The sequence below is a fragment of the Streptomyces fragilis genome (assembly GCF_003112515.1).
GTDB lineage: Bacteria > Actinomycetota > Actinomycetes > Streptomycetales > Streptomycetaceae > Streptomyces > Streptomyces fragilis.
On record NZ_BEVZ01000003.1, the window covers coordinates 396,773 to 511,380 of the forward strand.

Below are 114,608 nucleotides of genomic sequence, written 5' to 3' on the forward strand. Positions count from 1 at the left end.
GACCCGCCGCATGGGCAAGACCCGGGTCATCGCCGAGACCGGGGCCGGCCAGCACGGCGTCGCCACCGCGACCGCCTGCGCCCTGTTCGGCCTCGCCTGCACCATCTACATGGGCGAGGTCGACACGCAGCGCCAGGCGCTCAACGTCGCGCGCATGCGGATGCTCGGCGCCGAGGTGGTCGCCGTGAAGTCCGGCAGCCGCACCCTCAAGGACGCCATCAACGAGGCGTTCCGCGACTGGGTCGCCAACGTCGACCACACGCACTACCTCTTCGGCACGGTCGCCGGACCCCACCCCTTCCCGGCGATGGTCCGCGACTTCCACCGCGTCATCGGCGTCGAGGCCAGGCGCCAGCTGCTGGAGACCGCCGGGCGCCTGCCCGACGCCGCCGTCGCCTGCGTGGGCGGCGGGTCCAACGCCATCGGCCTCTTCCACGCGTTCATCCCCGACGAGGGCGTCCGCCTGGTCGGCTGCGAGCCGGCCGGCCACGGGCTGGAGACCGGCGAGCACGCCGCCACCCTCACCGCCGGCGAGCCCGGCGTGCTGCACGGCTCCCGCTCCTACGTCCTGCAGGACGAGGAGGGGCAGATCACCGAGCCGTACTCCATCTCCGCCGGCCTGGACTACCCGGGCATCGGCCCCGAGCACGCCTACCTCAAGGACAGCGGCCGCGGCGAGTACCGGGCGGTCACCGACGACGCCGCCATGCAGGCGCTGCGCCTGCTGTCGCGCACCGAGGGCATCATCCCGGCGATCGAGTCGGCGCACGCCCTGGCCGGCGCGCTCGAGGTCGGCCGCGAGCTCGGCCCCGACGGCCTGATCGTGGTCAACCTGTCCGGCCGCGGCGACAAGGACATGGACACCGCCGCCCGCTACTTCGGGCTGTACGACACCGACGCGGCGGTCGCCGCGGACGAGGCCGGCGACGGCGCGGAGATCGAGGGGGACGCGAAGTGACCGGCAACCGACAGCTGCTGAGCGACACCCTCGCCGCCGCGAAGGCCGAGGGCCGCTCCGCGCTCATCGCCTACCTCCCGGCCGGCTTCCCGACCGTGGACGGCGGCATCGACGCGATCAAGGCCGTCTTCGAGGGCGGCGCCGACGTCGTCGAGGTGGGCCTGCCGCACAGCGACCCCGTCCTGGACGGCCCGGTCATCCAGACCGCCGACGACATCGCGCTGCGCGGCGGCGTGAAGATCGCCGACGTGATGCGCACCGTCCGCGAGGCGCACGAGGCGACCGGGAAGCCGGTGCTGGTGATGACCTACTGGAACCCGATCGACCGCTACGGCGTCGAGCGGTTCACCGCCGAGCTCGCCGAGGCCGGCGGCGCCGGCTGCATCCTGCCCGACCTGCCGGTGCAGGAGTCCGCGCTGTGGCGCGAGCACGCGGAGAAGCACGACCTGGCCACCGTCTTCGTCGTCGCGCCCTCCAGCAAGGACGCGCGGCTCGCGGAGATCACCGCGGCCGGCAGCGGCTTCGTCTACGCGGCCTCGCTGATGGGCGTCACCGGCACCCGTGCGTCCGTCGGCGCACAGGCCCAGGACCTGGTGCGGCGCACCCGCGCCACCAGGGCCGACCTGCCGGTCTGTGTGGGCCTCGGCGTCTCCGACCGGGCCCAGGCCGCCGAGGTCGCGGGCTTCGCCGACGGCGTGATCGTCGGCTCGGCGTTCGTGCAGCGGATGCTCGACACCGCCGACGACGCCCAGGCCCGTCTGGAGGCCGTGCGGGACCTCGCCGCCGACCTGGCGGAAGGCGTGCGCGGGAGGGCGTAGCCCCCGCTGTCAGCGGCGACGACGCCGCTCACTCGAACGGGTGGACATGGGACCGGGGAGGCGCGCAGCGCCTCCCCGGTTCGTTCTGCCCCATGTGAGTGAGAAGAACCGAGACGGAAAGCGCAATGCGCGCCAGCGCCTGGCGATGGAGCGCGAGAAGCAGAAGGCCGCGGACAAGCGCCGCCGCGCCATGATCGTCGGTGCGGCCGTGGTCTGCGTCCTCGGTCTCGCGGCGGTCGTCGGCGTGGTCGCCGCCAACTCCGGGGGCGACACCAGCGACGCCGAGGGCCCCGCGGTCGCGCCCTCCGGGGCGGGTGGCAAGGAGAAGCTGGCCATCCCGGTCGGCCGCCCCGGCGCGCCGTCGACGATGGTCGTGTACGAGGACTTCCGCTGCCCGGCCTGCAAGGCCTTCGAGACGGCCTACCGGTCCACGGTGCACGAGCTGACCGAGGCGGGCTCCCTGAAGGCCGAGTACCACCTGGTCACCCTGATCGACGGCAACCTCGGCGGCGGCGGCTCGCTGCGCGCCGCCAACGCGGCCGCCTGCTCGCAGGACGCCGGCAAGTTCCCCGAGTACCACGACGTCCTCTTCGACGCCCAGCCCGAGGAGACGGACGACGCGCTGGCCGACAACAAGAAGCTGATCGAGCTGGCCGACAAGGTCCCGGACCTCGACACGGCCGCCTTCCGCGCCTGCGTGAACGAGGGCACCCACGACAGCTGGGTCCGCGAGTCGGACAAGGCCTTCCGCGCGGGCGGCTTCAGCGGCACGCCGACGGTCCTGCTCAACGGCAAGAACATCTACGAGGACCGCTCGATGACGCCGGCCAAGTTCAAGCAGCTGGTGGAGGCGAAGGCCGCGCAGTGACCCCTCCCGGGGCCCGGCCCGTTATGGAGCCGTAGCCGGGCCGCCCGCCCTCCGGGGGGCCCGGCACGGTAGCGTCGTCCCTGCCATGGAACTTGCCTACATTCCCAGCCCGTCGCGCGGGGTGCTGTACCTCGGTCCCGTCCCGCTGCGCGGCTACGCGTTCTGCATCATCATCGGCGTCTTCGTCGCCATCTGGCTCGGCAACCGGCGCTGGGTCGCCCGTGGCGGACGGCCGGGCACGGTCGCCGACGTCGCGGTGTGGGCCGTGCCGTTCGGCCTGGTCGGCGGCCGCCTCTACCACGTGATCACGGACTACCAGCTGTACTTCGGCGAGGGCCGTGACTGGGTGGACGCCTTCAAGGTGTGGGAGGGCGGCCTCGGCATCTGGGGCGCGATCGCGTTCGGCGCGGTCGGCGCCTGGATCGGCGCGCGGCGGCGCGGCATCCCGCTGCCGGCGTACGCCGACGCGGTGGCCCCGGGCATCGCCCTCGCCCAGGCGATCGGCCGCTGGGGCAACTGGTTCAACCAGGAGCTGTACGGGCGTGAGACGGACCTCCCCTGGGCGGTCCACATCACCTCCTCGCTCGACGGCCGGGTTCCGGGCTACTACCACCCGACCTTCCTGTACGAGTCGCTGTGGTGCATCGGCGTCGCCCTGCTGGTCATCTGGGCGGACCGCCGCTTCACGCTCGGCCACGGGCGGGCGTTCGCGCTGTACGTCGCCGCGTACTGCGCGGGCCGGTTCTGGATCGAGTACATGCGGGTCGACGAGGCGCACCACGTCCTCGGCCTGCGCCTGAACAACTGGACCGCGCTGGTGGTCTTCCTGCTGGCGGTCCTCTACCTGGTCCTCTCCGCGCGGAAGCGGCCGGGCCGGGAGGCGGTCGTCGAGCCGGGGGCGAAGGACGGTTCCGGTGCGGAGGGGAAGGACGGGGCCGACTCCGACGCCGCTTCCCCGGCCGGTTCCGACGAGGCCGACGGCGGCAGCCCGGCCGGGACCGGGAAGGCGGACGCCGACGGTGCCACCGAGGCGTCCAAGGCCGCCGCGGACCCCACCGAGGCCAAGGGCAAGTAACCACCCCCCCGCACGCTTCCGACGCCGCGCCCCCGATCACCGGGGGCGCGGCGTCGTCGTGTCCGGCCCTCTCGGCCCGGTCCCGCCCGCGCCCGCCTGCGAAACGGATGACTCATCCGATTGTGTGCTAGCCTCCATTGAGGCGGATGGGTTATCCGTTTTTCTCGGGTGGAGGGGGAACGCATGTCGAGGACAGCAGTGATCACGGCCGGCACGGGAGGCATCGGTCTGGAGACCGCGCTGGGGCTGGCCCAGGCGGGATACGTGGTCACCGTGGTCGGGCGGGACGCCGGCCGAGGGGCCAGGGCGGTCGAGCGGATCACCGCGGCGCACCCGGCGCGTCCCGCCCGGTTCCTGACCGCCGACCTCGCCTCGCTCGACCAGGTCCGGGAGCTGGCCGAGACCATCGCGGCCGGTCACGCGACGTCGGGAGAACCGCTGACGGTGCTGGTCAACAACGTCGGCGCGATGTTCGCCGAACGACAGCAGGTGGACGGCGTCGAGGCCTCGTTCGTCGTCAACCACCTCTCGCCGTACCTGCTCACCGAGTTGCTGCTGCCCACCCTCACCGCCGGGGCGCCGAGCCGGATCGTGAACGTGACCTCCGGCGCGGTCGGGGTCGCCAAGCGTGTGTTCGACGCCGTCGAGCCGCCGGGCGGTTACTACGGCTTCCACCGCTACGGGCGCGCCAAGCTCGCCAACCTCGCCTACACGCTCGACCTGGCGAAGCGGCTGGACGGCACGGGCGTCTCGGTCTTCGCCGCCGACCCCGGAGGCGCGGCGACCCGCATGACCGACGGCACCCTGGTCCCGAGGACCGTCTCCCCGGCGCTGCGGCTGCTGTGGCCGTTGGTGCGCCGCCGGTTCGAGCGCTCCACCGCCGGCACGGCGTCCGCGGCGGCCAGATCCTCGGTCACCGCCGCCACCGACCCCGCGCTGTCCGGCCGGACCGGTCTCGTCATCGGCCCCCGGGCACACCCCGTCGCGCCGCCGCGTGCGGCGACCGACCCCCGCATCGCCGCCGCCGTGCGCCGGCTCAGCGAGATCCACGCGCCCACCGCGGTGGGAGGCCCGCACGACGCCGCATAGCATGGGGCCCACGAGCCCGTGCACCCCTGACGAGCAACCTGGACGCTCCTTCCTCATGACGACCCCGACCCCACAGCTGCGCAAGGACGCTGCCCGCAACCGGGAGCGGATCGTCGCGGTCGCCCGCGATCTGGTCGACCAGGGCACCGCACTGCAGCTCAACGACGTCGCCCGCCGGGCCGGCGTCGGGGTCGCCACGGTCTACCGGCACTTCGCCACCCCCGAGGCCTTGCTGGAGGCCGTCGCCACCCCCTGCCTGGAGGGCCTCGTGGCACACGGCGAGCAGGCGCTGACGGACACCGACCCCTGGCGGGCGCTGGCCGCCTTCCTGTCCCGCGTCGTCGAGGCCCAGCTCACCGACGCGGCCCTGCCCCCGGTCGCCGCCGCGGCCGAGGACGCCCTGCCGCGCACGACGCAGCTCAAGACGTCACTCGAGCGCGTCGGCACCGCGCTCCTGGAGCGGGCCCGGGACGCCGGAGCCGTCCGCCCCGACCTGGCCGCCGCCGACCTGGTGCCGCTCATGTGCGGCATCGCCCACGCCGTGACCGTCCGCGGCGGCACGAGCGGCGACCGGACGGACACGGCCCGCCGCTACCTCGCGACCCTCCTCGAGGGCATGCGCCCCGCACCGCCACGCACCTGAGCTCGTCCGCCCCGCCGGCCCCGCACCTGAGTTCGTCCGCCCCGGCCACCACATCGCGCGGGGCCCGGTGGCCGCACGTCCGCGAGGGGGCAGGCGGGGTTCGGGTCAGTCGCGGCGCGCGGCCAGGGCGAGGGTGCGGTGGGCGGTGGCCAGGACGGCGGCGTCGACGAACCGGCCGTCGGGGAGCGCCTGCGCCCCGGGCCCGGCGTGACGGGCCGCCTCGACGATCTCCTCCGCCTCCTCGACCTCGCGGGAGGTCGGAAGGTACGCCCGCGCGATCACCGGCAGCTGCCGCGGATGGATCGCCGCCCGCCCCAGGAACCCCAGCGCCCGCCCCCGCGCACACCCCGCCCGCAGCCCCTCCAGGTCCCGGACGTCCGGGTGGACGGACTGTGCCGGAGGGTGCAGCCCCGCCGCCCGGGCGGCCACCACCACCCGCGAGCGGCACCAGTCGAGCCCCGCGTCCTCCCGCACCCCGAGGTCCGCGCGCAGGTCGGCCTCGCCGAGGGAGACGCCGCCCACCGACGGATCGGCGCCGGCGATGCGGAACGCCTCCTCGACGGCCAGCGCGCTCTCCAGCAGCGGGAACAGCGGCAGCCCCGCCCGGCCCAGCGCGCTCGCCCGCCCCGCCACCCGCGCCACCGTGTCCGCCGAGGTCACCTTCGGCAGCCGCACCCCGCCGAGCCCGGGGCACGGCAGCAGAGTCTTCAGGTCGGCGCGCCCCTCCGGCGAGGACGGGCAGTTCACCCGGACGTGCACCGGAACCGGCGGCTGCCCGGCCAGCAGCTCCGCCGTCGCGTCGCGGGCGTACTCCTTGCGGGCGGGCGCGACCGCGTCCTCCAGGTCGACGAGCACCACGTCCGCCCCCGCCCGCAGCGCCTTGGCGACCACCTCGGGCCGGTCGCCGGGCACGTACAGCCAGGTCAGCGGCGGTGCCAGGACACCCCCGCTCACACGATCCCCTCCCGCCGCAGCACCGCGATCTCCTCCGCGGTGAGCCCCGCCTCCGTGAGCACCGCCTCGGTGTCCGCGCCGTGCGGCCGCCCGGCCCAGCGGATCGCGCCGGGGGTCGCGGAGAGCCGGAACAGCACGTTCTGCATCCGCAGCGGCCCGAGCTCGGGGTCGTCCACGGTGGTGATGGTCCCCAGCGCCCGGTACTGCGGGTCCTCCATCACGTCCCGCACGTCCTGGACGGGGGCCACCGCGGCCTCCGCCTTCTCGAAGGCGTCCAGCACCTCCGACCGTCCGCGCCGGGCGATCCACGCGCCGACCGCCTCGTCCAGCACGTCGGAGTGGGCGGCCCGCCCGGAGCCCGTGGCGAACCACGGCTCGTCGACCAGCTCCGGCCGCCCCACCAGCCGCATCACCCGTTCGGCGACCGACTGGGCCGAGGTGGAGACGGCCACCCAGGTGCCGTCGGCGGTCCGGTAGGTGTTGCGCGGCGCGTTGTTCTGGGACCGGTTGCCGGTGCGCGGCTGGACGTGGCCCAGCTGGTCGAACCAGAGCGGCTGCGGCCCCAGCACCGTCAGGATGGGCTCGATGATCGCCATGTCGACGACCTGCCCGCGGCCGGTGCGGTCCCGGGCGGCCAGTGCGGTCGTCACGGCGAAGGCGGTGGCCAGCGCGGCGATCGAGTCGGCCAGACCGAACGGGGGCAGGGTGGGCGGCGCGTCCGGCTCGCCGGTGACGGCGGCGAAACCGCTCATCGCCTCGGCCAGGGTCCCGAAACCGGGGCGGCGGGCGTAGGGGCCGATCTGGCCGAAGCCGGTGACCCGGGCCAGCACCAGACGCGGGTTGACCGCGGACAGCTCCTCCCAGCCCAGGCCCCACCGCTCCAGGGTGCCGGGGCGGAAGTTCTCCACCACGACGTCGGCCTCCCGGACCAGCCGCAGCAGGGTGTCGCGGCCGAGCGGCGCGGACAGGTCCAGGGTGATGTTCCGCTTGTTGCGGCCCAGCAGCTTCCACCACAGCCCGACGCCGTCCTTGGCGGGCCCGTGACCGCGCGAGGGGTCGGGCTTCGCCGGGTGCTCCACCTTGACCACGTCGGCGCCGAAGTCGCCCAGCATGGTGGCCGCGAGCGGCCCGGCGAACAGGGTGGCCAGGTCCAGGACCCGCAGCCCGGACAGCGGCGCGGGCCCGGCGGCGGGAGCGGGGGCGACGTCGGACAGGGGCTGGTTCATGACGTGTACCGTGCCTCGATCTCGGAGCGGTAGGGCATCGACGCCGACGCCCCCGGCCGCTGCACCGACAGGGAGGCCGCGGCGGCCGCCCAGCGCAGGGCCTCGGGCATCGGGCGCTTCTCGGTGAGGGCGACGGCCAGCGCGCCGGCGAAGGTGTCGCCCGCCCCGGTGGTGTCCACCGCCCGCACCCGGGGCGAGGGGACCGTCACCGGCTCCGCGCCGCGCGCCGCCCAGAGGCTGCCGGCCTCCCCGAGGGTGACCACCACCTCCGGTACCCGCTCCAGCAGTGCGAGCGCCGCCTCCCTCGGGTCGGCCACCCCGGCCAGGGCGGCGGCCTCGTGCTCGTTGGGCAGCAACAGGTCCACGCAGTCGAGGAGTTCGGCGGGCAGGGGGCGGACCGGAGCGGGCGTCAGGACGGTCCGCACGCCGTGCGCGCGGGCCAGCCGGGCCCCGGCGGCGACGGCCTTCAGCGGGATCTCCAGCTGCAGCAGCAGCAGACCGGCGCCGCGGACCGCCTCCTCGTCGCGGGCGGTCAGCGAGGTCACGCCCGCGTTGGCGCCCGGGACGACCACGATGGCGTTGCCCCCTTGGTCGTCCACCACGATGTGGGCGGTGCCGGACGGGCCCTCGGCGGTGCGCAGACGGTCGGTGACCACCCCGGAGGCCTCCAGGGCGGAGCGCAGCCGCAGACCGAACGTGTCGTTGCCGACCGCTCCGATCATCGCGACGCGGGCCCCCGCACGGGCCGCCGCCACCGCCTGGTTGGCGCCCTTGCCGCCGGGCGCGGTGCGGAACTCGCGGCCGGTGACGGTCTCCCCGCGCTGCGGGGCCTTCGCCACGTAGGCGACGAGGTCCATGTTGGCGCTGCCGAGGACGACGATGTCGCTGACGGTGCTCATGAGGTGGCGGCCTCCAGGACGGGCCGGGCGGGCAGGGCCCGCTCCGGTCGCGGGTCCGGCGCGCACAGGTGGGCCGTGGTGCGGCCGAGGGTGTCGAAGCCGACGCCGTCGAACCCGGCCACGGAGGTGGCGAGCCGGTTCTTCAGCGGTGCCGTCCACCGCTTCGGCAGCGCGGCGGGGGAGCCGGCGAGCAGCGCCGCCACGGAACCCGCGGTGGCGCCGTTGGAGTCGGTGTCCCAGCCGCCGGACACCGCCCGGCAGACCGAGCCGGTGAAGTCCCCGTCCGCGTGGGTGAGGGCGGCGGCGATCAGGGCGGTGTTGGGCACCGCGTGCACCCAGTGGTAGCGCGCGTGCTCGGTGTGCAGCGCGTCCACCACCGGCTCGAACTCGGCCGCACCGCCCGCGTGTTCGCGGGCCAGCCGGACGGCGTGCCGGACCGCCCGGGCGAGCCGGGAGCCGGGCGGGACGACGGCCAGCCCGGCCCGCAGACAGCCGTGCACGTCCACCCCGCCGCCCGCCGCGGCCGCGATCACGGCGGCGGCGAACATGGCGGCGTGCACACCGCCCCCGGTGTGGCTGAGGACGGCGTCGCGGTGCGCCTGCTCGGCGGCGGCGCCCGGGTCGCCGGGGTTGGTCCAGCCGTGCACGTCGGCCCGGATCAGCGCGCCGATCCACTCCCGGAACGGGTTGCGGTGGCGCGCGGTGTGCGGCGGCTCCACCCCGGACAGCAGGTTGCGGCAGGCGACGCGCTCCGCGGTGAACAGCCGGCCGGCGGGCAGCTCGTCCAGCCACAGACGGGCCACGTCCTCGGTGGTGAAGGAGCGGCGGTGACGGCGCAGCAGGAGCAGGCCGAGCAGCGGGAAGTTCAGGTCGTCGTCCTCCGGCATGCCGTCGATGTTCTCGGCCAGCGAGGTGGCGGCCGAACGGCGGTTCCAGGGGTGCGCGGCCGCCAGCTCGGCGGGCAGGCCGCGGGCGGTGAAGAAGGTGGTGAGCGGCCAGTCGCCGGTGGCCCGGGCCAGCGCCCGGATGCCCTCCAGCGGCAGCTTCTCCACCGGCTTGCCCAGCAGGCAGCCGGCCGCGCGCCCCAGCCAGGCGGCCTCCAGGCGCGCCGCCGAGGGCTGCGGGCCGGCGGCCGGGGCGGCCGGCCAGTCGGGGCAGAGCCCCTTGATCCGCCCCAGGTCGGTGGGCTCCGCCTCGGCCATGGGGGAGGGCAGCTCGGCCAGTTCGTCGAGCAGGTCCTCGGCGAGGGTGCGCAGGTAGCGGGAGACCGGCGTGGCGGAGGCGCCGGCGCGGTCCGGGGCCTCGGGGCCGCCGGCCGCGCGCCAGCGGGCGGCGACCGCGGCGACGGTCGCCGGGCAGCGGCCGTCCTGCGCGGCCTGCCGCAGTTCGTGGCCGAGCAGGTCCTCGGGCTGCACCCAGGTCAACCGGAGCACGCGGCGCCCCCGATCGCGGTGAACGCGGCCTCGTGGGCGCGGCGGCGGGCGAGGTCCCGGGCGAAGACCTCCCGGGCCACGGCGGCCAGGGAGCGGGCGGGGGCCTCCAGGTCGAGGCGGCTCGCCTCGGCGACCCGGGCGGCCCAGGCGGCCGGCGCGGGCGAGCCGAGCGCGCCGGCCAGGGCGCCCGCCATGGTGGCGATCGAGTCGCAGTCCCGGCCGTAGTTGACCGCGCCGAGCACCGCCTGCTCGTAGTCGCCGCCGGCCACCAGCAGCATGCCGAGCGCCACCGGCAGCTCCTCGATCGCGTGCAGCCGGGACGGGCGGCGGGCTCCCAGGGAGGGCGCGCGGTAGTCGGGGCCGACGGTGTCGAAGGGGGCGACCGCCTCGCGCAGCGGGCCGAGCGCGGCCTCGAACTCGTCGTACCGGGCGGCCGCCGCGCAGACCGCCTCGATCGCGGCGCGGGTGCCGTCCTTGGCCAGCGACAGGCAGGCGGCGACCACCGACTCCGGCGTCGCGCCCGGCACGCAGGCCGCGGCCACGGCTGCCGCGAAGACGCCCGCCGCCTCCCGCCCGTAGGAGGACTGGTGGGCGCCCGCCACGTCCAGCGCCTCGGCGTAGGCCGCCGCCGGATGGGCCGCGTTCACCAGGCCGACCGGCGCCATGTACATCGCGGCGCCGCAGTTGACGATGTTCCCGCAGCCGGCCTCGCGCGGGTCGACGTGCCCGTAGTGGATCCGCGCCACCAGCCACTTCTCGGCGAGGAAGATCCGCTGCAGCGGCAGTGCCTCGGCCTCCAGTTCGGGGATCCAGCGCAGGTCGCCCATCAGGTCGGGGACCAGGTGCTCGGCGACCGCGTAGGCGTCGAGGTGGTCGCGGACCCGCTCGTAGACGCGGATCAGCGCGTGGGTCATCAAGGTGTCGTCGGTGACGTGCCCGTCGCCCTTGTGGTACGGCGCGACGGGGCGCGCGGTGCGCCACGCGTCGCCGTTCCACGGCCCCACCACGCCCCGCACACGGCCGCCGTGGCGTTCCAGGATCTGCTCGGGGGAGTAGCCCTCGACCGGTCCGCCGAGCGCGTCGCCGACGGCCGCGCCGGTCAGGGCGTCGGAGATCCGCTCGTCCAGGGTCCGGGCGGGGGTCCGGGCCCCGGGAGCGGGCGTGGCGGCGGGTGAGTCCGCCGTCGCGGCGGTGGCCGTCGCGGTGGTGACGGCCGAGTCGTCGAGCGATCCGTGGAGGGGCCTTTCGGGCGTGATGCGCGTCATGCCGGAATCATCCTCCGCCGGTGGCCGGCCGCCCCGCTTCCAGGCGTTCGGCGAGTTCCAGCAGATCGGTCCCGGCGAGGCGCGGCAGGACGCAGCCGGACAGGGAGCGGCAGGCCTGGCGCCAGGGGTCCGGCACCGCCCCGAGGCCGCCGAGGGCGCCGGTGAGCGCACCCGTGAGGGCGGGCGTGGAGTCGGCCACCCGGGACAGGCAGGCCGCCGCCGGCACCGCCTCGCGGAAGCGGCCGCCGGACGCCAGCGCCAGGGCGAGCGCCACCGGCACGGTCTCCGCGGCGGCGATCCCGTAGCTGTACACGTGGTCCACGATCTGGTGCTCCAGCAGCGGCACCAGCGCGAACGCGCCCTCCGGGGCGCTCTCGCGGGCCAGGTGCAGGGCGTGCCGGGCGTTGCGTCCGGCCTCCGACGCGGCGGGCAGCTCGGCCAGCGCGGCGCTCACGCAGGCGTCCACGCCGGCGCCCGCCAGGGCGAGCGAGACGGCGGCGGCCATCGCTCGGGCGCCGTGCACGCCGTCGCCGTCCTGGGAGTAGCGGGCGTCGAACTCGGCGAGCTCCGCGGCACGGTGCGGATCACCCGGATGAGCGACAGCCAGGACGCACGCGCGTACACAGGCCGCGTCGTCGAAGTAGTGCGGGTTGTCGTGGCCGGTGGCCGGCGGGCGCAGGCCGGTGGCCAGGTTGCCGAGCCCGGCGCGCACCGAGATCCGGGCGCGCAGCGGGATCGCGGCGGACTCCGCCTCGGGCGCCGCGCGTTCGGCCTCGGCGACCTCGTCGGCGACCGCGCTCCACGCCAGGTCGACGGCGGCCCGGATCCGGCGGTCGCGCTCCAGGTCGGCGAGGAGGGCGTCGTCGCCCGCGCGCAGCAGCGCCTGCGCGGTCCACGCGGCCCACTCGGCGTCGTCGGAGGGGCCCAGCCGCAGCGGGTCGGGCGGCTGGTTGAGGGCGATCGGCACGGGGAGGGTGGTGGTGGCGTTCTGCTCGGCGAACGTGTCCAGCTCCCGGGTGAGCCGCCGGGTCCACTCCGGCATCCGCGCCGCCCGGTGCCGGGCGGCGGGCCACCCGGCGGCGTCCCCGGCCGCGAGCCCCAGCAGCATCCCGGCCACCCGCCGCTCGCCGGACCTTCCGGACCCCACGCGCGTGCGCCCGTCGGGCCGCCGGACGACGCCCGGGGCGTCCGCCGGCGTGAGGTGACGGCGTGCGGGGGCTGCGCTGGTGTCCGCGCTGCCGGTGTGCGCGCTGCCGGTGTGCGTGCCGCCGGTGTGCGTGCCGCCGGGGTGGGGACCTTCCGCGGGGCGGGCCACCGTCCTGGCGGGTGTGGTGTCCCCGGTGCCGGGCCGGGGCTCGGCCGCGGCAGTGCCGGCGAGACCGCCGGTGCCGCCGGTGTCGCCGGTGTCGGCCGGAGCGTGGGTCGCGGGTCCGGACGCGCCGGCGGGAGCGGGCGCGGTGTCCGGCGGTGCGGTGAGGAGGGCCGCCGCGTCGGTGCCCGCCGCGGTGCCGGGCCCGGTGTACGGGCCCGGGGCGGGAGGGGTGTCGCCGTACGGGGGAGTGACAGCGCGCGGCGCTCCGTCCGCGACCGTGGCGCCGGGTGGTGCGATGCCGGTGGCCGAGGGGGCGGAGGAGGGAGCGCGGGTTGGACCCGAACCCGTACCCGTACCCGGACCCGGATCCGGTGGGCCGGTGGCGAGGACGGGCGCCGGGCCGGTGACGGCGGGTGTGGACACCGGGCTCGCGGGCGTCGGGGCGTCGGGTGCGGTGCCTGCGGCCGGCGTCATGACGCTGCCGTCCGGTGACACGACGGGGTCGGCGGGCGTGAGGTCGCCCGCGAAGGCGCCCGGGGCGACGCCCGCGAGGGCGGCCGGGGCGGCGGGGGGCGTCGTGAGGTCCGGGCCGGGGGCGGGGCCGGCGGGGTCGGGCGGGGGAGTCATGCGTGCTCCCTGGCGGAGGTGAGGAGGTCGGCGATGTCGAGGACGTGCCGGCCCGCCATGGCCGGCAGACAGCTCCCGCGGACCGGCCCGATGGGGGCCGCCCACTCCTCGGGGATGGCGGCCACCCCGGAGGTCGCGCCGGCCAGCGCCCCGGCGACGGCGGCCGTGGTGTCGGCGTCGCGGCCCATGTTCACGGCGGTCAGCACCGCCTCGCGGAAGTCGCCCTCGGCGGCCGCGTACGCACCGAAGGCGAGGGCCACCGCCTCCGGGGCCAGGTCCGTCCACGGGTAGCCCGCCACCACCACCGCGGACCGCACCGCCCGCTCCCCGCGGTGGGCGACCGCCACCGCGCGGCGCAGCGAGCGGGCCGTCCACGAGTCGTCGGGGATCACCGCGAGCGCCGAGGCCACCACCGCCACCGCGGGCGCCCCGGTCATCGCGGCGGCGACCCCGGCCGCCACCGCCTGCCCGCCGTAGATGCCCTCGCCGTCGTGACTGACCGAGCCGTCCACCGCGACCAGCCGCGCCGCCTCCGCGGGGCGGCCCGCCGCGAACACGCCGAACGGGGCGGCCCGCATGGCCAGCCCGTCGCTCCAGGCGTGCCGGTGCTGGGCGGAGACCGGCGCGGCCAGGCCCCGGCGCAGGTTCTCCAGCGTCCCGCGTTCGCTGAACCCGGCGCCCCTGAACGGCCCCTCGTCGCGGTCCGCGATCCACTCGTGCCAGGCCGCCTCCACGTCCGGCGCGGTCAGCGCGAAGCCGTGCCGGGCCAGCAGCAGCCCGCAGAAGATGGCGTACTCGGTGTCGTCGGTGCCCGCCGGGTCCTCCTGGACGTACCCCGTGATGCGGCCCCAGCGGGCGCGGATCTCCGAAGGGCGCAGGTTCTCCGCCGGGGCGCCGAGCGCGTCCCCCACGGCCAGGCCCAGCAGCGCTCCGCGCGCCCGCTCCCGCAGGTCCGGTGTGACGACGGCCGCCATGCGCGCCTCCTAGCGGGGAGGGGGGATATCCCTTGTGCCCTTGTGCCCCTGCGCCCTTGTGTGGATCTGTGCCACGCCACCGCCCCGGCCGACCCTCGGACACGCCGACGTCACCCGGACGACATCTGTGCGGGCCTCGCTTCGAATGAGCGCGATGGCCAAAAGCGCAGGTGAGGGCAGCCTTCCCTTGCTGGCGGGCCATGACTGAAGCGCGTAGCTTGGGGAACATCGAAAAGTAGACCCAGTCCAAACTGGCCGCGTGGCACGACGTCGTCCGCGCACCCGGCACGACCTTGAGCGGGAGACATGGCTGTTCTCGAGATGCGGGCGCCCCTGCATGAGGCACACCGCGACAACCACACCCACCGTGACGTCAACGGCGGCTGGCTGCGCCCGGCCGTGTTCGGCGCCATGGACGGCCTGGTGTCCAACCTGGCCCTGATGACCGGTGTCGCGGGCGCCGCCTCCAGTGGGACGGTGGTGCTCGCCGGGCTCGCGGGTCTGGCCGCCGGAGCGTTCTCCATGGCGGCCGGCGAGTACACCTCGGTCGCCTCCCAGCGGGAGCTGGTCGAGGCCGAACTCGACGTCGAGCGACGGCAGCTGGCCCGCCACCCGCAGGCCGAGGAGGCGGAGCTCGCCGCCCTGTACGAGGCGCGCGGCGTGGACGCCGGCACCGCCCGCGAGGTCGCCCGCCAGCTCTCGCGCGACCCGGAGCAGGCGCTGGAGATACACGTCCGCGAGGAGCTGGGCGTCGACCCCGGCGACCTGCCCTCCCCGACGGTCGCCGCGGTCTCCTCGTTCGGCTCCTTCGCGCTGGGCGCGCTGCTGCCGGTGCTGCCGTACCTGCTCGGCGCCACCGCGCTGTGGCCCGCCGTGGTCCTCGCGCTGGTCGGGCTCTTCCTGTGCGGCGCCGTGGTCGCCAAGGTGACCGCCCGCACCTGGTGGTTCAGCGGCCTGCGGCAGCTGGTGCTCGGCGGCGCGGCCGCGGGCCTCACCTACCTGCTGGGCACCCTCATCGGCACCGCCGTCGGCTGACCCGCCGGCCGCGACGGGTCTTCGCGCCCCACCCGCCCCGCCCGCCCCTCGTAACCCACCCGTAACGGCCCGTCCGGCGCCTGCCCCCCGCCCGGACGGGCCTTCGCGCGCACCGCACGCCCGCCCCGTGAACGCCCCACGCCGCCCCCGCGACCGCCACCGCCCCGCCGCTCGACGTCACCCCTGGGTGGCCGGGCGGCCCCACGCCCGCACGGAGCGGCGGTCAAGGGGGCGGGACCGTTGCACCCCGCGGCCCGCCGCGCAAGGGTCCGCCGCAGGTCAACCCGGTTTCGGCGGTGTGACATTCGTCCCCACGACGTGGCTGGACAGCGGTCGTATCATGAAGTCCGCTCACCTGTGTGAGGGGCTGCACGCAAGCGGCCGCCCGTGGTTTCGCATACGAAGCCACCGGGCATGAGCCGGAACGCGCCGGGCAAGGACGCCAGCGGCGCGCCTCTCCGAAGACGGGCGACGAAGCCTGTACCCAGGAAACGTCAGGACATCCTCCCCTGGCACGTCTCCCCGCGCGCCCGCCGCCACCCGGCGGACCAGCGGCCAAGGCTCCCGCGTGCGTCCGCATGGTGGAACGGAGTATCCAACTTCCGGGATTCCGTTTCACTATGTAACGCGCAGAAGAATCTTTGCCATACAGCAGAGGGCCAACGTCGTCCCTCGGCATCAGTGCCCCCAGAGCCGCAGAGCCTGGGAGGACCTTTTCAGCCACATGACGACGACGGGAGAGCCGATGCGTACGCCGCGCCAGCCGTCCCAGCACTCCACGAGCGACCGCAACTGGTCGTACATGGATGCTCGCCCTGCTGCCCAGGGCCTTTACGACCCGCGCGACGAGCACGACGCCTGCGGCGTCGGTTTCGTGGCCAACCTGACCGGCGAGGCGAGCCACACGCTGGTCGACCAGGCACTCACCGTGCTCCGCAACCTCGAGCACCGCGGCGCCACCGGCTCCGAGCCCGACTCCGGCGACGGCGCCGGCATCCTCTCCCAGGTCCCCGACGCCTTCCTCCGCGAGGTCGCCGGGTTCGAGCTCCCCGACGCCGGCCGCTACGCCGTCGGCATCGCCTTCCTCCCGCAGGACGGCGCCGACGAGGCGGCCGCCCGCATCGACGCCATCGCCGCCGAGGAGAACCTCACCGTCCTCGGCTGGCGCGAGGTCCCCGTCGCCCCCGACCTGCTCGGCGCGACCGCCCGCTCCACCATGCCGGCGTTCCGCCAGGTCTTCGTCACCGACGGAGCCGCCGAGGGCATCGCTCTCGACCGCAAGGCGTTCCTGCTGCGCAAGCGCGCCGAGCGCGAACTGGGCGTCTACTTCCCCTCGCTGTCCGCGCGCACCATCGTCTACAAGGGCATGCTGACCACCGGTCAGCTCGAGCCTTTCTTCCCGGACCTCTCCGACCGCCGCTTCGCCTCGGCGATCGCCCTGGTCCACTCCCGGTTCTCGACCAACACCTTCCCGAGCTGGCCGCTCGCACACCCCTACCGGTTCATCGCCCACAACGGCGAGATCAACACCGTCAAGGGCAACCGGAACTGGATGAAGGCCCGCGAGTCGCAGCTGGTCAGCGAGCTGTTCGGGGAGGAGAAGCTGGAGCGGGTCTTCCCGGTCTGCACCCCGGACGCCTCCGACTCGGCCTCCTTCGACGAGGTCCTGGAACTCCTGCACCTCGGCGGCCGCTCGCTGCCGCACAGCGTGCTGATGATGATCCCGGAGGCGTGGGAGAACCACCCCACCATGGACCCGGCCCGCCGCGCGTTCTACCAGTACCACGCGGCCATGATGGAGCCCTGGGACGGCCCCGCCTGCGTCACCTTCACCGACGGCACCCAGGTCGGCGCGGTCCTCGACCGCAACGGCCTGCGCCCCGGCCGCTACTGGATCACCGACGACGGCCTGGTCGTCCTCGGCTCCGAGGTCGGCGTCCTCGACATCGCCCCCGAGAAGGTCGTCCGCAAGGGCCGCCTGCAGCCCGGCCGGATGTTCCTGGTCGACACGGCCGTGGGCCGCGTCATCGAGGACGACGAGATCAAGCACGCCCTCGCCACCGAGCACCCGTACCAGCAGTGGCTGGAAGCCGCCGAGATCGAGCTCGAGGACCTCCCCGAGCGCGAGCACATCGTGCACACCCACGCCTCGGTCACCCGCCGCCAGCAGACCTTCGGCTACACCGAGGAAGAGCTGCGCGTCATCATCGCCCCGATGGCGAAGGCCGGCGCCGAGCCCATCGGCTCCATGGGCACCGACACCCCCATCGCCGCCCTCTCGCAGCGCCCGCGCCTGCTCTTCGACTACTTCACGCAGCTGTTCGCGCAGGTCACCAACCCGCCGCTGGACGCCATCCGCGAGGAGCTCGTCACCTCGCTGCGCTCCCCGCTCGGCCCGCAGGGCAACCTGCTGGAGCCCACCGCGGAGTCCTGTCGCAGCGTCGTCCTGCCCTTCCCGGTCATCGACAACGACGAGCTGGCCAAGCTCATCCACATCAACGCCGACGGCGACATGCCCGGCATGAAGGCGGCCACCCTCTCCGGCCTCTACCGGGTCTCCGGCGGCGGCGCCGCCCTCGCCGCCCGCCTCGACGAGATCTGCGCCGAGGCCGACGCCGCCATCGCCGGCGGCGCCCGCCTCATCGTGCTCTCCGACCGGCACTCCGACGCCGAACAGGCGCCGATCCCCTCGCTGCTGCTCACCGCGGCCGTCCACCACCACCTCATCCGCACCAAGCAGCGCACCCAGGTGGGCCTGCTGGTCGAGGCCGGCGACGTCCGCGAGGTCCACCACGTCGCCCTGCTCATCGGCTACGGCGCCGCCGCGGTCAACCCGTACCTGGCCATGGAGTCCGTCGAGGACCTGGTCCGAGCCGGAACGTTCCTCCCCGGCATCGAGGCCGAGCAGGCCATCCGCAACCTGATCTACGCCCTCGGCAAGGGCGTCCTGAAGGTCATGTCCAAGATGGGCATCTCCACCGTCGCCTCCTACCGCGGCGCGCAGGTCTTCGAAGCGGTCGGCCTCGACGAGGAGTTCGTCCACCGCTACTTCGACGGCACCGCCACCAAGATCGGCGGCGTCGGCATCGACGTCGTCGCCCAGGAGGTCGCCGCCCGCCACGCCAAGGCCTACCCGGTCACCGGCATCGCGCCCGCCCACCGCACGCTCGAGATCGGCGGCGAGTACCAGTGGCGCCGTGAGGGCGAGCCCCACCTGTTCGACCCGGAGACCGTCTTCCGTCTCCAGCACTCCACGAAGACCGGTCGCTACGACGTCTTCAAGAAGTACACCGACCGGGTGAACGAGCAGTCCGAGCGCCTGATGACGCTGCGCGGCCTGTTCGGCTTCGAGAGCGACCGCGCCTCCATCCCGGTGGAGGAGGTCGAGCCGGTCTCCGAGATCGTCAAGCGGTTCTCCACCGGCGCCATGTCGTACGGCTCCATCTCCAAGGAGGCGCACGAGACCCTCGCCATCGCCATGAACCAGCTGGGCGCCAAGTCCAACACCGGTGAGGGCGGCGAGGACCCGGAGCGCCTGTACGACCCGGCGCGCCGCTCCGCGATCAAGCAGGTCGCCTCCGGCCGCTTCGGCGTCACCAGCGAATACCTGGTCAACGCCGACGACATCCAGATCAAGATGGCCCAGGGCGCCAAGCCCGGCGAGGGCGGCCAGCTGCCCGGCCACAAGGTCTACCCGTGGGTCGCGAAGACCCGGCACTCGACGCCGGGCGTGGGGCTCATCTCCCCGCCGCCGCACCACGACATCTACTCCATCGAGGACCTCGCCCAGCTCATCCACGACCTGAAGAACGCCAACCCGAAGGCCCGCATCCACGTGAAGCTGGTCTCCGAGGTCGGCGTCGGCACGGTCGCGGCGGGCGTCTCCAAGGCCCACGCCGACGTCGTGCTGATCTCCGGCCACGACGGCGGCACCGGCGCCTCCCCGCTCACCTCGCTGAAGCACGCGGGCGGCCCCTGGGAGCTCGGCCTCGCCGAGACCCAGCAGACCCTGCTGCTCAACGGCCTGCGCGACCGCATCGTCGTGCAGACCGACGGCCAGCTGAAGACCGGCCGCGACGTGATCATCGCCGCGCTGCTCGGCGCCGAGGAGTTCGGCTTCGCCACCGCGCCGCTGGTCGTCTCCGGCTGCGTCATGATGCGCGTCTGCCACCTCGACACCTGCCCGGTCGGCATCGCCACCCAGAACCCCGTCCTGCGCGAGCGGTTCACCGGCAAGGCCGAGCACATCGTCAACTTCTTCACCTTCATCGCCGAAGAGGTCCGCGAACTCCTCGCCGAGCTCGGCTTCCGCTCCATCGACGAGGCCGTCGGCCACGCCGAGGTCCTCGACGTCACCCGCGCCGTCGACCACTGGAAGGCCCAGGGCCTGGACCTCGCGCCCCTCTTCCACGTGCCCGCGCTGCCCGAGGGCGCCGCCCGCCACCAGGTGATCGCCCAGGACCACGGCCTGGAGAAGGCACTCGACAACGAGCTCATCAAGCTCGCCGCCGACGCCCTCGCCGTCAACGACGCCGGCGACGTCCGGCCGGTGCGCGCCCAGGTCCCGGTCCGCAACATCAACCGGACCGTCGGCACCATGCTCGGCCACGAGGTGACCAAGAAGTTCGGCGGCGCCGGACTGCCCGACGACACCATCGACGTCACCTTCACCGGTTCCGCCGGCCAGTCCTTCGGCGCCTTCGTCCCCCGCGGCATCACGCTGCGCCTGGAGGGCGACGCCAACGACTACGTCGGCAAGGGCCTCTCCGGCGGCCGGATCGTCGTCCGCCCGGACCGCGCGGCCAACCACCTCGCCGAGGGCTCGGTCATCGCCGGCAACACGGTCGCCTACGGCGCCACCGGCGGCGAGCTGTTCCTGAGGGGCGCCACCGGCGAGCGGTTCTGCGTCCGCAACTCCGGCGCCCTGGTCGTCTCCGAGGGCGTGGGTGACCACGGCTGCGAATACATGACCGGCGGCCGGGCCGTCGTCCTCGGCCCCACCGGACGCAACTTCGCGGCCGGCATGTCCGGCGGCACCGCCTACGTCCTCGACCTGAACCTCGGGTACGTCAACGCCGGCAACCACGGAGCCGTCGAGGCCCTCGACGACACCGACCTCGCCTGGCTGCACGACGTCGTGCGCCGCCACCAGGAGGAGACCGGCTCCACCGTCGCCGAGAAGCTCCTGGCCGACTGGGACACCGCGGGCCGGCGATTCAGCAAGATCATCCCCAGTGCCTACAAGGCAGTGCTCGCCGCCAAGGACGCCGCCGAGCGAGCCGGACTCGACGAGTCCGCGATCACCGAGAAGATGATGGAGGCGGCGACCAATGGCTGATCCCAAGGGCTTTCTCAACCACGGCCGTGAGGTCGCCCGGACCCGACCGGTCGACGAGCGGCTGAAGGACTGGAACGAGGTCTACGTCCCCGGCTCCCTGCTGCCGATCGTCAGCAAGCAGGCCAGCCGCTGCATGGACTGCGGCATCCCGTTCTGCCACAACGGCTGTCCGCTCGGAAACCTGATCCCCGAGTGGAACGACTACGCCTACCGCGAGGACTGGCAGAACGCCTCCGAGCGGCTGCACGCCACCAACAACTTCCCGGAGTTCACCGGGCGGCTGTGCCCGGCGCCCTGCGAGTCGGCGTGCGTGCTCGGCATCAGCCAGCCGCCGGTGACCATCAAGAACGTCGAGGTCTCGATCATCGACCAGGCGTGGGACAACGGGGACGTCGTCCCGCAGATCCCCGAGCGCCTGTCCGGCAAGACCGTCGCCGTCATCGGCTCCGGCCCGGCCGGCCTCGCCGCCGCCCAGCAGCTCACCCGCGCCGGCCACACCGTCGCCGTCTACGAGCGCGCGGACCGCATCGGAGGCCTCCTCCGCTACGGCATCCCCGAGTTCAAGATGGAGAAGCGGCACATCAACCGCCGCATCGAGCAGATGCGCGCGGAGGGCACCAAGTTCCGCACCGGTGTGGAGATCGGCCGCGACGTGGAGGCCGAGTCGCTGCGCAAGCGGTACGACGCCGTCGTGCTCGCCGTCGGCGCCACCACCGCGCGCGACCTGCCGGTCCCCGGCCGCGAGCTCAAGGGCATCCACCAGGCGATGGAGTACCTGCCGCTCGCCAACAAGGTGCAGGAGGGCGATTACGTCGCCCCGCCGATCACCGCCGCGGGCAAGCACGTCGTCGTCATCGGCGGCGGCGACACCGGCGCGGACTGCGTCGGCACCGCCCACCGGCAGGGCGCGGCTTCCGTCACCCAGCTGGAGATCATGCCCCGCCCCAACGACGACCGGGACCCGGTCGGCCAGCCCTGGCCGACCTTCCCGATGCTCTACAAGGTGACCTCCGCGCACGAGGAGGGCGGCGAGCGGGTCTACTCCGTCTCCACCACCCACTTCGAGGGCGACGAGGACGGCAATGTCCAGTGGCTGCACCTCACCGAGGTCTCCTTCGTCGACGGCAAGCTCACCCCGAAGCCCGGCACCGAGCGGAAGATCCCCGCCCAGCTGGTCACCCTCGCCATGGGCTTCACCGGCACCGACCGCGAGAACGGCCTGGTCGACCAGCTCGGCCTGGAGCTCGACGCGCGCGGCAACATCGCCCGCGACAAGAACTTCCAGACCAACGTCCCCGGCGTGTTCGTCGCCGGCGACGCGGGCCGGGGCCAGTCGCTCATCGTGTGGGCCATCGCCGAGGGCCGCAGCGCGGCGCGCGGCGTCGACCGTCACCTCACCGGCACCAGCACCCTGCCGGCGCCGATCCTCCCCGACGACCGCGCCCTGGTCGCCTGACCCGGACCGGGCCGACCCGACCCGCCCCGCACGGGCCGGGGTCCCAGCGACCCCGGCCCCGTCGCTCCGGGTCCCGCCGACCCCGGACACCGTCACCCCGGGTCCCGCCGACCCGGACACCGCCGGCCCGGTACGCCGACCCGGGCCGTCGGTTCCGGTGATTCCGCCCCGCTCCCCGTACCCCGGGGGCGGGGCGGAGCCGTTCACGCGGGTGGGGGCGAACCCCGGTGAGGGCGGCGGACGCCGTCCCGTACCCTTCCCGGCAAGGAGCGGACCGGCCGTACGGGACGCCGGGGGAGGGGAGCAGCGGCATGCCCGCCATCAGCCTGACCAAGGTCGAACGGACCGCGCCCGCGCTGGTCGACCTGTACAAGACCGCGGGGCGCACCGTCGCCCGCCACGGGCTGGAGGACGAACGCGCCGCCGTGTACCTCGTCGTGGACCACAGCGGCTCCATGAAGCCGTACTACAAGGACGGCAGCGTCCAGGCCCTCGCCGACCGGGTGCTCTCCCTCGCCGCACACTTCGACGACGACGGCATCGTCCCCACCGTCTTCTTCTCCACCGAGGTCGACGCCGTCACCGAGATCGACCTCGCCCGCCACCGGGGCGCGATCGACCGCATCCTCGCCGGGCTCGGCCACATGGGGAAGACCAGCTACCACGCCGCCATGGACGCCGTCATCGACCACCACCTCGACAGCGGCGCCACCGCCCCCGCCCTGGTGATCTTCCAGACCGACGGCGGCCCCACCAGCCGCCCCGCCGCCGAACGCTACGTCTGCAAGGCGGCCAAGCTCCCGCTCTTCTGGCAGTTCGTGGGCTTCGGCGACCCGCACAGCAAGCAGTTCGACTTCCTGCGCAAGCTCGACGAACTCGACGTCCCCGGCAGGCGCGTCGTCGACAACGCCGGCTTCTTCCACGCCGGCCAGGACCCGCTCGCCCTGTCCGACGACGACCTCTACGAGCACCTCCTCGGCGAGTTCCCCGCCTGGCTCCGCGCCGCCCGCGCCCAGGGCATCGTGCGCTGACCGGACCTCGGCGGCGACCCCAACGGCCCTTTGTAGGCGCGGAGTTCACCGCCGGGAGATGTCGGCGCCCCGCAGTAGTGTTCGGGCCGTCGCATCTACTGTGAGGACCGAACGACATTGACCGAGCTGTCTCCCTTCCCCCTGCCCTTCTCCGCCCATCACCACTACGGGACACCCCGCACCCTGCGCGAGCTGCAGATGATGCGGTGCAGCGCCCACATACGGTCGAAGCCCCAGTGGTTCGTCAAGCGGAACGACGCGGACGTCGTCGCCCGCTGGACCCGTGAGGCGGTCGAACAGGGTCTGACCGAGGCGCAGACACGCTACGTGCTCGCCGAGCTCGCCCGGTACGCCGAGCTGCGGGACGAGCGGACCGGCATCGAGGTGTCCGCCGTGGACGGGGTCTGGCACTCGGACACCCTCGTCGAGGACGAGCTGAGGTCCAGGCTCCGTGAGGCCGTGCGGGTCCTGGAGGAGGTGCCCGAGGAGGAGAAGGACTGGCACCCGGGCTCCGACGGCCAGGTGCTGGACCTGGTGCACCCCTCGCTGTTCTGCCTCGTGCGCGACGTCAGCGGCGCACCCGAGCGGGCGTGGCAGCGGCCGGACACCGTCTGGGGCCAGAAGTACGAGTTCTCCGAGCGCTTCCAGTGGCTTCCCACGGACGTCGAGGTCGGCGACGAGGGGGAGGTCACGTTCCGCTCGTACGTCAACAACGTGCACCCGGTCGAGCACCGCGAGCTCGCCTCCGTGCTGCCCGAACTGTTCGCGCGGGTGCGCCCGCTGTTCGAGAAGGTCCTCACCGACCTGCGGGGCCCGGAGATCCTGCGGATCGAGGCCGATCCCTACACCTGGTACGACGCGTCGGAGCCGGCCCGGCCCGAGAGCGACGACCCGCAGGCCTTCGCCGCGTGGCGGGAGGCGATGGACGCCTGGTACGACAACCGCCGTCCGGACGTCCCGGACGCGCCGGAGTACGTCCCGCCGGCCGCACCCGACGAGACCGAACGGGTCGACCTGCGCGGCCGCGACCTCCAGGTCATCGTCAAGCTCGCCACCATCCACCTCACCCCCGAGAAGCCCGAGTACGCGGGAGGCTCCTGGCACGTCGAGGGGATGGAGAACGAGCGCATCGTCTCCACCTGCCTGTACTACTGGGACAGCGAGAACATCACCGAGAGCCGGCTGAGCTTCCGGACGGCGCTCGATGAGCCGGAGGACTACCAGCAGAGCGACGACGACGGCATGAACGAGGTCTACGGCCTGGAGAACCAGAGCCCGCTGAACCAGGTGCTCGGCGCCGCCCCCACCCCGGCCGGCCGCTGCCTGGCGTTCCCGAACGTCCTCCAGCACCGCGTGGCCCCGTTCGCCCTCGAGGACCCCACCCGGCCAGGGCACCGCAAGATCCTCGCGTTCTTCCTCGTCGACCCGTCGCGGCGCATCGTCTCGACGTCCGACGTGCCGCCGCAGCAGCCGTGGGCCGACACGTCCACCATGACGCTGGAGCAGGCGAAGCAGTACCGCGAGGAGCTGATGAAGGAGCGGAAGTTCTTCGTCGACGAGCACAACCAGCAGATCTACGAGCGGGAGTTCTCCCTCTGCGAGCACTGACCGGCACCGGCACCGGCACCCGGGCGGCGTGAGGAGGCCCGCGGCGGAGGGCCCCGGGGTTGCCCGGAGCCGTGCGCCTGCCCCCACACTGGTCCCATGACCCATCAGCAGGAAGCACTCACCGCCCCGCCGCCGGGCCTCCCGCGGCGGGTGTGGTGCCGCCTGTGCGGATCCGAGCTCCGGGACACGGAGTCGCGCCGCAGAGGCTTCGGACCGGAGTGCGACCCGGACCGGAGGTTCGAGCACCGCTCCCACGACGTCGACCAGGAACCCCTGCCGGGCCTGTGACCGGCCGTGCGGGACCCCCCCGCCGGACCGCCCCTGTCCACGATCCGCGGCCCGGTCGCATCGGCCGGGACGCCGGCCCGCGCAGGTTTCCGTAATCGCCCGTTCCGCGCAGGCGGCGATCGCGGCGGTCGCCGTGGCCGACCTGTTCCGCGCGACGGCCCTGCGGGAGAGCCACCTGGACCCCACTCGCGCGAACGACGTCGCGACGGCCAAGGCGTCCATGGTCATGGCCAACCTGATGCTCCTCGCGGCGGTCCTGTTCCTCACGTGGCCGGGCCGCGCGGGCGGGACGAACGGCACGGCCGGAACCCGGACGGGGACCGGGCGGCGCCGCACGAACCACCGCGGCCGGACCACACTGTGGGACCCGCCGCCCCGCGCTCGCCCCGGACGAACCCCGCCGCCTACAGTGATCGACCATGACGACCAGCAACAACGCCCCCGTCGATCCCGCCGTCCGCGAGGAGCTCGGCCGCCTGCGCGACAGCATCGACAACATCGACGCCGCCGTCGTCCACATGCTCGCCGAACGCTTCAAGTGCACCCAGCAGGTCGGCTTCCTCAAGGCCAGGCACCAGCTGCCGCCCGCCGACCCGAACCGCGAGTCCGAGCAGATCGCCCGGCTCCGGCGGCTCGCCGAGAGCGCCAAGCTCGACCCCGCCTTCGCCGAGAAGCTGCTCAACTTCATCATCGCGGAGGTCATCCGCCACCACGAGCGCATCGCCGAGCAGACGGACGACACCGGCGACGGCGACCCCGCCTGACGCCCCTCCCGCCCCCGTGCGCCCCGCCACGCCCCGCCCGCCCGGGGCAACGAGCGCATAACCCCCCTGCGCACGGAGCCCCACATCAGGCAGCATGTGCGCATGTCCGTACTGACGCGCGACGAAGCGCAGACCCGAGCAGACCTCCTCACGGTCCAGCACTACACCGTGGATCTCGACCTCACCACCGGCGAGGACACCTTCGACTCCCGGACCACCGTCCGGTTCACCGCCCGCGCCGACGCGGACACCTTCGTCGAACTCAAGCCCGCCGAACTGCGCACCGCCACGCTCGACGGACACCCGCTCGACCCGGCCGCCCTCGAGGACAACCGGCTCCCGCTCACCCTCACCGCCGGCGAGCACGAACTCGTCGTCGACGCCGCCATGCGCTACTCCCGCACCGGCGAAGGCATGCACCGCTTCACCGACCCCACCGACGGCGAGACCTACGTCTACACGCAGCTCTTCCTCGACGACGTCCAGCGCGTCTACGCCGCCTTCGACCAGCCCGACCTCAAGGCCACCTTCGACGTCACCGTCAAGGCCCCCGAAGGCTGGACCGTCCTCGCCAACAGCCGCACCACCCACGACGGCGACGGCACCTGGACCGCGGCCACCACCCCCGCCATCTCCACCTACCTGCTGGCCGTCGCCGCGGGCCCCTGGCACTCCATCCGCACCCAGCACCGCGGACTGCCCTTCGGCATCCACTGCCGCGCCAGCCTCGCCCCCCACCTCGAGACCGACGCCGACGAGATCCTCGAGGTCACCACCCGCTGCTTCGACCGCTACCACGCCAAGTTCGACGAGCCCTACCCCTTCGACTCCTACGACCAGGCGTTCGTCCCCGAGTTCAACGCCGGCGCCATGGAGAACCCCGGCCTCGTCACCTTCCGCGACGAGTTCGTCTACCGCTCCGCCGTCACCGACACCGAACGCCAGACCCGCGCCATGGTCATCGCCCACGAGATGGCCCACATGTGGTTCGGCGACCTCGTCACCCTGCGCTGGTGGGACGACATCTGGCTCAACGAGTCCTTCGCCGAGTACATGGGCTACCAGACCCTCGTCGAGGCCACCCGCTTCACCGACACCTGGACCGAGTTCGCCGTCACCCGCAAGAGCTGGGGATACGACGCCGACCAGCGGCCCTCCACCCACCCCGTCGCCCCCGAGCACGTCCCCGACACCGCCGCCGCACTCCTCAACTTCGACGGCATCTCCTACGCCAAGGGCGCCAGCGCCCTGCGCCAGCTCGTCACCTGGCTCGGCGAGAAGGACTTCCTGGCCGGCATCAACACCCACTTCGCCCGCCACAAGTTCTCCAACGCCACCCTCGCCGACTTCCTCGACTCCCTCGCCGCCCACACCGACCGCGACGTCCACGCCTGGGCCGACGCCTGGCTGCGCAGCAGCGGCGTCGACACCCTCACCGCGACCGTCGACACCGAACCCGGCCGCTGGACCCTCGCCCTCGGCCACCACGGCAGCCGCCCCCACCGCATCACCGTCGGCGTCTACGACCGCGTCCTGGGCGCCGACCGCACCCTGGTCCTGCGCGAACGCCACGAGACCGACGTCCCCGGCGAGCCCGCCCCCCACACCGGCCTGCGCCCCGCCCTCGTCGTCCCCAACGACCACGACCAGACCTACGCCAAGATCCGCCTCGACGCCGACTCCCTGGAGACCGCCCTGCGCGGCCTCTCCCAGGTCCCCGACGGCCTCACCCGCGCCGTCCTGTGGAACACCCTGCGCGACATGGTCCGCGACGGCGAACTCGACCCCTTCGACTACCTGAACACCGCGAACGCCCACCTCCCCGAGGAGACCGACCTCGCCATCGTGCAGGGCGTCCTCACCTTCGCCCGCGGCCAGATCACCGACCGCTACCTCGACCCCGCCCGCCGCGCCGAAGCCCTCGCCCTCATCGGCGAACTCTGCCGCGACCTCCTGCGCCGCACCGAGGACGGCTCCCAGCCCGGCCTGCGCCTCACCGCCGTCCGCCACCGCATCGACAGCGCCCTGCGCACCGACACCCTCAGCGCCTGGCTCGCCGACGACACCGTCCCCGGCGGCCCCGAACTCGACCCCGAACTGCGCTGGCGCATCCTCGCCCGCCTCGCCGTCCTCGGCGCCGCCGACGAGGACGCCATCACCGCCGAACTCGAACGCGACCCCAGCGCCACCGGCCAGGAAGGCGCCGCCCGCTGCCGCGCCGCGCTGCCCGACACCGAGGCCAAGAAGCGCGCCTGGGACGCCATGTTCCGCGACGACGACCTCTCCAACTACCTGTTCACCGCCACCGCCAAGGGCTTCTGGCAGCCCGAACAGGCAGACCTCACCACCGAGTACGTCACCCGCTTCTTCACCGACGCCCCGGCCGTCGCCCGCCGCAGGGGACCCGCCATCGCCGAGGCCGCCGGCCACTGGGCCTTCCCCGCCCACGCCGTCGACCAGGACACCCTGCGCCGCGGCCAGGACACCCTCGACGGCGACGACGTCACCCCCGCGCTGCGCCGCAAGCTCACCGACCAGCTCGACGACCTCGCCCGCGCCCTGCGGGTCCGCGAGGCCCGCTGACCCGGCGCCCTCCCGGCCCAGGAGGGGACGCGGGCCACCCGCCCGCGTCCCCCCACCCCCCGCAGTCGTTAGAACTCCGGACCCCCCACGGAGGACGACGACCCATGACACGCCCGGCACCGGACGACACCGCCCCCGAGCTCCCGGCTCCGCCCGAACAGGCAGGCCCCCCACCCCGCGATCTGGTCGGCATCGGCATCGGCCCCGCCAACCTCTCCCTCGCCGCCCTCGCCCAGCCCCTCAGCCAGCTCGACACCGTCTTCTACGAGCGCCGCCCCGGCTTCGACTGGCACGCCGGCCTCCTCATCGAGGGCACCACGCTCCAGGTCCCCTTCCTCGCCGACCTGGTCACCCTCGTCGACCCCGCCAGCCCCTGGAGCTTCCTCAACCACCTCAAGGCCAAGGACCGTCTCTTCCCCTTCTACTTCGCCGAACGCCGGCACATCCACCGCGCCGAGTACGACGCCTACTGCCGCTGGGTCAGCGAACACCTCCCCGGCCTCCACTTCCACCACCGCGTCGACACCATCCGCTGGAACCCCCGCCGCGCCCTCTTCGAGGTCGACCACACCCGACTCGACCCCCACGGCCGGCCCCACGGCCGCCACCGCACCCCGGCCCGGCACATCGCCCTCGGCATCGGCACCGAACCCCACGTCCCCGAACCGCTGCGGCCCCTCACCGACGACGCCGGCACCCCCGTCGTCCACTCCGGCGACTACCTCCAGCACCGCGACACCCTGCTCGCCGCCCGCCACGTCACCGTCATCGGCACCGGACAGTCCGGCGCCGAGGTCTTCCTCGACCTGCTCCGTCACCGCCCCGCCGGCCGGGAGAACATCCACTGGCTCGGCCGCACCCCCGCCTTCGCCCCCATGGAGTACTCCAAACTCGGGCTCGAACACTTCACCCCGGACTACACCCGCTACTTCCACCGGCTCGACGAACCCGTCCGCGACCGGCTCGTCGCCGGACAGTGGCAGCTCCACAAGGGCATCGACACCGACACCATCGCCGCCATCCACGACGAGCTCTACCGCCGCACCCTCGACGGCGGCCGCCCCGACACCCACCTCACCCCCGCCGTCCACGTCCACACCGCACAACGCACCCACAACGGCACCGTCCGCCTCGGCCTCGAACACACCCAGCAGCACACCCGCGCCACCCTGGAAACCGACGCCGTCGTCCTCGCCACCGGCTACCGCCAGCGGCCCCTGGACCCCCTCATCACCGGCCTCGCCCCCCACCTCCACCGCGACGACGCAGGCCGCCCCCAGATCGACGAGCACTACCGGCTGCGCCTGGACGACACCATCACCGGCCACGTCTACGTCCAGAACGCCGAACTCCACACCCACGGCGTCGGCGCACCCGACCTCGGCCTCGTCGCCTGGCGCAGCGCCACCATCCTCAACACCCTCACCGGCAAGGAGGTCTACCGGCTGCCCCGCCGCACCGCCTTCACCACCTTCGGACTGTGCTGACGGCACCCCGGGGCGCACCCCAGGAGCCCCGGCGCGCGCAACGCCGACGGCCCCGGCGCGCGCAACGCCGACGGCGCCGGCGGGCAACCCGCCGACGCCGCCGATCCGGCCGCCGAAGAAACCGGCCGAAGAACTACAAGACCGGAACGCCGTCCCGCGTCAGACGCCAGTCCACCGACGCGAAGTCCTTCGGGTCCAGCACACCCTTCGCCGTCACCCACTCCGCGATCCGCGTCCGGATCTCCGTCGACTCCGCCCACACCTCGGGCGCCGACGCCACGTGCGGGTACGCGCTGCCACCGTTCGCCCGGTAGTTGTTCACCGCCAGCACGAACTTCTTGTCCGCCGGCACCGGAGCACCCTCGAACGTCAGGTTCCTGATCCGCGAACCCGCCGGCTGCGCGACGTCGATGTCGTACCGCACACCCGACACGTAGTCGTACGCGTAGTCCGGACGGTTCCCCGCGTTCGTCAGCGCGTTCACGTCCACCGGCGCGCCCGGGGCGAGCTGCGCGTAGTACTGCGCCGAGAACTCCAGGTAGTCCTTCAGCTGCGCGCCCGTCAGCACCTTCGCCACCAGCGTGTTGTCGTACACGTACAGGCTCGACAGGTCCCGGATCGTCACCTCGCCCGCCGGGATCTGAGACGTCCGCGAGAACGGCGACGCCTGCGCCACCACCGGCAGCGAGGCGTACTCGGTGCCGGCCAGCGCGGCCTTCACGACGTCCTCCTGCACCTTCGCGATCAGGTCGATGATCGGCTCGTCCTTGTAACGCGCCTCCACCGTCGTCAGCGTCACCTCGGCCGTGCCGACCACCTGGTTGACGTACTCGACGACCGCGTCGTGCTGCTCCCGCAGCAGCGCCACGATCTCCGGATCCTCCACCGCGTCCTTGGAGTTGCGCAGCGACGCCTTCACCGACTCGACCGACCAGCGGCCCTTGTCGAGGACCAGCTCGATGTCGAACAGCGACAGCCGCTCACCCCACATCAGCGGCTCGGACAGGACGACCTCCTTGCCCGATTTCTCGTTCACCACCCGCAGCTCGGCGATCTCCTTGTGGGCGTGACCCACCAGGATCGCGTCGATGCCCGGCACCAGCCGCGCCACGTTCGCCGCGGAGTTCTCCACGTAGGGGAGCTGGTCGCTCCACGAGGACGTGCCCGAGGTGCCCGAGTGCGCCGAGACGATCACCACGTCCGCGCCCATCGCCCGCAGCTTCGGAACCCACAGCGCGGCCTGCTCCTCCAGACCCGGGAACTTCAGCTTGCCCTGCACGTACGCCTTGTCCCAGATCGCGATGCCCGGGTTCGTCAGACCCAGGACCGCCACCTTCACCGGACGCGCCGAACCCGGGACGTGGAACGACTTGAGGAAGTACGGGGGGAACGCCGGCTTCAGCGTCGTCGCGTCCACCGCGTTGGCGCCCAGCAGCGGGAAGTCGCACTGCGACTCGAACTTCCGCAGCAGCTCGATGCCGTAGTTGAACTCGTGGTTGCCCAGCGCGACCGCGTCGTAGCCGATCCTGTTCATCGCCCGCGCCATCGGGTGCACCGGACCGCCCGCGGCGGTGATCGGGTCCACCTTGGCGTAGTAGTACGTCAGCGGGGTGCCCTGGATGGTGTCACCGGCGTCGATCAGCATCGTCCGCCCGGCGCCCTTCTCCGCACGCACCTCCTTCACCAGGGACGAGATGCGCGCCAGACCCAGCGCGTTGCCCGCGGCGTCCTGGTACTGGGCGTCCCTGTAGTAGTCCCAGTTGAAGACGTTGCCGTGCAGGTCGGTGGACCCCATCACCGTCAGGGAGAAACGCTTCCCCGGACGGCCCGCGGCCTCCGCGGCGGCCACCGGCGCCGCCTGAGCGGCCGGAGCTCCCATCACACCTCCCGCCAGCGCCACACCCGCACCCGTCACGGCGGACCTCTTCAGAAACTTCCGGCGATCCAACGCCATGCTCCCGCACCTTCCCGACGACACTTCCGGACAACAACGCCAACGCTCAATGCCAACGCGCGTAGATTCTTCACCACGGGCCCCCGCCACCGACAGATCCGCCAGGTTGCGATCCGGTAAGCGACCAGCCGAAACGCCGCGACCCGGACCCGCGCCTGGCACCGTGACCGCATGAGCGCCGAACCCGCCACCGAGCCCGCCACCGAGCCCGCCACCGAGCCCGCCACCGAGCCCGCCACCGAGCCCGCCACCGGCCCGACCGAGGACCCCGCCGCCGAGCCCGTCCCCGGCCCGACCGGGGGCGCCGCCACCGGTCCCGCCACCGAGCACCCCCGCGTCGCCGTGCGCGGTGAGGCGCACCTGGAGGTCGACCCCGAGATCGCCCGCATCACCCTCACCATCACCGCCCGCGGGGCCGACCGCCGCGACGCCGTCGGCAACCTCACCCGACGCAACAACACCGCCCTCGAACTCCTCAAGACCTACGGCGACGCCGTCGCCCACACCGAGACCGGCGCCCTGTCCATCGCCCCCGAGACCGCCCAGCGCGGCCGCGGCGAACGCATCCGTGCCTACAACGGCCGCGTCACCCTCACCGCCGAGATCACCGACTTCACCGTCCTCGGCGAACTCACCACCCGCCTCGCCGACCTCGACCACACCAGCGTCCACGGCCCCCACTGGTCCCTGCGCCCCGACTCGCCCGCCCACCGCCGCGCCCGCCAGGAAGCCGTCCGCCAGGCCGTCGTCCGCGCCCGCGAATACGCCGAGGCGCTCGGCACCACCCTCACCGGCGTCGTCGACATCGCCGACATCGGAGCCGACACCGCCGTCGCCTCCCCCATCGGCAGGCCCGGCTTCGGCGGACCGCCCGCCGCCCCCGGGGCCACCAGGGGAGCCGCCGCCGAGCCCGCCCTCGAACCCCGGCGCCAGCACGTCCGCGCGAGTGTCAACGCCCGGTTCACCATGGCCCCGCCGACGCTCTGAACGGGACCTCATATCGAACCCTCATTCACCTCAACGACAGTTCCCGTGCAGGTTGTTGAAGAGACCGCCAACACGAACGGCCTACCCGCCGGTAAGCCCTAGGGTCGAACCATGCGCCGAGCAAAAATCGTCTGCACCCTGGGGCCCGCCACCCACGCCTACGACCGCGTCAAGGCACTCGTCGACGCCGGCATGGACGTGGCCCGCTTCAACCTCAGCCACGGCAGCCACGCCGAACACGAGGAGCGCTACCACCGCGTGCGCCAGGCCGCCGACGACACCGGCCGCAGCGTCGGCACCCTCGCCGACCTCCAGGGACCCAAGATCCGCCTCGGCAGCTTCCGCGAGGGCCCCGTGCTGCTCGAGCGGGGCGACGCCTTCACCATCAGCGTCGAACCCGGCGCCGAGGGCGACCGCCACCGCTGCGGCACCACCTACCACGGCCTCGCCAACGACGTCGCCGTCGGCGAACGCGTCCTCGTCGACGACGGCAAGGTCACCCTCGAGGTCAGCCGCATCGAAGGCCCCCTCATCCACACCGTCGTCGTCGAAGGGGGCATGGTCTCCGACCACAAGGGCCTCAACCTCCCCGGCGTCGCCGTCTCCGTCCCCGCCCTCTCCGACAAGGACGAGGCCGACCTGCGCTGGGCGCTGCGCACCGGCTTCGACGTCATCGCCCTCTCCTTCGTGCGCAGCGCGCTCGACGTCAAGGACGTCCACCGGATCATGGAGGAGGAGGGCCGCCGGCTCCCCGTCATCGCCAAGATCGAGAAGCCGCAGGCGGTCGAGAACATCGAGGAGATCGTCGCCGCCTTCGACGGCATCATGGTCGCGCGCGGCGACCTCGGCGTCGAACTCCCCCTGGAACAGGTGCCGATCGTGCAGAAGCGGGCCATCAAGCTCGCCAAGCGCAACGCCAAGCCGGTCATCGTCGCCACCCAGATGCTCGACTCGATGGTCGACAACTCCCGGCCCACCCGCGCCGAGGCCTCCGACGTCGCCAACGCCGTCATCGACGGCACGGACGCGGTCATGCTGAGCGGCGAGACCAGCGTCGGCAAGTACCCCGTGGAGACGGTGCGGACCATGGCGCGCATCGTCGAGGCGGCGGAGGAGGACATCCTCGCCAAGGGGCTGCCCCCGCTGACCGAGCGGAACAAGCCGCGCACCCAGGGCGGGGCGGTGGCCCGCGCGGCCGCGGAGATGGGCGACTTCCTCGGCGCCAAGTTCCTCGTCGCCTTCACCCAGTCCGGCGACACCGTGCGCCGGCTCGCGCGCTACCGGTCCCCGATCCCGGTCCTCGCCTTCACCCCCGAACCGGCCACCCGCTCCCAGCTCAGCCTCACCTGGGGCGTGGAGACGTTCCTCGGGCCGCACGTCGACTCCACCGACGCGATGGTCGACCAGGTCGACGAGCTGCTCCTGAAGTACGGGCGCTGCGCCAAGGGCGACATCGTGGTCATCACGGCGGGCTCCCCGCCGGGGGTCTCGGGCACGACCAACCTGGTGCGGGTCCACCACATCGGGGTGGACTGAGTCCTCAGTACTTGGGACCGACGTGGGCGTCCATCAGCGCGACGGACTCCTTGCGGGCGACGGAGATGTTGAAGGGGTTGCCCGCACGCGCGGTGATCTTCCACTCGACGCCGACCAAGTCGAGTGCATCGCAGCACACTTGGCGGATGTCGTCCGACTTGTTGGTGAAGAAGTACCGCGGATACTCGTAGCGCTTGGGCTCGCCGCCCACCACACGTGTGGTCCAGTTGGTGACGCGGCACCCGTCGGAGTGGATCAGGCCCCGGATGAACTCCCACGGGTGCGCACGCACGATGTCCTCCTGCCAGGGCTCCAGCACGATGTGGCGGTCGTGCTTCTTCCCCGGACCGTGTTGAGGGAACAGACAGACCCAGTGCTTGCTGCTGGACTTCACTTCCACGCAACCTGGCTTCATGCGCTGCGAGACGCTGGGCTCGGACATGACCCGGCGCATGCTCCGTTCCGCTTCAGCGATGAGGCCGGTCTGGGTGGCGTTGCAGTAGATCGAGAGGTGATGCTGCTTGCGCTTGGAGACGATGTGTCCGTCGCCGAGGTACAGACCGAGCAGGTGGGAGTACGCCTGCTGATCGGGCTGCCGTCCGGTGCATCGAGGGCAATCGGTGGGCTTAACGAAGACCTCGCCGTGTGCCCGCCGGTCCTCGCTGCGCCACCAGCCCACCGTTCCGCGCGGGATGTTGAAGCGTTCCGCAACGACACGATTGGGCACGCCACGGCGCATGAGTGCCACTGCCTCGGCCCGGATGGAAGGGCTGCGCTGTTCCATGACGCAACTCTGCGTAACTGCAAGCGGCACCACGCAGCAAAAAGCGGACGTTCGCTCGAAAAGGGAACGTCCGACTGAAAGGTCAATATTCGAATCGAAGGAAAAGTACCCCGGGTGGGATTCGAACCCACGCTGTCGGTGGTTTGAGCACCGTGTCTCTACCGCTGGACTACCGGGGCTTACCTAAAGAATCCAGGTATGCGGTGACCCGCTGTGCCTTTACCTTACCGCAGCTAGGTAAGGTCTTGTCAGCAGTACCCTGCCTGATGCCCGAGGAGCCAGCGTGAGCGCGCCCGAGTCCCCCCAGCCCGTCGAAGACGACGACAAGTCTCACGTCCCGCCGCAGACCACCCGTGTGGTGATCGCCGAGGACGAGGCCCTGATCCGGCTGGATCTCAAGGAGATGCTGGAGGAGGAGGGCTACACGGTCGTCGGTGAGGCCGGGGACGGCGAGCGGGCCGTGGAGCTGGCGCGGGAGCACCGGCCGGACCTGGTGATCCTGGACGTGAAGATGCCCAAGCTGGACGGCATCTCCGCCGCGGAGAAGATCGCGGAGGAGTCGATCGCCCCGGTGCTGATGCTGACCGCGTTCTCGCAGCGCGAACTGGTGGAGCGGGCCCGGGACGCCGGTGCGATGGCGTACCTGGTGAAGCCGTTCTCCAAGAGCGACGTCGTGCCGGCGATCGAGATGGCGGTGTCCCGCTTCACGGAGATGAAGGAGCTGGAGAAGGAGATCGCCGATCTCTCCCAGCGGCTGGAGACCCGCAAGCTGGTGGACCGGGCGAAGTCGATCCTGCAGACGGAGTACGGGCTGAGCGAACCGGCCGCGTTCCGGTGGATCCAGAAGACGTCGATGGACCGCCGGATGTCCATGCAGCAGGTCGCGGAGGCCGTCATCGCGGACTCCGAGGAGAAGAAGGCCGGCCGCGGCTGAGCGCGGGCGGCGCGCGAGGAGCAACGGGCGAGGCCCGTACCCCGATTGCCGGGGTACGGGCCTCGTCGCGTGGCGGGAAGGTCAGTCCTCGCCGAGGTAGGCCTTGCGGACGGACTCGTCGTGGAGGAGGTCCTGGCCGCTGCCGGTGAGGGTGATCTTGCCGACCTCCATCACGTAGCCCTGGTCGGCGAGGGAGAGCGCCGCCTGGGCGTTCTGCTCGACGAGCAGGATGGTGGTGCCCTGGGACTTGAGCTCGGTGATGGTCGCCATGATCTTCTGCATCATGATCGGCGAGAGACCCATGGACGGCTCGTCGAGCATGAGCAGCTTGGGCTGCGACATCAGCGCGCGGCCCATGGCGAGCATCTGCTGCTCGCCGCCGGAGAGGGTCCCGGCGGCTTGCCTGCGGCGTTCCCCGAGGATGGGGAAGAGGTCGTAGGCGCGCTGGATGTCCTTGGCGATGCCGGCCTTGTCGTCGCGGAGGTAGGCGCCGAGCCGCAGGTTGTCCTCGATGGACATGCGGGGGAAGATGTGGCGCCCTTCGGGCGAGTGGGCGAGGCCGAGGCTGACGACCTTGTGCGCGGGGACCTTGCTGAGGTCCTTGCCCTCGAAGCGGATGCTGCCGCCGCTGGGCTTGAGGAGGCCCGACAGGGTGCGCAGGGTGGTGGTCTTGCCGGCGCCGTTGGTGCCGATGAGGGTGACGACCTGGCCGGCGTCGACCTTGAAGCTGATGCCCTTGACGGCTTCGATCTTGCCGTAGGCGACGCGGAGGTCCTCGACCTCGAGGAGTGCGGTCATCGGTCGTTCTCCTTGCCATCTCCGGCGTCGCCCCGATCCGCGCCGTCGGCCACGGGGGCCTCGGGGGCGGGTGCGGGGGCGGCGCTGTCGGCGGCGGTGGTGTCTTCGTAGGGTTCGCCGAGGTAGGCCGCGATGACGCGTTCGTCGCGCTGGACGACTTCGGCGGGGCCTTCGACGATCTTCTCGCCCTGGACGAGCACGGCGACGCGGTCGCAGAGGTTCATGATGAACCGGATGTCGTGCTCGATCACGACGATGGCGATGCCCCGGTCGCGGATGGCGAAGACGAGTTCCTCGGTGGCCCGGGTCTCGGCGGGGTTCATGCCGGCGGTGGGCTCGTCGAGGAGGAGGAGGCCGGGCTCGCTGGCGAGGGCGCGGGCGATCTCGAGCTTGCGCTGCTCGCCGTAGGGCAGGTTGCGGGCGAGGTGGTCGGCCTTGTGGTCGAGGCCGACGAACTCGAGGAGTTCCATGGCCTTCTCGCGGGACTCCTGCTCGGCCCTCTTGAAGCCGGGCAGGCGCAGGAGGGCCGACCAGAGGCCTTCCTTGGTCCGGGTGTGGCGGCCGACGAGGACGTTCTCCAGGACGGTCATGTTGGCGAAGAGCCGGATGTTCTGGAAGGTCCGCGCGATGCCGGCCTGGGTGACCAGGTGGGGCTTGGGCGGGAGGACGGTGTCCTTGTACCGGACCGTGCCGCTGGTGGGGACGTAGAGGCCGGTCAGGCAGTTGAAGAAGGTGGTCTTGCCCGCGCCGTTGGGTCCGATGAGTCCGACGATCTCGCCGCCGTTGACGGTGAGGTTGACGTCGCGGACGGCGGTGAGGCCGCCGAACTTCATGGTGACGCCGGTGACGTCGAGGACCTTGGTCGTGGTCGCTGCGGTGGTGCTGGTGGTGGTCATGGCGGTCACGCCCCTGCCTTGGCGACGCCGGTGGCGCCCTCGGGAAGCGTCGCGTCGTCCGGTACGTCGGTCTGTCCGGTCTCGTGGAACTCCAGCTGCTTGCGGCGGTCGGCGACCAGGCCTTCGGGGCGGAAGCGCATGAGGAGCATAAGCGCGATGCCGAAGAGGAGCAGCTGCCATTCCGCCATGAACTGGAGTTTGGCCGGGATGAGGTAGAGCAGCGCGGCGCCGATGAGGGGGCCGCTGATGGTGCCCATGCCGCCGAGGATGACGGCGGCGAGCAGGAAGGCCGAGTTGGGCGGCACGGAGCCGGCGAACTGGTACTGCTCGGGCGTGATGCTGTACGAGACGTGGGCCTGGACCGAGCCGGCGAGGCCGGCGAGGCCGGCGCCGAGGGCGAAGGCGAGCAGCTTGAGCCGGAAGCCGTTGATGCCCATGGCGGTGGCGGCGGTCTCGTCCTCGCGGATGGCGACCCAGGCGCGGCCGATGCGGGATTCCGCGGAACGGCGGAAGACCATCACGACCACGGCCGTGAACAGGAGCATCAGCAGGTAGTAGTTGCCGGGGCGGGTCAGCTGGAAGCCGAGGACGTCGTGCGGCAGCCCGAAGTTGAACCCGAAGAGTTCGAGGTCGGGGATGTTGGGGATGCCGTTGGAGCCGTTGGTGACGTCGGGTCCGCTGGTGCCGTTGAGGCTGTTGACGGTGATGCGGAAGATCTCACCGAAGCCGAGGGTGACGATGGCGAGGTAGTCGCCGCGCAGCCGCAGGGTGGGGGCGCCGATGAGGACGCCGAAGACGAGGGACGCGGCGACGCCGGTGAGGACGGCGGCCCAGAAGGGGAAGTGGACGCCGATGGTCGACTGCGGGGAGCCGGAGACCAGGGCGGCGGCGTAGGCGCCGACGCCGAGGAAGGCGACGTAGCCGAGGTCGAGGAGGCCGGCGAGGCCGACGACGACGTTGAGGCCCAGGGCGACCGTGGCGAAGATCAGGATGTTGGCGCCGATGAGCGCGAACTGGTCGTTGGTCTGGGTGAAGGGGAAGCAGATGGCCGCGGCGAAGGCCGCGGTGAGGGTGACGTTGCGGTGCTTGGCGGTGAGTGCCGAGAGCCGCTTGAGGAGTCCGGCGCGCAGGACGGCGGCGAAGCCGAAGGCGGCGAGGACGACGAACCCGATGAAGAGTTCGGAGTACTCGGTGGCGATGCCGTAGGCGAAGATCCACAGGCCGATGCCGAAGGCGGCGGTGATGATCAGGATCTCGGCCCAGGCGGGGAGGTCCTTGGCGCGGGCCGGGTCGGGCGCGGAGAACGCGTTGCGGAACCTGCCCCAGGCATCGGTGTCGTCGTCGTGGGGCTGGTCGGCGGGGAGGGCGAGGGCGCCGATGACGGCGAGGAGGGCGCCGCCGCCGGCGATCCAGCCGCCGAGCTCGAGGTTGACGAGGCCGCCGAGTTCGTAGCTGATGGCGCCGATGGCGTAGCCGGTGACGCCGAACACGCCGAGGGCGGCGAGGCGGACGGGGCTGTTGGTGCCGCCGGGGGTGAGCCAGGCCAGGCCGCGGATGCGTCCCCCACTTCCGGCTTCGCTCGAGCGGGGGGAGCCCCATCCGGAGAGCGTGAACAGCAGGGTGAGGACGGCGCCGACGAGGGTGAGGACCTGGAGGCCGCCGGGGTAGCCGGTGACGGTGAGGTCGCCGGGGAACGCGCTGGTCCACGTCCAGGGGAGGAAGGTGCCGGCGAGGGCCAGGACGGCGCCGGTGAGGGTGACGACGCGTGCCGTGGAGGCCGGGAGGGGGATGAGCGGGCTGGTGTTGTTGCTGGTCATCGGTATCACGCCCTGTCCGCGACGCGTTCGCCGAGCAGGCCTTGGGGCCGGACGAGGAGGACGATGATGAGGAGGGCGAAGGCCCACACGTCCTTCCAGCCGCCGCCTCCGAAGAGTTCCATGCCGGGGATTTCGCTGATGTAGCCGGTGGCGAGGGACTCGGCGACGCCGAGGACGACGCCTCCGAGCATGGCCCCGTAGATGTTGCCGATGCCGCCGAGCACGGCGGCGGTGAACGCCTTGAGGCCCATGATGAAGCCCATGCGGAAGCCGATCTGGCCGTTCTTGAGCCCGTAGGCGACGGCGGCGACGGCGGCGAACGCGGCACCGATGGCGAAGGCCATGACGATGATGCGGTCGGTGTTGATGCCCATCAGCTTGGCGGTGTCGGGGTCCTGGGAGGTGGCCTGCATGCCCCGGCCGGTGCGCGTCTTGTTGACGAAGAACCCGAGGGCGATCATGCACAGCGGGGCGGCGATCAGGACGAACAGGTCACCGCGCTGGATGTGGGCGCCGAGGATGGTGAGGGCGTCGCCTTCGAAGCGGGGGAAGGGGACGTCCTTCTTCGCGTCGGGGTAGCCCATCCAGACGAGCTGCTGCAGTGCGATGGAGAGGCCGATGGCGGTGATGAGGGGCGCCAGTCGGGGTGCGGTGCGCAGGGGGCGGTAGGCGAACCGTTCCGCCGCCACGGCGACGAGAACGGACACGAGCACGCCGCCGAGGATCATCAGGGGGATGGCCGTGATCAGGCCGAGGCTGCTGGGGAGGGCCGTGTAGACGGTGAGCGCCCCGAAGCCTCCGACCATGAATATCTCGCCGTGGGCGAAGTTGATGAGCTGGACGATGCCATAGACCATCGTGTAGCCGATCGCGATGAGTCCGTACATCGCGCCGAGGATGAGTCCATTGGCCAGCTGTTGCGGCAGTTCGTGCACCGCAGGGCCTCCGTTGGGTGGTTCGGATATGGCGCCGCGCGGGAGCGCTGGTGGGCGCGCCCGCGCGGCCTAGGTCAATGCGTGGTGCCGGCCTGCTCGGCCCGCGTGGGTCAGTCGAGCTCGGGAGCTCCGCTGAACTCGGCGGCCCAGGCGCCGCTCTTGACCTTGTAGGCGGTCATCGTCTTGTTGGTGGTGTCACCGAACTCGTCGAAGGAGATCGGGCCGGTGACGCCGTCGAACTTGATCTTGCTCATGGCGTCCAGGACGGCCTTGCGGCTGTCGTCGGGGAGCTTGCCGTCGTTGCCCTCGACGGCCAGCTTGACGGCCTCGATGATGGCCCAGGTGGCGTCGTAGGTGAGGCCGCCGTAGGCCTCGTAGGCGTCCTCGTAGCCCTCGGCCTCGTAGTTGGCGAGGAACTCCTTGGCGGAGTCGAGCTTCTCGACCGGCTCGCCGACGGAGGTGGCGAGGTCGCCCTCGGCCTTCTTGTTCAGCTTCGGGTACTCGCCGGAGTAGATGCCGTCGCCGCCCATGAGCGGGATGTCCTGGCCGCTGTCCTTGAGCGCCTGGCTCAGGGGAGCGGCGGCCGGGTACTCGCCGCCGTAGTAAAGGGCGTCGGCGCCGGTCTTCTTGATCTTGGTGACGACGGCGTTGAAGTCGCGGTCGTCGGGGTTGATGTGGTCCGAGCCGACGATCTTGCCGCCGAGCTTGGTGTAGTTCGCCTTGAAGGAGGCGGCGAGACCGGCGCCGTAGGTCTTCTGGTCGTCGATCAGGTACGCCTTCTTGAGGCCCGCCTCCTTGTACAGGTACTCGGCGGCGAACGCGCCCTGGACCTCGTCGGTGGTGGCGGTGCGGAAGAAGGTCTTGAACGGGCGGACCGAGTTGCCGGTCTTCCAGCCGTCGCCCTGGGTGAGCTCGGTGCCGGTGTTGGCCGGGGAGACCTGGGTCAGGCCGGCGTCGTTGAACGGCTTCTGCATCTGCTGCGAGACGCTGGAGTTCAGCGGGCCGACGACGCCGACGACGGTCTTGTCGCTGATGAACTTCTGCGCGTTCTGCGCACCCACGCCGGGCTGGGCCTGGTCGTCGAGGGGCTGGACCTCGAAGGTGACGCCTTCGACGAACTTCTTCTTGTTGGCGATCTTCGCGGCGAGGTCGGCGGAGTTCTTCATGCCGAGGCCCAGCGCGGAGAGGTCGCCGCTGAGCGGGGCGTCGAGGCCGATGACGACCTTGACGTCGCCGCCGGAGTCGCCGCCCTTGGCGCCTTCGTCGCGCGATCCGCAGGCGGTGAGGGTGAGTGCTCCCGCCGCCAGCGCGGCGGTCAGTGCGAGGAGACGTTGACGCACGTTGTGTCCTTTCCCTGGCACGGCCGTTCCGGTCCGGAGCGCGGCCGAGTCGAGGCGCTGGGCGGATTTGCTGTTCCCACGGCGCGGTGACTGGCCGTGACTCTAGGCGGGAGGTGGTTATAGGGAGGAGTGCCTGACCAATGCTGTGACGCTCTTGTTATGACACGAGGTAATGCAGAGCGGTTAGGAGTGGGTGGAAGAGGTTAATTCCGGCGGATTCAGCCGGTCCACATGTTGAGAAATCGCAGACCGGAGCCGTTCGGTGTTCAGGTGTCTTTTCGTTTTGACTCATTACCTGACATCGTTGTCGCCCCGATGGTCCGGGATAGATGAATGCGCCATGCATTCTTTTTGCGAAAGTCACGCTGCGTTACTTTCGGAAAGCGCGAAGGGCGCCCGGCCGTATACGGCCGGGCGCCCTTGTGCGTCGTGCGTCGCTCTCGCGCGTCGTGCTTCGCGCGGTGGGGAGGCGAGGGTGGTGGGATCAGGCGTCACGCAGGAGGCAGGTGAGGCGGGCGCTGCAGACCCGGCGGTCCTGCTCGTCGCTGATCACGATCTCGTAGGTGGCCGTGGAGCGGCCGCGGTGCACGGGGGTGGCGACGCCGGTGACGAAACCGGACTGGAGGCCGCGGTGGTGCGTGCAGTTGAGGTCGACGCCGACGGCGATCTTGGCCGGGCCGCCGTGCAGCATCGAGCCGACCGAGCCGAGGGTCTCCGCGAGGACGGCGGAGGCGCCGCCGTGCAGCAGGCCGTAGGGTTGCGTGTTGCCCTCGACCGGCATGGTGCCGACGACGCGCTCGGCGGAGGCCTCCAGGATGTCGATACCCATGCGGTTGCCGAGGGCCCCGGCGGAGAAGAGGGCGGGCAGGTCGACGCCGAGGCTGGCGTACTCCTCCAGGACTTCCTGCGGAAACTTCACGGTGTTCTGCTCGCCCATGGGCCGGCTCCATTTCGTTCGGGGAGACCTCGTGCGGTGGTGCCGCCGGGGCCGGCGCCTGGGGTGGGCGACGCCGGACGGCAGCGCCTGAGCAAACGCTCAGTCGATTCGGGATTGTTCCAGACGGATCACCACCGACTTGCTGGCCGGGGTGTTGCTGACATCCGCGGTGGAATCCAGCGGTACGAGGACATTTGTCTCCGGATAGTAGGCGGCGGCGCAGCGCCGCGCCGTGGGGTAGTGCACCAGCCGGAATCCGGGAGCCCGGCGCTCAACGCCGTCGCTCCACTCGGAGACCAGGTCGACGTAGGAGCCGTCGGTGATGCCGAGCGCGGCGGCGTCCTCGGGATGCACCAGGACGACCCGGCGGCCGCCGTGGATGCCGCGGTAGCGGTCGTCGAGGCCGTAGATCGTGGTGTTGTACTGGTCGTGGGAGCGCAGGGTCTGCAGCAGCAGGCGGCCCTCGGGGATCTCGGGGAACTCCACCGGCGCGGCGGTGAAGTTGGCCTTGCCGGTGGCGGTGGGGAAGCGGCGCTCGTCGCGCGGGGCGTGCGGGAGGGTGAACCCGCCGGGGCGCGCGACGCGGGCGTTGAAGTCCTCGAAGCCGGGCACCACGCGTGAGACGCGGTCGCGGACGGCGGCGTAGTCCTGCTCGAACTCCTCCCAGGGGGTGGCGCTCGCGGGGCCGAGGACCCGGCGGGCGAGGCGGCAGACGATGGCGGGCTCGGAGAGCAGGTGAGGGCTCGCCGGCTCGAGGCGGCCGCGGGAGGCGTGCACCATGCCCATGGAGTCCTCGACGGTGACGAACTGCTCGCCGCTCGCCTGCACGTCCCGCTCGGTGCGGCCGAGGGTGGGCAGGATCAGGGCGCGGGCGCCGGTGACGGCGTGCGAGCGGTTCAGCTTCGTGGAGACGTGGACGGTGAGACGGGCGCGCCGCATCGCCTTCTCGGTCACGTCGGTGTCGGGGGTGGCGGCGACGAAGTTCCCGCCCATGGCGAAGAAGACCTTGGCGGCTCCGTCGCGCATCGCGCGGATGGCGTTGACGACGTCGAGGCCGTGGTGGCGGGGCGGGGCGAAGCCGAACTCGCGCTCCAGGGCGTCGAGGAAGGCGGGGGCGGGCCGCTCGAAGATGCCCATGGTGCGGTCGCCCTGGACGTTGGAGTGCCCGCGCACGGGGCAGACTCCGGCGCCCGGCCGGCCGATGTTGCCGCGCAGCAGGAGGAAGTTGACGATCTCGCGGATGGTGGGCACGGAGTGCTTGTGCTGGGTCAGGCCCATGGCCCAGCAGACGACGGTGCGTTCGGAGGCGAGGACCATGTCCAGGGCCTGCTGGATCTCCTCGCGGGTCAGCCCGGTGGCGGCGAGGGTCCGCTCCCAGTCGGCGGCGCGGGCCGCCTCGGCGAACTCCTCGTAGCCGTGGGTGTGTTCGCGGACGAAGTCCTCGTCGACGGCGCCCTCGGTCTCCAGGACGAGCTTGTTGAGGAGGCGGAAGAGGGCCTGGTCGCCGCCGATGCGGATCTGCAGGAACAGGTCGGTGAGGGCGGTGCCGGTGGTGAGTCCCTTGGGCGTCTGCGGGTTCTTGAACCGCTCGAGCCCCGCCTCGGGCAGCGGGTTGACGCTGATGATCCGGGCGCCGGCGGCCTTCGCCTTCTCCAGGGCGGTGAGCATGCGCGGGTGGTTGGTGCCGGGGTTCTGCCCCGCGACGACGATCAGGTCCGACCGGTACAGGTCCTCGAGGCTGACGCTGCCCTTGCCGACGCCGATGGTCTCCGTCAGGGCGGAGCCGGAGGACTCGTGGCACATGTTGGAGCAGTCCGGCAGGTTGTTGGTGCCGAGCTCGCGGGCGAACAGCTGGTAGAGGAAGGCCGCCTCGTTGCTGGTGCGTCCCGAGGTGTAGAAGACGGCCTGGTCGGGGGAGTCCAGGGCGTGGATCTCCTCGGCGATCACGTCGAACGCCTCGTCCCAGCCGATGGGCTCGTAGTGGGTGGCGCCCTCGGCGAGGTACACGGGGCGGGTGAGGCGGCCCTGCTGGCCGAGCCAGTAGCCGCTGCGGCCGGCCAGGTCGGCGACGGAGTGGGCGGCGAAGAAGTCGGGGGTGACGCGGCGGAGGGTGGCCTCCTCGGCGACGGCCTTGGCGCCGTTCTCGCAGAACTCGGCGGCGTGCCGCTTGTCGCCCTCCGGCCAGGCGCAGCCGGGGCAGTCGAAGCCGTCCTTCTGATTCACCCGCAGCAGGGTCAGGGCGGTGCGGCGGACGCCCATCTGCTGCTGGGCGACGCGCAGGGTGTGGCCGAGGGCGGGAAGGCCGGCCGCGGCGTGCTTCGGCCCGGTGACGCGGGGGGCGTCCTGCGCGGGGTCGGCGGCGGGGGGCTTGCTCGCCATGGCGCTCACCTCTTCTGCACCGGTGGTGCGGTGTTCTCTCCGGCTGCGGTCCGGCTGTCCCGAAGATCCTTGCACGGGGCCGCCGCGGCGCGGGAGGGCTGTGGAGAAGGCTCCGCGAGACCTGTGGACAACGTGCGCGAAGCCGCCCGGGGCGTCACCGCCAGGAGTGACGCGCGCTCGAGCGGCGGTGGAGGAGGTGCGGCGGTCTGCCGCAGGTGGGCGCGGCTGTCGGCGGGGCGTGGCAGGATCGGGGTGTGGTGGATACAGCATCGAAGAAGACCGACACGAACCCCGCCGGTGAGCGTCCGCGGCTGATGCTCATGGACGGGCACTCCCTCGCGTACCGCGCGTTCTTCGCGCTGCCCGCGGAGAACTTCACGACGGCGCAGGGACAGCCGACCAACGCGATCTACGGCTTCGCGTCGATGCTGGCGAACACGCTGCGTGACGAGGCTCCGACGCACTTCGCCGTGGCGTTCGACGTGTCCCGCAAGACGTGGCGGGCGCAGGAGTTCACCGAGTACAAGGCGAACCGGGCGAAGACGCCGGACGAGTTCCGGGGCCAGGTGGAGCTGATCGGCGAGCTGCTGGACGCGATGGCCGTGCGGCGGTTCGCGGTGGACGGCTTCGAGGCGGACGACATCATCGCGACGCTGGCGACGCAGGCCGAGGCGGAGGGCTTCGACGTCCTCATCGTCACGGGTGACCGCGACTCGTTCCAGCTGGTGTCCGAGCACACCACGGTGCTGTACCCGACGAAGGGCGTCTCGGAGCTGACCCGGTTCACGCCGGAGAAGGTGTTCGAGAAGTACGGGCTGACGCCCGCCCAGTACCCGGACTTCGCGGCGCTGCGCGGCGACCCGTCGGACAACCTGCCGGGCATCCCGGGCGTGGGCGAGAAGACGGCCGCGAAGTGGATCAACCAGTTCGGCTCGTTCGCGGAGCTGGTCGAGCGGGCGGAGGAGGTCAAGGGCAAGGCCGGGCAGAACTTCCGCGACCACCTGGAGTCGGTGAAGCTGAACCGCCGGCTGACGGAGATGGTCCGGGACGTCGAGCTGCCGGTGGGCGTCCCCGCGCTGGAGCGCGCCGCCTACGACCGCAAGGCGGTCGCGATGATCCTCGACACCCTGGAGATCAGGAACCCCTCGCTGCGGGAGCGGCTGTTCGCGGTCGACCCCGGCGCCGAGGAGGAGGGCCCCTCGCCCGCCGCGCAGAGCGGCGTCGAGCTGGACGGCTCGGTGCTGTCCACCGGCGAGCTGGCGCCGTGGCTGGCGGAGCACGGGCAGGACGGTCCGCTGGGCGTGGCCGCGGTCGGCGCGTGGGCGCTGGGCGCGGGTTCGGTGGCCGAGGTGGCGCTGGCCGCCTCGGGCGGCGAGGCGGCCTGGTTCGACCCGTCCCAGCTGGACGAGGCCGACGAGAAGGCCTGGGCGGCCTGGCTCGCGGACGAGGCGCGGCCCAAGGTCTTCCACAACGTCAAGCACGCGATGCGGCTGTTCGGCGAGCACGGCTGGACGGTCGCGGGCGTGACCATGGACACCGCGCTGGCGGCCTACCTGGTGAAGCCGGGCCGCCGCTCCTTCGACCTGGACGCGCTGTCGCTGGAGTACCTGGGCCGTGAGCTCGCCCCGGCCGCGGCGGCCGGCGGGCAGCTCGCCTTCGGCGCGGACGACGACGCCGAGGCCGAGGCGCTGATGGTGCAGGCGCTGGCGGTGCTGGACCTCGCGGCCGCCTTCGAGGGCAAGCTGGAGGACGTGGGCGCCGCCGAGCTGCTGCGCGACATGGAGCTGCCGACCTCGGCGCTGCTGGCGCGGATGGAGCGGCACGGCATCGCAGCCGACCGCGAGCACCTGCGGAACATGGAGCAGATGTTCGCGGGCGCGGTCCAGCAGGCCGTCCGTGAGGCCCACGAGGCCGCCGGCCACGAGTTCAACCTCGGCTCCCCGAAGCAGCTGCAGGAGGTGCTGTTCGGCGAGCTGGGCCTGCCCAGGACGAAGAAGACCAAGACCGGCTACACCACGGACGCGGACGCGCTGGCCTGGCTGGCGGCGCAGACCGAGAACGAGCTCCCGGTGATCATGCTGCGGCACCGTGAGCAGGCGAAGCTGCGCACCACGGTCGAGGGCCTGATCAAGACGATCTCCGCGGACGGCCGCATCCACACCACCTTCAACCAGACGGTCGCGGCCACCGGCCGGCTCTCCTCGACCGATCCCAACCTGCAGAACATCCCGGTCCGCACTGACGAGGGGCGGGCCATCCGCCGCGGGTTCGTGGTCGGCGCGGGCTACGAGTCGCTGATGACGGCGGACTACAGCCAGATCGAGCTGCGGGTGATGGCGCACCTGTCCGAGGACGAGGGCCTGATCGAGGCGTTCGCCTCCGGCGAGGACCTGCACAACACGGTCGCCTCCCAGGTGTTCGCGGTGGACCGCTCGCAGGTCGACCCCGAGATGCGGCGCAAGATCAAGGCGATGTCCTACGGCCTGGCGTACGGGCTGTCCGCGTTCGGCCTGTCGCAGCAGCTGAACATCGAGGCCGGTGAGGCGCGGGCCCTGATGGACACGTACTTCGAGCGGTTCGGCGGCGTGCGGGACTACCTCCACCGGGTGGTCGAGGAGGCCCGGGCGACGGGCTACACCGAGACGATCCTCGGCCGTCGCCGGTACCTGCCCGACCTCAACAGCGACAACCGGCAGCGCCGGGAGGCGGCGGAGCGGATGGCGCTCAACGCGCCGATCCAGGGCACGGCCGCGGACATCGTGAAGATCGCCATGCTGAAGGTGGACGCGGCGTTGCGGGAGGCGGGCCTGACCTCGCGGCTCCTGCTCCAGGTGCACGACGAAATCGTGCTGGAGATCGCTCCCGGCGAGCGGGAGGCGGTCGAGGAGCTGGTCCGCCGCGAGATGGCCGGGGCGGTCACGCTGAGGGCGCCGCTGGACGTGTCCGTCGGCGTCGGCCCCGACTGGGAGTCCGCGGCGCACTGACCGGGCGCCGGCCGGGGCCGCGGCCGGGACACCCGCGAGGGGTCGGCCCGCGGCCCGCGGCTGGAACGCCTGTGAGGGGTCGGCCCGCGGCCCGCTGCCCCGGGTCGCGGGGCCCCGCGCCGTGCGGACCCCCGCCGGGGAAGGGCCGGGCGGTGGGTGGCGTGTCACTCGGGCGGACCCCGTGGAGGCGACGTGGGGCGAGGTCGGGGCGAGGATGCGGGGCATGGGTATACGCATGCTCGGCCGGTCTCCGGCGGGAGCGGAAGCGGTCATATCCGCGCTGCGCCCGCCGGTGCGCCCCGTCGCCCCCGCCGCGAGCACGGTCCGCCGTCACCTCGGGTGGACGACGGGGGCGCGCCGTCAGGCCCGTGACCTCTGGGAGGCGGTGGCCGGCCGTCAGCCGGTGGTCGTCCTGTCCCTGGCCGTGGGGCCGGCCCAGGCGGTGGCCCGCCGGACCTGGGGGCTGGTGATCCGCATGGTCCGCCCGGGCGCCTACCGCCGGATCACGGTCACCGTGGTGCCGCTGCGCGGCTTCCCGCAGCTCCCCGCGCCTCCGTCTCCCCGGCCTCCGCACGCGGGCCCCGGGGCGGGCGCCGCCACACCCTGACGGCGGTCCCGTACAACAGCAGCCCGACGACGAGCCCCGCGCCCGCTCCGAAGCAGAGCGTCGGGATGATCTCCCAGGGCCGGGCGATGTGCCCCCAGTAGGCCCACCAGCGCATCACCCGCGTCGTCGCCGCGAACCCCGCGCACAGCGCGAGCAACGCCCCGGCCGCCCACCGGTCCCGCCGGGACAGCTCCGGCAGCCCCGCCGCGCCGCCGACGAAGCCGTCACCACCGCTGAAGCCGTCATCGCCGCTGAAGCCGTCACCGCCGCTGAAGCCGTCGCCGCCGTGGGGCACGGACCGCCGCAGCGCGCGGACCAGGAACCACACGATGACCACCGCGGCCACGGCCGACCCCCCGTACTGCAGGTACCAGTACAGCGGCGAGCCCGCGATCTCCTCGCCCAGCACGGGGAAGACCCGCATCCCCCACCGGTCCAGGTGCGTGAACGCGTCCCACACCACATGGGTGAGCGACCCCAGCACCGCCGACAGGTACCAGGCGGCCGCCAGGCGCGGCCGCGGCCTCGACCGCGGTGTCCCGCAGCGCGTCAGCACCGCGGCCCGCCCGCGCACCCGCCGCGGCAGCAGCGCCACCAGCGGCTCGCGCAGCAGCAGCCACGCCCCCACCAGCAGCCAGGCGATGGCCACGTCGACCGTGAGGACTCCCGCGAACGAGTGGGTGACGTCGCCGAAGACCATGGCGCCGGGCAGCGCGCTCGCCGCGTAGTACGTCATGTCGGGGGCGAACGACCCGGCCACCATGACGGAGGGCACCAACAGGGCGGCCCGCCCGGTGCCGTCGGCGCGCATCGCGGGCAGGACGGCCACGGCGTGGCTGAGGGTGAACGGCAAGAACGGCTCCAGGTCCCGGAGGGGCACGGCGACGGCGGCGCGGCGCGACGGTGCGCACGCGACGGCTCCGCGGCGCGACGGCGCGGCGGCGCGGCGGCGCGGAGGGATCACGCCCGCGCTGAGAAGGGACGTGGGGGGCCGCCCAGCGGTTCCCGGACGGACGACGTCCGAATCTCGTACGCGCAGCCCTGCCGAAGTCCTGGTCAATCATCTGATATCGGACATCAACGGGTAGGCGGGCGACTCAAGTTGTCGTAGGGTCACGTGATTGCGGTATCGAATCTCTGTCCGCAAGGCGGGCGGAGGGACCAAGAAGTCGGTCGTCCAGGGAGGGAACGCTCGATGGCGGCGCATATCGGCAGGCATCTGCGCAGGGGAGCGGCGACCACGGCGGTGGCCGCGGTCGCGGTCGCGGCGCTGACCGCTTCGCAGGCGCCGGGGGTGGCCGAGAGGCCCAGATCCGAGACCGGCGACTCCCAGCCGATACCTGATGCCGCCGCCGAGCTTCCGGGCGACGACTCGTACTACACGGACCTCCCGGAGCTGAAGTCCCCGGCCGCCGGCGGCAAGAACGAGTCCAGCATCCCCGCGACCGTCCTCGACGCCTACAAGAAGGCCGAGGCGACCCTGCGCCAGGACAAGCCCGGCTGCAACCTGCCCTGGCAACTCCTCGCCGCCATCGGTCAGGTGGAGTCCGGTCAGGCCGGCGGCGGCCGTGTCGACAGCGCGGGCACCACCCTGTCGACCATCAAGGGCCCGCCGCTCAACGGCAAGGGCTTCGCGCACATCAGCGACACCGACAACGGCGCCTTCGACGGTGACGTGAAGTACGACCGGGCCGTCGGCCCCATGCAGTTCATCCCCTCGACCTGGGCCTGGGCCGGCAAGGACGGCAACGAGGACGGGAAGAAGGACCCCAACAACATCTACGACGCGGCCCTGGCCGCCGGGCACTACCTGTGCCGCTACAACTGGGACCTCTCCGACAAGGCGGACCTCGAGCGGGCGATCCTCAGCTACAACAACTCGCGTGACTACCTGAACACCGTGCTGCGGTGGATGGAGGCCTTCCGCGACGGCGTCCAGGAGATCCCGGACGGCACGGGCAGCCTGCCGGGCCACCGCAACGACGACCCTCTCCTCGTCACGCCCACCTCGCCGTCCGCCCCGCCGTTCTCGAAGCCGGGCAGTGGTGCGCACACCGGCGGCAAGGGCGGCAACGGAGGCAACGGCGGCAGCAGTGGAAGCGGCACGCCCGGCGGCGGCTCGACCCCGCCCGACACCACGCCGCCGCCCACGACGCCGCCGCCGGCCCCGGGGGAGGAGACGCCCACCGACCGCGTGCACCACCTGGAGCACGCCGGCGGCGACTCCCTCAGCACCATGGCGGGCACCACCTTCGGCGAGGACGTCGCGGCCCGGGCGGAGACCTCCGCGGGCGTCGGCGTCGGCAAGGTGCGGATCAGGTTCACCATCGTCGGCGACACCGACACGGTGTTCACGGGCGGCGAGAGCGTCGCCACCGTGCAGACCGACAACCGCGGTGTCGCGACCGCGCCCGCGCTGGTGGCCGGCGAGCGCACCGGGGCGTTCACGGTCCGCGCCACCGTCGTCGGCCGTGACGTCACGGCCGTCCGGTGGGAGGCGTCGGTCACCGTCCGCACGGCGGACAAGATCGCCCTCGTCGAGGGCGAGCCGCCGGTGTGCGCGGTGGGCGGGCAGTTCGACGAGGCGCTCACCTTCGCCGCCACCCGTGACGGCGCCCCCGCCGCGAAGGTCGGGGCCACCGTCACGCTGGTGAAGGCGGCGGACGACCTCACCGAGAACGACAAGGGCCCCTACTTCGAGGACGCGGACGGCGAGGCGGTGCGCACGCTGAAGCTCACCACCGACGCGGACGGCGTGCTGGAGCTGCCGACGCTGTTCGCGGGTGACACGGCCGGCACCTACCTGCTGCTGGTGGAGACGCCGGGCGGCGGCAAGGAGACGGTGGAGCTCACGGTGGAGGCCGCCGGGGACGCCACCGCAGGCGAGGATGCCGGCACGGCCTGACCGTCCCTCCCCTCAGGCGCCGACGCCGGGGCCGCCCCACCGGGCGACCCCGGCGTCTCCCGTTCCACCGGGCGCGCATCCCGGCCCCAGGCACCGGCCCCCAGGCGCCGTCCCCCGGGGCGGCACCTCGGGCCCCCGGGCGCTCAGCGGCGGAGGCGGGCGTTGGTGTGACGGGTGGGGGCCGCCGAGGACGGGTCCTCGGGCCACGGGTGCTTCGGGTAGCGCCCGCGCAGTTCCGCCCGCACACTCCGGTACCCGTCCCGCCAGAACGACGCCAGGTCCGCAGTGACCGCCGCGGGACGCCCGGCCGGCGACAGCAGGTGCACCAGGACCGGGGCCCCCGCCACCGTCGGGGACTCGGCGAGGCCGAACATCTCCTGCAGCTTCACCGCCAGCACCGGCTGCCGCGGGTCGCTGTAGTCGACGCCGACACGGGAGCCCGACGGCACCTCCAGCCGCTCCGGCGCCAGCTCGTCCAGCCGTGCCGCCTCGCCCGACGCCCAGGGCAGCAGCCGGGACAGCCCTTGTCCCGCGTCGATCCGGGACAGGTCGGCGCGGCGCCGGGAGCGCCCCAGCTCCGGCTCCAGCCACTCCTCGGCCCGCGCCAGCAGCGCCTCGTCCGACACCTCGGGCCAGGGGTCGCCCAGGCGTCCGCGCAGGAACGCCAGCCGCTGCCGCAGCACCAGGGCGTCCTGCGACCAGCGCAGCAGACCGAGGCCCTCCGTGCGCAACCCTTCCAGCAGCGCCGCGCGGATCCGCTCGGGGGCGGCGTCCCGCAGCGGCCGGACCACCAGCTCGACGGCGCCGAGCCGCTCCACCCGGCGGGCCACCACGTCGCCCCCGGCCCAGCGGACCTCCTCGCCCTCCGCGTACAGCGGCGCCGCCGCGCGGCGGGCGGTGTCCTCGTCGACCACCGCGGCCAGCCGGATGCGGGCGTGGCCCTTGCCCACCGGGCGGTCGGCCACCGCGACCGCCAGCCAGGACCCGTCCCGCAGCGGCGAGCCCTCCGGGAGCCGGGCCCGCGTGCCGCCGGCCATCAGGCAGGAACCGCCCTCCACCCGGCCCACCCGCTCCGGGAACGCCAGCGCCGCCACCACCCCGGCCACCGCGTCGTCCCCCCACGGCCGGGCGGTCCCAGCCCTCGCACCAGGGGCTGCCGCGGCGCCCGTCGAGGCGTCCGCCGCCGCGGCCCCCGCACCCGATCCCGCACCCGCCGCCGCCGATCCTGCACGCACCGCCGCACCCGCACGCACCGCCGATCCCGCGCCCGACGAGGCTCCCGCGCCCGAGGAGCCCCCCGCACCCGCCGCAGCCCCCGCGGCCCCCTCCCCGGCCAGGGACCGCAGTCGGCGCGTCTCCGCCCGCCAGCGCCCCCCGTACGCGTCGCCGCCCCGGCGGGCCGCACGCAGGGCCGCGGCCAGGTCGTCGCCGTAGGAGCGCGGCACCTCCTCGCTCAGCAGCGCCACCACCTCCGCCGCCGCCCCGGCGCCGACCAGCGGCGCCGCGTCCAGCAACGCACGGCCCAGCCGGGGGTGCAGGCCGAGCCGGGCCAGGCGGACGCCCCGCCCGGTGGCCCGGCCGTCGTCGCCGATCGCGCCGACCGCGCCGAGCACCGTCCGGGCGGCGGCCATCGCCCCGGCCGGAGGCGGGTCGAGCAGGGCCAGCCCGGAGGCGTCGGGGGCGCCCCAGCAGGCGGCCTGCAGGGCGAACGCCGTGAGGTCGGCCACCTGGATCTCCGGCGCGGGGAAGGCGGGCAGCCGGACGTCCTCCGCCTCGCTCCAGCAGCGGTACACCGTGCCCGGCGCCTCACGCCCCGCGCGGCCCGCCCGCTGCCGCCCGGCCGCCCGCGAGGCGCGCACGGTGGCCAGCGATCCCAGGCCGCGGGCATGGTCGACGCGCGGCTCACGGGCCAGACCCGAGTCGACCACGACGCGGACGCCCGGGACGGTGAGCGAGGACTCGGCCACCGACGTGGCCAGCACCACCCGGCGGCGCCCGGCGGGGGAGAGCACGGCGTCCTGCACGGCGGCGGGCGCCCGGCCGTGCACCTGGAGCACGTCCACGCCGCCGGCGGGCAGGTCGGCCAGGGCGCCGGCGACCCGGGCGATCTCGCCGACGCCGGGCAGGAAGCACAGCACGTCGCCGTCCCGCTCCGTCAGGGCCCGGCGGACCACCGAGGCGACGTGGGTCAGCAGCGCGGGGTCGACGCGGGTGCCGTGCGGCGGACGCACCGTCCCCGGCGGGGGCGCCCACACCGTGTCGACGGGGTGGGCGGTGCCGTGCGCCTCCACCACGGGGGCGTCGCCGAGGAGCCGGGCCCAGCCCGCGGCGTCGGTGGTGGCCGAGGCGGCGACCAGCCGCAGCTCGGGGCGCAGGTTCTCGCGGACGTCCAGCAGGAAGGCCGCCGCGGTGTCGGCGTCCAGGTGACGCTCGTGGCACTCGTCCAGGACGACGGTGTCCACCCCGGCGAGTTCCTGGTCGCGCTGCAGCCGCTGCAGCAGGACGCCGGTGGTGACCACCTCGACCCGGGTGCGGGAGGAGACGGAGCGGTCGCCGCGGACCGTGTAGCCGACCGTCCCGCCGACGTCCTCGCCCAGCAGCCAGGCCATCCGGCGCGCCGCGGCCCGGGCGGCGATCCGGCGCGGCTCGGCGACGACCACCTTGCCGCCCGCCCGGCCGGCCGGTGGCCCCTCCTCGCCGGTCAGCCCGGCGAGGGCGAGGGGGACGAGCGTGGTCTTCCCGGTTCCCGGCGGCGCGCACAGCACGGCCGCGCCGTGGCCCTCCAGCGCCCCCGTGAGCAGCGGCAGGGCGGAACGGACGGGAAGGTCACGGGCGGCGTCTCGCATCACCCGCCCAGTCTCCCAGGGGCCGCCGACCTCATGGGCCCCAGATGTCGCCCCCCGGGGACCCCGGATACCGCCCCGGGACCCCGCGAGGAGCGGGCGGCAGCCCCGGGCCGGAGGTCAGTCCCGGTCGCAGACGAAGACGGCGGTACCGGGAATGAGGGCCCCGCGCAGCGGCGACCAGCCGCCCCAGTCGGAGTCGTTCCACACCGGCCACTCCGGCTCGACCAGGTCGGTCAGCCGGAACCCGGCGCCCACCACGTCGCGCACCCGGTCGCCGAGCGTGCGGTGGTGCTCCACGTAGACGGCCCGCCCCCGCTCGTCCTGCTCGACGTAAGGGGTGCGGTCGAAGTAGGAGGAGGCCACGCTCAGGCCCTCCGGTCCGGGCTCGTCCGGGAAGGCCCAACGGATCGGGTGGGTGACCGAGAAGACGAACCGCCCGCCGGGCCGCAGCACCCGCCGCACCTCGCGCAGCACCTGGCCGGGGTCGGCGACGAACGGGATCGCCCCGTAGGCCGAGCAGGCCAGGTCGAAGGAGCCGTCGGCGAAGGGCAGGACCGAGGCGTCCGCCTCGACCAGCGGGAACGGGGCGCCGATCCGCAGGGCGTGCTGGAGCTGGCGGTGCGAGAGGTCGAGGGCGACCGGCCGGGCGCCCTGCGCGGCCAGCCAGCGCGAGCACTGGGCGGCGCCGGCGCCGATCTCCAGGACGTCGCGTCCGGCCAGCGCCCCGGCGGGGCCGAGCAGGCGGGCGTCCTCCTCGTCGAGGCCCTCGGGGCCCCAGACGAAGCGGTCGTCGCCGAGGAAGGCGCCGTGCTCGCTCTGGTACTCGTCGGCGTTGCGGTCCCACCAGCCGCGGCTGGCCCGGGTGCTCTCCGCGGGTGAGGCGTCACGCCGCGTGGCCTCCGCGTCCTCCGCGTCGTGGCTCCCGGCGTCCGACGCCGTCCCGCCCGGAACCCCGGTCGCCTGAAAACCGCTGGACTCTTGGATGACCGGCTCCTCACCGCTAATCTTCGAACCGTCCGCGCGGCCTCCGCGCCGGCTCCAGGAGTCCTTCACGGACGCCTGCCGGCGGGTGTCGCGCGCTCGCGGCGGCGACCTCGCACGACGGAATTTCTGCCGGGATTGTGGCATTTCGCCCGTGGTGCGCGCTTCGCGCATTGACCCTGCCCGGCTGCCCCCGTATGCTACAAGTTGCGCTGCGGGCCTGCGCACCTCAGACGTAGCAGGTCGCGCTCGCATCTGTTGTATGTCCCCTCGGTTCTCGAGGCGCTGCTTGAAAAAGTGGCGCTTACTTGGCTGTCCGGCTTCTGCAGAGCGAAACGGGCTCCCGGCGTAAGCAGTACCTACGACTTCAATGTCCGTACCGGAGCCCTTTCCCACATGACGAGCAGCACCGAGACCACCGCCACCACGCCGCAGGTAGCGGTCAACGACATCGGTAACGAGGAAGCCTTCCTCGCCGCGATCGACGAGACGATCAAGTACTTCAACGACGGCGACATCGTCGACGGCGTCATCGTGAAGGTCGACCGGGACGAGGTCCTGCTCGACATCGGTTACAAGACCGAAGGTGTCATCCCGAGCCGCGAGCTCTCGATCAAGCACGACGTCGACCCGAACGAGGTCGTCAAGGTCGGCGACGAGATCGAGGCCCTGGTTCTCCAGAAGGAGGACAAGGAAGGCCGCCTGATCCTCTCGAAGAAGCGCGCCCAGTACGAGCGCGCCTGGGGCACCATCGAGAAGATCAAGGAAGAGGACGGGATCGTCACCGGTACCGTCATCGAGGTCGTCAAGGGTGGTCTCATCCTCGACATCGGCCTCCGCGGCTTCCTCCCGGCCTCCCTGGTCGAGATGCGCCGTGTCCGCGACCTCCAGCCCTACGTGGGCAAGGAGCTCGAGGCCAAGATCATCGAGCTGGACAAGAACCGCAACAACGTGGTCCTGTCCCGCCGTGCCTGGCTCGAGCAGACCCAGTCCGAGGTCCGCCAGACCTTCCTCACGACCCTGCAGAAGGGTCAGGTCCGCTCCGGCGTGGTCTCCTCGATCGTCAACTTCGGTGCCTTCGTGGACCTGGGTGGCGTCGACGGTCTGGTCCACGTCTCCGAGCTGTCCTGGAAGCACATCGACCACCCCTCCGAGGTTGTCGAGGTCGGCCAGGAGGTCACCGTCGAGGTCCTCGACGTCGACATGGACCGCGAGCGTGTCTCCCTGTCGCTGAAGGCGACGCAGGAGGACCCGTGGCAGCAGTTCGCCCGGACCCACCAGATCGGTCAGGTCGTCCCGGGTAAGGTCACCAAGCTGGTTCCGTTCGGTGCGTTCGTCCGCGTGGACGAGGGCATCGAGGGTCTGGTCCACATCTCCGAGCTGGCCGAGCGCCACGTGGAGATCCCGGAGCAGGTCGTCCAGGTCAACGACGAGATCTTCGTCAAGGTCATCGACATCGACCTCGAGCGTCGCCGCATCAGCCTCTCGCTGAAGCAGGCCAACGAGGCCTTCGGTGCCGACCCGTCGGCGGTCGAGTTCGACCCGACCCTGTACGGCATGGCCGCGTCCTACGACGACCAGGGCAACTACATCTACCCCGAGGGCTTCGACCCCGAGACCAACGACTGGCTCGAGGGCTACGAGAAGCAGCGCGAGGAGTGGGAGCGCCAGTACGCCGAGGCGCAGACCCGCTTCGAGCAGCACCAGGCCCAGGTCATCAAGTCCCGCGAGGCCGACGAGAAGGCCGCTGCCGAGGGTGGCGAAGCCGCTCCGGCCGCGACCGGTGGCGGCGGTTCGTACTCCTCCGAGGGCGGCGACACCTCCGGTGCGCTGGCTTCGGACGAGGCGCTGGCCGCGCTGCGCGAGAAGCTGGCCGGCGGCCAGAGCTGAACGCGTTCCGCGCGCCCGGCTCTTCGATGAGCTGACGCGAGCCTGAGGAAGGCCCCGCCCGCACCCGACAGGGAGCGGACGGGGCCTTTCCCGTTGCCGGGGTCGCCGGGTCCCGGGGCGCGGGAATGTCCGCGCCCCCGGGCACGTTCTGTGATCAAGGAACGACAGGAGGACCCACAGTGCTTGATCCGCAGGGCTTGTACGCATGGGAGCCGAGTGGTCTGGCCGTCGCCGAGATGGCGCTCGCGCAGGAGTCGGCCGGGCTGGTCATGCTCTACCACTTCGACGGATACATCGACGCGGGCGACACCGGCGACCTGATCGTCGACCGCCTGCTCGACTCACTGCCCCACCAGCTCGTCGCCCGTTTCGACCACGACCGGCTCGTGGACTACCGCGCCCGCCGCCCCCTGCTGACCTTCGAGCGGGACCACTGGTCGGGCTACGAGGAGCCGAAGCTGGAGCTGCGGATGCTCCAGGACGCCACCGGGGCGCCCTTCCTGCTGCTGTCCGGCCCGGAGCCGGACGTCGAGTGGGAGCGGTTCGCCGCAGCCGTCCGCGACATCGTCGAACGCCTCCAGGTCCGGCTCAGCGTCAACTTCCACGGCATCCCCATGGGCGTCCCGCACACCCGCCCGGTCGGCCTCACGCCGCACGGCAACCGCACCGACCTGGTGCCCGGGCAGCGCAGCCCGTTCGAGGAGGCCCAGGTGCCGGGCAGCGCCGAGGCGCTCGTCGAGTACCGGCTGACCCAGGCGGGGCACGACACGCTGGGTGTCGCCGCCCACGTCCCGCACTACATCGCCCGCTCCCGCTACCCGGACGCCGCGCTCACCGTGCTGGAGGCCGTCACCTCCGCCACCGGACTCGTCCTGCCCGCCGTGGCGCACTCGCTGCGCACCGACGCGCAGCGCACCCAGACCGAGATCGAGCGGCAGATCCGTGAGGGCGACGAGGAACTGGTCGCCCTCGTCCAGGGGCTGGAGCACCAGTACGACGCGGCGGCCGGCGCGGAGACCCGGGGCAACCTGCTCGCCGACCCGGCCGACCTGCCCTCCGCGGAGGAGCTGGGGCGGGAGTTCGAGCGGTTCCTGGCCGAGCGCGAGGGCGGCGAGGGCTGACCCGCGCCGCCCGGCCGGGCCCCTGTTCGCGGTGCCGGCGCCGCGCACTAGGCTGCGGACCATGCTGAATGTGGGGCTGACCGGCGGAATCGGTGCCGGCAAGAGCGAGGTGTCCCGGCTGCTCGTGGCGCACGGGGCGGTGCTGATCGACGCGGACCGCATCGCCCGCGAGGTCGTCGAGCCGGGCACGCCGGGGCTCGCCGCCGTGGTGGAGGCCTTCGGCCCCGAGGTGCTGGCCGCCGACGGGAGCCTGGACCGTCCCAGGCTCGGCGCGATCGTCTTCGCCGACCCGGAGAAGCGGGCCGTGCTCAACTCGATCGTCCACCCGCTGGTCGGCGAGCGGAGCCGTGAACTGGAGGCGGCGGCCCCGGCGGACGCCGTCGTCGTGCACGACGTGCCGCTGCTGACCGAGAACGGGCTCGCGCCGCTCTACGACCTGGTCGTGGTGGTGGACACCAGCCCCGCGACCCAGCTGGAGCGGCTGACCGGGCTGCGCGGCATGAGCGAGGAGGACGCCCGCGCCCGGATGGCCGCGCAGGCGACCCGCGAGCAGCGGCTGGAGATCGCGGACGTCGTCATCGACAACGACGTCCCCCTGCCGGAGCTGGAGCGCCGGGTCGCCGAGGTCTGGGACGACCTGCAGCACCGCGCCCGCCCGGCGTGACGCCACGCTCGGGTCGCGGCCGGCAGTGGGGCTGTTGCCGGGGGAACAGCCGAGGCCGTCGGAGCGTTGAAGGCGTTCGCCGAGGGAAGGCTGCTCACCGAGAGAAGGAGGGCAGACGTGCCCGACACCAGTGGCGCGTCCGGGAGCACCCCGGAGACGCATGTGATCGACTTCCGGGCCGCCGAGCGACTGCTGGCCGCCCGGGACCCGCGCGGCGCGGTGAAGCTGCTCGACGCGGTGATCGCCGCGCACCCCGAGAACACGGCGGCCCGGCTGCTGCGGGCCCGGGCGTTCTTCGCCGCCGCGCAGCTCCGGCCGGCCGAGCTGGAGTTCACCGTCGTGCTGGAGCGGGAGCCGGACAACGCCTACGCGCACTTCGCGCTGGCCCGCACCTACGAGCGGCAGGGCCGGCACGACCAGGCCCGGCGGCACTTCCGGCTGGCCGCGGCCCTGGACCCGCGCCCCGACTTCGTGCGCGCCGCCCGCTTCGACCCGCCGGCGGGTTCCGGCGGGTGAACCGCGGCGCGGCCGCCCGGTGTCACTCCGGGTGGTGGTACGGCGGGATGTCCGGCCCCGGCTGGTAGTGCGGACCCTGGCGGATGTGGCGGACGACGACCGCCAGGTCGAACAGGACCACCAGCAGGGCCGCCCCGCACACCAGCGCCCAGCCGGGGTGGCCGGTGAAGGCGAACACCGCGATGCCGAACACCGAGGCGGCCACGCCCCACAGGCTCAGCCACAGTCGCAGGCGCAGCGCGCTGCGGGCGTGCACCGGCTCGTCTCCCGAACGCCGCATCTGCATCACTCTCCCTGACGGACGAGCCCGGAGGCCCGGCCCCGACGCGCCGTCAGCCTCGCGGCTCGGCGGAGGCGGCCGCCGCCCGGCGGGAGGCCTCCAGCCCGCGCAGCCGGTCCATCTCGCGGCGGTCCCGCTTGGTGGGCCGTCCCGTGCCGCGGTCGCGGATGCCGGCCGGGGCCACCGCCTCGCGCGGCGGGGGCGGCGGGCTGTTGTCCACGTAGCACTCGACGGCGACGGGCGCGCCGACCCGCTTGCGGATCAGCTGCTTGACCACGACGACCCGCTCCCGGCCCTCCTGCCGGACCCGGACCTCGTCGCCGGGCTTCAGCGCGAGGGCGGGCTTGGCCCGCTCCCCGTTCACCCGGACGTGCCCGCCCCGGCAGGCCGCGGCCGCCAGCGAGCGGGTCTTGACCAGCCGCACGGACCAGATCCAGACGTCCACCCGAACGCTCTCACTCATGCCGTCGACTCTACTGCGCGGAGCCCGGCCGGCGGGCGGTCCGGCGCCTCCCGCTGATCGGCCCACCCGGCGTGCGACGGGAGGGCGGCCGTCCCACGCTGGGGTGACGCGGGCGACGCCAGAGGGGAGCAGCCGGGCCATGAGCAGTGCCGAACCGCCGACCCCGGCCCCGGCCGCCGGCCGCGGCCCCGGGCGCCGGGGCTTCGTCTTCCCGAGCGCGCTGACCGTGCTCGTGCTGGTCACCCTGGCGGTCTGGCTGCTGGCGTTCCTCATCCCTCCAGGCGCCTACGACCGCGACCGGGACGGCGCGCCGGTACAGGGCACGTACCACCGCGTCGACGCGGAGCTCAGCTTCGTCGACCGGCTGAACGACCTGTTCCTCGCGCCGGTCAACGGCCTCTACGGCATCCGCGGCGAGGACGGCAGGGTCGCCCCGGACCTGACGGGGGAGTTGTACGGTGCGGCGGGCGTCTTCTTCTACGTCCTGGCGATCGGCGCGTTCATCACCATGGTGTTCGCGACCGGGGCCCTCAACCACGGCATCGAGCGGCTGGCCCACCGGCTGCGGAACCACAGCTCGCTGCTGATCGTGGTGATCATGCTGGTGTTCGCGGTGCTCGGCACGGTGTCCGGGTTCGCGGAGGAGACGCTCGGCTTCTACGGTCTGGTCGTGCCGCTGATGCTGGCGCTGGGCTACGACCGGATGACCGCGCTCGGGGTGACCGTCCTGGGCGCGGGCGTCGGCGTGCTGACGTCGACGGTGAACCCGTTCGCTACCGGGGTGGCCTCCTCGGCGGCGGACATCTCGCTGGGCGACGGGATCGTGCTGCGGTTCGTGATGTGGCTGACGCTCACCGCGGTGACCGTCGGCCGTGTGCTGCTCTACGCCCGCCGGGTGCGGCGCGACCCGGAGCGCTCGCTGTCCGGGTTCCGCACCGGCGACCGGGAGCTGGCCGCCGAGTCGCGGCGCGAGGTGCCGCCGCTGACCGGCACGGAGCGGGCCGTGCTGGCCACCATGGTGCTGGTCTTCGCCTTCATGATCTTCGCGGTGGTGCCGTGGTCCGCGGCGCTGACCGGTGACGCCGACGCCGAGCCGTACGGGTTCGAACTGGGCTGGTACTTCCCGCAGCTGGCGGCGATGTTCCTGGTGGCCGCGGTGCTGGTCGGCGTGATCGCCAGGATGGGGGAGCAGCGGGTCAGCGAGACGGTGGTGCGGGGCGCCGCGGACTTCGTGGCGCCCGCGCTCGTGGTGGTGCTGGCCCGCGGGGTCACCGTGATCATGAACAACTCGATGATCACCGACACCGTGCTGCACGGGGTGGAGGGGGTGGTGAAGGGGACCTCGTCGGGGATCTTCGCCATCCTGGTGTTCGTGGTGAACCTGCCGCTGGCGTTCCTGATCCCCTCCACCTCGGGGCACGCCACCCTGGCCATGCCGATCATCGCCCCGTTGGCCGACTTCGCCGGCGTCCCTCGGGCGGTGGCCGTCACCGCCTGGCAGGCGTCCAGCGGGATCATGAACCTGTGGGTGCCGACCAGCGCGGTGATCATGGGCGGCTGCGCCCTGGCGAAGGTCGGCTACAACCGCTACCTCCGCTTCGTGCTGCCGCTGCTGGGCCTGCTGTTCGTGCTGATCTGCCTGTTCCTGGCCTTGGGCGCGACGCTCACCTGACCACCCGCCGTCGAGGCGGCCGGCCGAAGGGCCGCCGGTGCCGTGACGATCACCCGGCCGTCTCCTCGCCTACGCTGGGACGACATGGACGACGACCTCGCCGCGCTGGACCTGCGGATCAGCGAATGCCGGGCCTGCCCGCGGCTGGTCGCCTGGCGCGAGGAGGTCGCCCGGGTCAAGCGGGCGGCGTTCGCGGACTGGGACTACTGGGGGCGTCCGGTGCCGGGCTTCGGGCCCCCGGACGCCCGGCTCGCCGTGGTCGGACTGGCCCCCGCCGCGCACGGCGGCAACCGGACCGGCCGGATGTTCACCGGGGACCGCTCCGGGGACGTGCTGTACGCCGCGCTGCACGAGGTGGGGCTGGCCTCGCAGCCGGTCTCCACCCACCGAGGCGACGGGCTGGAGCTGTACGGGGTGCGGGTGACCGCGCCGGTGCACTGCGCCCCGCCCGAGAACCGGCCCACCCCGCTGGAGCGCGACACCTGCCGCACCTGGCTGGTCCAGGAACTCGCCCTGTTGCGGCCCACCGTGCGCGCGGTGGTGGTGCTCGGCGCGTTCGGCTGGCAGGCGGCGCTGCCCGCCCTGGCGGCCGCGGGGTGGACGGTGCCGCGGCCGCGTCCGGTGTTCTCCCACGGGGCGCGGGTGCGGCTGGAGCCCACGGTGCCGGGGGCCGCCCCGCTCGAGGTCTTCGGCTGCTTCCACGTCAGCCAGCGCAACGTGTTCACGGGGAAGCTCACGCCGGCGATGCTCCGCGAGGTCCTGACCGCCGCGGCGACCGAGGCCGGGCTCCGCCCCGCGACGGAGCCGCGGGGCGGGCCCGCTGACGCTCAGGGACGCCAGGCGTAGCGGACGTCCGGTTCGCGCTCCTCGTTCGCCGCGCCGTCCGTCCGCTCGACGGCGACGAAGCCGTGCCGCTCGTAGAACCGGGCGGCCCGCTCGTTCACCTGGAACGTCCAGAGCCGCAGGCCCTCGGGCCGCAGTTCCTTGGCGAGCGCCACGAAGCGGTCCCCGAGCCCCCTGCCCCGCCACTCGGGAGCCAGGTACAGCTGGGCCAGTTCGGCGCCCTCCAGGACCATCACACCGGCCGTCTCCCCGCCGGCGACCGCCACGTACGTCTCCAGGGACGGCACCACCACCCGCCGGAACCAGCCGCGCACCTCGTCGTCGGTGTGCGCCCGCCGCACCGTCGGCAGCGCGGCGTCGTAGGAACGCAGGTACACCTCCGCGGCCGGACCCGCGTCGGCCTCCCCGGCACGCCGGAGCACCACCTCGGGCACCACGGCGGTCGCGGTGATCTCCACCAGCTGTCCGGGGTAGCCCAGGCAGGCCACGCCGATCAGGGTGGAGGAGTGCGGGCCGGCGGCCAGCCCCGAGGCGGCGACCACCTCCCAGACCCGGGCCAGGACGGACGGCTCGCCGCTCACCACGTAGACCTCGGTGCGCACCACGTCCGCCAGGCCGCTGCCCACCGCCGCCAGCTGGCGCCGCAGATTGGCGATCACCTGACCGGCCTGGGCAGGCGGGTCGCCCTCCCCGACGAGCTCGCCGTCCGCGTCCAGCGGCACCGTCCCGGCCAGCAGGGCGAGCCGGGTACCGGCCTCCACGACCGAGACGTGCGAGTAGGCGGGAGGGGCGAACAGGCCCCGGGCGGTCACGACGCGCTCGATCATGCGGTCTCCGGTGGTGTCGGGGTGTCGGTCGGGCGGACTCCGCTGCGGAGCCGGGGCGGGCTCCCGGCGGAGCCCGCCCGATCATGCGGGGGAGAGCGCCGCGTCCGCATCCGGATTAAGGCGTCAGGCGTCCGGATCAAGGCGTCAGGCGTCCGGAGCAAGGTGTCACGTGTCCGGATCAAGGTGTCACGCGTCCGCAACACCGCTGTTCGCGCCTGTTCGTGGGGCCTCGGTACGGTGGACGGGTCCCGCTCGGCCGACGACGCCCGAAGACGCCCACCGCACCCGACGGGAGTCTCCGTGACCGCTCGCACCCGCACCCCCCTGCCGCCGTGGCTGGCGCACGCGCTGAGCGCGCGGTGGGAACCGGTGCCGTGGGGCGCCGTGGTCCGGGGGGCGTGCGCGGCCGGCCCGCTGCTGGCGGCGGCGCTGCTCGCCGGGTGGCCGTCCGCGGGCGTCACGGCGGCGCTGGGCGCCATGTTCGCCGGCATCAACGACCGCCCCGGAGGCCGCCGCGCGGCGGTCCACCGGCTGGGCACGCCCGCGGTGTGCGGTGCGGCGGGGCTGGCCTTCGGCACGGTGGCGGGGGACGCCTTCGCCGCCGTCGCGCTCACCCTGGTCCTCGCGGCGGCCGCGCTGGTGGCCGGCGCCGTCAGCGCGGTCGGGCCGGTGGCCTCCGCGGCCGGCACCCAGTTCCTCGTGATGTGCGCGGTCGGGGCCGGCGCCCCGCTGCCCGCCCCGGCCTGGCAGCGGGCCGTGTGCTTCCTGCTCGGCGCCGGCTGGCTGATCGCGCTCCGGCAGGTGGCGGCCCGCCCGGCCGGACTGCGCGCCGTCACCCGGGAGCGGCGGGCCGCCGCCGTCGAGCGCGCCGCCGTCGCGCAGGCGTACCGGGCGGTGGCCGCGCTGCTGGAGGCCGCCGGGACCCCGCAGGCCACCGCCCGCCGCACCGCGCTGACGGCCGCCCTCGACCAGGCGCAGGACGCCCTCGCCGGCCCCTGGTGGCGCAGCCACGCGAGCACCGCCGCCGAGAGGCGGCTGCACGCCCGGTTCGCCGCCGTGCTGCCGCTGGCCGAGGCCGCCACCGCGCTGGCCTGGGCGGGGGAGACGGTGCCCCGCCGCGCGGTGGAGTCGCTGCGCAGGCTGGCCGCCGCCGTCGGCGAGGCGGGCCGCCCGGGGCCGCTGCCCGCCCCCGAACGCGCCACCGCGGCGCTGCGGCGGCTCGACGAGGCGCTGCTGCAGGCCGCGCTCACCTTCGACCGGGGCGACGACGCGGTCCGCCCGCACGCCCTGCGGCGCGGTCCGGGCGCCGCGGTGCGCACCGCGCTGGGCCCGGGCGGCCGGGAGTACGGGCTGCGGGTCGCCCTCAGCTTCGGCGCGGGCGCCGCCGTCGCCCAGGCACTGCACCACACCCACTGGTACTGGCTGCCCGCCACCGCCGTGTTCCTGGTCAAGCCCGACCTGGGGCCGCTGGTCTCACGGGTGCTGTGCCGGGCGGCCGGCACCGTGCTGGGCGCCGCGCTGTTCGCCGGGGCGGCGGCACTGCTGCCCCGGCCGGCCGGAGAGGTGGCCCTGGTGGTGGCCGCCGGCTCCCTCATCCCCCTGGCCACCCGTCACTTCGCGGCGCAGACCGCGGTGGTGACCGTCCTGGTGCTCGCCCTGATGGTCGCCGGAGGGGAACCGCAGGCCGCCGTGGCGCGCATCGGGGAGACGCTGCTGGCCTGCGGCATCGTGCTGCTGGTGGGGCACCTGCCGGTGCCCGGCCGGGCCGGCGGACGGGTCGGGGCGCAGCTCGCGGACGCCGCGGGGGCGGCGGAGGCGCACCTCGCCCACGTCCTCGGCGAGCCCGACGCGCCCCGCACCGGCGACCGCCTGGCGCAGGGCCGGACGCTGCGCCGGGAGGCCTACCGCACCCTGGCGAAGGCCCGCGCCGCCGCGGCGCTGGCGGCCGCCGAACTGCCGCTGCCCGCCCACACCCGCGGTACGGCGGGCGCCGGCCGCACCGCGGCCCTGCTGGAGGAACTGGTGGACACGGTCACCGCCTGCGCGGTCCAGCTCGACGACACCGGCCACCTCACCGCCCGCCACACCCGCCGGCTGACCCAGCTGCTCGAGGAGCTCGCGGCCGCGCCCCGCCCCCGGCCCCGCACCGCCCCGCTCAGGACGCCCTGAGCGGCGCGGGAAAATCACCTCCCCCGGAGCGATGAGTTCTCCGGTGACGACCGGTCAGCACTGCTGTCGACGCATCCACCGGTTCCGAGGAGGGGACGTGAGTCTTCCGCAGATCGTCACGCGGGAGGAGTGGCGTGCCGCGCGCGAGGCGCTGCGGGCCCAGGAGGAGGAGCTGGACAGGGCCCGGCGGGCCCTGAACGCGCGGCGGCGCCGGCTGCCGATGGTGGAGGTGGGCGACGAGTACGTCTTCGACGGCGGGGACGGCCGGGCCACCCTGCGCGACCTCTTCGAGGGCCGGCCCCAGCTGATCGTGCACCACTTCGTGTTCCCGCCGGAGTGGGAGGCCGGCTGCCCGCGGAGCGCCGCGTTCCTCGACCAGGTCGGGCCGCTGCCCCACCTGTGGGCGCGGCACACCAGCTTCGCCGTGGTGTCGCGCGCTCCGTTCCGGCGGATCCTGCCGTTCAAGGCCCGGATGGGCTGGGCGGTGCCCTGGTACTCCTCCGCGGGCGGCCCCTTCGACGCGGACTTCGACGTCACCGTGGTGCGCGGGGGACACCTCGTGGACCGGCCGGGGCTGAGCTGCTTCCTGCGGGACCGGGACCGCGTCTTCCACACCTACTCGGCCTTCGAGGACGGCCTGGAAGGCATCGGCGCGCTGGGCGGCCTCCTCGACCTGACCGCGCTCGGGCGGCAGGAGGAGGGGGAGGAGCCGCCGGGGCGGGCCCGCGCGCTGGGCGCGGGCCCCCGTCCGGCGCTGCGGTACCACGACGCGTACGAGTGAGGACGGCCGTGACGGACGGGCCGTGGACTCCGGCGCGCGCTCCACGGGTCCCGGGCCGGGACCCGGCGGGCCCCGCCCGCGGGCTGCCGGTCAGGCGGTGACGGGGGCCGACCAGGCCGGTGCCGCGCCCGTCACCTGGCACAGCGCCAGGTACAGCGGGATGGGCGGGGTGTACGGAACCGTGCCGTCGGGCGCGTGGAGCAGCTCGGGCACGGTGCGGGGCACCTCCGGCAGCACGGCTCCCGGCACGTACCGGACCGGCTCCGGCCAGGTCATCGCGTAGTCGGAGTCGGCGGGCACGATCCACCACCACTGTGTGCCGTCGGCGTACACACAGCCCACCCGCGGCAGGTGGGGCAGGGCGCGGGCCGCGAGGTCCGCCGGGACCACGACGGCGTCGCAGCCCAGCGGCAGGCTCATGCGCTCCGGCAGAGCCAGACGCCGGGCCGCCGCCGGACCGCCCGTTCGGCGAGTCATGCGTACCAGTGTGTCCATGGTCATGCTCCGGCCTCCGGCGAATCCCGCGCTCACACCCATTCGGCCCCCGTCCCGGTGCCGTCCGCCCTGGGCAGGGCGGCGGCCCGGCTCTCCGTCTCGCACTCGCCGTCGGCGTCGTCCTCCGGCTCGGGCGGCGCGCCCCAGCCGAGGTCCAGATGGGCCACCTCCGCCCACACCAGCATTCCCGCGTCGTGCCGCTGGGCGCCCCAGGCACGGCACATCGCGTCCACCAGCAGCAGGCCGCGTCCGTGTTCCCGCTCCGGGTCGGGGGGCCGCACCTGGACCTCCTCGGCGGCGCACCCCTCGTCGCGCACCGTGATCCGCAGCGCGCCCGGGACCCGCCGCACCTCGCAGACCACGCGCTGACCCCCGGTGTGCACCACCGCGTTGGTCACCAGCTCGGAGATCACCAGCAGCGCGGTGTCGTAGGCGTCCTCCGTGATCCGCCAGCCGGCCAGTTCCCCGCGAGCGAGGCGGCGGGCCCGGGCCGGCGTGGAGGGATGCGCGGGGAGCTGGACCCGGAACCTCCGCTCGGCGGTGGGTCCGGCCACCGGAGACGGCTTCCCCTCGGCGGAGGCGGCACTTAAGGGCGCGGGCGGAATCACGCATGCCACTATCGCCGCGTCAAGAACACTTGGCAAGAGCCACTCTGAAAGTTGCAGAGTGCCTGGAGACTCTCTGAGTCGGCCATGGCACACTGCTCTCCGATGCCGCGAGGGAAGCTTCCAACCGTCCCCAACAGCGGTTTCACCAGAACGTGTCGGACAGACGTGCGGGACAAACGGGGGTATCGCGTGGCAGCCGGTCCGGTGACGCCGCCGCCAGGAGGCCAGGAATGAGCGAGCCGAGATCCGCGCCCACCGTCGGGCAGGTGGTGCTCGGCCGTCGCCTGCTGGACCTGCGGGAGAGCGCCGGGATGAAGCGCGAGGAGGCGGCCCGCCTCCTGCACGTCGCCCCGGCGACGGTGCGGCGCATGGAGACCGCCGAGGTCGCGCTCAAGATCCCGTACGTCCACCTGCTGCTCAAGGCGTACGGGGTGGACGACGAGGAGGCGCAGGCCTTCGTCCGGCTCGCCGAGGACGCCAACAAGCCCGGCTGGTGGCAGCGCTACCACGACATCCTGCCCGGCTGGTTCTCCCTGTACGTCAGCCTCGAGGGCGCGGCCTCGCTGATCCGCGGCTACGAACCGCACTTCGTGCCGGGCCTGCTGCAGACCGAGGACTACGCACGGGGCGTGATCCGCGCCGGGGCCACCGGGCGGGAGGACCCGGAGCAGACCGAGCGGCTGGTGGCGCTGCGGATGCGCCGCCAGCAGCTGCTCACCCGCCGCGACGCCCCCCGGTTCTGGGTGGTGATGGACGAGACGGCGCTGCGCCGCCCGGTCGGCGGACCCGAGGTGATGCGCGCCCAGATCGGCCGGCTGCTGGAGGCCGCCGACCTCCCCCATGTGACGTTGCAGGTCGCCGAGTTCTCGGCCGGCCCGCACGCCGGGACGTACGGCCCGTTCGTGCTGTTCCGGTTCGCCATGCCGGAGCTCCCGGACATGGTCTACAGCGAGTACCTGACCGGGGCTGTCTACCTGGACGCGCGGGCCGAGGTGTCGGCCCACCTGCAGGTCATGGACCGCATGGCGGCGGCAGCCGCCACCGCACAACGCACGAAGGAGATCCTGCGCGATCTCCGCGAGGAGTTTGCATGACACCGATCTACAACGGGATGCCGGCCGGTCTGCTGGGGAGCGAGGGCTGGCGCAAGCCCTGGAGCGGCCCCAACGGGGGCAACTGCCTGGAGGCGATGAAGCTCGCCGACGGCCGGGTCGCACTGCGGCAGTCGACCGACCCGGAAGGCCCCGCGCTGATATACACCAGCGCCGAGATGACCGCCTTCATCGAGGGCGCCAAGGCGGGTGAAGCCGACTTCCTCCTCTCCTGACGACCGGCGTGCCGTCAAGACGCCGCTGCCGGGCGGCGATCCACGGGGCCGGTGGTCGAACCAACACTCAACTTGCTTATATTTGCGAACACTTGATTCTGCTGTTGCTCAGGTTGCCGAACCGACGAGGAGCCGACGATGTCCGGACAGGTAGCCGGCGGCGACGCCGCCGGGATCGACACCACCCGGCCGCACCCGGCGCGGATGTACGACTGGTTCCTCGGCGGCAAGGACAACTACCCCGTGGACGAGGCCATGGGCCGCCGGCTGCTGGCCGTCGAGCCCAAGGTCCCGGTGATGGCGAAGGTCAACCGGGCCTTCATGCAGCGGTCGGCCCGCTGGCTGGCCCAGCAGGGCGTCCGCCAGTTCCTCGACGTCGGCACCGGCATCCCCACCGAGCCCAACCTGCACCAGATCGTGCAGGGCGTCGCCCCGCAGTGCCGCGTCGTCTACTGCGACAACGACCCGATCGTGCTCGCCCACGCCGAGGCGCTGCTCCGCGGCACCCCCGAGGGCGCCATCGACTACGTGCAGGCCGACGCCCGCCGGACCGACCTCATCCTGGAGCGGGCCGGCGAGATCCTGGACCTCGACCGGCCGGTCGCCCTCTCGCTGATCGCCCTGCTGCACTTCGTCAAGGACGAGGACGGCGCCTACGAACTGGTGGAGAGGCTGGTCGGGGCCCTCGCCCCGGGCAGCCACCTGGTGATCTCGCACGCCACCGCCGACGCCGACCCCGAGGCGGCCGCGCAGGCGGACGAGATGTACCGCAACAGCGCGATGAACCTGGCGCTGCGCAGCCGCGCGGAGTTCACGCGCTTCTTCGACGGCCTGGAACTCGTCGAGCCGGGCGTGGTGACCCCCGAGCTCTGGCACCCCGAGCTCGGCGAGCCGGTGCCGGGACAGGAGGACATCGTCGTCCCCGGCTACGCCGCCGTCGCCCGCAAGGTCTGACCGCACCGGGAACGGGGGCCGCCCGCTCCCCCGTTACGGTGGGGGAGTGCGACTCGAAGCGATCACCTGGGAACGCCTCGCCGACCGCCTCGCGGACCGCCTCCGCGACCTCGCGCCTGCCGACGGCTCGCCCTGGCCCCGGGTGGCCTTCGACGGCGCGCCGGCCGCCCGGCCGGGCGAACTCGCCGCCCGCGTCGCCGAGGCCCTGCGTCCCCGGGGCCGCGCCGCCGTGGTGGTCGGCACGGAGGGCTTCCTGCGGCCCGCCTCCCTGCGCTACGAGTACGGCCATCAGGACGTCGACTCCTACTACGACGGCTGGTTCGACACCGGCGCCCTGTGGCGCGAGGTCCTCGGGCCACTCCACCCCGGCGGCGAGGGGCGCGTGCTGCCCGACCTGTGGGACCCCGTCACCGACCGGGCCACCCGCAGCCCCGCCGTCCCCCTGCCGCCCGGCTCGCCGCTCCTGCTGCACGGTCCCTTCCTGCTGAAGGAGGCCTTCCCCTTCGACCTCACCGTCCACCTGGCCCTCTCGCCGGGCGCGCTGCGCCGCCGGACCCCGGAGGAGGAGCGGTGGACCCTCCCGGCGTACGAGCGCTACGACCGCGAGATCGGCCCCGTGGCGGCGGCCGACGTCCTGGTGCGGGCCGACGACCCGCGCCACCCGGCGTGGAACGGCTGACCCGAACCGGACGGACTGGGATGATTCCGGCATGACGACACTCGACGGTTACCGGACCGACGACCGGACGGACGGGACTCCCGACCCGCACGACAGCCGCCTGCGGGAGGTGGCCGCCGCCCGCCAGGAGGCGGTGTCCGCCCTCTTCGACCCCGTGACCTGCCGGCACCTGGAGGAACTGGGCGTGGGTCCCGGCTGGCGCTGCTGGGAGGTCGGCGCCGGCGGGGCGACCGTGGCGGCCTGGCTGGCCAAGAAGGCCGGGCCGACCGGGAAGGTCGTCCTGACCGACGCCGACGCCTCCCGGGCCGAGGCCGCCGCCCGGCCGGTGGAGAGCCGCGTGCACCGCCTGGGCCGTGACGAGCCGCCGGGCGAGGGCTTCGACCTGGTGCACGCGCGGCTGACGCTGGCCGAGGCCGAGGACCCGGACCGCGCGCTGCGGTCGATGATCCGGGCGCTGCGGCCCGGCGGGCGGCTGCTGGTGGAGGAGGCCGACCTGGAGCTGCAGCCGCTGCTGTGCCCCGAGGAGTCCGGCGCCGAGCACAAGCTCGCCAACCGGCTGCGGCTCGGGCTGCGGCACCTGCTCGCCCGGCACGGGGTGGACCTCGCCCACGGCCGCCGCCTGCCGCGGCTCCTGCGCGAGGCCGGGCTGCGGCGGGTGGAGGCGGACGTGTACGTCCCGCTCGCCTCCGAGGCGTGCGGACGGCTCGAGACGGCCACCGTCCTGCAGCACCGGGCGGCGCTCACCGCGGCGGGCGTCGCCACGGACGAGGAGATCGACCGCCACCTCACGCACGTCGCCGCAGGCGGCATGGACCTCGCCGCCACCCCCCTCGTCTCCGTCCGGGGCCGCCGCCCCTGACCGGGATCCGCGCGGCAGGGTGCCGTGGGCGGTCGGGCAGGCGGGTGCGTCGGCCGGTGAGGTGCGTCGGCCGGTGGTGTGCGGCGGCCGGTGAGGTGTGGCGGCCGGTGGTGTGCGGGTGGGTCAGAAGAGCGGCTCGGGCAGGACACCTTCGAGGGCGAGGAGACGGCGCTTGGTCTCCAGGCCGCCGGAGAACCCGCCCACCCCGCCGTCGCTCTCCACCACCCGGTGGCACGGCACCACCACCGGCAGCGGGTTGGAACCCATCGCCGCCCCCACCGCCTGCGCCCCGCCGGGCCGCCCGACCCGGCGGGCCAGCTCCCCGTAACCGACCACCGCCCCGTACGGCACCGACGCCGCCAGCTCCCGCAGCACCCGGCCGTTGAACCCCGCCTCGCCGGGCAGCAGCGACCAGTCCAGCGGAAGGGAGAACTCCCGCAGCCCGCCGGACAGGTACTCGCCGAGCTGGCGCACCGCCTCCGCGAGCAGCGGCGCGCCGGGATCCCGCGCGGGCCGCACGCCCAGCCGGGCGGCGGCCCGGGCGAGGAACCGCTCGCACACCTCGGGCCGGGCGTGGAACACCACGCCGGCCAGCCCCCGCGGCGTGACGAGGAGGAGCACCGGCCCCAGCGGCCCCTCCACGACCTCGTAGGCGGCCCACCGGCCGCCGGCGGTCCCGCCCCGCTCCGAGCTGTCCATGCGCCCACCGTACGACCCGCCGCCGACAACGGGGCGGCGGCCGTGGAACCGGTCAGAACACCGACAGCGCCCGCCGCACCACGTCGGGCCGGTTGGTGATCAGGCAGTCGACCCCGTACGTCGCCGCGATCAGCGTGTCCACCGGCCGGTCCACGGTCCACGCGCAGACCTCGACCGGCCGCCCGTGCGGCCCGCGAAGCCGCTGCACCGCGGCCACGTAGCCCACCGTGAGCCCCAGGTGCCGGGGGTTGATCTGGTCCGCGAACCGCGCGTACTCCCGCAGCCGGGCCACCGACGGCGCGCCCAGCACGGCCGTGCGCACGGCCGGGCGGAGCCGGTGCACCGTGCGCACGGTCGGCGCGTCGAAGCTCTGGATCACCAGCCGCTTCAGGTGGGCGCGGTCCAGCCACCCGGAGCGGCGCAGCTCGGCCAGCACCTGCGGGGCGATGCCCGGGTAGAACGCCGGGTTCTTGATCTCCAGCAGCAGGCTCTGCCGGTTGCGGTCCACCCGGGCCAGGTACTGCCGCAGCGTCGGCACGCGCGCGCCCCGGAACCGCCGCCCGAACCAGCTGCCCGCGTCCAGCCGGGCGATCTCCGCCGACGTGAAGTCGCGCACCCGCCACGGGGCGCGGCCGGGGAAGACCTGCTCCACGTTCGTCGTCCGGGCCAGACCCGCGTCGTGGAGGACCACCAGGACGCCGTCCTTGGTGCGCTGCACGTCGTTCTCCACCCAGGTGAACCCCAGGCGGTGCGCCCGGTCCACGGCGAGCAGCGTGTTCTCGGGCGCCAGGGCGGAAGCGCCCCGGTGGGCGATGACCGCGGGGCGTGGGGTCTCGTGGTCGGCGCGGGCGCCGGAGATCGGGAGCAGAAGGGCGACCAGGCCCAGAAGCGCCGAGGCGGTCGCGGCGACTGCGCGCGCGTGCATGCGTTCTCCTCGCGTCGACTGTCACGGACGGTTCCAGAGTGACAGCAGACGGTGCGCGAGGCAGGGATGCCGGAACGGGCGTGGAGCGGCCCCCGGTGCCCCCGGCGCCCAATTCGGCCCGGGGGCACCCTCACAAGTGCGTCGACGATGTGATTCTTTGACGCAGAATCGTTGGTCCCATCAGGTGAGAGTCATACTCTCCCCACCGGTACCCGGTCGCTTGGGCGGGTACCGGACAGGACGGACGCGACGCATCCACACGGACGACACGGGGCGGAAGGGAAGCCGCGCATGCAAGGCACGGTCGACGGTTTCAGTCACGGGCTGATCACGCCGGTGGCGGCCTTCGTGATGGCCTGCCTCGGCGGCGCCCTCGGGTTGCGCTGCACCACCCGGGCGCTGCTGGTCGGCCGCCGCAGGGCGGCCTGGCTGGCCCTCGGGTCGGTCGCCATAGGCTCCGGCATCTGGACGATGCACTTCATCGCGATGACCGGTTTCTCGATCGACGGGACGGTGATCAACTACGACCTGCCGACCACCTTCGCCAGCCTCGCGGTGGCCGTCGTCATGGTCGGCATCGGCACCTTCCTGGTGGGCTACTGGAACGCCACCGGTACGGCGCTGTTCACCGGCGGCACCCTCACCGGCCTGGGGATCGCCTCCATGCACTACCTCGGCATGGCCGGAATGCGCTTCGACGGCGAACTGCGCTACGACACCTTCACCGTCACCCTCTCCGCCCTCATCGGGGTGGTCGCCGCCACCACCGCCCTGTGGGCGGCGAGTCAGGTGCGCGGCCCGCTGTGGAGCGTCGGGGCCAGCCTGGTGATGGGGCTCGCGGTCACCGGCATGCACTACACCGGCATGGCCGCCGCCACCGTCCACCTGCACCGGAGCCCCACCGACCCGGCCACGGGCACCCCGGCCGACGTCCTGCTCGGCCCCATGCTGGCGGGCCCGCTGGCCTTCCTGCTGCTGGCCGGGATCGTGGTGATGTTCGACCCGCAGATGGTGATGAGCCGCCCGGCCCCCCAGCGCGCCGGCGAGGACCTGTACGGCCCGGTCCCCGGCTCGGTGCCCGCCTCGCGCCTGTCCGGCCCGGCGTCCCGGCCCGGTCCCGGGCCCGAGGCCCGTGACGCCCGCCGCGGGTCCCTGGCAGGCAGCCGCGAGAAGGACCGCAGCGCCGCCCGGTACGGCTGACGGGGAGCCCCCGGGCACGGCCCGCGCGAAGGCCGCGCGGGCCCCGCGCGACCGCGGTCCGGGGACGTTGTCGGTGCCGGGTCGTAACGTGGAGGCATGCGGCCCGTTTCCCACATCGAACGCACGGTGGCGCCCTTCGAGGTCGTCAGCCCCTACCAGCCGAGCGGTGACCAGCCCACCGCGATCGCCGACCTGTCCCGGCGGATCAAGGCCGGCGAGAAGGACGTCGTCCTGCTCGGCGCGACCGGCACCGGCAAGTCCGCCACCACCGCCTGGATGATCGAGCAGCTCCAGCGGCCGACGCTGGTGATGGCGCCGAACAAGACCCTCGCCGCCCAGCTGGCCAACGAGTTCCGCGAGCTGCTGCCGAACAACGCCGTCGAGTACTTCGTCTCGTACTACGACTACTACCAGCCCGAGGCGTACGTCCCGCAGTCGGACACCTACATCGAGAAGGACTCCTCGATCAACGAGGAGGTCGAGCGGCTGCGCCACTCCGCGACCAACTCCCTGCTCACCCGCCGGGACGTCGTCGTGGTCGCCTCCGTCTCCTGCATCTACGGCCTGGGCACGCCCCAGGAGTACGTGGACCGGATGGTCCCGCTGAAGGTCGGCGAGGAGATCGACCGGGACGAGCTGCTGCGCCGTTTCGTGGACATCCAGTACACCCGCAACGACGTGGCGTTCACCCGCGGCACCTTCCGGGTGCGCGGCGACACCATCGAGATCTTCCCGGTGTACGAGGAGCTCGCCGTCCGCATCGAGATGTTCGGCGACGAGATCGAGTCGCTGACCACGCTCCACCCGCTGACCGGCGAGATCATCAGCGACGAGCGGCAGCTCTACGTCTTCCCCGCCTCGCACTACGTGGCCGGCCCCGAGCGGCTCGAGCGGTCGGTCCGCGACATCGAGGCGGAGCTGGAGCAGCGCCTCGCCGAGCTGGAGAAGCAGGGCAAGCTGCTGGAGGCCCAGCGGCTGCGCATGCGCACCACCTACGACCTCGAGATGCTCCGCCAGATCGGCACCTGTTCCGGCGTGGAGAACTACTCGATGCACTTCGACGGCCGCAGCCCCGGCACGCCGCCGAACACCCTGCTGGACTACTTCCCGGAGGACTTCCTCCTGGTCATCGACGAGTCCCACGTCACGGTCCCGCAGATCGGCGCCATGTTCGAGGGCGACGCCTCCCGCAAGCGCACCCTGGTCGACCACGGCTTCCGGCTCCCGTCCGCGATGGACAACCGGCCGCTGAAGTGGGAGGAGTTCCAGGAGCGCGTCGGGCAGGCGGTCTACCTGTCGGCGACCCCCGGCGCCTACGAGCTGTCCCGCTCCAAGGGGCAGGTCGAGCAGATCATCCGCCCGACCGGCCTGGTCGACCCGGAGGTCGTGGTCAAGCCCACCGAGGGCCAGATCGACGACCTGGTGCACGAGATCCGCGAGCGCGTCGAGCGGGACGAGCGGGTCCTGGTCACCACCCTCACCAAGAAGATGGCCGAGGACCTCACCGACTACTTCCTGGAGCTCGGTATCCAGGTCCGCTACCTGCACAGCGACGTGGACACCCTGCGCCGCATCGAGCTGCTGCGCGAGCTGCGCGCGGGCGAGTACGACGTCCTGGTCGGCATCAACCTGCTCCGTGAGGGCCTCGACCTGCCCGAGGTGTCCCTGGTGGCCATCCTGGACGCCGACAAGGAGGGCTTCCTGCGCTCCGGGACCTCGCTGATCCAGACCATCGGCCGCGCGGCGCGCAACGTCTCCGGCCAGGTCCACATGTACGCCGACAAGATCACCCCGGCCATGGCCAAGGCGATCGACGAGACCAACCGCCGCCGGGAGAAGCAGGTCGCCTACAACAAGGCGAACGGCGTCGACCCGCAGCCGCTGCGCAAGAAGATCAACGACATCGTGTCGCAGATCTCCCGCGAGGAGGTCGACACCGAGCAGCTGCTCGGCACCGGCTACCGGCAGGGCGGCGGCAAGGCCGCCGGCACGGCCCCGGTCCCGGCGGCCTCGTCCAAGGCGGCCCGCAAGGGCAAGGGCGCCAAGGGCGGCGGCGCGGTGACGGACCGGCCGGCCGCTGAGCTCGCGCAGCAGATCGAGGAGATGACGCAGCGGATGCGCGCCGCCGCCGCCGACCTCCAGTTCGAGGTCGCCGCCCGGCTGCGGGACGAGGTCTCCGAGATGAAGAAGGAGCTGCGGCAGATGAAGGAGGCGGGGGTGGCCTGAGCGGTCCGCCGGCCTGCGGGCCGACTCCGGACCGGCTCCGGGCCGGCCCGGCTCCGCCCCGGTCCGGCGGCGGGCTGTTCCGGCTCCGGGCCGGTCCGCGGGCTCCGTCGTCGCGGCGCTGTGTTGCAGGACCGACACAAATCCCGCAAGGGGCGGGCGCGGCGGTGGCGTGCGCCCATAGGGTCGAAGGGCTCGCGGGGGACCGCGGGCGAGGGGAATCACGGGGACTTCATGTCCGAGAGGGGACCGCGCGTGACCGTCAACATGACCAAGGGCCAGGCGATCAGTCTGCAGAAGGACGACGGCGGTAGCCTCACCGCGGTCCGCATGGGGCTGGGCTGGCAGTCCGCCCCGCGCCGCGGTCTGTTCGGCCGCCGGGTCCGGGAGATCGACCTGGACGCCTCCGCCCTGCTGTTCGCCGGGGAGCAGTTGGTGGACGTGGTCTTCTTCCGCCACCTCGTCAGCGACGACGGCTCGGTGCGGCACACCGGCGACAACCTGGTCGGCGGCGCCGGCACCGGAGGGGACGACGAGGCGATCCTGGTCGACCTCCAGCGGGTGCCGGTGCACGTGGACAAGATCGTGTTCACGGTGAACTCCTTCACCGGGCAGACCTTCGAGGAGGTCGCCAACGCCTTCTGCCGCCTGGTCGACGAGACCAACGGCCGCGAGCTGGCCCGCTACACGCTGGCCGGCGGCGGGGCGTACACCGCGCAGATCATGGCGAAGGTCCACCGCAGCGGGCCGGGCTGGACGATGACGGCCATCGGCGCGCCGTCCAACGGCCGCACGTTCCAGGACCTGCTGCCGGACATCTCCCGGCAGCTCTGACGCAGGAGGCGGGCCCCCGCCGCGGAACCGGCGGCGGGCGTACGGAGGGGGAGGACGGCGATGACGGCTGAGCTGGTGCGGGGCCAGAACCATCCGCTCACCGAGGCCCGACCGGAGGTCCGGGTCACGGCCGCCCGCCCGGTGGCGGTCGGGGTGGTCCTCACGGACGAGCAGGGCCGCCTCGCGGGCGTCGAGGGCGTGCTCCTGCCGGGAGGCCCCGCCGGGCCGCCCGGCGTCGGGCTCCCGGGGCGGGCCGCCGGGGGCGAGCACCGGGTGACGGTCGAGCCGGCCGCGCTGCCGGAGACGGTCCACCGGGTGGGGATCGTCCTGGCCCTGCCGGCCGGGGCGCGGTTCGGCGGCGGGCCCGCCCCCTTCACCGCCGTCGTCGCGGACGGGTCCTCGGGGCCGCCGCTGGTCAGCTACACCATCACCGGGCTGGACAGCGAGTGCGCGGTCGTCGCGCTGGAGCTGTACCGCAGGCAGGGGGCGTGGAAGGTCCGCGCCGTGGGGCAGGGGTACGCGGCGGGGCTCGCGGCGCTGCTGACCGACCACGGCCTGCCCTCCGCCGAGGCCCAACGTCTCGCCGCCGTCGCCGCGGTCGCCGTCGTCGCGGAGCAGAACGGCGACCGGCCGCTGCCACCGCCCTCCGCCGCCGGGACACCCGCCGCCGGCACACCGTCCGCCGCGGGCGCCTCCGCCGCCGCGGGCGCGTCGTCCGCTGCGGGGACCTCCGCCGCGGGTGCGTCGTCCGCTGCGGGGACGCTCTCCTCAGGCGCGCCTGCCTCCGCCGCGGGGACGTCTCCCTCCGGGACGCCCGCCTCCGCAGCGGGAACGCCCGCCGCGGGGACACCTGCCTTCGGGACGGCTGCTTCCGGGACGGCTGCTTCCGGCGCACCGGCCGCAGCCGGGCCGCCCGCCGTGGGCACGCCCGCCGGTGCGACCGCGCAGAGTCACGGCGGACCGGCCGTTCCGGCCCCGACGGCTTCGGCCGGCGTGACCGCACCGGGGGCCCCTGAGGGCTCCGCGGCCCGGGGGACGTCAGGTGGCGCCCCGGGTGGGGCGACCGCCCCCGAGGGCGCCCACGCGGCGCCGGGCGGTGCGCACACGACCGGAGGAGCCGCACCGATGGCCGCCTCCGGCGCCCCGGGCCTGCCGCCCCTCGACGCCCCTGGAGCGCCCGGAGCGCCCTCGGCCCCGTCCGGCGGCACGTCCGGGGCCCCGCCCGGCGGCGCGTCCGGCCGGACCGAACCGTCCGGCACGCACACCGCCCCCGGTTCCGTACCCGCCACCGCGGGCGCCTCGCGGATCGACTACCGCCATCCGCGCAGGGAACGGGCGTCGTCCGCCCAGGGCCACGACCAGGCCCAGGACCGGACCCGCACCCGGGGCGAGGACGGGGCGGAGCAGCCCCCCGCCCCCGTGGCCGGGGACGCCGCCGGGTGGTCGATGGAGGAGCGGCTCTACAACCAGGTCTGGGGCATGTTCGAGGACCTGGCCCGGGCCGTCGCCGCCTACCGCGGCGCCGTCGAGTTCGCCGACAACCGTCGGGACCAGGAGATCGACGCCGTGCTGGGTGACTACCGGGCCCGGGCGGACGGGACGGTCGACCGTGCCCGCCGGGAGGCCAAGGCCCGCCGTGAGGAACTGGTGGGCCGCGCCCAGCAGGTCCTCGACCAGCAGCTCGCCCAGCTGAGGGCCGAGTCCGAGGTGGTCGAACCCGCCCTCCCCCCGGCGTACGCCCGCTGGGAGAGCCCGGTGTGGCGCTCCTACCGCGCGCCCGAGGAGCAGCCCCTGGCGCTGCGTCTCGGGGACCTGAGCCTCCCGGAGAGCGGAGCCCTGCGCATCCCCCTGCTGCTGCGGCTGCCGCTGGAGCGCGGCCTGTGGATCGACAGCGGGGCGGGCGGCGGGGCCGGCGGCCTCCTGGCCACCCCCGAGGAGCGGCGCCGGCTCGCCCTCGACATGGCCGTCGCGCTCGCCACCCGGCTGCTGGCCGCCCACCCGCCCGGCGCGTTCACCGTCCACGTGATCGACGCAGCCGGAGCGGGCGCCCGGGCGCTGACCCCGCTGGCGCGCGCCGGTGTGCTCGCCGAGCCCCCGTCCGTGGGACCCGCCGCCGTCTCGGGCCTGCTCACCCGTCTGGCCGGTCACGTCGACCTGGTGCAGATGGCCGTGCGGGCCGGCGCCGCCGAGTCGCTGCCGCCCGGCACCGACCTGTCCCAGCGGCTGCTGATCGTGCACGACTTCCCGCACGCCTTCGACGACCGGGCCGTCACCGCGCTGCGCTATCTGGCCGACGAGGGACCGCGCGCCGGAGTGCACCTGCTGATGGTGGCGGACCGTGAGGACGCCGCAGGGTTCGGCGCCCTCCTCGACCCGCTGTGGCGGTCCCTGCTGCGCCTGACCCCGGTGCCCGAGGACCACCTGGCCGACCCGTGGGTCTCCCACGCCTGGACGTACCAGCCGTCGCTGCCGCCCGGGAACGGTGCCACCCTGGAAGGGGTGCTGGCCCGGGTCGCCGCAGCCCGCCGCGGGTGACTCTCCGTAGTCGACATCGCACCAAGGAAAGGTAAAGCAGCTCTTTACCCTCCCTTGGTGATTGGTGTACCTTCGAACAGACGGAGGGGAGTACTCCCTGTCTGATGCGGCGTTCCCGTCAATACGGTCCGGGCCAGAAGCCCCGGGCCCGGGGCGTCGGCCCGCGGTCTGACCGCGGGTGGAAGAGACCTCCGGTTTCTCTCTGTGACCGGAGGTATCGGTGGAAGTTTCCTTGACCCTGTGGGTCGCCACGGTGGCCGTCCTGGCCCTGCTGATCGGCGCCGACTTCTTCATCGGCCGCAAGCCGCACGACGTGTCGGTCAAGGAGGCCGGCATCTGGACGGCGGTCTGGATCGGCCTCGCCTGTCTCTTCGGCCTCGGCCTGCTCGTCTTCGCCGGGGGCGCGCCCGCCGGCGAGTTCTTCGCGGGCTTCGTGACCGAGAAGTCGCTGAGCGTCGACAACCTGTTCGTCTTCGTCCTGATCATGGCGAAGTTCGCGGTGCCGTCACACCTCCAGCAGCGGGTGCTGCTGATCGGCGTGCTGATCGCCCTGGTCCTGCGGGCGGTCTTCATCGCGGCGGGCGCGGCGATCATCGCCAGCTTCTCGTGGGTCTTCTACATCTTCGGCGCGTTCCTGATCTACACCGCCTGGAAGCTCATCCAGGAGGCCAGGTCCGGGAACAGCGAGGAGGAGTACGAGGAGAACCGCCTGCTCAAGGCGGCCGAGCGCCGCTTCGGCGTCGCCGACCGCTACCACGGCACCAAGCTGTTCATCCGGGAGAACGGCAAGCGCGTGATGACGCCGATGATGGTCGTCATCCTCGCCATCGGCACCACCGACGTGCTGTTCGCCCTGGACTCCATCCCCGCGATCTTCGGTCTGACCCAGGACCCGTACATCGTGTTCACCGCCAACGCCTTCGCCCTGATGGGTCTGCGGCAGCTGTACTTCCTGATCGGTGGCCTGCTCGAGAAGCTGGTCCACCTGTCGTACGGCCTCTCCGTGATCCTCGGCTTCATCGGCGTGAAGCTGGTGCTGCACGCCCTGCACGAGTCCGGGGTGCACGTCCCCGAGATCTCCATCCCGGTCTCCCTGGGCGTCATCTGCACCGTCCTGGTGGTCACCACGATCACCAGCCTGATGGCCAACAGGAAGACCCGGGAGGCCGAGGCCAGGGCCAAGGCGGACGCCGACAGGACCGACGCCTGACCGGGGCGGCGACGACACGGCGGCGGCGGCCCCCCGGGGCCCCGCCACCGTGCGACCGGAAGCATCGATCGAGAGGAGCGGCGCATGAAAGTCCTGTCTGCCCGGAAGCGACCCCCCAGGTCGCTCTGGGCGGTGGCCGCACCGGCTCTCGCGGTGGTCGTCCTGGCCCTCACCTGGGGCCGCAGCGTGCCGCCGGGCGTGATCGTGCTGATGACGGCGGCCCTGGCCGCCGCGGTGCTCGCCGCCGTGCACCACGCCGAGGTGATCGCCCACCGCGTGGGCGAGCCGTTCGGCTCGCTCATCCTCGCGGTGGCGGTCACCGTCATCGAGGTCGGGCTGATCGTCATGCTGATGGTGGGAGGCGGCGAGCAGAGCGCCACCCTCGCCCGGGACACCGTCTTCGCCGCCGTGATGATCACCCTCAACGGCATCACCGGCATCTGCCTGCTGGTGGCCTCGCTGCGGCACCGCACCGCGATCTTCAACCCCGAGGGAACGGGCGCCGCCCTCGCCACCGTCGCCACACTCGCCACGCTCAGCCTGGTGCTGCCGAACTTCACCTCGAGCGCTTCCGGCCCCGAGTTCAGCGGCGCCCAGCTGGTCTTCGCCGCGGTGGCCGCGCTCGTCCTCTACGGCCTCTACGTCGCCACCCAGACGCGGCGGCACCGGGACTACTTCCTGCCGGTCGCCCGGGAGGGCGGCGTCATCTCCGAGGAGGACCACGCGGAGGTGCCGTCGAACCGCAGGGCGCTGGCCAGCCTCGCCCTGCTGCTGGTGGCCCTGGGCGGCGTGGTCGGCCTGGCCAAGGGCGTCTCGCCCACCATCGAGAGCGGCGTCGCCGCGGCCGGGATGCCCCACGCGGTGGTGGGCGTCGTCATCGCCCTGCTGGTGCTGCTGCCGGAGACCATCGCCGCGGTGCACGCCGCCCGCCGCGACCGCGTGCAGACCAGCCTCAACCTCGCCATCGGCTCCGCCATGGCCAGCATCGGCCTGACCATCCCGGCCGTCGCCATCGCCTCCATCTGGCTGGACGGCCCGCTGCTCCTCGGGCTGGGCGCCACCCACATGGTGCTGCTCGCGCTGACCGTCCTGGTCGGCACCCTGACGATCGTCCCCGGGCGGGCCACCCCGCTCCAGGCTGGCCTGCACCTGGCCATCCTCGCCGCCTACCTGGAACTGTCCGTCATCCCCTGAACCGGCCGTGATAGACCGTGCGGAGCCCACCGCACGAGTCACCGCACCGGAGGTTCCCCATGGCCCGCACGCTCGCCGACGCCCCGATCATGATCCTCAACGGGCCGAACCTGAACCTGCTCGGGCAGCGGCAGGTGGACATCTACGGTGCCGGCACCCTCGCCGACGTGGAGGCGATGTGCGCCGAGGCGGCGGCCGCCCACGGCGGGAGCGTCGACCTGCGGCAGTCCAACCACGAGGGCGAGCTGATCGACTGGATCCACGAGGCGCGGCTGAACCACTGCGGCATCGTGATCAACCCCGCGGCCTACTCGCACACCTCCGTCGCCCTGCTGGACGCGCTCAACACCTGCGACGGGCTGCCGGTGGTGGAGGTCCACATCTCCAACATCCACCGCCGCGAGGAGTTCCGGCACCACTCCTACGTCTCGCTGCGCGCGGACGGCGTGATCGCGGGCTGCGGTCTCCAGGGCTACGTGTTCGCCGTGGAGCGCATCGCCGCGCTGGCCGGCGAGGGCCTCGCGGCCGCCTGACCCGTCACGGCTCCGCCGTCACCAGCCGCGGGCGCGCCACTCCGGCAGGTGCGGGCGCTCGGCGCCGAGGCTGGTGTCGTCGCCGTGGCCGGGGTAGACCCAGGTCTCGTCCGGCAGGACGTCGAACAGCTTGGCCGTCACGTCCCGGTACAGGCTGGCGAAGGCCTCCGGGTCCTTGCGGGTGTTGCCCAGGCCGCCCGGGAAGAGGCAGTCGCCGGTGAAGACGTGCGGGTGGCCGTGGGGGTCGTCGTAGACCAGCGCGACCGAGCCGGGGGTGTGGCCGACCAGGTGGCGGGCGGTGAGCCGGACGTGGCCGACGCTGATCAGGTCGCCGTCGTCGAGCAGCACGTCGGTGGGGACCGGGATGCCCTCGGCGTCCTCCCGCCCGGCGTAGGTGCGGGCGCCGGTGGCGGCCACCACCTCGGCGAGCGCCTGCCAGTGGTCGGGGTGCCGGTGGGTGGTGACGACCGAGGTGATCGAGTCGTCGCCGATGCTGCCGAGCAGGGTGTGCGCGTCGTTCGCCGCGTCGATCAGCAGCTGCTCGTCCGTCGCGCGGCAGCGCAGCAGGTACGCGTTGTTGTCCATCGGGCCGACCGCGATCTTGGTGATCATCAGGTCCCGCAGCTCGTGCACATCGGCCGGGCCGCCGACCTTCACCGCTCCCGTGTACGTCATGTTCGCAGCCTATAGCGGGACCGGGGAACACGATCGGGTGAAGCGTGACGGGAACTCCCTGGAATCGAATGCGCGTGCTATAAGCTCGGTGGCCCACACCGGGAACGCCGGGAACGCCCGATTTGTTGAAGAGGGCGGAAACCGGTGAAGCCACCGGTGTTGTCAGAGGGTCCCCTTACGCTGAAAACGACGGGGGTCTGCCCCTGTCACCTCCCCCAAGAAAGGTGCGGAACCGGCGTGGCCGACCGTCTCATCGTCCGTGGCGCGCGCGAGCACAACCTGAAGAACGTCTCGCTCGACCTGCCGCGCGACTCGCTCATCGTCTTCTCGGGTCTGTCGGGTTCGGGCAAGTCGTCCCTCGCGTTCGACACGATCTTCGCCGAGGGCCAGCGGCGTTACGTGGAATCGCTGTCCTCGTACGCCCGGCAGTTCCTCGGCCAGATGGACAAGCCGGACGTGGACTTCATCGAGGGTCTCTCCCCGGCGGTGTCCATCGACCAGAAGTCGACCTCGCGCAACCCGCGCTCGACGGTCGGCACCATCACCGAGGTCTACGACTACCTGCGGCTGCTCTTCGCGCGCATCGGCAAGCCGCACTGCCCGGAGTGCGGCCGCCCCATCTCCCGCCAGTCGCCGCAGGCGATCGTGGACAAGGTCCTCGAGCTCCCGGAGGGCAGCCGCTTCCAGGTGCTCTCCCCGCTGGTGCGCGAGCGCAAGGGCGAGTTCGTCGACCTCTTCGCCGACCTGCAGACCAAGGGCTACAGCCGGGCCCGCGTGGACGGCGAGACGATCCAGCTCTCCGACCCGCCGACGCTGAAGAAGCAGGAGAAGCACACCATCGAGGTGGTCGTGGACCGCCTGACGGTGAAGGGCTCCGCCAAGCGCCGCCTCACCGACTCGGTGGAGACCGCGCTCGGCCTCTCCGGCGGCATGGTCGTGCTCGACTTCGTCGACCTCGAGGCCGACGACCCCGAGCGCGAGCGGATGTTCTCCGAGCACCTGTACTGCCCGTACGACGACCTCTCCTTCGAGGAGCTGGAGCCGCGCTCCTTCTCCTTCAACTCGCCCTTCGGCGCCTGCCCCGCCTGCTCCGGAATCGGCACGCGCATGGAGGTCGACCCCGAGCTGATCGTCCCGGACCCGGAGAAGACGCTCGAGGAGGGCGCCATCCACCCGTGGTCCGCGGGCCACGCCAAGGAGTACTTCGGCCGCCTGGTCGACGCGCTCGCCGACGCCCTGGGCTTCCGCACCGACATCCCCTTCGCCGGGCTGCCCGCCCGCGCCAAGAAGGCGCTGCTGCACGGCCACAAGACCCAGATCGACGTCCGCTACCGCAACCGGTACGGGCGCGAGCGGCGGTACACCACGCCGTTCGAGGGCGCCGTCCCGTTCGTCAAGCGCCGCCACGAGGACGCCGAGACGGACAACAGCCGTGAGCGCTTCGAGGGCTACATGCGCGAGGTGCCCTGCTCCACCTGTGAGGGTGCACGGCTCAAGCCGATCGTCCTGGCGGTCACGGTGCACGGGAAGTCGATCGCGGAGATCTCCTCCCTGTCGATCAGCGAGTGCGCCGACTTCCTGGCGCAGCTCAAGCTGACCGCCCGCGAGAAGAAGATCGCCGAGCGGGTCCTCAAGGAGGTCAACGAGCGGCTGCGCTTCCTGGTCGACGTCGGCCTGGACTACCTCTCGCTCAACCGCGCCGCCGGCACCCTCTCCGGAGGCGAGGCGCAGCGCATCCGCCTGGCCACCCAGATCGGCTCCGGCCTGGTCGGCGTGCTCTACGTGCTCGACGAGCCGTCCATCGGCCTCCACCAGCGGGACAACCACCGGCTGATCGAGACCCTGGTGCGGCTGCGCGACATGGGCAACACGCTGATCGTCGTCGAGCACGACGAGGACACGATGAAGGCGGCCGACTGGATCGTCGACGTCGGCCCCGGCGCCGGCGAGCACGGCGGATCCGTGGTGCACAGCGGCTCCCTGGAGGAGCTGCTGGCCAACGCCAAGTCGGAGACGGGCCTGTACCTCTCGGGCCGGAAGGCGATCCCGGTGCCGGACGTGCGGCGCCCGCTCGACCCCTCGCGGCAGCTGACCGTGCGCGGGGCCCGCGAGAACAACCTGAAGGACGTCGACGTCTCCTTCCCGCTGGGCGTCCTCACCGCCGTCACCGGCGTCTCCGGCTCCGGCAAGTCGACGCTGGTCAACGACATCCTCTACACCCACCTGGCGCGGGAGCTGAACGGCGCCCGCCGGGTGCCGGGCCGGCACACCCGGGTCGAGGGCGACGACCTGCTCGACAAGGTCGTGCACGTCGACCAGTCGCCGATCGGCCGCACCCCGCGGTCCAACCCGGCGACGTACACCGGCGTCTTCGACCACGTCCGCAAGCTGTTCGCCGAGACCACCGAGGCGAAGGTCCGCGGCTACCTGCCCGGCCGCTTCTCCTTCAACGTCAAGGGCGGCCGCTGCGAGAACTGCTCCGGCGACGGCACGATCAAGATCGAGATGAACTTCCTCCCGGACGTGTACGTCCCGTGCGAGGTGTGCCACGGGGCCCGGTACAACCGGGAGACCCTGGAGGTGCACTACAAGGGGAAGAACATCGCCGAGGTCCTGAACATGCCGATCGACGAGGCGCTGGACTTCTTCGAGGCGATCCCCGGCATCTCCCGCCACCTGCGCACCCTCAACGAGGTCGGGCTCGGCTACGTCCGCCTCGGCCAGTCGGCGACGACGCTCTCCGGCGGCGAGGCGCAGCGCGTCAAGCTCGCCACCGAGCTGCAGCGCCGCTCCAACGGGCGCACCGTGTACGTGCTCGACGAGCCGACCACCGGTCTGCACTTCGAGGACATCAGCAAGCTGCTGAAGGTGCTCAACGGCCTGGTGGAGAAGGGCAACACGGTCATCGTCATCGAGCACAACCTCGACGTCATCAAGACGGCCGACTGGGTCGTCGACATGGGGCCCGAGGGCGGCGCAGGCGGTGGCACCGTGGTCGCCGAGGGCACGCCGGAGGAGGTGGCGGCCGTGCCGGCCAGCCACACCGGCAAGTTCCTGCGCGAGATCCTCGGCGACCGCGTCAGCGACGCGAGCCCGGCGGCCAAGCCGCGTAAGAAGGCCGCCGCCCGCAAGCGCTGACGGCCCCCGCGTCCCGCGCCGCGGCCCCCGCTCCCACCCGGGAGCGGGGGCCGCGGTCGTGCGGCCGCAGCTCGGAGGCCGGAGTCGGCGTCGGCCCGCGTCACGCGCGCACCGACCGGGCGTGGTCCCGACGTGACGGGCGACGTGACGGGTCAGGTGGGACCGGTCGTGGAACCCCACCGTCGACGCGGCCTCGGCGGGCCGCTCACCGCCGAGGAGCGGACGACGTGCCCGGTCGATGCGGCGGCCGGTGCCCCGCGAGCCGTCACAGGCCCAGCTCGGCGGCCGTCGGCGGCTGGGCGCCCGGGCGGGTGCAGGTGAGGGCGGCGGCGCGGGCGGCGAGGGAGAGGACGTCCTGCCAGTCGTCGGGGGTGAGGGCGGCGAGGGCCGCGGGGGAGAGGGCGTCGCGCAGGGCGAGGCCGTGCAGCAGGGCCGCCGTCACGGTGTCGCCCGCGCCGATGGTGTCGGCCACCTCGACCCGCGGCGCGGGCGCCGTGACCTCCAGACCGGCGGCGGTGACCACGCTCAGGCCCTCGGAGCCGCGGGTGAGGACCACCGCTCCCGGTCCGGCCGCCGCCCACTCGCGCGGCGTGCCGCCCAGCCAGTCGGCGTCCTCCTCGGACAGCTTGAGCAGCGTGACCGCCGGGAGCCAGGAGTGGAACCGTTCGCGGTACGCGGCGGGGGAGGGGATCAGCCCCGCCCGGATGTTCGGGTCCAGCACGGTGAACAGGCCCCGCGCCGCGCAGGCCAGCAGCAGCTCCTCGTAGGCGGTCGCCCCCGGCTCCAGCACCAGCGAGCAGGTCCCGAAGGACACCGCCCGGGTCCCCTCCGGCAGCCGCCCGGGCACCCGGAACAGCCGGTCCGCGGTGCCCTCGACGTAGAACGTGTACGAGGCGGACCCGTGGTCGTCCAGCAGCGCCAGGGCCAGCGTGGTCGGCTCGGGCCCCCGCTGCACCGGCCCGGTGTCCACCCCCGAGGCCCGCAGCCCGCCCAGCAGCGCCTCCCCGTAGCCGTCGGTGGAGACGCGCGAGCAGAACGCCACCTCGGCGCCCAGCCGCCCCAGGGCCACCGCGGTGTTGTACGGGCCGCCACCGGGCGCCGGGCGCAACGGGGACAGGGGGCCCCGCTCCTGGGGCACCAGGTCGATCAGGGCCTCACCGGCGACGACGAACACGGGCGGCTCCTTCTTCTCGGGTTCTCGGGGACGACGCGGGGCACGGCCCCACGCTCGCACACCGAGGGGCCCCCGGTATCGTCTGGCCTGTTCCGACTCCACGCAGACCACTCCACGCAGACCGGTCCGCCCAACCACTCCACGCAGCACCAGGGGAGCCCAGCATGTCCGGCAGCGACGACATCCGCCGACGTACCGTCCTGCGCGGCGCCGCGCTCACCCCCGTCGCCGGCCTGGGACTGGTGGCCTGCGGCGGCGCGGGCAGTGGTGGCGACTCCTCGGGCGGCGCCGTGGAGCCCGGCGTCGAGCTCGGCGCGGAGAGCGACGTCCCGGCCGGCGGCACCAAGCTCTACGCCAAGCAGAAGGTCGTGGTCAGCCGCGGCGAGGACGGCGCGCTCACGGCATGGAGCACCGTCTGCACGCACGCCGGCTGCGCCATGACCGAGCTGGACGGCACCACGATCACCTGCGCCTGCCACGGCAGCCAGTTCGACGCCGGAAACGGTCAGGTGCTCAACCCGCCGGCGACGGTTCCGCTCACCGAAGTGCCCGTGAAGGTCGATAACGGCAAGATCGTCACGGCCCGGGCCGACTGACACACCCCCCAAGTAGGGTTGGGGGCATGGCCGACCCCTCCAGCTACCGCCCCCGGCCGGGGGAGATTCCGGACACCCCCGGGGTGTACCGCTTCCGCGACGAGCACCGCCGGGTGATCTACGTCGGCAAGGCGAAGAGTCTGCGCCAGCGGCTGGCCAGCTACTTCCAGGACCTCGCCAACCTGCACCCCCGGACGCGGTCCATGGTCACCACGGCCGCGTCCGTGGAATGGACGGTGGTCTCCACCGAGGTCGAGGCGCTCCAGCTGGAGTACACCTGGATCAAGGAGTTCGACCCCCGGTTCAACGTCAAGTACCGCGACGACAAGAGCTACCCCTACCTCGCGGTCACGATGAACGAGGAGATCCCGCGCGTCCAGGTCATGCGCGGCGCCAAGAAGAAGGGCGTGCGCTACTTCGGCCCGTACGGCCACGCCTGGGCGATCCGCGACACCGTGGACCTGCTGCTGCGGGTCTTCCCGGTCCGCACCTGCTCCGCCGGCGTCTTCAAGAACGCCGCCCGTACCGGGCGGCCCTGCCTGCTCGGCTACATCGACAAGTGCTCGGCGCCCTGCGTCGGCCGGATCTCCGCCGAGGACCACCGGGACCTCGCCGAGGAGTTCTGCGACTTCATGGGCGGCCGCACCGGCACCTACGTCCGCCGCCTCGAACAGCAGATGACGATCGCCGCCGAGGACATGGAGTACGAGCGCGCCGCCCGGCTGCGCGACGACATCGGCGCGCTGCGCAAGGCCATGGAGAAGAGCGCGGTGGTGCTCGCCGACGCCACCGACGCCGACCTGGTGGCCGTCGCCGAGGACGAGCTGGAGGCGGCCGTCCAGATCTTCCACGTCCGCGGCGGCCGGATCCGCGGCCAGCGCGGGTGGGTCACCGACAAGGTGGAGGCCGTCACCACCGGCGACCTCGTCGAGCACGCCCTGCAGCAGCTGTACGGCGAGGAGGCCGGCGACGCGGTCCCCCGGGAGGTGCTGGTCACCGCCCTGCCCGAGCCGCTGGAGCCGGTGCAGGACTGGCTGGCGGAGCGCCGCGGCTCCCACACCTCGCTGCGGGTGCCGCAGCGGGGCGACAAGAAGGCGCTGATGGAGACGGTCACGCGCAACGCGCAACAGGCGCTCGCGCTGCACAAGACCAAGCGCGCCTCCGACCTGACCACCCGCTCCCGCGCCCTGGAGGAGATCGCCGAGGCGCTCGGGCTGGACAGCGCGCCGCTGCGCATCGAGTGCTACGACATCTCCCACCTGCAGGGCGAGGACGTGGTCGCGTCCATGGTCGTCTTCGAGGACGGCCTGCAGCGCAAGAGCGAGTACCGGCGCTTCGAGATCAAGGGCTTCGAGGGGCAGGACGACGTCCGCTCCATGCACGAGGTCATCTTCCGCCGGTTCCGGCGCTACCTGGCCGAGAAGGAACGCACCGGCGAGTGGGCCGAGGGCGCGGTCGGCGGCGAGGTGACGGCCTCCGTGACGGAGGAGGACGGCCGGCCGCGGCGCTTCGCGTACCCGCCGCAGCTGGTGGTGGTCGACGGCGGGCGTCCGCAGGTCGCGGCGGCGCGGCGGGCGCTGGACGAGCTGGGCATCGACGACGTGGCCGTCTGCGGGCTCGCCAAGCGGCTGGAGGAGGTCTGGCTCCCCGACGAGGAGGACCCGCTGGTCCTCCCGCGCACCAGCGAGGGCCTGTACCTGCTCCAGCGGGTGCGGGACGAGGCGCACCGGTTCGCCATCACCTACCAGCGCGGCAAGCGGGCCAAACGGCTGCGGTCCGGGCCGCTGGACGCGGTGGCGGGGCTCGGCGAGACGCGCAAGCAGGCGCTGCTCAGGCACTTCGGGTCGGTCAAGCGGCTGCGCGCCGCGACGATCGAGCAGATCCAGGAGGTGCCGGGGATAGGCCGCAAGACGGCGGAGACGGTGGCTGCGGCGCTGGCCGCCGCGACGCCGGGCGGCCCCGCCGTCAACACCGCCACCGGCGAGATCCTGGACGACGCCCCGCCGCCGCCCGCGCCCGGCCCGCCGCCCGCGCCGCGCCCGGCGCCCGAGGTGACGGAACTCCCGGAGCACGAGCCGGCGGCGCCCACCGGCGGTCACCCGCGGCACGAGCCGGCGGCGCCCACCGGCAGTCACCCGCGGCACCAGGCGGCGGCCACCGGCAGGGACCCGCGGCACGAGCCGCAGGCGGGCCGCCCTGTCGAGGAGCACGACGGCGACCGTGGTGACCACCCGGCCGCCGGTGATCAAGGCGTGAGCGAGGACGCGGCCGGGAAGGCGCGCGACGGTGGCCCCGAGGGGTCGCCGGACGGCAAGGACGAGAGACGGGGGCAGCACGCATGACGCAGCAACAGCCAGGGCAACCGGCCCGGACGGACGACGGAGCGGCACAGGTGACGACGGGACCCGAGATCCCCGCGGCCGACACGGCCACCCCCGAGCTGGTGATCATCTCCGGTATGTCCGGGGCCGGCCGCTCCACCGCGGCCAAGTGCCTGGAGGACCTCGGCTGGTTCGTCGTCGACAACCTGCCGCCCGCCCTGATCCCCACCATGGTGGAGCTCGGCGCCCGCAGCCAGGGCAACGTCGCACGCATCGCCGTGGTCGTCGACGTCCGCGGCCGCCGCTTCTTCGACAACCTCCGCGAGTCCCTCGCCGAGCTCGACGCCCGCCAGGTCAAGCGGCGCTTCGTGTTCCTGGAGTCCTCCGACGACGCGCTGGTGCGCCGCTTCGAGTCGGTGCGCCGCCCGCACCCCCTGCAGGGCGACGGCCGCATCGTCGACGGCATCGCCGCCGAGCGCGAACTGCTGCGCGAGCTGCGCGGCGACGCCGACCTGGTGATCGACACCTCCGGCCTCAACGTGCACCAGCTGCGCGCCAAGATGGACGCCCAGTTCGCCGGCGACGAGGAGCCGGAGCTGCGGGCCACCGTCATGTCGTTCGGCTTCAAGTACGGCCTGCCCGTGGACGCCGACCTCGTGGTCGACATGCGCTTCCTGCCGAACCCGCACTGGGTGCCCGAGCTGCGCCCGTACACCGGCCTCAACGAGGAGGTGGCCGGCTACGTCTTCTCCCAGCCCGGTGCCAAGGAGTTCCTGGACCGGTACACCGAGCTGCTGCACATGATCGCGGCCGGCTACCGCCGTGAGGGCAAGCGCTACGTGACCGTCGCGGTCGGCTGCACCGGCGGCAAGCACCGCTCGGTCGCCATGTCCGAGAAGCTCGCCAAGCGCCTGGCCGCCGACGGGGTCGAGACGGTGGTCGTCCACCGGGACATGGGACGCGAATGAGACGCCACACCCCGCGGCTGACGAGCCTGCGGCGCAGCGCCGTCCCCGCCTTCCGCAAGGAGGGCAGGGCGGTCGCCCGCGCCGCGACGGAGGCCCGGGGGGCCCGCCCCCGACGCAGGGGCGCCCCGCCCAAGGTCGTCGCCCTGGGCGGCGGCATGGGCCTGTCCGCCTCGCTGGCGGCGCTGCGCAGGATCACCGGCGACCTGACCGCCGTGGTCACCGTCGCCGACGACGGCGGTTCCAGCGGCCGCCTGCGCCAGGAGCTGGGCGTCCTGCCGCCCGGCGACCTCCGCAAGGCGCTGGCCGCGCTCTGCGGCGACGACGACTGGGGCCAGACCTGGGCCCGCGTCATCCAGCACCGCTTCCAGACCGAGGGCGACCTGCACGGCCACGCCGTCGGCAACCTGCTGATCGTGGCCCTGTGGGAACAGCTGGGCGACCACGTCCAGGCGCTGGACCTGGTGGGCCGGCTGCTCGGCGCGGACGGCCGGGTGCTGCCGATGTCCGCGGTGCCGCTGGAGCTGCAGGCCCTGGTGAAGGGCCACGACCCGACGCGCCCGGACGACGTGGACACCGTCCGGGGCCAGGCCACGGTGGCCCTCACCCCCGGTGAGGTGCAGTCCGTCCACCTGGTGCCGCACGACCCGCCGGCCGTCCCGGAGGCCGTCGAGGCGGTGCTGGACGCCGACTGGGTGGTCCTCGGACCGGGGTCCTGGTTCTCCTCGGTGATGCCGCACCTGCTGGTGCCCGAACTGCTCGACGCGCTCACCCGGACCCGCGCGCGCCGGGTGCTCTCGCTGAACCTCGCGCCGCAGCCCGGAGAAACCGAGGGCTTCTCCCCGCAGCGTCATGTGGAGGTTTTGGCACGACACGCCCCTAAACTCGCCCTGGACGTGGTGCTGGCCGACGAGGCCGCCGTACCCGACCGCGAAGCGCTCACCGCGGCCGCCAAGCGGGTCGGCGCGGCGGTCGAGCTGGCTCCCGTGGCCCGGACCGACGGAACCCCCCGGCACGATCCGGAGCTGCTGGCAGCCGCGTACGACCGTATTTTTCGGATGCATGGAAGGATCGGCCCATGGCGATGACGCCGGCTGTGAAGGACGAGATCTCACGGCTTCCCGTCACCAGGACCTGCTGCAGAAAGGCGGAGGTCTCCGCCCTGCTGCGGTTCGCCGGCGGCCTGCACCTGGTCAGCGGGCGGATCGTGATCGAGGCCGAGCTGGACACCGCCATGGCGGCCCGGCGCCTCAAGCGCGACATCCTGGAGATCTTCGGCCACAGCTCCGAGCTGATCGTCATGGCGCCCGGCGGCCTGCGCCGCGGCTCCCGGTTCGTGGTGCGGGTGGTCGCGGGCGGTGACCAGCTGGCGCGGCAGACCGGCCTGGTCGACGGCCGCGGCCGCCCGATCCGCGGCCTGCCGCCGCAGGTCGTCTCCGGCGCCACCTGCGACGCCGAGGCCGCCTGGCGCGGGGCCTTCCTGGCGCACGGTTCGCTGACCGAGCCAGGCCGCTCCTCCTCGCTGGAGGTGACCTGCCCCGGCCCCGAGGCGGCCCTCGCCCTGGTCGGCGCGGCCCGCCGGCTGTCCATCGCCGCCAAGGCCCGCGAGGTGCGCGGCGTGGACCGCGTCGTCGTCCGTGACGGTGACGCCATCGGCGCGCTGCTGACCCGGCTCGGGGCGCACGAGTCGGTGCTCGCCTGGGAGGAGCGGCGGATGCGCCGCGAGGTCCGGGCCACCGCCAACCGGCTGGCCAACTTCGACGATGCCAACCTGCGCCGCTCGGCGCGCGCCGCGGTGGCCGCCGGCGCCCGCGTGCAGCGCGCGCTGGAGATCCTGGCCGACGAGGTTCCCGAGCACCTCGCGGCGGCCGGCCGGCTGCGGATGGAGCACAAGCAGGCCTCCCTGGAGGAGCTGGGCGCGCTCGCCGACCCGCCGCTCACCAAGGACGCGGTGGCCGGCCGGATCCGGCGCCTGCTCGCCATGGCGGACAAGCGTGCCTCCGACCTCGGAATCCCTGGTACCGAGGCGGGGCTGTCCGAAGAACTGGCGGACAACCTCGCTGGTTGACACATATTCAAAGGGCCGTACGGGGGCGCGGAATCGGACCGCGCCCCCGTCGTCATGTGTGCGCGAGGGTGCACGTAAGAGCATGTTCCGTCCGGCTACCGACGGGTAAGGAGGGGCCTGCCGGGTATGGGTCATCTCAATGTCACTTCCGGGCCCCGCGAGCGGTAGGGTCGGAGGCGGTCGGGGACAACTCATGCAGCTCGCCGGGCGGTGGCTTTGCCGTACCGGCGCACAACAAGGAGATGGGTTCGTGACGATCCGCGTAGGCATCAACGGCTTCGGCCGCATCGGTCGCAACTACTTCCGGGCTCTGCTCGACCAGGGTGCGGATGTCGAAGTCGTGGCTGTCAACGACCTTGGTGACACCGCGACCACCGCACACCTGCTGAAGTACGACACCGTCCTGGGCCGCCTGGCCCAGGAGGTCTCCCACACCGAGGACTCGATCACGGTCGGCGGGAAGACCGTCAAGGTCCTCGCCGAGCGCAACCCGGCGGACATCCCCTGGGGCGAGCTCGGCGTCGACATCGTCATCGAGTCGACCGGCATCTTCACCAAGCGCGAGGCCGCCGCCCAGCACCTCGCCGGCGGCGCCAAGAAGGTGCTGATCTCCGCGCCCGCCAAGGGCGAGGACCTCACCGTGGTGATGGGCGTCAACGAGAACCAGTACGACCCGGAGAAGCACCACGTCATCTCCAACGCCTCCTGCACCACCAACTGTGTGGCGCCGATGGCGAAGGTCCTGGACGAGAACTTCGGCATCGTCAAGGGTCTGATGACGACGGTGCACGCGTACACCAACGACCAGCGAATCCTGGACTTCCCGCACTCGGACCTGCGCCGGGCCCGGGCCGCGGCGGTCAACATCATTCCGACGACCACGGGCGCGGCGAAGGCGACCGCCCTGGTCCTCCCGCAGCTCAAGGGCAAGCTGGACGGCATCGCCATGCGCGTCCCGGTTCCCACCGGCTCGGTCACCGACCTGGTCGTGGAACTCTCCCGCGAGACCACCAAGGAAGAGGTCAACGCGGTCTTCCAGAAGGCCGCCGAGGGCCCCCTCAAGGGCATCCTGGTCTTCACCGAGGACGCGATCGTCTCCTCCGACATCGTCTCCGAGCCGGCCTCGTGCACCTTCGACTCCTCCCTGACGATGGTCCAGGAGGGCAAGTCGGTGAAGGTCATCGGCTGGTACGACAACGAGTGGGGCTACTCCAACCGCCTCGTGGACCTGACGGTCTTCGTGGGCAACCAGCTCTGAGCTTCGAGCCACAACGCACAGATCCACCGATGTGAGAGCAGGGCTTGGGCGGCGCAGCGAGGCGCCGTCCGGGCCCTGCTCCATGTCTGAATAAGCTCAGTCGAGTCAGCTCAGTCACCGAGGAGTCCCTGAATGAAGACGATCGACGAACTGCTCGCCGAGGGAGTGGACGGCAGGCGCGTATTCGTCCGCGCCGACCTCAACGTGCCGCTCGCCGAGGGCCGGATCACCGACGACGGGCGCATCCGGGCCGTCCTGCCGACCGTGAAGGCGCTCGCCGAGGCCGGCGCCAAGGTGGTCGTCGCCTCGCACCTGGGCCGCCCCAAGGGCGCCCCGGACCCCGCCTTCACCCTGCGGCCCGCCGCCGACCGCCTGGGCGAACTGCTCGGCGCCCCGGTGGCCTTCGCCGAGGACACCGTCGGCCCCTCGGCCCAGGAGACCGTGAACGGGCTCGGGGCGGGTCAGGTCGCCGTCATCGAGAACCTGCGCTTCAACGCGGGCGAGACCTCCAAGGACGACGCCGAGCGCGGCGGGTTCGCCGACAGCCTCGCCGCCCTCGCGGACGTCTACGTCGGCGACGGCTTCGGCGCGGTGCACCGCAAGCACGCCTCGGTGTACGACCTGCCGGCCCGCCTGCCGCACTACGCCGGCTACCTGATCGCCGCCGAGGTCGAGGTCCTCAAGAAGCTCACCGACGACGTCGCCCGCCCCTACGCGGTGGTCCTCGGCGGCGCCAAGGTCTCCGACAAGCTCGCCGTGATCGACCGGCTGCTGGGCAAGGCCGACCGCATCCTGATCGGCGGCGGCATGGCCTTCACCTTCCTCAAGGCCAAGGGTTACGAGGTCGGCACCTCCCTCCTGCAGGAGGACCAGCTCGGCACCGTCACCGAGTACATGGAGCGCGCCGAGAAGAGCGGCGTGGAGATCGTCCTGCCGGTCGACGCCCTCGTCACCCCGCAGTTCCCGGACCTGAGGACCAAGGCTCCGGCGAACCCCGACACCGTCGATGCCGACGCGATGCCGGCCGACCAGGCGGGCATGGACATCGGACCGCGCAGCGGCGAGCTCTACGCCGAGAAGCTCGCCGACGCCGCGACCGTGTTCTGGAACGGCCCCATGGGCGTCTTCGAGCACCCCGACTTCGCCCAGGGCACCCGCGCCGTCGCGCAGGCGCTCACCGAGTCCAAGGGCTTCACCGTGGTGGGCGGCGGAGACTCCGCCGCGGCGGTCCGTACGCTTGGCTTCGACGAGAACGCTTTCGGCCACATCTCGACCGGCGGCGGCGCCTCCCTCGAATACCTCGAGGGCAAGACGCTCCCCGGCCTCGCCGCACTGGAGGACTGACCCGATGACCACCCGTACGCCGCTGATGGCGGGCAACTGGAAGATGAACCTCAACCACCTCGAGGCCATCGCCCACGTCCAGAAGCTCGCCTTCGCCCTGGCGGAGAAGGACTACGAGGCCGTCGAGGTCGCCGTGCTGCCGCCCTTCACGGACCTGCGGTCCGTGCAGACGCTGGTCGACGGCGACAAGCTCAAGGTCAAGTACGGCGCGCAGGACATCTCCGCGCACGACTCCGGCGCCTACACCGGTGAGATCTCCGGCGCGATGCTGGCCAAGCTGAAGTGCTCCTTCGTGGCCGTCGGCCACTCCGAGCGCCGCCAGTACCACGCCGAGACCGACGAGATCGTCAACGCCAAGGTCAAGGCCGCCTTCAAGCACGAGCTGACGCCGATCCTGTGCGTGGGCGAGGAGCTCGAGGTGCGTCAGGCCGGCCGTCACGTCGAGCACACGCTCGCCCAGGTCGAGGGCGGCCTCAAGGACGTCCCGGCCGAGCAGGCCGAGACCGTCGTGGTCGCCTACGAGCCGGTCTGGGCGATCGGCACCGGTCAGGTCTGCGGCGCCGACGACGCACAGGAGGTCTGCGGGGCGATCCGGGGCAAGCTCGCCGAGCTGTACTCCCAGGACGTCGCCGACAAGATCCGCATCCAGTACGGCGGCTCGGTGAAGTCGGGCAACGTCGCCGAGATCATGTCCAAGCCGGACATCGACGGCGCGCTGATCGGCGGCGCCTCGCTGGACGTGGACGAGTTCGTGAAGATCGTCCGGTTCCGCGACCAGTGACCGGCCGTGACCGGTGGGTGATGCCGACCGGTAGCGAGTAGGCGGCGGAGACGATCCGTCGTACTCTTGCGGGGTCCGGTGTCCTGACCAGCGTGCCGCCTGCGGCGGGCGAGGTCGCCAGGGGCGCCGGGCCCGCGTCGTCCATCCGATTCCGAGGAAGTTGGTCCAGCCGTGGTTATGGGGTTCCAGATCGCCCTGATCGTCTTCAGCTTGCTGCTGATGCTGCTGGTGCTGATGCACAAGGGCAAGGGCGGCGGCCTCTCCGACATGTTCGGTGGCGGTATGCAGTCCTCGGTCGGCGGTTCGTCCGTCGCCGAGCGCAACCTGGACCGCATCACCGTGGTCGTCGGCGTCCTGTGGTTCGTCTGCATCGTGGTCCTCGCCATCATCACGAAGTCGCCCTCCGTCGGCGGCTGACCGGAAACCGACGCCGATCGACCGTCGTCGGCCGAAAGGCGAAGGGCGGCGGCCCACGATCGCGATCCACTCCCCGCGCACGGCCCCATGACGGGTGCGCCTCCCCGGAGGCCGCCTATCATGGGGCCTGCGTCCGTTCGGGGGCCCGCAACTCCCGCCACTGGACGCGCGTTGGGCCTTACGTAGACTGACCGGGCCTACTGAGGGCGCTCGCGGCGAAGCGCTGCGCCGAGAAGCTTCGCGGCACCATCACGCAGGGAGTTACGACCGTGGCAAGTGGCAACGCGATCCGAGGAAGTCGGGTCGGGGCGGGGCCGATGGGCGAGGCCGAGCGCGGCGAGTCCGCGCCGCGGCTGCGCGTCTCCTTCTGGTGCTCCAACGGGCACGAGACCCAGCCGAGTTTCGCGAGTGACGCGCAGGTCCCCGACCACTGGGACTGCCCGCGCTGCGGCTTCCCGGCGGGGCAGGACCGGGACAACCCGCCGGACCCGCCCCGCACCGAGCCGTACAAGACCCACCTCGCCTACGTGCGGGAGCGGCGCAGCGACGCCGACGGCGAGGCGATCCTCGCCGAGGCGCTCGCCAAGCTCCGCGGCGAGATCTGATTCGCCGTCAACGGCCGGACGCCGAACGGGTGTCCGGCCGTTCCGTCATGCCCGCGCGGCCCCCGGGCGCGGCGGCCCGCCGGCGTAGCCGCCCGGAATTTCGGCCTGTGGACAAACGCGCCATGTCGGGACTGATCAACTAGGTTGGCAGGGGCCGCTGCACGGGTACGCGGCCCGCACACCTTGCAGGCATGTCGCAGGCACGAAAGAGGGCAGAGTCGATGAACGCAGAGAGCCGTCCGAGGCTCAACCGGCTGCCGGAGTGGAACGCTCTGGCCAAGCACCGCGAGGCGCTCGGCGAGGTGCGGCTGCGCGAGCTGTTCGACGCGGAGCCCGGCCGCGGGTCGGCGTACACCCTGCGGGTGGGCGACCTGCACATCGACTACTCCAAGCACCTCGTCACCGACGAGACGCTGCGCCTGCTGCGCGACCTGGCCGCGGCCCGCGACGTCTTCGGCCTGCGGGACGCCATGTTCCGCGGCGAGAAGATCAACATCACCGAGGACCGGGCGGTCCTGCACACCGCGCTCCGCGCCCCCCGGGACGCCTCCGTCGAGGTGGACGGCGCCAACGTGGTCCCCGCGGTGCACACCGTCCTGGAGAAGATGGCCGGCTTCGCCGACCGGGTCCGCTCCGGCGGCTGGACCGGGCACACCGGCCGGCGCATCCGCAACGTGGTGAACATCGGCATCGGCGGCTCCGACCTCGGCCCGGCGATGGCCTACGAGGTGCTGCGCTCCTACACCGACCGCTCGCTCACCTTCCGGTTCGTCTCCAACGTCGACGGCGCCGACCTGCACGAGGCGCTGCAGGACCTGGACGCCGAGGAGACGCTGTTCATCGTCGCCTCCAAGACCTTCACCACCATCGAGACGGTCACCAACGCCACCTCCGCGCGGACCTGGCTGCTGGAGCGGCTGGGAGCCGGCCAGGAGGCGGTGGCCAAGCACTTCGTGGCGCTGTCCACCAACGCCGGCAAGGTCTCCGAGTTCGGCATCGACACCGAGAACATGTTCGCGTTCTGGGACTGGGTCGGCGGCCGCTACTCCTACGACTCGGCGATCGGGCTCTCCCTGATGATCGCCATCGGCCCGGACCGCTTCCGCGAGATGCTCGAGGGCTTCCACCTGGTCGACGAGCACTTCCGCACCGCCCCGCCGGAGGAGAACGCGCCGCTGCTGCTGGGCCTGCTGGGCATCTGGTACAACAACTTCCACGACGCCCAGTCGCACGCGGTCCTGCCCTACAGCCACTACCTGTCGAAGTTCACGGCCTACCTGCAGCAGCTGGACATGGAGTCCAACGGCAAGTACGTGGCCCGCGACGGGCGGCCGGTGGAGTGGCAGACCGGGCCGGTGGTCTGGGGCACGCCCGGCACCAACGGGCAGCACGCGTACTACCAGTTGATCCACCAGGGCACCAAGCTGATCCCCGCCGACTTCATCGGCTTCGCCCGCCCGGTGGACGGGCTGAGCGCCGAACTCGAGGCGCAGCACGACCTGTTGATGGCCAACTTCTTCGCCCAGACGCAGGCGCTGGCCTTCGGCAAGACGCCGGAGGAGGTCCGCGCGGAGGGGGTCGCCGAGGAACTGGTGCCGCACCGCACGTTCCTGGGCAACCACCCGACGACCACCATCCTGGCCGAGTCGCTCACGCCGTCGGTGCTGGGGCAGCTGGTCGCGCTCTACGAGCACAAGGTGTTCGTCCAGGGCGCGGTGTGGGACATCGACTCCTTCGACCAGTGGGGCGTCGAGCTCGGCAAGGTCCTCGCCAAGCGGGTGGAGCCGGCGCTCACGGAGGGGGCGGACGTGCCGGGGCTGGACGCCTCCACGAAGGCCCTGGTCGCCACGTACCGCGAGCTGCGGGGTCGCTGACCCTCGCCTCACGCGGGGTGGGGGCCGGCCGCTGCGCGGGGCCGTTCCCCCACCCCGCCCCTTCCCGTGAACCGGGGCTCCGCCCCGGACCCCGGGCCCCGCGCAGCGAACCGCCCCGTGCGTACGTGAGGCCTGCGCCACCCGTGCCGCCCCAGCGGCACGATTGCCCGCAGGGTGAACCGGCCGGTTCGCCGCGGGAGCGTCGCCCACCCTGCGGGCGGCTGGGCCGCCCAGGGGCGGCACGGGCGGGCGCAGGCACAGCGAAGCCCCCGGCACCGACATCGGCACCGGGGGCTTCGGCGGAGCCAGGGCTACAGCTTGGACGCCGCCGCAGCGTCGAGGAGCCAGAGCGTGCTCTCACGCCCGTGGACCCCCGCCGCGGGGGCGTCGGCCGGGTCGACCCCGCCCCCCAGGACGGTGGACGCCGCCTCCGCCTTGTCCTCACCCGCCGCGAGGAGCCACACCTGACGCGCCGCCCGGATCGCCGGCAGCGTCAGCGACACCCGCACCGGCGGCGGCTTCGGCGCCTCCCGCACGGCGACCACCGTGCGCTCCGTCTCCCGCACCCCGGGCAGCCCGGGGAAGAGGGAGGCGACGTGGGTGTCGGGGCCGACGCCCAGCATCAGCACGTCGAACTCCGGCACCGCCGCGCCGTCCCCGGCGGCCAGCGCCAGTTCCTGCGCGTAGGCGGCGGCCGCCGCCTCCACGTCGTCGCCGTGCGGCCCGTCGGAGGCCGGCATCGCGTGCACCCGGGTCGGGTCCACCGGAACGGCGTCCAGCAGCGCCCGGCGGGCCTGCGTGACGTTGCGCTCCGGGTCCCCGGCCGGCAGGTACCGCTCGTCGCCCCACCACAGGTCCAGGCGGGCCCAGTCCACGGCGTCCCGCGCGGGCGACTCGGCCAGCGCCGCCAGCAGCCCGTTGCCGTTGCGGCCGCCGGTCAGCACCACGGAGGCGTGCCCCCGTGCGGCCTGGGCGTCGGCCACGGCGGTGACCAGCCGCGCGGCGGCGGCCCGCGCCATCAGGTCCTTGTCGCGGTGGACCAGCAGCCGCGCCTCGCCCCCGCTCACTTGGCCGCCGCCCGCTTCACGGCGGGACCCCGCTTGGCGGTCCGCTTGGCGGGACCCTTCACGACGTCCTCCTCGGGCACCGGCACCGCCTCCGCGTCACCGTCGCCGGAGGCGTTCTGCACCGGAACGCCCCGCGCCTCCTCCCCGCCGAAGGTCTCGGCGGCGTCCGCGCCGGCGTAGAGCCGGTCCACCCCGTACTGCAGGGTGGCGGCGTACGTCTCGTCGGGGTCCAGCCGCCGCAGCTCCTCGGCGATCAGCTCCGAGGTCTCCCGCCGCTTGAGCGCCACCTGGCGGTCCGGCTGGCCCTCGATGCCGAGGGTGGCCAGGGTGCCGTCGGCACGGTCCAGGGTGATCCGGCCGCAGCTGGTGTCCATCCGGACGCCGGTCAGGCCCGGCCCGGCCGAGCGGGTGCGGCGCACCGGCACGTCGAGCCGCTCCGCCAGCCACATGGCCAGCAGCTCGCAGCTCGGGTTGAACTCCTCGCCCTCGACCTCGACGGCCTTGACCTGGCAGGCGACCTGGTCGAGCGCGGCGGCCAGCATCGACCGCCAGGGGGTGATCCGGGTCCACGACAGGTCGGTGTCGCCGGGGGTGTAGGCCTCGGACAGCCCGCGCAGCTCGCCGACCGGGTCCTCCGCCGCGTAGGTGTCCGTGACCCGGCGCTGGGCGAGGGCGCCCAGCGGGTCCTTCGCCGGGTCCAGCGGCGCGTTCACCGGCCACCAGACCACCACGGGGGCGTCCGGCAGCAGCAGCGGCAGCACCACGGACTGGGCGTGGTTGACCACCTCGCCGTAGAGCCGCAGCACCACCGTCTCGCCCGCCCCGGCGTCCGCGCCCAGGCGCACCTCGGCGTCGAGGCGGGACTGGGTGCGGTCGCGCGGGGAGCGGGCGTGCCGCTTGATGACCGCGATCAGCCGCGCGGGGTGCTCGTGCGAGGCCTCCGACGCCGCCTTCATGGCGTCGTAGGCGTTCTCCTCGTCGGTGACGACGACCAGGGTGAGCACCATGCCGACGGCAGGGGCGCCCAGTGCGCGGCGTCCCTGGACCAGCGCCTTGTTGATCTTGCTGGCCGTGGTGTCGGTGAGGTCGATCTTCATGGCCGGCGCCAGCTCCGTCCGTCTCGTGCGAGCATCTCGTCCGCTTCTGCGGGTCCCCAGGTTCCGGCCGGATATTGGGCGGGGGCGCCCTCGGTGTCCCAGAACTGCTCGATCGGGTCGAGGATCTTCCAGGACAGCTCGACCTCCTCCGTGCGCGGGAAGAGGTTGGCGTCGCCGAGGAGGACGTCCAGGATGAGCCGCTCGTAGGCCTCCGGGCTGGACTCGGTGAAGGACTCGCCGTAGGCGAAGTCCATCGAGACGTCCCGGATCTCCATGGAGGTGCCCGGCACCTTGGAGCCGAACCGGACCGTCATGCCCTCGTCCGGCTGCACCCGGATCACCATGGCGTTCTGCCCCAGCTCCTCGGTGGCCGTGTGGCCGAACGGGGAGTGCGGCGCACGCTGGAAGACCACCGCGATCTCGGTGACCCTGCGGCCCAGCCGCTTGCCGGTGCGCAGGTAGAAGGGGACGCCCGCCCAGCGGCGGTTGTCTATCTCCAGCTTGATCGCGGCGTAGGTGTCGGTCCGGGAGGACTGGTCGATGCCCTCCTCCTCCAGGTAGCCGACGGCCTTCGCGCCGCCCTGCCAGCCCGCCGTGTACTGCGCGCGCACCGTGGAGGCGCCCAGGTCGGAGGGGAGCCGCACCGCGCCGAGGACCTTGGTCTTCTCGGCGGCCAGCGCGTCCGCGTCGAAGGAGGCGGGCTCCTCCATCGCGGTCAGGGCGAGCAGCTGGAGCAGGTGGTTCTGGATGACGTCACGGGCAGCGCCGATGCCGTCGTAGTAGCCGGCCCGGCCGCCGATGCCGATGTCCTCGGCCATCGTGATCTGGACGTGGTCCACGTAGGACCGGTTCCACAGCGGCTCGAACATCTGGTTGGCGAAGCGGAGCGCCAGGATGTTCTGGACGGTCTCCTTGCCGAGGTAGTGGTCGATGCGGAAGACCTGCTCCGGCTGGAACACCTCGTGGACCAGGGAGTTGAGCTCCTCGGCCGACTTCAGGTCGTGCCCGAACGGCTTCTCGATCACCGCGCGGCGCCAGGATCCGTCCTTCTGGTCGGCCAGGCCGTGCTTCTTCAGCTGCTGGATGACCACCGGGAAGGAACCGGGCGGGACGGACAGGTAGAAGGCGAAGTTTCCGCCGGTGCCCTGGGCGCGGTTCAGCTCGTCGATGGTGTCGCGCAGCGACTCGAAGGACGCGTCGTCGTCGAAGGAGCCCTGGACGAACCGCATGCCCTGGGCCAGCTGCTGCCAGACCTCCTCGCGGAACGGCGTGCGGGAGTGCTCCTTGACGGCGTCGTGGACCACCTGGGCGAAGTCCTCGTCCGCCCACTCACGGCGGGCGAAGCCCACCAGGGAGAAACCCGGCGGCAGCAGACCACGGTTCGCGAGGTCGTACACCGCCGGCATCAGCTTCTTGCGGGACAGGTCGCCCGTGACGCCGAAGATCACCAGGCCCGACGGCCCCGCGATGCGCGGGAGCCGTCGGTCCAGGGCGTCACGGAGCGGGTTGGCTCCGGTGACAGGGGAAGGTGACAAGGTCTAGCCCTCCGAGGGGGCGAGCTTCTCGAGCTCGGCCTGGGTCGAGGCGAGCAGGTCGTTCCAGGCGGCCTCGAACTTCTCGACGCCCTCCTTCTCCAGCAGCTCGACGACCTCGTCGTACGAGATGCCCAGGGCCTCGACGGCGTCGAGGTCGGCGCGGGCCTGCTCGTAGGTGCCGGTGACCGTGTCGCCGGAGATCTGGCCGTGGTCGCCGACGGCCTCGAGGGTGCCGCCCGGCATGGTGTTCACCGTGTTCGGCGCGACCAGGTCGTCGACGTACAGGGTGTCCTTGTAGGCCTTGTCCTTGACGCCGGTGGAGGCCCACAGCGGGCGCTGGCGGTTGGCGCCGGCGCGCTCCAGGGCGTTCCAGCGCTCGGAGGAGAAGACCTCCTCGTAGGCCTGGTAGGCCAGACGGGCGTTGGCGAGGGCGGCCTTGCCGCGCAGGGCCTTGGCCTCGTCGGTGCCCAGGGCGTCGATCCGCTTGTCGATCTCGGTGTCGACCCGCGAGACGAAGAAGGAGGCCACGGAGTGGATCTTCGACAGGTCCAGGCCGCGCTCCTTGGCCTTCTCCAGGCCGGCCAGGTAGGCGTCCATCACCTGGCGGTAGCGCTCCAGCGAGAAGATCAGCGTGACGTTGACGCTGATGCCCAGGCCGATGACCTCGGTGATCGCGGGGATGCCCGCCAGGGTCGCCGGGATCTTGATCAGCGTGTTGGGGCGGTCCACCAGCCAGGCCAGCTGCTTGGCCTCGGCGACCGTGGCCCGCTCGTTGTGGGCCAGGCGGGGGTCGACCTCGATCGACACCCGGCCGTCACGGCCGTCGGTGGCGTCGAAGACGGGCCGCAGCACGTCGGCGGCGTCGCGGACGTCCGCCGTCGTGATCATCCGGATCGCCTCCTCGACCGTCACCTTGCGGGCGGCGAGGTCGGCGAGCTGCGTGTCGTAGCCGTGGCCCTCGGAGATCGCCTTCTGGAAGATCGACGGGTTGGTGGTGACACCGACCACGTGCTGGTCGTCGATCAGTTCCTGCAGGGAGCCGGACGAGATCAGGGTGCGGGACAGGTCGTCCAGCCAGATCGCCACACCCTCGTCGGAGAGGCGCTTGAGTGCGTCTGTCATGAGTTCTGCATCTCCTACTTGATCGGTATCAGCGTCAGCGCTGGGCGGCGGCGAGGGATTCCCGGGCCTGGGCGGCCACGTTCTCGGCGGTGAAGCCGTACTCGCGGAACAGCACCTTCGCGTCGGCGGAGGCGCCGAAGTGCTCCAGCGAGACGATCCGGCCGGCGTCGCCCACGAAGCGGTGCCAGGTCAGGCCGACACCGGCCTCGACCGCGACCCGCGCCTTCACCGACGGGGGCAGGACGCTGTCGCGGTACGCCTGGTCCTGCTCGTCGAACCACTCCACGGACGGCATCGAGACGACCCGGGTCGGGACGCCCTCGGCCTGCAGCTGCTCGCGGGCCTCGACGGCCAGGTGCACCTCGGAGCCGGTGGCGATCAGGACGACCTGGGGCTCGCCACCCTCGGCGTCCTTGAGCACGTAGCCGCCGCGGGCGGTGTCCTCGTTCGCCTCGTACACCGGCACGCCCTGGCGGGTGAGCGCCAGACCGTGCGGGGCGCCCTTGCCGAACTCCTTCGTCCAGCGGCGCATGATCTCGCGCCAGGCGATCGCCGTCTCGTTGGCGTCGGCCGGGCGGACGATGTTCAGGCCCGGGATGGCGCGCAGCGAGGCCAGGTGCTCCACCGGCTGGTGGGTCGGGCCGTCCTCGCCGAGGCCGATCGAGTCGTGCGTCCACACGAAGGTCACCGGCAGGTGCATCAGCGCGGACAGGCGTACGGCGTTGCGCATGTAGTCGGAGAACACCAGGAAGGTGCCGCCGTAGACGCGCGTGTTGCCGTGCAGGGCGATGCCGTTCATCTCGGCGCCCATGGAGTGCTCGCGGATGCCGAAGTGGATGGTGCGGCCGTACGGGTCGGCCTCCGGCAGCGGGTTGCCCTTCGGGAGGAAGGAGCTGGTCTTGTCGATCGTGGTGTTGTTGGAGCCGGCCAGGTCGGCCGAGCCGCCCCACAGCTCCGGCACGACCGAGCCGAGCGCCTGCAGCACCTTGCCGGAGGCGGCACGGGTGGCCACCGAGGTGCCCGCCTCGAAGACCGGGAGCTTCTCCTCCCAGCCGGCCGGCAGCTCGCCCGCGGCGATGCGGTCGAACTCGGCGGCCCGCTCCGGGTTGGCCTCGCGCCACGCCTGGAACTGCTTGTCCCACTCGGCGCGGGCGTCCCGGCCGCGGTCCAGGGCCTTGCGGGTGTGGCCGATGACCTCGTCGGAGACCTCGAAGGTCTGCTCCGGGTCGAAGCCCAGCACGCGCTTGGTCGCCGCGACCTCGTCGTCGCCGAGCGCCGAGCCGTGCGCGGCCTCGGTGTTCTGCGCGTTCGGGGCGGGCCAGGCGATGATGGAGCGCATCGCGATGAACGACGGCCGGTCGGTGACGGCCTTCGCGGCCTGGACGGCCTCGTAGATCGCGGCCGGGTCCAGGTCGCCGTTCTCCTGCGGCTCGACCCGCTGGACGTGCCAGCCGTAGGCCTCGTACCGCTTGCAGACGTCCTCGGAGACCGCGGTCTCCGTGTCGCCCTCGATCGAGATGTGGTTGTCGTCCCACAGCAGGACCAGGTTGCCCAGCTTCTGGTGGCCCGCCATGGAGGAGGCCTCGGCGGCGATGCCCTCCTGGAGGCAGCCGTCGCCGGCGACGCAGAAGACGAAGTGGTCGAAGGGGGACTCGCCCGGTGCCGCCTCGGGGTCGAAGAGGCCGCGCTCGTAGCGGGAGGCCATCGCCATGCCGACGGCGTTCGCCACGCCCTGCCCCAGCGGGCCGGTGGTGGTCTCCACGCCGGTGGTGTGGCCGTACTCCGGGTGACCGGGGGTCTTGGAGCCCCAGGTGCGGAAGGCCTTCAGGTCGTCCAGCTCCAGGCCGAAGCCGGCCAGGTAGAGCTGGGTGTAGAGGGTCAGGGACGAGTGCCCCGCCGAGAGGACGAAGCGGTCACGTCCCACCCAGTCGGCGTCGGAGGGGTCGTGGCGCATCACCTTCTGGAACAGCGTGTACGCCGCCGGCGCGAGGCTCATGGCCGTACCGGGATGGCCGTTGCCGACCTTCTGTACGGCGTCGGCGGCCAGGATGCGGGCGGTGTCCACCGCGCGCCGGTCCAGCTCTGTCCACTCGAGGGCTGTGGTGGTCGGCTTGTTGCTCACCCTGGGTCAGGGCTCCTCTCCACATGTCTAATGCCGGTGAGGTGTGCGCCCACCGGTACCACCGACGGGTTTCCGCGCCGCCGGCGGGTCGAGCCTATCCCCTGCAAACACGGCCTTCCGCCCTGTGACCAGAGTGTGGCCACACCCCTGATCCTTCTGCGTTCACACCCGCTCACATGGGCATTTCTTCTGCGAACGGGGCCGCTCACATGGGCGAGCGACAGGTCCCTCGGGAGGGCCTTCCGAGGGGCTCCGTGAAGGCCTTCGCCGTGCCCTCGGCGAGGGGCGTTCGCCGGGTCCGCCGAGCGGTCCGCCGCGACGTCCCTCGCCGGGTCCGCCGTGCCGGGCCCGGCCGGGTGGGGCGCGAGGCCGCCGCGGGGCACGGAAGCCTCCTGCGACGGGTTCCCCGGCCGGTGCGCCCAACACGACAGCACCCCCGCGAATCGTGGGGTCTGGGCAACGTCTAGAGTGGCGTGGTACGCGCGAGCCCTCGCCGGACCTTTCCGACAGGTCCGATTCGGCGACGGCTCGCTGGGATGTCTCTGTCAGGGGTGTGCGTGACGGCCGTTGAATCCCGTCCAGCGGCGGTGTCCGGGGCGAGCACGAGCAGCCCGAGGCCGAACCGCCGGCCGGTCCGGGCCCGGGTCATGGCGTTCGTGGCGCTCACCAAGCCGCGGATCATCGAGCTGCTGCTCATCACCACCGTTCCGGTGATGTTCCTGGCCGAGCAGGGCGTCCCCGACCTCTCGCTCGTGCTGCTGACCTGCCTCGGCGGGTACCTCTCCGCGGGCGGCGCCAACGCGCTGAACATGTGGTACGACCGCGACATCGACGCGCTGATGGACCGCACCTCGCAGCGTCCGCTGGTCACCGGCATGGTGAGCCCGCGGGAGTGCCTGGCCTTCGGCCTCGGCCTGGCCGTCGTGTCCACGCTGCTGTTCGGGCTCACGGTCAACTGGCTGTCCGCCTGGCTCTCGCTGGGCGCGCTCTTCTTCTACGTCGTCGTCTACACGATGATCCTCAAGCGCCGCACCGCGCAGAACATCGTCTGGGGCGGCATCGCCGGCTGCATGCCGGTGCTGATCGGCTGGTCCGCGGTCACCGACTCCCTGTCCTGGGCACCGGTCGTCCTCTTCCTCGTCATCTTCTTCTGGACGCCGCCGCACTACTGGCCGCTGTCGATGAAGGTCAAGGAGGACTACGCGCGGGCGGGCGTGCCGATGCTGCCGGTGCTGGCCTCCAACAAGGTCGTCGCCCGGCAGATCGTGGCCTACAGCTGGGTGATGGTCGCCGTCTCGCTGCTGCTGACGCCGCTGGGCTACACCGGCTGGTTCTACACCGCGGTCGCGGTGGCCGCCGGCGGCTGGTGGCTGTGGGAGGCCCACGCGCTGCAGGGCCGCGCCAAGGCGGAGGTCACCGGGGCGAAGCTCAAGGAGATGCGGCTGTTCCACTGGTCGATCACCTACGTCTCCGTCCTCTTCGTGGCCGTGGCCGTCGACCCCTTCCTGCGCTGACGCGCGTCCGCCTGCGCACCGACGCGAGGGGCGGGTGGCCAACGCCACCCGCCCCTCGCGTCGCCGGTTTCGCTACCCGTCGGTAGCATCCTGACCATGGCAGACACGCAGCAGGTTGACGAGGCGGCCGCCCCGGCGGACGCGCACGGTGAGCGGCGCGCCGCGAAGCTCGCCAAGCAGATCGGGTCCTTCGCCGCGCAGCACGGCGGTGCGGAGGGCCAGGTGGCGCACCTCGGCCGCAAGGGGGCGCGGATCGTCCTGGTGGGCGAGGACGGCGAGTGGGGCGACCTGGTGGCCCCCACGTACGACGTGGCCGTCGCGGCCGTGACGAAGGCGGGCATCACCGTCCACGAGGACTTCGACGGGGAGTTCGCCGCGAAGGTGAGGACGGGCCCCTACGAGTGGTCCCGGATGGCCGGCATCCAGCTCGGCGGCCGCAAGAACCCCGCCTGAGCCCTTCCCGCCCGAGCCGCCCCGCCCCGGCGCCCCCGCCGGCCCGCGAGGCGGCTCCGGCGTTCCCGGGCCCGGGCAGGGCCCTGCCGCGGGGCCAGGCAATCCCCGAGCTCGCGTGGCGGGCCTCCTGGGTGCCCGACGGGCCCGCGCGCGGACCTCCCGGGCGCCCGACGGGCCCCTTCGGTGGGCCTCCGGGGCGCACGGCGCCTCCAGGGCACACGGCGCGGCCCGCCGCGTCCGGGGCGGGCAGGGAAACGCACCGTGCCCCGCTGCGGACGTCGCAGCGGGGCACAGGGGGGCGTCGCGTGGGGAAACTACGCGGGGACGGGCTCCGTGGAGGACGCCGGGACCGCGGCGGGTTCCGCCGAGGGACGCTCGCGCATCGCCAGCAGCACCCGCACGGTGAAGATCCACACCAGGGCGGAGCCCAGCATGTGCAGCCCCACCAGCAGTTCCGGCAGGTCGAGGAAGTACTGGACGTACCCGATCACGCCCTGCGCGAGCAGCACCAGGAACAGGTCCCGCGTCCGCGCCAGCGTCACCCGCGGGGAGTCGAACAGCTTCAGCCCCACCCACAGCGCCACCGTGAGCAGCACCGTCAGCCAGGCCAGCACCGCGTGCACCCGGGTGACCGACTCCCAGTCCACCGGCATCCGCGGCACCTCGCTGGAGTCACCCGCGTGCGGTCCCGCGCCCGTGACCACCGTGCCGACGGCGATCAGCAGCGCGGACACCACCACCAGCGCCCAGGTCAGCCGCCGCAGCGGCGGAGCCGCCAGGGGACGCGGCGCGGCGTCGCCCTCGCCGGCCCGGTGCCACATCACCGTGGCGGCCGCGATCAGCGCGGAGGAGAGCAGGAAGTGCGCGGCCACCGTGTACGGGTTGAGGCCGACCAGCACCACGATGCCGCCGAGCACCGCGTTGCCCATCACGATCCAGAACTGCAGCCAGCCGATCCGGGTCAGCCCTCGGCGGAACGGCTTGGTGGAGCGGGCCGCGATGATCGCCCAGCCGACCGCCGCGCACAGCACGTACGTCAGCAGCCGGTTGCCGAACTCGATGACGCCGTGCCAGCCCATCTCGCGCGTGGTGGCGAGCGAGTCGGCGGTGCACTTGGGCCAGGTCGGGCAGCCGAGGCCGGAGCCGGTCAGCCGGACGGCGCCGCCGGTGACCACGATGACCACCGACATGACGAGCGCGGTGAGCGCCGCGCGGCGGACCGTCCGGGGATCCGGGGTCCAGCGGGCGGCGATGTGGGCAAGGGGGTTGCGGACCGCTGCCGCGGCCCCGCCAGGTTTCTCGTTCGGCACGCGCACCATCGTAGAACGGGGCTTGTGCACGCTTTCACGAGGGGCCGCCAGAAGCCCTGTGACGTTACTCCCAGCAGCGCTCCGTGGCCCTGTGCCGTCACTCCCAGCGGAAGAAGCGCCCCGCCGCGGCCAGTCCCGCCACCGCCCACGCGGTCAGCACCGCGAGCTCCCCCCACGGCATGCCGGCGCCGTGCTGGAGCACGTCCCGCAGGCCGCCGGAGAGGGCCGAGATCGGCAGCAGCTCCAGCACCGACCGGGCGGCCTCGGGGAACTTGTCCAGCGGCACCACCACGCCGCCGCCGACCAGCAGCAGCAGGAAGACCAGGTTGGCCGCCGCCAGGGTGGCCTCCGCCTTCAGCGTGCCCGCCATCAGCAGGCCGAGCCCGGAGAAGGCGGCGGTGCCCAGCACCAGCAGCAGGAACACCGCGACGGGGTTGCCCCGCGGGGACCAGCCCAGCGCGAGGGCGATCACCGTGAGCAGCGCGATCTGCAGCACCTCGGTGACCAGCACCGAGAGCGACTTGGCGGTCATCAGCCCCCACCGCGGCAGCGGGGAGGCGGCCAGTCGCTTCAGGACGCCGTAGCGGCGCTCGAAGCCGGTGGCGATGGCCTGACCGGTGAAGGCGGTGGACATCACCGCCAGGGCCAGCACGCCGGGCGCGAGGAAGTCCACGGCCTTCCCCTCGCCGGTGTCGACGATGTCCACGGTGCTGAACAGCACCAGCAGCAGCGTCGGGATGACCACGGTGAGCAGCAGCTGCTCGCCGTTGCGCAGCAGCATCCGGGTCTCCAGCGCGGCCTGCGCGGCGATCATCCGTCCCAGCGGCGCGGCGCCGGGCCTGGGGGAGTAGGTCCCGGTGGCGGTCATGCGCGCAGCTCCTTGCCCGTGAGTTCCAGGAAGACGTCCTCCAGGGTGTGACGCTCCACGGCGATCCGCTCCGGCATGACGCCGTGCTGGGCGCACCAGGAGGTGACGGTGGCCAGCAGCTGGGGGCCCACGTCACCGGTGACCCGGTAGGAGCCGGGGACGATCTCGGCGGCGGAGGAACCGGAGGGCAGCGCCTTGAGGAGGGAGGCCACGTCCAGTCCGGGGCGGCCGGAGAAGCGGAGCGTGTTCTCCGCGCCGCCGCGGCACAGCCGCTCGGGGGAGCCCTGGGCGATCACCTTGCCGGCGTCGACGATGGCGACGTCGTCGGCGAGCTGCTCGGCCTCGTCCATGTGGTGGGTGGTCAGGATGACCGACACGCCGTCCTCGCGCAGCTCGCGCACCAGCTCCCAGGTGGCCCGGCGGGCCTGCGGGTCGAGGCCGGCCGTGGGCTCGTCGAGGAAGACCAGCTCCGGGCGCCCGACGACCGCCATGGCGAGCGCGAGCCGCTGCTGCTGGCCGCCGGAGAGCCGGCGGTAGGAGGTGCGGCCGCAGGAACCGAGGCCGAGGCGCTCGATCAGCGCGTCGACGTCCAGCGGGTGGGCGTGCAGCTTCGCGACGTGGCGGAGCATCTCGTCGGCGCGGGCGCCGGAGTAGACGCCGCCGGACTGGAGCATCACCCCGATCCGCGGCCGCAGCCGCGCCGCCTGGCGCACCGGGTCGAGTCCGAGGACGCGTACGGTGCCCGCGTCGGGGCGGCGGTAGCCCTCACAGGTCTCGACGGTGGTGGTCTTGCCGGCGCCGTTGGGGCCGAGGACGGCGGTGATGCCCGCCCGGGCCACCAGGTCGAGGCCGTCCACCGCGGTCTTCGGTCCGTACCGTTTCACCAGAGCCTGGATCTGGACGACTGGGACCGCGGGATCGCTGTGCATGGGACACGAGTCTAGGTTCGCGCGGTGCCCGCCCGGTCCCCGGGTGCCGGATCGGCGCCGTCCGCCGCGGGCCGGTGCCCGCGCGGCCGGCCCCCCGCGAAGTCACCGCGCCGGCGAGGGTGAGCAGACGGGCCCGCGCCGCTCCGACGGCCGCGACGGCACCGCCCTTCACCCGGCCGGGTGAGCTGAGGGAGGAGTGGACGAGCGGGGTCCCACCTGGCCGGACGCCCGGGGAACGCAGCTCTGCGGCGGGCGAGGGGCGGGTCGCCGAGGGGCCGGCGAGCGGTGCGGAAGGCGTGGCGTGCAGGGTGGCCAGGGCCTTCGCGGCGCGCGGCCCGGTTTTCCGGAGCGTCCCTTTCCGCAGGTCAGGTTAGGTGGACCTAAGTGATGAAGGGCACCACCGGCCCGGCGGACGCGGCTTGTCCGTCCGCCGGTAATTACGCAACAATGGCGTTGTGAAAAACGTCGGCCAGGAAGAAACCACGACCGGGGAGCGTTCCACACGCAACCGGGTCGTGCGCTCGATCCTGGACCACGGCCCGTCGACGGTCGCCGAACTCGCCGGCCGCCTGCGGCTGACCCAGGCCGCGGTGCGCAGGCATCTGGACGCGCTGGTCGCCGACGACGTGGTCGAGGCCCGCGAACGCCGGGTCTACGGCGCTCGCACGCGCGGGCGACCCGCGAAGGTGTTCGTGCTGACCGACGGAGGCAGGGACGCCTTCGACCAGTCGTACGACCAGCTGGCCAAGGACGCGCTGCGCTGGATCGCGGACCAGGAGGGCGGTGAGCGGGCGGTGGCCGCTTTCGCACGTGCCCGGCTGGCCGACCAGGCAGGCGCCTACCGCAAGGCGCTGGAGTCGGTACCGCCCGAGCGCAGGGCCGAGGCGCTGGCCAGAGCGCTGTCCGCGGACGGGTACGCTGCCAGTGCGCGCAGCGCTCCCTCCCCGCAACTCGGCGAGCAGCTCTGCCAGCATCACTGCCCGGTCGCCCACGTCGCTGAGGAGTTCCCGCAGCTGTGCGAGGCCGAGACGGAGATCTTCTCCGAGCTGCTCGGCACCCACGTCCAGCGACTGGCCACGATCGCGCACGGTGACGGCGTCTGCACGACGTTCATCCCCAAGATTTCCAGGATCGACGACCACGCCACCAGTGGTCATTCATCATCTACGAGCACGGCCGGGAGGAACCCCGCATGACTCTCCCCACGGAGACTGCCCACCCCGAACTCGAGGGTCTGGGTAAGTACGAGTACGGCTGGGCGGACCCCGACGCGGCCGGCGCCTCCGCCAAGCGCGGCCTCAACGAGGACGTCGTCCGGGACATCTCGGCGAAGAAGTCCGAGCCGGAGTGGATGACCAAGCTGCGCCTCAAGGGCCTGGGCCTCTTCGAGAAGAAGCCCATGCCGAACTGGGGCTCGGACCTGTCGGGCATCGACTTCGACAACATCAAGTACTTCGTGCGCTCCACGGAGAAGCAGGCGACCTCCTGGGAAGAGCTGCCCGAGGACATCAAGAACACCTACGACAGGCTGGGCATCCCGGAGGCGGAGAAGCAGCGCCTGGTCGCCGGTGTCGCCGCCCAGTACGAGTCGGAGGTCGTCTACCACCAGATCCGCGAGGACCTGGAGGAGCAGGGCGTCATCTTCCTCGACACCGACACGGCGCTCAAGGAGCACCCGGAGCTCTTCAAGGAGTACTTCGGCACCGTCATCCCGGCCGGCGACAACAAGTTCGCCGCGCTGAACACGGCCGTGTGGTCCGGCGGCTCCTTCATCTACGTGCCGAAGGGCGTGCACGTCGAGATCCCGCTGCAGGCCTACTTCCGCATCAACACGGAGAACATGGGCCAGTTCGAGCGGACCCTGATCATCGTCGACGAGGGCGCCTACGTGCACTACGTCGAGGGCTGCACCGCGCCGATCTACCAGTCGGACTCGCTGCACTCCGCGGTCGTCGAGATCATCGTCAAGAAGAACGCCCGCTGCCGCTACACGACCATCCAGAACTGGTCGAACAACGTCTACAACCTGGTCACCAAGCGCGCCGTGGCGTACGAGGGCGCGACCATGGAGTGGATCGACGGCAACATCGGCTCCAAGGTGACGATGAAGTACCCGGCCGTCTACCTGATGGGCGAGCACGCCAAGGGCGAGACCCTGTCCATCGCCTTCGCGGGCGAGGGCCAGCACCAGGACGCCGGCGCCAAGATGGTCCACATGGCGCCGAACACGTCGTCGAACATCGTCTCGAAGTCGGTGGCGCGCGGCGGTGGCCGCACCTCCTACCGCGGCCTGATCGAGATCGGCGAGGGCGCCCCCGGCTCCAAGTCGAACGTGCTCTGCGACGCGCTGCTGGTCGACACCATCTCCCGCTCCGACACGTACCCCTACGTCGACGTCCGTGAGGACGACGTGTCCATGGGCCACGAGGCGACCGTCTCCAAGGTCTCCGAGGACCAGCTCTTCTACCTGATGAGCCGCGGTCTCTCCGAGTTCGAGGCGATGGCGATGATCGTGCGCGGCTT

Annotated in this window: 93 protein-coding genes, 1 tRNA gene and 1 pseudogene (2 of these 95 running past the window's edge); 57 read left to right on the forward strand and 38 right to left on the reverse strand. The window is 72.9% G+C overall.

Annotation, left to right across the window (positions count from 1 at the left end; genetic code table 11):
• The 6 genes from trpB to Sfr03f_RS12410 all read left to right on the forward strand — a co-directional run.
• On the forward strand, window positions 1-958 hold the 3' portion of the coding sequence (trpB, locus tag Sfr03f_RS12385; protein ID WP_108953893.1) for a tryptophan synthase subunit beta. The gene continues 329 nt to the left of window position 1, outside the view; 958 of the gene's 1,287 nt are visible here — the last part of the coding sequence; its start codon lies off the left edge, out of view; the stop codon is at window positions 956-958.
• Complete coding sequence (gene trpA, locus Sfr03f_RS12390) at window positions 955-1,776, forward strand: tryptophan synthase subunit alpha (protein WP_108953894.1); 822 nt, start codon at window positions 955-957, stop codon at window positions 1,774-1,776. The genes trpB and trpA overlap by 4 nt, the downstream gene beginning before the upstream one ends.
• Window positions 1,777-1,870: 94 nt before the next feature.
• Entirely contained in the window at window positions 1,871-2,644 is a 774-nt protein-coding gene (locus Sfr03f_RS12395) for a DsbA family protein (protein ID WP_108953895.1), read from the forward strand.
• An 85-nt stretch (window positions 2,645-2,729) separates the two neighbouring features.
• The gene (lgt, locus tag Sfr03f_RS12400; RefSeq protein WP_108953896.1) at window positions 2,730-3,719 is read left to right on the forward strand and encodes a prolipoprotein diacylglyceryl transferase; all 990 of its coding nucleotides are present in this window, start codon (window positions 2,730-2,732) and stop codon (window positions 3,717-3,719) included.
• A 183-nt stretch (window positions 3,720-3,902) separates the two neighbouring features.
• Window positions 3,903-4,808 carry an SDR family NAD(P)-dependent oxidoreductase gene (locus Sfr03f_RS12405; RefSeq protein ID WP_108953897.1) on the forward strand — a complete coding sequence of 302 codons (906 nt, stop codon included), beginning with the start codon at window positions 3,903-3,905 and terminating at the stop codon, window positions 4,806-4,808.
• 55 nt (window positions 4,809-4,863) lie between these two features.
• On the forward strand, window positions 4,864-5,451 hold the full coding sequence (locus tag Sfr03f_RS12410) for a TetR/AcrR family transcriptional regulator (protein WP_108953898.1): 588 nt from the start codon (window positions 4,864-4,866) through the stop codon (window positions 5,449-5,451).
• A 105-nt stretch (window positions 5,452-5,556) separates the two neighbouring features.
• Here Sfr03f_RS12410 and Sfr03f_RS12415 read toward each other — a convergent pair whose 3' ends face one another.
• The 7 genes from Sfr03f_RS12415 to Sfr03f_RS12445 all read right to left on the reverse strand — a co-directional run bounded on the left by Sfr03f_RS12415 (window position 5,557) and on the right by Sfr03f_RS12445 (window position 14,141).
• Window positions 5,557-6,405: an HpcH/HpaI aldolase/citrate lyase family protein gene (locus Sfr03f_RS12415; protein WP_108953899.1), complete on the reverse strand. Its 849-nt coding sequence runs from the start codon at window positions 6,403-6,405 to the stop codon at window positions 5,557-5,559.
• Window positions 6,402-7,631, reverse strand: coding sequence for a CaiB/BaiF CoA transferase family protein (locus tag Sfr03f_RS12420; protein WP_108953900.1), 1,230 nt, complete (start codon window positions 7,629-7,631; stop codon window positions 6,402-6,404). The genes Sfr03f_RS12415 and Sfr03f_RS12420 overlap by 4 nt, the downstream gene beginning before the upstream one ends.
• Window positions 7,628-8,530, reverse strand: a complete 903-nt coding sequence (gene rbsK, locus Sfr03f_RS12425) for a ribokinase (protein WP_108953901.1) — start codon at window positions 8,528-8,530, stop codon at window positions 7,628-7,630. The genes Sfr03f_RS12420 and rbsK overlap by 4 nt, the downstream gene beginning before the upstream one ends.
• Window positions 8,527-9,963 carry an ADP-ribosylglycohydrolase family protein gene (locus tag Sfr03f_RS12430; RefSeq protein WP_108953902.1) on the reverse strand — a complete coding sequence of 479 codons (1,437 nt, stop codon included), beginning with the start codon at window positions 9,961-9,963 and terminating at the stop codon, window positions 8,527-8,529. Before Sfr03f_RS12430 ends, rbsK begins: the two co-directional genes overlap by 4 nt.
• Window positions 9,951-11,228, reverse strand: a complete 1,278-nt coding sequence (locus Sfr03f_RS12435) for an ADP-ribosylglycohydrolase family protein (RefSeq protein ID WP_108953903.1) — start codon at window positions 11,226-11,228, stop codon at window positions 9,951-9,953. The genes Sfr03f_RS12430 and Sfr03f_RS12435 overlap by 13 nt, the downstream gene beginning before the upstream one ends.
• A gap of 7 nt (window positions 11,229-11,235) precedes the next feature.
• The gene (locus Sfr03f_RS12440; protein WP_108954088.1) at window positions 11,236-12,336 is read right to left on the reverse strand and encodes an ADP-ribosylglycohydrolase family protein; all 1,101 of its coding nucleotides are present in this window, start codon (window positions 12,334-12,336) and stop codon (window positions 11,236-11,238) included.
• Between the two features lie 827 nt (window positions 12,337-13,163).
• On the reverse strand, window positions 13,164-14,141 hold the full coding sequence (locus tag Sfr03f_RS12445; RefSeq protein WP_108953904.1) for an ADP-ribosylglycohydrolase family protein: 978 nt from the start codon (window positions 14,139-14,141) through the stop codon (window positions 13,164-13,166).
• 306 nt (window positions 14,142-14,447) lie between these two features.
• Between Sfr03f_RS12445 and Sfr03f_RS12450 the strand changes: the two genes are divergently transcribed.
• The 9 genes from Sfr03f_RS12450 (at window position 14,448) to Sfr03f_RS12490 (ending at window position 29,731) form a co-directional block, all read left to right on the forward strand.
• Complete coding sequence (locus Sfr03f_RS12450) at window positions 14,448-15,176, forward strand: VIT1/CCC1 transporter family protein (RefSeq protein WP_108953905.1); 729 nt, start codon at window positions 14,448-14,450, stop codon at window positions 15,174-15,176.
• Window positions 15,177-15,921: 745 nt separating this feature from the next.
• The gene (gene gltB / locus Sfr03f_RS12455) at window positions 15,922-20,514 is read left to right on the forward strand and encodes a glutamate synthase large subunit (RefSeq protein ID WP_471996978.1); all 4,593 of its coding nucleotides are present in this window, start codon (window positions 15,922-15,924) and stop codon (window positions 20,512-20,514) included.
• Window positions 20,507-21,970, forward strand: a complete 1,464-nt coding sequence (locus tag Sfr03f_RS12460) for a glutamate synthase subunit beta (protein ID WP_108953907.1) — start codon at window positions 20,507-20,509, stop codon at window positions 21,968-21,970. Before gltB ends, Sfr03f_RS12460 begins: the two co-directional genes overlap by 8 nt.
• 311 nt (window positions 21,971-22,281) lie before the next feature.
• Window positions 22,282-23,001, forward strand: a complete 720-nt coding sequence (locus tag Sfr03f_RS12465; RefSeq protein WP_108953908.1) for a VWA domain-containing protein — start codon at window positions 22,282-22,284, stop codon at window positions 22,999-23,001.
• A gap of 117 nt (window positions 23,002-23,118) precedes the next feature.
• A complete protein-coding gene (locus tag Sfr03f_RS12470; RefSeq protein ID WP_108953909.1) occupies window positions 23,119-24,609 on the forward strand; it encodes a DUF4246 domain-containing protein in 1,491 nt (496 codons plus the stop codon).
• Window positions 24,610-24,705: 96 nt separating this feature from the next.
• Complete coding sequence (locus Sfr03f_RS12475; protein ID WP_108953910.1) at window positions 24,706-24,897, forward strand: DUF6011 domain-containing protein; 192 nt, start codon at window positions 24,706-24,708, stop codon at window positions 24,895-24,897.
• Between the two features lie 419 nt (window positions 24,898-25,316).
• Window positions 25,317-25,661: a chorismate mutase gene (locus Sfr03f_RS12480; RefSeq protein ID WP_108953911.1), complete on the forward strand. Its 345-nt coding sequence runs from the start codon at window positions 25,317-25,319 to the stop codon at window positions 25,659-25,661.
• Between the two features lie 102 nt (window positions 25,662-25,763).
• The gene (pepN, locus tag Sfr03f_RS12485) at window positions 25,764-28,244 is read left to right on the forward strand and encodes an aminopeptidase N (protein ID WP_108953912.1); all 2,481 of its coding nucleotides are present in this window, start codon (window positions 25,764-25,766) and stop codon (window positions 28,242-28,244) included.
• A 104-nt stretch (window positions 28,245-28,348) separates the two neighbouring features.
• Window positions 28,349-29,731, forward strand: coding sequence for a lysine N(6)-hydroxylase/L-ornithine N(5)-oxygenase family protein (locus Sfr03f_RS12490; protein ID WP_108953913.1), 1,383 nt, complete (start codon window positions 28,349-28,351; stop codon window positions 29,729-29,731).
• 133 nt (window positions 29,732-29,864) lie between these two features.
• On the opposite strand, the gene Sfr03f_RS12495 is transcribed toward Sfr03f_RS12490, so the two are convergent.
• Window positions 29,865-31,685: a bifunctional metallophosphatase/5'-nucleotidase gene (locus Sfr03f_RS12495; RefSeq protein ID WP_108953914.1), complete on the reverse strand. Its 1,821-nt coding sequence runs from the start codon at window positions 31,683-31,685 to the stop codon at window positions 29,865-29,867.
• A gap of 171 nt (window positions 31,686-31,856) precedes the next feature.
• On the opposite strand from Sfr03f_RS12495, the gene Sfr03f_RS12500 reads away from it, so the two are divergent.
• On the forward strand, window positions 31,857-32,672 hold the full coding sequence (locus Sfr03f_RS12500; RefSeq protein WP_108953915.1) for an SIMPL domain-containing protein: 816 nt from the start codon (window positions 31,857-31,859) through the stop codon (window positions 32,670-32,672).
• A 111-nt stretch (window positions 32,673-32,783) separates the two neighbouring features.
• Window positions 32,784-34,208 carry a pyruvate kinase gene (pyk, locus tag Sfr03f_RS12505; RefSeq protein WP_108953916.1) on the forward strand — a complete coding sequence of 475 codons (1,425 nt, stop codon included), beginning with the start codon at window positions 32,784-32,786 and terminating at the stop codon, window positions 34,206-34,208.
• Between the two features lie 4 nt (window positions 34,209-34,212).
• Here the strand turns inward: pyk and Sfr03f_RS12510 are convergent, their stop codons facing one another.
• Both Sfr03f_RS12510 and Sfr03f_RS12515 read right to left on the reverse strand, forming a co-directional pair.
• Complete coding sequence (locus Sfr03f_RS12510) at window positions 34,213-34,992, reverse strand: helix-turn-helix domain-containing protein (RefSeq protein WP_108953917.1); 780 nt, start codon at window positions 34,990-34,992, stop codon at window positions 34,213-34,215.
• Between the two features lie 106 nt (window positions 34,993-35,098).
• Window positions 35,099-35,171, reverse strand: a tRNA-Leu gene (locus tag Sfr03f_RS12515).
• 104 nt (window positions 35,172-35,275) lie between these two features.
• Here Sfr03f_RS12515 and Sfr03f_RS12520 point away from each other — a divergent pair.
• Complete coding sequence (locus Sfr03f_RS12520) at window positions 35,276-35,926, forward strand: ANTAR domain-containing response regulator (RefSeq protein ID WP_108953918.1); 651 nt, start codon at window positions 35,276-35,278, stop codon at window positions 35,924-35,926.
• A gap of 81 nt (window positions 35,927-36,007) precedes the next feature.
• Here Sfr03f_RS12520 and Sfr03f_RS12525 read toward each other — a convergent pair whose 3' ends face one another.
• From Sfr03f_RS12525 to Sfr03f_RS12555, 7 genes are all read right to left on the reverse strand, one after another.
• Window positions 36,008-36,724: an ABC transporter ATP-binding protein gene (locus tag Sfr03f_RS12525; protein WP_108953919.1), complete on the reverse strand. Its 717-nt coding sequence runs from the start codon at window positions 36,722-36,724 to the stop codon at window positions 36,008-36,010.
• A complete protein-coding gene (locus tag Sfr03f_RS12530; RefSeq protein WP_108954089.1) occupies window positions 36,721-37,620 on the reverse strand; it encodes an ABC transporter ATP-binding protein in 900 nt (299 codons plus the stop codon). The genes Sfr03f_RS12525 and Sfr03f_RS12530 overlap by 4 nt, the downstream gene beginning before the upstream one ends.
• A gap of 5 nt (window positions 37,621-37,625) precedes the next feature.
• The gene (locus Sfr03f_RS12535) at window positions 37,626-39,437 is read right to left on the reverse strand and encodes a branched-chain amino acid ABC transporter permease (protein WP_108953920.1); all 1,812 of its coding nucleotides are present in this window, start codon (window positions 39,435-39,437) and stop codon (window positions 37,626-37,628) included.
• Window positions 39,438-39,442: 5 nt separating this feature from the next.
• Entirely contained in the window at window positions 39,443-40,372 is a 930-nt protein-coding gene (locus Sfr03f_RS12540; protein WP_108953921.1) for a branched-chain amino acid ABC transporter permease, read from the reverse strand.
• A 110-nt stretch (window positions 40,373-40,482) separates the two neighbouring features.
• Window positions 40,483-41,712: a branched-chain amino acid ABC transporter substrate-binding protein gene (locus Sfr03f_RS12545; protein WP_108953922.1), complete on the reverse strand. Its 1,230-nt coding sequence runs from the start codon at window positions 41,710-41,712 to the stop codon at window positions 40,483-40,485.
• 484 nt (window positions 41,713-42,196) lie between these two features.
• Complete coding sequence (locus Sfr03f_RS12550) at window positions 42,197-42,649, reverse strand: hotdog fold thioesterase (protein ID WP_108953923.1); 453 nt, start codon at window positions 42,647-42,649, stop codon at window positions 42,197-42,199.
• 99 nt (window positions 42,650-42,748) lie between these two features.
• Window positions 42,749-45,028, reverse strand: a complete 2,280-nt coding sequence (locus Sfr03f_RS12555) for an FdhF/YdeP family oxidoreductase (protein WP_108953924.1) — start codon at window positions 45,026-45,028, stop codon at window positions 42,749-42,751.
• A gap of 254 nt (window positions 45,029-45,282) precedes the next feature.
• On the opposite strand from Sfr03f_RS12555, the gene polA reads away from it, so the two are divergent.
• Window positions 45,283-48,012: a DNA polymerase I gene (gene polA, locus Sfr03f_RS12560; RefSeq protein ID WP_108953925.1), complete on the forward strand. Its 2,730-nt coding sequence runs from the start codon at window positions 45,283-45,285 to the stop codon at window positions 48,010-48,012.
• 223 nt (window positions 48,013-48,235) lie between these two features.
• Window positions 48,236-48,619, forward strand: a complete 384-nt coding sequence (locus tag Sfr03f_RS12565) for a hypothetical protein (RefSeq protein ID WP_159105634.1) — start codon at window positions 48,236-48,238, stop codon at window positions 48,617-48,619.
• Here the strand turns inward: Sfr03f_RS12565 and Sfr03f_RS12570 are convergent.
• Window positions 48,522-49,472, reverse strand: coding sequence for a DUF4184 family protein (locus Sfr03f_RS12570; RefSeq protein WP_108954090.1), 951 nt, complete (start codon window positions 49,470-49,472; stop codon window positions 48,522-48,524). The genes Sfr03f_RS12565 and Sfr03f_RS12570 overlap by 98 nt on opposite strands.
• 342 nt (window positions 49,473-49,814) lie before the next feature.
• On the opposite strand from Sfr03f_RS12570, the gene Sfr03f_RS12575 reads away from it, so the two are divergent.
• A complete protein-coding gene (locus Sfr03f_RS12575) occupies window positions 49,815-51,524 on the forward strand; it encodes a lytic transglycosylase domain-containing protein (RefSeq protein ID WP_108953927.1) in 1,710 nt (569 codons plus the stop codon).
• A gap of 143 nt (window positions 51,525-51,667) precedes the next feature.
• On the opposite strand, the gene Sfr03f_RS12580 is transcribed toward Sfr03f_RS12575, so the two are convergent.
• Window positions 51,668-54,370 carry an ATP-dependent RNA helicase gene (locus tag Sfr03f_RS12580; protein ID WP_108953928.1) on the reverse strand — a complete coding sequence of 901 codons (2,703 nt, stop codon included), beginning with the start codon at window positions 54,368-54,370 and terminating at the stop codon, window positions 51,668-51,670.
• A 117-nt stretch (window positions 54,371-54,487) separates the two neighbouring features.
• A complete protein-coding gene (locus tag Sfr03f_RS12585; RefSeq protein ID WP_372514416.1) occupies window positions 54,488-55,423 on the reverse strand; it encodes a class I SAM-dependent methyltransferase in 936 nt (311 codons plus the stop codon).
• 324 nt (window positions 55,424-55,747) lie between these two features.
• Here Sfr03f_RS12585 and rpsA point away from each other — a divergent pair, with 324 nt between their 5' ends.
• The 4 genes from rpsA (at window position 55,748) to Sfr03f_RS12605 (ending at window position 59,542) form a co-directional block, all read left to right on the forward strand.
• The gene (rpsA, locus tag Sfr03f_RS12590) at window positions 55,748-57,241 is read left to right on the forward strand and encodes a 30S ribosomal protein S1 (RefSeq protein WP_108953929.1); all 1,494 of its coding nucleotides are present in this window, start codon (window positions 55,748-55,750) and stop codon (window positions 57,239-57,241) included.
• A gap of 179 nt (window positions 57,242-57,420) precedes the next feature.
• Window positions 57,421-58,362, forward strand: a complete 942-nt coding sequence (locus Sfr03f_RS12595) for a PAC2 family protein (protein ID WP_108953930.1) — start codon at window positions 57,421-57,423, stop codon at window positions 58,360-58,362.
• Window positions 58,363-58,423: 61 nt separating this feature from the next.
• Window positions 58,424-59,026, forward strand: a complete 603-nt coding sequence (gene coaE, locus Sfr03f_RS12600; RefSeq protein WP_108953931.1) for a dephospho-CoA kinase — start codon at window positions 58,424-58,426, stop codon at window positions 59,024-59,026.
• 117 nt (window positions 59,027-59,143) lie between these two features.
• Complete coding sequence (locus Sfr03f_RS12605) at window positions 59,144-59,542, forward strand: tetratricopeptide repeat protein (RefSeq protein ID WP_108953932.1); 399 nt, start codon at window positions 59,144-59,146, stop codon at window positions 59,540-59,542.
• A 22-nt stretch (window positions 59,543-59,564) separates the two neighbouring features.
• On the opposite strand, the gene Sfr03f_RS12610 is transcribed toward Sfr03f_RS12605, so the two are convergent.
• The gene (locus Sfr03f_RS12610; protein WP_372514417.1) at window positions 59,565-59,822 is read right to left on the reverse strand and encodes a DUF6343 family protein; all 258 of its coding nucleotides are present in this window, start codon (window positions 59,820-59,822) and stop codon (window positions 59,565-59,567) included.
• A 52-nt stretch (window positions 59,823-59,874) separates the two neighbouring features.
• Window positions 59,875-60,426 carry an RNA-binding S4 domain-containing protein gene (locus Sfr03f_RS12615; RefSeq protein WP_108954092.1) on the reverse strand — a complete coding sequence of 184 codons (552 nt, stop codon included), beginning with the start codon at window positions 60,424-60,426 and terminating at the stop codon, window positions 59,875-59,877.
• On the opposite strand from Sfr03f_RS12615, the gene Sfr03f_RS12620 reads away from it, so the two are divergent.
• Together Sfr03f_RS12620 and Sfr03f_RS12625 are read left to right on the forward strand one after the other, a co-directional pair.
• Window positions 60,425-61,957: a YfcC family protein gene (locus Sfr03f_RS12620; protein WP_108953934.1), complete on the forward strand. Its 1,533-nt coding sequence runs from the start codon at window positions 60,425-60,427 to the stop codon at window positions 61,955-61,957. The genes Sfr03f_RS12615 and Sfr03f_RS12620 overlap by 2 nt on opposite strands.
• Before the next feature lie 84 nt (window positions 61,958-62,041).
• Entirely contained in the window at window positions 62,042-62,803 is a 762-nt protein-coding gene (locus tag Sfr03f_RS12625; RefSeq protein WP_108953935.1) for a uracil-DNA glycosylase, read from the forward strand.
• Here the strand turns inward: Sfr03f_RS12625 and Sfr03f_RS31205 are convergent.
• Together Sfr03f_RS31205 and Sfr03f_RS31210 are read right to left on the reverse strand one after the other, a co-directional pair.
• On the reverse strand, window positions 62,785-63,237 hold the full coding sequence (locus Sfr03f_RS31205) for a GNAT family N-acetyltransferase (RefSeq protein WP_245967548.1): 453 nt from the start codon (window positions 63,235-63,237) through the stop codon (window positions 62,785-62,787). The two genes, Sfr03f_RS12625 and Sfr03f_RS31205, sit on opposite strands and share 19 nt — an antisense overlap.
• A gap of 54 nt (window positions 63,238-63,291) precedes the next feature.
• Window positions 63,292-63,627, reverse strand: a pseudogene (locus tag Sfr03f_RS31210) (RidA family protein); the annotation flags it as partial.
• Between the two features lie 300 nt (window positions 63,628-63,927).
• Between Sfr03f_RS31210 and Sfr03f_RS12635 the strand changes: the two are divergent.
• Both Sfr03f_RS12635 and Sfr03f_RS12640 read left to right on the forward strand, forming a co-directional pair.
• Window positions 63,928-65,796, forward strand: a complete 1,869-nt coding sequence (locus Sfr03f_RS12635; protein ID WP_108953937.1) for an FUSC family protein — start codon at window positions 63,928-63,930, stop codon at window positions 65,794-65,796.
• Between the two features lie 97 nt (window positions 65,797-65,893).
• Complete coding sequence (locus Sfr03f_RS12640) at window positions 65,894-66,577, forward strand: DUF899 family protein (protein WP_108953938.1); 684 nt, start codon at window positions 65,894-65,896, stop codon at window positions 66,575-66,577.
• 90 nt (window positions 66,578-66,667) lie between these two features.
• On the opposite strand, the gene Sfr03f_RS12645 is transcribed toward Sfr03f_RS12640, so the two are convergent.
• Complete coding sequence (locus Sfr03f_RS12645; protein ID WP_108953939.1) at window positions 66,668-67,114, reverse strand: hypothetical protein; 447 nt, start codon at window positions 67,112-67,114, stop codon at window positions 66,668-66,670.
• Window positions 67,105-67,626 carry an ATP-binding protein gene (locus tag Sfr03f_RS12650; RefSeq protein ID WP_245967532.1) on the reverse strand — a complete coding sequence of 174 codons (522 nt, stop codon included), beginning with the start codon at window positions 67,624-67,626 and terminating at the stop codon, window positions 67,105-67,107. Before Sfr03f_RS12650 ends, Sfr03f_RS12645 begins: the two co-directional genes overlap by 10 nt.
• 284 nt (window positions 67,627-67,910) lie before the next feature.
• On the opposite strand from Sfr03f_RS12650, the gene Sfr03f_RS12655 reads away from it, so the two are divergent.
• From Sfr03f_RS12655 to Sfr03f_RS12675, 5 genes are all read left to right on the forward strand, one after another.
• Complete coding sequence (locus Sfr03f_RS12655) at window positions 67,911-68,774, forward strand: Sco1979 family transcriptional regulator (protein ID WP_108953940.1); 864 nt, start codon at window positions 67,911-67,913, stop codon at window positions 68,772-68,774.
• Window positions 68,771-69,007, forward strand: a complete 237-nt coding sequence (locus Sfr03f_RS12660; RefSeq protein WP_108953941.1) for a DUF397 domain-containing protein — start codon at window positions 68,771-68,773, stop codon at window positions 69,005-69,007. Before Sfr03f_RS12655 ends, Sfr03f_RS12660 begins: the two co-directional genes overlap by 4 nt.
• A 138-nt stretch (window positions 69,008-69,145) precedes the next feature.
• The gene (locus Sfr03f_RS12665; RefSeq protein WP_108953942.1) at window positions 69,146-69,961 is read left to right on the forward strand and encodes an SAM-dependent methyltransferase; all 816 of its coding nucleotides are present in this window, start codon (window positions 69,146-69,148) and stop codon (window positions 69,959-69,961) included.
• A gap of 46 nt (window positions 69,962-70,007) precedes the next feature.
• Window positions 70,008-70,640: a nucleoside/nucleotide kinase family protein gene (locus tag Sfr03f_RS12670; protein WP_108953943.1), complete on the forward strand. Its 633-nt coding sequence runs from the start codon at window positions 70,008-70,010 to the stop codon at window positions 70,638-70,640.
• Window positions 70,641-70,671: 31 nt separating this feature from the next.
• Window positions 70,672-71,499 carry a methyltransferase domain-containing protein gene (locus Sfr03f_RS12675; RefSeq protein ID WP_108953944.1) on the forward strand — a complete coding sequence of 276 codons (828 nt, stop codon included), beginning with the start codon at window positions 70,672-70,674 and terminating at the stop codon, window positions 71,497-71,499.
• A 123-nt stretch (window positions 71,500-71,622) separates the two neighbouring features.
• Here Sfr03f_RS12675 and Sfr03f_RS12680 read toward each other — a convergent pair whose 3' ends face one another.
• Both Sfr03f_RS12680 and Sfr03f_RS12685 read right to left on the reverse strand, forming a co-directional pair.
• The gene (locus tag Sfr03f_RS12680) at window positions 71,623-72,198 is read right to left on the reverse strand and encodes a methylated-DNA--[protein]-cysteine S-methyltransferase (RefSeq protein ID WP_108953945.1); all 576 of its coding nucleotides are present in this window, start codon (window positions 72,196-72,198) and stop codon (window positions 71,623-71,625) included.
• Window positions 72,199-72,250: 52 nt separating this feature from the next.
• A complete protein-coding gene (locus Sfr03f_RS12685; RefSeq protein ID WP_108953946.1) occupies window positions 72,251-73,123 on the reverse strand; it encodes a glycerophosphodiester phosphodiesterase in 873 nt (290 codons plus the stop codon).
• A gap of 291 nt (window positions 73,124-73,414) precedes the next feature.
• Between Sfr03f_RS12685 and Sfr03f_RS12690 the strand changes: the two genes are divergently transcribed.
• The 7 genes from Sfr03f_RS12690 (at window position 73,415) to aroQ (ending at window position 82,852) form a co-directional block, all read left to right on the forward strand.
• Window positions 73,415-74,323, forward strand: a complete 909-nt coding sequence (locus Sfr03f_RS12690; RefSeq protein WP_108953947.1) for an MHYT domain-containing protein — start codon at window positions 73,415-73,417, stop codon at window positions 74,321-74,323.
• Between the two features lie 96 nt (window positions 74,324-74,419).
• Entirely contained in the window at window positions 74,420-76,549 is a 2,130-nt protein-coding gene (gene uvrB, locus Sfr03f_RS12695) for an excinuclease ABC subunit UvrB (protein ID WP_108953948.1), read from the forward strand.
• A 252-nt stretch (window positions 76,550-76,801) separates the two neighbouring features.
• Entirely contained in the window at window positions 76,802-77,380 is a 579-nt protein-coding gene (locus Sfr03f_RS12700; RefSeq protein ID WP_108953949.1) for a TerD family protein, read from the forward strand.
• A 60-nt stretch (window positions 77,381-77,440) separates the two neighbouring features.
• Complete coding sequence (locus Sfr03f_RS12705; RefSeq protein ID WP_108953950.1) at window positions 77,441-79,915, forward strand: TerD family protein; 2,475 nt, start codon at window positions 77,441-77,443, stop codon at window positions 79,913-79,915.
• Between the two features lie 220 nt (window positions 79,916-80,135).
• A complete protein-coding gene (locus Sfr03f_RS12710; protein WP_108953951.1) occupies window positions 80,136-81,125 on the forward strand; it encodes a TerC family protein in 990 nt (329 codons plus the stop codon).
• Between the two features lie 84 nt (window positions 81,126-81,209).
• Entirely contained in the window at window positions 81,210-82,319 is a 1,110-nt protein-coding gene (locus Sfr03f_RS12715) for a calcium:cation antiporter (protein WP_108953952.1), read from the forward strand.
• 59 nt (window positions 82,320-82,378) lie between these two features.
• Window positions 82,379-82,852, forward strand: coding sequence for a type II 3-dehydroquinate dehydratase (aroQ, locus tag Sfr03f_RS12720; RefSeq protein WP_108953953.1), 474 nt, complete (start codon window positions 82,379-82,381; stop codon window positions 82,850-82,852).
• 18 nt (window positions 82,853-82,870) lie between these two features.
• Here the strand turns inward: aroQ and Sfr03f_RS12725 are convergent, their stop codons facing one another.
• Complete coding sequence (locus Sfr03f_RS12725) at window positions 82,871-83,527, reverse strand: MBL fold metallo-hydrolase (RefSeq protein WP_108953954.1); 657 nt, start codon at window positions 83,525-83,527, stop codon at window positions 82,871-82,873.
• A 237-nt stretch (window positions 83,528-83,764) separates the two neighbouring features.
• Here Sfr03f_RS12725 and uvrA point away from each other — a divergent pair, with 237 nt between their 5' ends.
• The gene (gene uvrA, locus Sfr03f_RS12730) at window positions 83,765-86,665 is read left to right on the forward strand and encodes an excinuclease ABC subunit UvrA (RefSeq protein WP_245967533.1); all 2,901 of its coding nucleotides are present in this window, start codon (window positions 83,765-83,767) and stop codon (window positions 86,663-86,665) included.
• A 265-nt stretch (window positions 86,666-86,930) separates the two neighbouring features.
• On the opposite strand, the gene Sfr03f_RS12740 is transcribed toward uvrA, so the two are convergent.
• Window positions 86,931-87,839: a carbohydrate kinase family protein gene (locus tag Sfr03f_RS12740; RefSeq protein WP_108953955.1), complete on the reverse strand. Its 909-nt coding sequence runs from the start codon at window positions 87,837-87,839 to the stop codon at window positions 86,931-86,933.
• A 164-nt stretch (window positions 87,840-88,003) separates the two neighbouring features.
• On the opposite strand from Sfr03f_RS12740, the gene Sfr03f_RS12745 reads away from it, so the two are divergent.
• From Sfr03f_RS12745 to pgi, 11 genes are all read left to right on the forward strand, one after another.
• A complete protein-coding gene (locus Sfr03f_RS12745; protein ID WP_108953956.1) occupies window positions 88,004-88,435 on the forward strand; it encodes a Rieske (2Fe-2S) protein in 432 nt (143 codons plus the stop codon).
• Window positions 88,436-88,461: 26 nt separating this feature from the next.
• Window positions 88,462-90,777 carry an excinuclease ABC subunit UvrC gene (uvrC, locus tag Sfr03f_RS12750; RefSeq protein ID WP_245967534.1) on the forward strand — a complete coding sequence of 772 codons (2,316 nt, stop codon included), beginning with the start codon at window positions 88,462-88,464 and terminating at the stop codon, window positions 90,775-90,777.
• Window positions 90,774-91,724, forward strand: coding sequence for an RNase adapter RapZ (gene rapZ, locus Sfr03f_RS12755; protein WP_108953957.1), 951 nt, complete (start codon window positions 90,774-90,776; stop codon window positions 91,722-91,724). Before uvrC ends, rapZ begins: the two co-directional genes overlap by 4 nt.
• Window positions 91,721-92,809: a gluconeogenesis factor YvcK family protein gene (locus tag Sfr03f_RS12760; RefSeq protein ID WP_108953958.1), complete on the forward strand. Its 1,089-nt coding sequence runs from the start codon at window positions 91,721-91,723 to the stop codon at window positions 92,807-92,809. The genes rapZ and Sfr03f_RS12760 overlap by 4 nt, the downstream gene beginning before the upstream one ends.
• A complete protein-coding gene (gene whiA, locus Sfr03f_RS12765) occupies window positions 92,800-93,789 on the forward strand; it encodes a DNA-binding protein WhiA (protein ID WP_108953959.1) in 990 nt (329 codons plus the stop codon). Before Sfr03f_RS12760 ends, whiA begins: the two co-directional genes overlap by 10 nt.
• A 250-nt stretch (window positions 93,790-94,039) precedes the next feature.
• The gene (gene gap, locus Sfr03f_RS12770) at window positions 94,040-95,047 is read left to right on the forward strand and encodes a type I glyceraldehyde-3-phosphate dehydrogenase (RefSeq protein WP_108953960.1); all 1,008 of its coding nucleotides are present in this window, start codon (window positions 94,040-94,042) and stop codon (window positions 95,045-95,047) included.
• A 132-nt stretch (window positions 95,048-95,179) separates the two neighbouring features.
• Complete coding sequence (locus tag Sfr03f_RS12775) at window positions 95,180-96,391, forward strand: phosphoglycerate kinase (protein WP_108953961.1); 1,212 nt, start codon at window positions 95,180-95,182, stop codon at window positions 96,389-96,391.
• 4 nt (window positions 96,392-96,395) lie between these two features.
• Window positions 96,396-97,172, forward strand: a complete 777-nt coding sequence (gene tpiA, locus Sfr03f_RS12780) for a triose-phosphate isomerase (RefSeq protein ID WP_108953962.1) — start codon at window positions 96,396-96,398, stop codon at window positions 97,170-97,172.
• A gap of 177 nt (window positions 97,173-97,349) precedes the next feature.
• Window positions 97,350-97,589: a preprotein translocase subunit SecG gene (gene secG, locus Sfr03f_RS12785; RefSeq protein ID WP_108953963.1), complete on the forward strand. Its 240-nt coding sequence runs from the start codon at window positions 97,350-97,352 to the stop codon at window positions 97,587-97,589.
• Window positions 97,590-97,858: 269 nt separating this feature from the next.
• Window positions 97,859-98,194: an RNA polymerase-binding protein RbpA gene (locus tag Sfr03f_RS12790; protein WP_108953964.1), complete on the forward strand. Its 336-nt coding sequence runs from the start codon at window positions 97,859-97,861 to the stop codon at window positions 98,192-98,194.
• 221 nt (window positions 98,195-98,415) lie between these two features.
• Window positions 98,416-100,068: a glucose-6-phosphate isomerase gene (gene pgi / locus Sfr03f_RS12795; RefSeq protein ID WP_108953965.1), complete on the forward strand. Its 1,653-nt coding sequence runs from the start codon at window positions 98,416-98,418 to the stop codon at window positions 100,066-100,068.
• Window positions 100,069-100,379: 311 nt separating this feature from the next.
• Here the strand turns inward: pgi and pgl are convergent, their stop codons facing one another.
• Genes pgl through tkt form a run of 5 tightly spaced genes read right to left on the reverse strand, consistent with a single transcriptional unit; the run spans window position 100,380 to window position 107,011 of the window.
• Window positions 100,380-101,135: a 6-phosphogluconolactonase gene (gene pgl, locus Sfr03f_RS12800; RefSeq protein WP_372514418.1), complete on the reverse strand. Its 756-nt coding sequence runs from the start codon at window positions 101,133-101,135 to the stop codon at window positions 100,380-100,382.
• Window positions 101,132-102,232: a glucose-6-phosphate dehydrogenase assembly protein OpcA gene (gene opcA, locus Sfr03f_RS12805; RefSeq protein ID WP_108953966.1), complete on the reverse strand. Its 1,101-nt coding sequence runs from the start codon at window positions 102,230-102,232 to the stop codon at window positions 101,132-101,134. The genes pgl and opcA overlap by 4 nt, the downstream gene beginning before the upstream one ends.
• The gene (zwf, locus tag Sfr03f_RS12810; RefSeq protein WP_108953967.1) at window positions 102,229-103,767 is read right to left on the reverse strand and encodes a glucose-6-phosphate dehydrogenase; all 1,539 of its coding nucleotides are present in this window, start codon (window positions 103,765-103,767) and stop codon (window positions 102,229-102,231) included. The genes opcA and zwf overlap by 4 nt, the downstream gene beginning before the upstream one ends.
• Before the next feature lie 3 nt (window positions 103,768-103,770).
• Window positions 103,771-104,889, reverse strand: coding sequence for a transaldolase (gene tal, locus Sfr03f_RS12815; protein WP_108953968.1), 1,119 nt, complete (start codon window positions 104,887-104,889; stop codon window positions 103,771-103,773).
• A 34-nt stretch (window positions 104,890-104,923) separates the two neighbouring features.
• Window positions 104,924-107,011 carry a transketolase gene (gene tkt, locus Sfr03f_RS12820; protein WP_108953969.1) on the reverse strand — a complete coding sequence of 696 codons (2,088 nt, stop codon included), beginning with the start codon at window positions 107,009-107,011 and terminating at the stop codon, window positions 104,924-104,926.
• Between the two features lie 551 nt (window positions 107,012-107,562).
• On the opposite strand from tkt, the gene Sfr03f_RS12825 reads away from it, so the two are divergent.
• Both Sfr03f_RS12825 and Sfr03f_RS12830 read left to right on the forward strand, forming a co-directional pair.
• A complete protein-coding gene (locus Sfr03f_RS12825) occupies window positions 107,563-108,525 on the forward strand; it encodes a heme o synthase (RefSeq protein WP_170145080.1) in 963 nt (320 codons plus the stop codon).
• A 96-nt stretch (window positions 108,526-108,621) separates the two neighbouring features.
• Entirely contained in the window at window positions 108,622-108,978 is a 357-nt protein-coding gene (locus Sfr03f_RS12830) for a hypothetical protein (RefSeq protein WP_108953971.1), read from the forward strand.
• A 314-nt stretch (window positions 108,979-109,292) separates the two neighbouring features.
• On the opposite strand, the gene Sfr03f_RS12835 is transcribed toward Sfr03f_RS12830, so the two are convergent.
• From Sfr03f_RS12835 to Sfr03f_RS12845, 3 genes are all read right to left on the reverse strand, one after another.
• A complete protein-coding gene (locus tag Sfr03f_RS12835) occupies window positions 109,293-110,297 on the reverse strand; it encodes a COX15/CtaA family protein (RefSeq protein ID WP_108953972.1) in 1,005 nt (334 codons plus the stop codon).
• 88 nt (window positions 110,298-110,385) lie between these two features.
• Complete coding sequence (locus tag Sfr03f_RS12840) at window positions 110,386-111,156, reverse strand: ABC transporter permease (protein WP_108953973.1); 771 nt, start codon at window positions 111,154-111,156, stop codon at window positions 110,386-110,388.
• Window positions 111,153-112,085, reverse strand: coding sequence for an ABC transporter ATP-binding protein (locus tag Sfr03f_RS12845; protein WP_108953974.1), 933 nt, complete (start codon window positions 112,083-112,085; stop codon window positions 111,153-111,155). Before Sfr03f_RS12845 ends, Sfr03f_RS12840 begins: the two co-directional genes overlap by 4 nt.
• Before the next feature lie 455 nt (window positions 112,086-112,540).
• On the opposite strand from Sfr03f_RS12845, the gene Sfr03f_RS12850 reads away from it, so the two are divergent.
• Both Sfr03f_RS12850 and sufB read left to right on the forward strand, forming a co-directional pair.
• Window positions 112,541-113,281, forward strand: coding sequence for a helix-turn-helix transcriptional regulator (locus tag Sfr03f_RS12850; protein ID WP_108953975.1), 741 nt, complete (start codon window positions 112,541-112,543; stop codon window positions 113,279-113,281).
• Window positions 113,278-114,608 carry the 5' portion of a Fe-S cluster assembly protein SufB gene (sufB, locus tag Sfr03f_RS12855; protein ID WP_108953976.1) on the forward strand. Its footprint extends 91 nt past the window's final position, so 1,331 of the gene's 1,422 nt are visible here — the first part of the coding sequence; the start codon lies at window positions 113,278-113,280; its stop codon lies beyond the right edge, outside the window. Before Sfr03f_RS12850 ends, sufB begins: the two co-directional genes overlap by 4 nt.

Excerpts from the sequence above, each read along its gene's own strand:
- Sfr03f_RS12625 (WP_108953935.1), top strand. The coding sequence starts at position 62,042 with ATGGACGACGACCTCGCCGCGCTGGACCTGCGGATCAGCGAATGCCGG.
- Sfr03f_RS12555 (WP_108953924.1), bottom strand. The coding sequence starts at position 45,028 with ATGGCGAGCAAGCCCCCCGCCGCCGACCCCGCGCAGGACGCCCCCCGC.
- Sfr03f_RS12535 (WP_108953920.1), bottom strand. The coding sequence starts at position 39,437 with ATGACCAGCAACAACACCAGCCCGCTCATCCCCCTCCCGGCCTCCACG.
- tpiA (WP_108953962.1), top strand. The coding sequence starts at position 96,396 with ATGACCACCCGTACGCCGCTGATGGCGGGCAACTGGAAGATGAACCTC.
- lgt (WP_108953896.1), top strand. The coding sequence starts at position 2,730 with ATGGAACTTGCCTACATTCCCAGCCCGTCGCGCGGGGTGCTGTACCTC.
- aroQ (WP_108953953.1), top strand. The coding sequence starts at position 82,379 with ATGGCCCGCACGCTCGCCGACGCCCCGATCATGATCCTCAACGGGCCG.
- Sfr03f_RS12830 (WP_108953971.1), top strand. The coding sequence starts at position 108,622 with ATGGCAGACACGCAGCAGGTTGACGAGGCGGCCGCCCCGGCGGACGCG.
- Sfr03f_RS12760 (WP_108953958.1), top strand. The coding sequence starts at position 91,721 with ATGAGACGCCACACCCCGCGGCTGACGAGCCTGCGGCGCAGCGCCGTC.
- rbsK (WP_108953901.1), bottom strand. The coding sequence starts at position 8,530 with ATGAGCACCGTCAGCGACATCGTCGTCCTCGGCAGCGCCAACATGGAC.
- pyk (WP_108953916.1), top strand. The coding sequence starts at position 32,784 with ATGCGCCGAGCAAAAATCGTCTGCACCCTGGGGCCCGCCACCCACGCC.
- gltB (WP_471996978.1), top strand. The coding sequence starts at position 15,922 with ATGCGTACGCCGCGCCAGCCGTCCCAGCACTCCACGAGCGACCGCAAC.
- Sfr03f_RS12465 (WP_108953908.1), top strand. The coding sequence starts at position 22,282 with ATGCCCGCCATCAGCCTGACCAAGGTCGAACGGACCGCGCCCGCGCTG.
- whiA (WP_108953959.1), top strand. The coding sequence starts at position 92,800 with ATGGCGATGACGCCGGCTGTGAAGGACGAGATCTCACGGCTTCCCGTC.
- Sfr03f_RS12660 (WP_108953941.1), top strand. The coding sequence starts at position 68,771 with ATGACACCGATCTACAACGGGATGCCGGCCGGTCTGCTGGGGAGCGAG.
- Sfr03f_RS12480 (WP_108953911.1), top strand. The coding sequence starts at position 25,317 with ATGACGACCAGCAACAACGCCCCCGTCGATCCCGCCGTCCGCGAGGAG.
- Sfr03f_RS12840 (WP_108953973.1), bottom strand. The coding sequence starts at position 111,156 with ATGACCGCCACCGGGACCTACTCCCCCAGGCCCGGCGCCGCGCCGCTG.
- Sfr03f_RS12610 (WP_372514417.1), bottom strand. The coding sequence starts at position 59,822 with ATGCGGCGTTCGGGAGACGAGCCGGTGCACGCCCGCAGCGCGCTGCGC.
- opcA (WP_108953966.1), bottom strand. The coding sequence starts at position 102,232 with ATGAAGATCGACCTCACCGACACCACGGCCAGCAAGATCAACAAGGCG.
- Sfr03f_RS12490 (WP_108953913.1), top strand. The coding sequence starts at position 28,349 with ATGACACGCCCGGCACCGGACGACACCGCCCCCGAGCTCCCGGCTCCG.
- Sfr03f_RS12445 (WP_108953904.1), bottom strand. The coding sequence starts at position 14,141 with ATGGCGGCCGTCGTCACACCGGACCTGCGGGAGCGGGCGCGCGGAGCG.
- Sfr03f_RS12450 (WP_108953905.1), top strand. The coding sequence starts at position 14,448 with ATGGCTGTTCTCGAGATGCGGGCGCCCCTGCATGAGGCACACCGCGAC.
- Sfr03f_RS12655 (WP_108953940.1), top strand. The coding sequence starts at position 67,911 with ATGAGCGAGCCGAGATCCGCGCCCACCGTCGGGCAGGTGGTGCTCGGC.
- Sfr03f_RS12580 (WP_108953928.1), bottom strand. The coding sequence starts at position 54,370 with ATGCGAGACGCCGCCCGTGACCTTCCCGTCCGTTCCGCCCTGCCGCTG.
- pgi (WP_108953965.1), top strand. The coding sequence starts at position 98,416 with ATGAACGCAGAGAGCCGTCCGAGGCTCAACCGGCTGCCGGAGTGGAAC.
- uvrC (WP_245967534.1), top strand. The coding sequence starts at position 88,462 with ATGGCCGACCCCTCCAGCTACCGCCCCCGGCCGGGGGAGATTCCGGAC.
- Sfr03f_RS12405 (WP_108953897.1), top strand. The coding sequence starts at position 3,903 with ATGTCGAGGACAGCAGTGATCACGGCCGGCACGGGAGGCATCGGTCTG.
- uvrB (WP_108953948.1), top strand. The coding sequence starts at position 74,420 with ATGCGGCCCGTTTCCCACATCGAACGCACGGTGGCGCCCTTCGAGGTC.
- Sfr03f_RS12575 (WP_108953927.1), top strand. The coding sequence starts at position 49,815 with ATGGCGGCGCATATCGGCAGGCATCTGCGCAGGGGAGCGGCGACCACG.
- rapZ (WP_108953957.1), top strand. The coding sequence starts at position 90,774 with ATGACGCAGCAACAGCCAGGGCAACCGGCCCGGACGGACGACGGAGCG.
- Sfr03f_RS12410 (WP_108953898.1), top strand. The coding sequence starts at position 4,864 with ATGACGACCCCGACCCCACAGCTGCGCAAGGACGCTGCCCGCAACCGG.
- Sfr03f_RS12620 (WP_108953934.1), top strand. The coding sequence starts at position 60,425 with ATGAGCAGTGCCGAACCGCCGACCCCGGCCCCGGCCGCCGGCCGCGGC.
- coaE (WP_108953931.1), top strand. The coding sequence starts at position 58,424 with ATGCTGAATGTGGGGCTGACCGGCGGAATCGGTGCCGGCAAGAGCGAG.
- Sfr03f_RS12460 (WP_108953907.1), top strand. The coding sequence starts at position 20,507 with ATGGCTGATCCCAAGGGCTTTCTCAACCACGGCCGTGAGGTCGCCCGG.
- Sfr03f_RS12715 (WP_108953952.1), top strand. The coding sequence starts at position 81,210 with ATGAAAGTCCTGTCTGCCCGGAAGCGACCCCCCAGGTCGCTCTGGGCG.
- pepN (WP_108953912.1), top strand. The coding sequence starts at position 25,764 with ATGTCCGTACTGACGCGCGACGAAGCGCAGACCCGAGCAGACCTCCTC.
- Sfr03f_RS12835 (WP_108953972.1), bottom strand. The coding sequence starts at position 110,297 with ATGGTGCGCGTGCCGAACGAGAAACCTGGCGGGGCCGCGGCAGCGGTC.
- Sfr03f_RS12775 (WP_108953961.1), top strand. The coding sequence starts at position 95,180 with ATGAAGACGATCGACGAACTGCTCGCCGAGGGAGTGGACGGCAGGCGC.
- Sfr03f_RS12690 (WP_108953947.1), top strand. The coding sequence starts at position 73,415 with ATGCAAGGCACGGTCGACGGTTTCAGTCACGGGCTGATCACGCCGGTG.
- rpsA (WP_108953929.1), top strand. The coding sequence starts at position 55,748 with ATGACGAGCAGCACCGAGACCACCGCCACCACGCCGCAGGTAGCGGTC.
- Sfr03f_RS12705 (WP_108953950.1), top strand. The coding sequence starts at position 77,441 with ATGACGGCTGAGCTGGTGCGGGGCCAGAACCATCCGCTCACCGAGGCC.
- Sfr03f_RS12440 (WP_108954088.1), bottom strand. The coding sequence starts at position 12,336 with ATGCTGCTGGGGCTCGCGGCCGGGGACGCCGCCGGGTGGCCCGCCGCC.
- Sfr03f_RS12525 (WP_108953919.1), bottom strand. The coding sequence starts at position 36,724 with ATGACCGCACTCCTCGAGGTCGAGGACCTCCGCGTCGCCTACGGCAAG.
- Sfr03f_RS12510 (WP_108953917.1), bottom strand. The coding sequence starts at position 34,992 with ATGGAACAGCGCAGCCCTTCCATCCGGGCCGAGGCAGTGGCACTCATG.
- Sfr03f_RS12685 (WP_108953946.1), bottom strand. The coding sequence starts at position 73,123 with ATGCACGCGCGCGCAGTCGCCGCGACCGCCTCGGCGCTTCTGGGCCTG.
- Sfr03f_RS12565 (WP_159105634.1), top strand. The coding sequence starts at position 48,236 with ATGGGTATACGCATGCTCGGCCGGTCTCCGGCGGGAGCGGAAGCGGTC.
- Sfr03f_RS12725 (WP_108953954.1), bottom strand. The coding sequence starts at position 83,527 with ATGACGTACACGGGAGCGGTGAAGGTCGGCGGCCCGGCCGATGTGCAC.
- Sfr03f_RS12645 (WP_108953939.1), bottom strand. The coding sequence starts at position 67,114 with ATGGGTGTGAGCGCGGGATTCGCCGGAGGCCGGAGCATGACCATGGAC.
- Sfr03f_RS12420 (WP_108953900.1), bottom strand. The coding sequence starts at position 7,631 with ATGAACCAGCCCCTGTCCGACGTCGCCCCCGCTCCCGCCGCCGGGCCC.
- Sfr03f_RS12680 (WP_108953945.1), bottom strand. The coding sequence starts at position 72,198 with ATGGACAGCTCGGAGCGGGGCGGGACCGCCGGCGGCCGGTGGGCCGCC.
- Sfr03f_RS12500 (WP_108953915.1), top strand. The coding sequence starts at position 31,857 with ATGAGCGCCGAACCCGCCACCGAGCCCGCCACCGAGCCCGCCACCGAG.
- Sfr03f_RS12745 (WP_108953956.1), top strand. The coding sequence starts at position 88,004 with ATGTCCGGCAGCGACGACATCCGCCGACGTACCGTCCTGCGCGGCGCC.
- Sfr03f_RS12435 (WP_108953903.1), bottom strand. The coding sequence starts at position 11,228 with ATGACGCGCATCACGCCCGAAAGGCCCCTCCACGGATCGCTCGACGAC.
- Sfr03f_RS12530 (WP_108954089.1), bottom strand. The coding sequence starts at position 37,620 with ATGACCACCACCAGCACCACCGCAGCGACCACGACCAAGGTCCTCGAC.
- Sfr03f_RS12495 (WP_108953914.1), bottom strand. The coding sequence starts at position 31,685 with ATGGCGTTGGATCGCCGGAAGTTTCTGAAGAGGTCCGCCGTGACGGGT.
- Sfr03f_RS12550 (WP_108953923.1), bottom strand. The coding sequence starts at position 42,649 with ATGGGCGAGCAGAACACCGTGAAGTTTCCGCAGGAAGTCCTGGAGGAG.
- Sfr03f_RS12665 (WP_108953942.1), top strand. The coding sequence starts at position 69,146 with ATGTCCGGACAGGTAGCCGGCGGCGACGCCGCCGGGATCGACACCACC.
- Sfr03f_RS12615 (WP_108954092.1), bottom strand. The coding sequence starts at position 60,426 with ATGGCCCGGCTGCTCCCCTCTGGCGTCGCCCGCGTCACCCCAGCGTGG.
- Sfr03f_RS12845 (WP_108953974.1), bottom strand. The coding sequence starts at position 112,085 with ATGCACAGCGATCCCGCGGTCCCAGTCGTCCAGATCCAGGCTCTGGTG.
- Sfr03f_RS12675 (WP_108953944.1), top strand. The coding sequence starts at position 70,672 with ATGACGACACTCGACGGTTACCGGACCGACGACCGGACGGACGGGACT.
- tal (WP_108953968.1), bottom strand. The coding sequence starts at position 104,889 with ATGACAGACGCACTCAAGCGCCTCTCCGACGAGGGTGTGGCGATCTGG.
- Sfr03f_RS12475 (WP_108953910.1), top strand. The coding sequence starts at position 24,706 with ATGACCCATCAGCAGGAAGCACTCACCGCCCCGCCGCCGGGCCTCCCG.
- secG (WP_108953963.1), top strand. The coding sequence starts at position 97,350 with ATGGGGTTCCAGATCGCCCTGATCGTCTTCAGCTTGCTGCTGATGCTG.